Source organism: Nonomuraea sp. NPDC004186, assembly GCF_053603495.1.
The window spans coordinates 55,274-167,249 of record NZ_JBSGFQ010000012.1 but is presented as its reverse complement, the minus strand read 5'-3'; the positions used below and the strand labels follow the sequence as shown (position 1 = coordinate 167,249).

General features: G+C 71.7%; 105 protein-coding genes and 1 pseudogene (2 of these 106 cut by a window edge). 53 read left to right on the top strand and 53 right to left on the bottom strand.

The window, feature by feature from the left end:
• From ACWEPL_RS13165 to ACWEPL_RS13125, 9 genes are all read left to right on the top strand, one after another.
• Positions 1 to 890, top strand: the 3' portion of a protein-coding gene (locus tag ACWEPL_RS13165; protein WP_452436204.1) for a M48 family metallopeptidase. The gene continues 91 nt to the left of window position 1, outside the view; the window shows 890 of its 981 coding nt (coding positions 92-981); the start codon falls outside the window, past its left edge; the stop codon is at positions 888 to 890.
• Positions 891 to 932: 42 nt separating this feature from the next.
• Positions 933 to 1,862: a lipoyl synthase gene (gene lipA, locus ACWEPL_RS13160; protein ID WP_350728831.1), complete on the top strand. Its 930-nt coding sequence runs from the start codon at positions 933 to 935 to the stop codon at positions 1,860 to 1,862.
• A 194-nt stretch (positions 1,863 to 2,056) separates the two neighbouring features.
• On the top strand, positions 2,057 to 2,614 hold the full coding sequence (locus tag ACWEPL_RS13155; protein WP_452436203.1) for an alpha-ketoglutarate-dependent dioxygenase AlkB: 558 nt from the start codon (positions 2,057 to 2,059) through the stop codon (positions 2,612 to 2,614).
• A 93-nt stretch (positions 2,615 to 2,707) separates the two neighbouring features.
• On the top strand, positions 2,708 to 3,664 hold the full coding sequence (locus tag ACWEPL_RS13150; RefSeq protein ID WP_363963377.1) for an AraC-like ligand-binding domain-containing protein: 957 nt from the start codon (positions 2,708 to 2,710) through the stop codon (positions 3,662 to 3,664).
• A 92-nt stretch (positions 3,665 to 3,756) separates the two neighbouring features.
• Positions 3,757 to 4,152, top strand: a complete 396-nt coding sequence (locus ACWEPL_RS13145; protein WP_355206124.1) for a VOC family protein — start codon at positions 3,757 to 3,759, stop codon at positions 4,150 to 4,152.
• Complete coding sequence (locus ACWEPL_RS13140) at positions 4,128 to 4,943, top strand: alpha/beta fold hydrolase (RefSeq protein ID WP_363963375.1); 816 nt, start codon at positions 4,128 to 4,130, stop codon at positions 4,941 to 4,943. Before ACWEPL_RS13145 ends, ACWEPL_RS13140 begins: the two co-directional genes overlap by 25 nt.
• Before the next feature lie 137 nt (positions 4,944 to 5,080).
• Complete coding sequence (locus tag ACWEPL_RS13135; RefSeq protein ID WP_452436202.1) at positions 5,081 to 7,459, top strand: glycoside hydrolase family 3 protein; 2,379 nt, start codon at positions 5,081 to 5,083, stop codon at positions 7,457 to 7,459.
• 64 nt (positions 7,460 to 7,523) lie between these two features.
• Positions 7,524 to 8,204: a DUF4191 domain-containing protein gene (locus ACWEPL_RS13130; RefSeq protein ID WP_350728818.1), complete on the top strand. Its 681-nt coding sequence runs from the start codon at positions 7,524 to 7,526 to the stop codon at positions 8,202 to 8,204.
• On the top strand, positions 8,204 to 8,968 hold the full coding sequence (locus tag ACWEPL_RS13125; RefSeq protein ID WP_452436201.1) for a class I SAM-dependent methyltransferase: 765 nt from the start codon (positions 8,204 to 8,206) through the stop codon (positions 8,966 to 8,968). The genes ACWEPL_RS13130 and ACWEPL_RS13125 overlap by 1 nt, the downstream gene beginning before the upstream one ends.
• Here the strand turns inward: ACWEPL_RS13125 and ACWEPL_RS13120 are convergent.
• From ACWEPL_RS13120 to ACWEPL_RS13110, 3 genes are read right to left on the bottom strand one after another with little or no spacing between them, the layout of a single operon-like run.
• Positions 8,949 to 9,887: a hypothetical protein gene (locus ACWEPL_RS13120; RefSeq protein ID WP_452436200.1), complete on the bottom strand. Its 939-nt coding sequence runs from the start codon at positions 9,885 to 9,887 to the stop codon at positions 8,949 to 8,951. The two genes, ACWEPL_RS13125 and ACWEPL_RS13120, sit on opposite strands and share 20 nt — an antisense overlap.
• The gene (locus ACWEPL_RS13115; protein WP_452436199.1) at positions 9,865 to 10,500 is read right to left on the bottom strand and encodes a TetR/AcrR family transcriptional regulator; all 636 of its coding nucleotides are present in this window, start codon (positions 10,498 to 10,500) and stop codon (positions 9,865 to 9,867) included. Before ACWEPL_RS13115 ends, ACWEPL_RS13120 begins: the two co-directional genes overlap by 23 nt.
• Before the next feature lie 58 nt (positions 10,501 to 10,558).
• A complete protein-coding gene (locus ACWEPL_RS13110) occupies positions 10,559 to 11,020 on the bottom strand; it encodes an RDD family protein (protein WP_185072810.1) in 462 nt (153 codons plus the stop codon).
• Between the two features lie 77 nt (positions 11,021 to 11,097).
• Between ACWEPL_RS13110 and ACWEPL_RS13105 the strand changes: the two genes are divergently transcribed.
• A complete protein-coding gene (locus ACWEPL_RS13105; protein ID WP_452436198.1) occupies positions 11,098 to 12,195 on the top strand; it encodes a hypothetical protein in 1,098 nt (365 codons plus the stop codon).
• A 93-nt stretch (positions 12,196 to 12,288) separates the two neighbouring features.
• Positions 12,289 to 13,713 (top strand): type I glutamate--ammonia ligase, encoded by a 1,425-nt coding sequence (gene glnA, locus ACWEPL_RS13100; RefSeq protein ID WP_350728806.1) that lies wholly within the window; start codon positions 12,289 to 12,291, stop codon positions 13,711 to 13,713.
• A 67-nt stretch (positions 13,714 to 13,780) separates the two neighbouring features.
• Here the strand turns inward: glnA (ACWEPL_RS13100) and ACWEPL_RS13095 are convergent, their stop codons facing one another.
• Complete coding sequence (locus ACWEPL_RS13095) at positions 13,781 to 14,479, bottom strand: B3/B4 domain-containing protein (protein ID WP_452436197.1); 699 nt, start codon at positions 14,477 to 14,479, stop codon at positions 13,781 to 13,783.
• Positions 14,480 to 14,515: 36 nt separating this feature from the next.
• On the bottom strand, positions 14,516 to 15,775 hold the full coding sequence (locus ACWEPL_RS13090) for an MFS transporter (protein ID WP_452436196.1): 1,260 nt from the start codon (positions 15,773 to 15,775) through the stop codon (positions 14,516 to 14,518).
• A gap of 84 nt (positions 15,776 to 15,859) precedes the next feature.
• On the opposite strand from ACWEPL_RS13090, the gene ACWEPL_RS13085 reads away from it, so the two are divergent.
• The gene (locus ACWEPL_RS13085; RefSeq protein ID WP_452436195.1) at positions 15,860 to 16,726 is read left to right on the top strand and encodes a LysR family transcriptional regulator; all 867 of its coding nucleotides are present in this window, start codon (positions 15,860 to 15,862) and stop codon (positions 16,724 to 16,726) included.
• Here ACWEPL_RS13085 and ACWEPL_RS13080 read toward each other — a convergent pair.
• From ACWEPL_RS13080 to ACWEPL_RS13055, 6 genes are all read right to left on the bottom strand, one after another.
• Positions 16,713 to 17,234, bottom strand: coding sequence for a GNAT family N-acetyltransferase (locus ACWEPL_RS13080; protein WP_452436194.1), 522 nt, complete (start codon positions 17,232 to 17,234; stop codon positions 16,713 to 16,715). The two genes, ACWEPL_RS13085 and ACWEPL_RS13080, sit on opposite strands and share 14 nt — an antisense overlap.
• A gap of 177 nt (positions 17,235 to 17,411) precedes the next feature.
• Positions 17,412 to 18,176 (bottom strand): amino acid ABC transporter ATP-binding protein, encoded by a 765-nt coding sequence (locus ACWEPL_RS13075; RefSeq protein ID WP_364255738.1) that lies wholly within the window; start codon positions 18,174 to 18,176, stop codon positions 17,412 to 17,414.
• On the bottom strand, positions 18,173 to 19,084 hold the full coding sequence (locus tag ACWEPL_RS13070; RefSeq protein WP_363963353.1) for an amino acid ABC transporter permease: 912 nt from the start codon (positions 19,082 to 19,084) through the stop codon (positions 18,173 to 18,175). Before ACWEPL_RS13070 ends, ACWEPL_RS13075 begins: the two co-directional genes overlap by 4 nt.
• Positions 19,081 to 20,007, bottom strand: a complete 927-nt coding sequence (locus ACWEPL_RS13065) for an ABC transporter substrate-binding protein (protein WP_363963351.1) — start codon at positions 20,005 to 20,007, stop codon at positions 19,081 to 19,083. Before ACWEPL_RS13065 ends, ACWEPL_RS13070 begins: the two co-directional genes overlap by 4 nt.
• Positions 20,000 to 20,800 (bottom strand): deaminated glutathione amidase, encoded by an 801-nt coding sequence (locus ACWEPL_RS13060; protein WP_452436193.1) that lies wholly within the window; start codon positions 20,798 to 20,800, stop codon positions 20,000 to 20,002. The genes ACWEPL_RS13065 and ACWEPL_RS13060 overlap by 8 nt, the downstream gene beginning before the upstream one ends.
• Entirely contained in the window at positions 20,797 to 21,684 is an 888-nt protein-coding gene (locus ACWEPL_RS13055; protein ID WP_452436192.1) for a hypothetical protein, read from the bottom strand. The genes ACWEPL_RS13060 and ACWEPL_RS13055 overlap by 4 nt, the downstream gene beginning before the upstream one ends.
• 151 nt (positions 21,685 to 21,835) lie before the next feature.
• Between ACWEPL_RS13055 and ACWEPL_RS13050 the strand changes: the two genes are divergently transcribed.
• Positions 21,836 to 23,185: an aminotransferase-like domain-containing protein gene (locus ACWEPL_RS13050; RefSeq protein ID WP_363963345.1), complete on the top strand. Its 1,350-nt coding sequence runs from the start codon at positions 21,836 to 21,838 to the stop codon at positions 23,183 to 23,185.
• On the opposite strand, the gene ACWEPL_RS13045 is transcribed toward ACWEPL_RS13050, so the two are convergent.
• Both ACWEPL_RS13045 and ACWEPL_RS13040 read right to left on the bottom strand, forming a co-directional pair.
• Complete coding sequence (locus ACWEPL_RS13045; protein WP_355206179.1) at positions 23,169 to 24,188, bottom strand: hypothetical protein; 1,020 nt, start codon at positions 24,186 to 24,188, stop codon at positions 23,169 to 23,171. The genes ACWEPL_RS13050 and ACWEPL_RS13045 overlap by 17 nt on opposite strands.
• A 47-nt stretch (positions 24,189 to 24,235) precedes the next feature.
• Positions 24,236 to 27,148 (bottom strand): bifunctional [glutamine synthetase] adenylyltransferase/[glutamine synthetase]-adenylyl-L-tyrosine phosphorylase, encoded by a 2,913-nt coding sequence (locus tag ACWEPL_RS13040; protein WP_452436191.1) that lies wholly within the window; start codon positions 27,146 to 27,148, stop codon positions 24,236 to 24,238.
• 75 nt (positions 27,149 to 27,223) lie between these two features.
• On the opposite strand from ACWEPL_RS13040, the gene ACWEPL_RS13035 reads away from it, so the two are divergent.
• Complete coding sequence (locus ACWEPL_RS13035; protein WP_452436190.1) at positions 27,224 to 27,832, top strand: HXXEE domain-containing protein; 609 nt, start codon at positions 27,224 to 27,226, stop codon at positions 27,830 to 27,832.
• Here ACWEPL_RS13035 and ACWEPL_RS13030 read toward each other — a convergent pair.
• Positions 27,810 to 28,493, bottom strand: a complete 684-nt coding sequence (locus ACWEPL_RS13030; RefSeq protein ID WP_452436189.1) for a type 1 glutamine amidotransferase — start codon at positions 28,491 to 28,493, stop codon at positions 27,810 to 27,812. The genes ACWEPL_RS13035 and ACWEPL_RS13030 overlap by 23 nt on opposite strands.
• A gap of 84 nt (positions 28,494 to 28,577) precedes the next feature.
• Here ACWEPL_RS13030 and ACWEPL_RS13025 point away from each other — a divergent pair, with 84 nt between their 5' ends.
• Positions 28,578 to 29,438 carry an alpha/beta hydrolase gene (locus ACWEPL_RS13025; RefSeq protein WP_452436188.1) on the top strand — a complete coding sequence of 287 codons (861 nt, stop codon included), beginning with the start codon at positions 28,578 to 28,580 and terminating at the stop codon, positions 29,436 to 29,438.
• A 78-nt stretch (positions 29,439 to 29,516) separates the two neighbouring features.
• Here the strand turns inward: ACWEPL_RS13025 and ACWEPL_RS13020 are convergent, their stop codons facing one another.
• A complete protein-coding gene (locus ACWEPL_RS13020; protein ID WP_452436187.1) occupies positions 29,517 to 30,230 on the bottom strand; it encodes a PaaI family thioesterase in 714 nt (237 codons plus the stop codon).
• 383 nt (positions 30,231 to 30,613) lie between these two features.
• Here ACWEPL_RS13020 and ACWEPL_RS13015 point away from each other — a divergent pair, with 383 nt between their 5' ends.
• On the top strand, positions 30,614 to 31,204 hold the full coding sequence (locus ACWEPL_RS13015) for an AAA family ATPase (RefSeq protein ID WP_452436186.1): 591 nt from the start codon (positions 30,614 to 30,616) through the stop codon (positions 31,202 to 31,204).
• Positions 31,205 to 31,275: 71 nt separating this feature from the next.
• On the top strand, positions 31,276 to 31,626 hold the full coding sequence (locus ACWEPL_RS13010; protein WP_452436185.1) for a YciI family protein: 351 nt from the start codon (positions 31,276 to 31,278) through the stop codon (positions 31,624 to 31,626).
• On the opposite strand, the gene glnA (ACWEPL_RS13005) is transcribed toward ACWEPL_RS13010, so the two are convergent.
• Positions 31,623 to 32,984 carry a type I glutamate--ammonia ligase gene (gene glnA / locus ACWEPL_RS13005; protein WP_363963329.1) on the bottom strand — a complete coding sequence of 454 codons (1,362 nt, stop codon included), beginning with the start codon at positions 32,982 to 32,984 and terminating at the stop codon, positions 31,623 to 31,625. The two genes, ACWEPL_RS13010 and glnA (ACWEPL_RS13005), sit on opposite strands and share 4 nt — an antisense overlap.
• A 153-nt stretch (positions 32,985 to 33,137) precedes the next feature.
• Here glnA (ACWEPL_RS13005) and ACWEPL_RS13000 point away from each other — a divergent pair, with 153 nt between their 5' ends.
• Both ACWEPL_RS13000 and ACWEPL_RS12995 read left to right on the top strand, forming a co-directional pair.
• The gene (locus ACWEPL_RS13000) at positions 33,138 to 33,683 is read left to right on the top strand and encodes an EF-hand domain-containing protein (protein WP_363963327.1); all 546 of its coding nucleotides are present in this window, start codon (positions 33,138 to 33,140) and stop codon (positions 33,681 to 33,683) included.
• A gap of 32 nt (positions 33,684 to 33,715) precedes the next feature.
• Positions 33,716 to 34,714 carry a terpene synthase family protein gene (locus ACWEPL_RS12995; protein WP_363963325.1) on the top strand — a complete coding sequence of 333 codons (999 nt, stop codon included), beginning with the start codon at positions 33,716 to 33,718 and terminating at the stop codon, positions 34,712 to 34,714.
• Here the strand turns inward: ACWEPL_RS12995 and ACWEPL_RS12990 are convergent.
• Positions 34,705 to 35,670, bottom strand: coding sequence for a DUF5937 family protein (locus tag ACWEPL_RS12990; RefSeq protein WP_363963323.1), 966 nt, complete (start codon positions 35,668 to 35,670; stop codon positions 34,705 to 34,707). The two genes, ACWEPL_RS12995 and ACWEPL_RS12990, sit on opposite strands and share 10 nt — an antisense overlap.
• A gap of 59 nt (positions 35,671 to 35,729) precedes the next feature.
• On the opposite strand from ACWEPL_RS12990, the gene ACWEPL_RS12985 reads away from it, so the two are divergent.
• The 4 genes from ACWEPL_RS12985 to ACWEPL_RS12970 all read left to right on the top strand — a co-directional run bounded on the left by ACWEPL_RS12985 (position 35,730) and on the right by ACWEPL_RS12970 (position 41,235).
• Positions 35,730 to 36,923, top strand: coding sequence for an MDR family MFS transporter (locus ACWEPL_RS12985; protein WP_452436184.1), 1,194 nt, complete (start codon positions 35,730 to 35,732; stop codon positions 36,921 to 36,923).
• An 85-nt stretch (positions 36,924 to 37,008) separates the two neighbouring features.
• Positions 37,009 to 38,493, top strand: coding sequence for a BTAD domain-containing putative transcriptional regulator (locus ACWEPL_RS12980; protein ID WP_452436183.1), 1,485 nt, complete (start codon positions 37,009 to 37,011; stop codon positions 38,491 to 38,493).
• A 33-nt stretch (positions 38,494 to 38,526) separates the two neighbouring features.
• Positions 38,527 to 40,299: an NAD+ synthase gene (locus ACWEPL_RS12975; protein ID WP_452436182.1), complete on the top strand. Its 1,773-nt coding sequence runs from the start codon at positions 38,527 to 38,529 to the stop codon at positions 40,297 to 40,299.
• A 120-nt stretch (positions 40,300 to 40,419) separates the two neighbouring features.
• A complete protein-coding gene (locus ACWEPL_RS12970; RefSeq protein ID WP_363963317.1) occupies positions 40,420 to 41,235 on the top strand; it encodes a pentapeptide repeat-containing protein in 816 nt (271 codons plus the stop codon).
• Positions 41,236 to 42,006: 771 nt separating this feature from the next.
• Here ACWEPL_RS12970 and ACWEPL_RS12965 read toward each other — a convergent pair.
• Positions 42,007 to 42,669: a response regulator transcription factor gene (locus ACWEPL_RS12965; protein WP_350728770.1), complete on the bottom strand. Its 663-nt coding sequence runs from the start codon at positions 42,667 to 42,669 to the stop codon at positions 42,007 to 42,009.
• Positions 42,666 to 44,609, bottom strand: a complete 1,944-nt coding sequence (locus ACWEPL_RS12960) for a histidine kinase (RefSeq protein ID WP_452436181.1) — start codon at positions 44,607 to 44,609, stop codon at positions 42,666 to 42,668. Before ACWEPL_RS12960 ends, ACWEPL_RS12965 begins: the two co-directional genes overlap by 4 nt.
• Positions 44,610 to 44,822: 213 nt before the next feature.
• On the opposite strand from ACWEPL_RS12960, the gene ACWEPL_RS12955 reads away from it, so the two are divergent.
• The 7 genes from ACWEPL_RS12955 to ACWEPL_RS12925 all read left to right on the top strand — a co-directional run bounded on the left by ACWEPL_RS12955 (position 44,823) and on the right by ACWEPL_RS12925 (position 50,303).
• Positions 44,823 to 45,185, top strand: coding sequence for a hypothetical protein (locus tag ACWEPL_RS12955; RefSeq protein ID WP_452436180.1), 363 nt, complete (start codon positions 44,823 to 44,825; stop codon positions 45,183 to 45,185).
• Between the two features lie 262 nt (positions 45,186 to 45,447).
• A complete protein-coding gene (locus ACWEPL_RS12950) occupies positions 45,448 to 46,155 on the top strand; it encodes an alpha/beta hydrolase (RefSeq protein WP_363963313.1) in 708 nt (235 codons plus the stop codon).
• Positions 46,148 to 47,518: an acyltransferase family protein gene (locus ACWEPL_RS12945; RefSeq protein ID WP_452436179.1), complete on the top strand. Its 1,371-nt coding sequence runs from the start codon at positions 46,148 to 46,150 to the stop codon at positions 47,516 to 47,518. Before ACWEPL_RS12950 ends, ACWEPL_RS12945 begins: the two co-directional genes overlap by 8 nt.
• A 21-nt stretch (positions 47,519 to 47,539) precedes the next feature.
• A complete protein-coding gene (locus ACWEPL_RS12940) occupies positions 47,540 to 47,905 on the top strand; it encodes a metalloregulator ArsR/SmtB family transcription factor (RefSeq protein ID WP_452436178.1) in 366 nt (121 codons plus the stop codon).
• On the top strand, positions 47,902 to 48,402 hold the full coding sequence (locus ACWEPL_RS12935; protein WP_452436177.1) for an SRPBCC family protein: 501 nt from the start codon (positions 47,902 to 47,904) through the stop codon (positions 48,400 to 48,402). Before ACWEPL_RS12940 ends, ACWEPL_RS12935 begins: the two co-directional genes overlap by 4 nt.
• 123 nt (positions 48,403 to 48,525) lie before the next feature.
• A complete protein-coding gene (locus ACWEPL_RS12930; RefSeq protein ID WP_452436176.1) occupies positions 48,526 to 49,596 on the top strand; it encodes a hypothetical protein in 1,071 nt (356 codons plus the stop codon).
• Complete coding sequence (locus ACWEPL_RS12925; protein WP_452436175.1) at positions 49,593 to 50,303, top strand: GNAT family N-acetyltransferase; 711 nt, start codon at positions 49,593 to 49,595, stop codon at positions 50,301 to 50,303. Before ACWEPL_RS12930 ends, ACWEPL_RS12925 begins: the two co-directional genes overlap by 4 nt.
• 79 nt (positions 50,304 to 50,382) lie before the next feature.
• On the opposite strand, the gene ACWEPL_RS12920 is transcribed toward ACWEPL_RS12925, so the two are convergent.
• Entirely contained in the window at positions 50,383 to 51,024 is a 642-nt protein-coding gene (locus ACWEPL_RS12920; protein WP_452436174.1) for an SDR family NAD(P)-dependent oxidoreductase, read from the bottom strand.
• Positions 51,025 to 51,089: 65 nt separating this feature from the next.
• On the opposite strand from ACWEPL_RS12920, the gene ACWEPL_RS12915 reads away from it, so the two are divergent.
• Positions 51,090 to 51,452, top strand: a complete 363-nt coding sequence (locus ACWEPL_RS12915; RefSeq protein WP_350728754.1) for a MerR family transcriptional regulator — start codon at positions 51,090 to 51,092, stop codon at positions 51,450 to 51,452.
• On the opposite strand, the gene ACWEPL_RS12910 is transcribed toward ACWEPL_RS12915, so the two are convergent.
• Entirely contained in the window at positions 51,449 to 52,249 is an 801-nt protein-coding gene (locus ACWEPL_RS12910) for a YybH family protein (protein WP_452436173.1), read from the bottom strand. The genes ACWEPL_RS12915 and ACWEPL_RS12910 overlap by 4 nt on opposite strands.
• 63 nt (positions 52,250 to 52,312) lie before the next feature.
• On the bottom strand, positions 52,313 to 53,332 hold the full coding sequence (locus ACWEPL_RS12905) for a sigma-70 family RNA polymerase sigma factor (RefSeq protein ID WP_452436172.1): 1,020 nt from the start codon (positions 53,330 to 53,332) through the stop codon (positions 52,313 to 52,315).
• 71 nt (positions 53,333 to 53,403) lie between these two features.
• Here ACWEPL_RS12905 and ACWEPL_RS12900 point away from each other — a divergent pair.
• Positions 53,404 to 54,012, top strand: a pseudogene (locus ACWEPL_RS12900) (PP2C family protein-serine/threonine phosphatase); the annotation flags it as partial.
• Here ACWEPL_RS12900 and ACWEPL_RS12895 read toward each other — a convergent pair.
• The 7 genes from ACWEPL_RS12895 to ACWEPL_RS12865 all read right to left on the bottom strand — a co-directional run bounded on the left by ACWEPL_RS12895 (position 53,988) and on the right by ACWEPL_RS12865 (position 62,967).
• The gene (locus ACWEPL_RS12895; protein ID WP_452436171.1) at positions 53,988 to 54,953 is read right to left on the bottom strand and encodes an ABC transporter ATP-binding protein; all 966 of its coding nucleotides are present in this window, start codon (positions 54,951 to 54,953) and stop codon (positions 53,988 to 53,990) included. The pseudogene ACWEPL_RS12900 and the gene ACWEPL_RS12895 sit on opposite strands and share 25 nt — an antisense overlap.
• A gap of 95 nt (positions 54,954 to 55,048) precedes the next feature.
• Entirely contained in the window at positions 55,049 to 56,266 is a 1,218-nt protein-coding gene (locus tag ACWEPL_RS12890; RefSeq protein WP_452436170.1) for a hypothetical protein, read from the bottom strand.
• Positions 56,263 to 56,652: a hypothetical protein gene (locus ACWEPL_RS12885; RefSeq protein WP_452436169.1), complete on the bottom strand. Its 390-nt coding sequence runs from the start codon at positions 56,650 to 56,652 to the stop codon at positions 56,263 to 56,265. The genes ACWEPL_RS12890 and ACWEPL_RS12885 overlap by 4 nt, the downstream gene beginning before the upstream one ends.
• Positions 56,649 to 58,448: a right-handed parallel beta-helix repeat-containing protein gene (locus tag ACWEPL_RS12880; protein ID WP_452436168.1), complete on the bottom strand. Its 1,800-nt coding sequence runs from the start codon at positions 58,446 to 58,448 to the stop codon at positions 56,649 to 56,651. Before ACWEPL_RS12880 ends, ACWEPL_RS12885 begins: the two co-directional genes overlap by 4 nt.
• A gap of 534 nt (positions 58,449 to 58,982) precedes the next feature.
• Positions 58,983 to 59,585: a TetR/AcrR family transcriptional regulator gene (locus tag ACWEPL_RS12875; RefSeq protein WP_355206266.1), complete on the bottom strand. Its 603-nt coding sequence runs from the start codon at positions 59,583 to 59,585 to the stop codon at positions 58,983 to 58,985.
• A gap of 7 nt (positions 59,586 to 59,592) precedes the next feature.
• The gene (locus ACWEPL_RS12870; protein ID WP_363963285.1) at positions 59,593 to 61,158 is read right to left on the bottom strand and encodes an MFS transporter; all 1,566 of its coding nucleotides are present in this window, start codon (positions 61,156 to 61,158) and stop codon (positions 59,593 to 59,595) included.
• A gap of 558 nt (positions 61,159 to 61,716) precedes the next feature.
• Positions 61,717 to 62,967 carry an MFS transporter gene (locus ACWEPL_RS12865; protein WP_452436167.1) on the bottom strand — a complete coding sequence of 417 codons (1,251 nt, stop codon included), beginning with the start codon at positions 62,965 to 62,967 and terminating at the stop codon, positions 61,717 to 61,719.
• Between the two features lie 144 nt (positions 62,968 to 63,111).
• Between ACWEPL_RS12865 and panB the strand changes: the two genes are divergently transcribed.
• On the top strand, positions 63,112 to 63,942 hold the full coding sequence (gene panB, locus ACWEPL_RS12860; protein ID WP_363963281.1) for a 3-methyl-2-oxobutanoate hydroxymethyltransferase: 831 nt from the start codon (positions 63,112 to 63,114) through the stop codon (positions 63,940 to 63,942).
• 320 nt (positions 63,943 to 64,262) lie between these two features.
• On the opposite strand, the gene ACWEPL_RS12855 is transcribed toward panB, so the two are convergent.
• Together ACWEPL_RS12855 and ACWEPL_RS12850 are read right to left on the bottom strand one after the other, a co-directional pair.
• Positions 64,263 to 65,246 (bottom strand): pyridoxal-phosphate dependent enzyme, encoded by a 984-nt coding sequence (locus ACWEPL_RS12855; protein WP_452436166.1) that lies wholly within the window; start codon positions 65,244 to 65,246, stop codon positions 64,263 to 64,265.
• 8 nt (positions 65,247 to 65,254) lie between these two features.
• A complete protein-coding gene (locus tag ACWEPL_RS12850; protein WP_350728728.1) occupies positions 65,255 to 66,442 on the bottom strand; it encodes a trans-sulfuration enzyme family protein in 1,188 nt (395 codons plus the stop codon).
• Positions 66,443 to 66,501: 59 nt separating this feature from the next.
• Between ACWEPL_RS12850 and ACWEPL_RS12845 the strand changes: the two genes are divergently transcribed.
• Genes ACWEPL_RS12845 through ACWEPL_RS12820 form a run of 6 tightly spaced genes read left to right on the top strand, consistent with a single transcriptional unit; the run spans position 66,502 to position 71,960 of the window.
• The gene (locus ACWEPL_RS12845) at positions 66,502 to 67,926 is read left to right on the top strand and encodes an aminotransferase-like domain-containing protein (protein ID WP_452436165.1); all 1,425 of its coding nucleotides are present in this window, start codon (positions 66,502 to 66,504) and stop codon (positions 67,924 to 67,926) included.
• Positions 67,927 to 67,938: 12 nt separating this feature from the next.
• A complete protein-coding gene (locus ACWEPL_RS12840; RefSeq protein ID WP_452436164.1) occupies positions 67,939 to 68,625 on the top strand; it encodes an alpha/beta hydrolase in 687 nt (228 codons plus the stop codon).
• Between the two features lie 45 nt (positions 68,626 to 68,670).
• A complete protein-coding gene (locus tag ACWEPL_RS12835) occupies positions 68,671 to 69,549 on the top strand; it encodes an ABC transporter ATP-binding protein (protein ID WP_452436163.1) in 879 nt (292 codons plus the stop codon).
• A complete protein-coding gene (locus tag ACWEPL_RS12830; protein ID WP_452436162.1) occupies positions 69,546 to 70,259 on the top strand; it encodes an ABC transporter permease in 714 nt (237 codons plus the stop codon). The genes ACWEPL_RS12835 and ACWEPL_RS12830 overlap by 4 nt, the downstream gene beginning before the upstream one ends.
• 13 nt (positions 70,260 to 70,272) lie before the next feature.
• Entirely contained in the window at positions 70,273 to 71,358 is a 1,086-nt protein-coding gene (locus ACWEPL_RS12825) for a sensor histidine kinase (RefSeq protein WP_452436161.1), read from the top strand.
• A complete protein-coding gene (locus ACWEPL_RS12820) occupies positions 71,355 to 71,960 on the top strand; it encodes a response regulator transcription factor (RefSeq protein ID WP_350728719.1) in 606 nt (201 codons plus the stop codon). The genes ACWEPL_RS12825 and ACWEPL_RS12820 overlap by 4 nt, the downstream gene beginning before the upstream one ends.
• Before the next feature lie 46 nt (positions 71,961 to 72,006).
• Here ACWEPL_RS12820 and npdG read toward each other — a convergent pair whose 3' ends face one another.
• Together npdG and ACWEPL_RS12810 are read right to left on the bottom strand one after the other, a co-directional pair.
• A complete protein-coding gene (gene npdG, locus ACWEPL_RS12815; RefSeq protein ID WP_185072761.1) occupies positions 72,007 to 72,660 on the bottom strand; it encodes an NADPH-dependent F420 reductase in 654 nt (217 codons plus the stop codon).
• An 84-nt stretch (positions 72,661 to 72,744) separates the two neighbouring features.
• Positions 72,745 to 73,887, bottom strand: a complete 1,143-nt coding sequence (locus tag ACWEPL_RS12810; RefSeq protein ID WP_350728717.1) for a lipase family protein — start codon at positions 73,885 to 73,887, stop codon at positions 72,745 to 72,747.
• Between the two features lie 173 nt (positions 73,888 to 74,060).
• On the opposite strand from ACWEPL_RS12810, the gene ACWEPL_RS12805 reads away from it, so the two are divergent.
• Positions 74,061 to 74,639, top strand: a complete 579-nt coding sequence (locus tag ACWEPL_RS12805; protein ID WP_397371393.1) for a hypothetical protein — start codon at positions 74,061 to 74,063, stop codon at positions 74,637 to 74,639.
• A 34-nt stretch (positions 74,640 to 74,673) separates the two neighbouring features.
• Here ACWEPL_RS12805 and ACWEPL_RS12800 read toward each other — a convergent pair whose 3' ends face one another.
• Positions 74,674 to 75,681, bottom strand: coding sequence for a LysR family transcriptional regulator (locus ACWEPL_RS12800; protein ID WP_452436160.1), 1,008 nt, complete (start codon positions 75,679 to 75,681; stop codon positions 74,674 to 74,676).
• 73 nt (positions 75,682 to 75,754) lie between these two features.
• Between ACWEPL_RS12800 and ACWEPL_RS12795 the strand changes: the two genes are divergently transcribed.
• Both ACWEPL_RS12795 and ACWEPL_RS12790 read left to right on the top strand, forming a co-directional pair.
• Complete coding sequence (locus tag ACWEPL_RS12795) at positions 75,755 to 76,006, top strand: CBU_0592 family membrane protein (RefSeq protein WP_350728712.1); 252 nt, start codon at positions 75,755 to 75,757, stop codon at positions 76,004 to 76,006.
• Positions 76,003 to 76,647 carry a cyclase family protein gene (locus ACWEPL_RS12790; RefSeq protein ID WP_452436159.1) on the top strand — a complete coding sequence of 215 codons (645 nt, stop codon included), beginning with the start codon at positions 76,003 to 76,005 and terminating at the stop codon, positions 76,645 to 76,647. The genes ACWEPL_RS12795 and ACWEPL_RS12790 overlap by 4 nt, the downstream gene beginning before the upstream one ends.
• Here the strand turns inward: ACWEPL_RS12790 and ACWEPL_RS12785 are convergent.
• Positions 76,644 to 76,844: a hypothetical protein gene (locus ACWEPL_RS12785; RefSeq protein WP_452436158.1), complete on the bottom strand. Its 201-nt coding sequence runs from the start codon at positions 76,842 to 76,844 to the stop codon at positions 76,644 to 76,646. The two genes, ACWEPL_RS12790 and ACWEPL_RS12785, sit on opposite strands and share 4 nt — an antisense overlap.
• Before the next feature lie 5 nt (positions 76,845 to 76,849).
• Between ACWEPL_RS12785 and map the strand changes: the two genes are divergently transcribed.
• Positions 76,850 to 77,698: a type I methionyl aminopeptidase gene (map, locus tag ACWEPL_RS12780; protein ID WP_350728707.1), complete on the top strand. Its 849-nt coding sequence runs from the start codon at positions 76,850 to 76,852 to the stop codon at positions 77,696 to 77,698.
• Positions 77,699 to 77,704: 6 nt separating this feature from the next.
• On the opposite strand, the gene ACWEPL_RS12775 is transcribed toward map, so the two are convergent.
• The 4 genes from ACWEPL_RS12775 to ACWEPL_RS12760 form a co-directional block, all read right to left on the bottom strand.
• Entirely contained in the window at positions 77,705 to 78,094 is a 390-nt protein-coding gene (locus ACWEPL_RS12775) for a sensor histidine kinase (protein ID WP_350728705.1), read from the bottom strand.
• A gap of 226 nt (positions 78,095 to 78,320) precedes the next feature.
• Positions 78,321 to 80,300: a cytochrome c oxidase assembly protein gene (locus ACWEPL_RS12770; RefSeq protein ID WP_452436157.1), complete on the bottom strand. Its 1,980-nt coding sequence runs from the start codon at positions 80,298 to 80,300 to the stop codon at positions 78,321 to 78,323.
• The gene (locus tag ACWEPL_RS12765; protein ID WP_452436155.1) at positions 80,297 to 80,902 is read right to left on the bottom strand and encodes a copper resistance CopC family protein; all 606 of its coding nucleotides are present in this window, start codon (positions 80,900 to 80,902) and stop codon (positions 80,297 to 80,299) included. Before ACWEPL_RS12765 ends, ACWEPL_RS12770 begins: the two co-directional genes overlap by 4 nt.
• Before the next feature lie 44 nt (positions 80,903 to 80,946).
• Positions 80,947 to 82,230, bottom strand: coding sequence for a helix-turn-helix transcriptional regulator (locus ACWEPL_RS12760; protein ID WP_363963249.1), 1,284 nt, complete (start codon positions 82,228 to 82,230; stop codon positions 80,947 to 80,949).
• A 494-nt stretch (positions 82,231 to 82,724) separates the two neighbouring features.
• Between ACWEPL_RS12760 and ACWEPL_RS12755 the strand changes: the two genes are divergently transcribed.
• Positions 82,725 to 85,556, top strand: coding sequence for a BTAD domain-containing putative transcriptional regulator (locus tag ACWEPL_RS12755; RefSeq protein WP_452436154.1), 2,832 nt, complete (start codon positions 82,725 to 82,727; stop codon positions 85,554 to 85,556).
• On the opposite strand, the gene ACWEPL_RS12750 is transcribed toward ACWEPL_RS12755, so the two are convergent.
• The gene (locus tag ACWEPL_RS12750; protein WP_452436153.1) at positions 85,531 to 87,024 is read right to left on the bottom strand and encodes a PucR family transcriptional regulator; all 1,494 of its coding nucleotides are present in this window, start codon (positions 87,022 to 87,024) and stop codon (positions 85,531 to 85,533) included. The two genes, ACWEPL_RS12755 and ACWEPL_RS12750, sit on opposite strands and share 26 nt — an antisense overlap.
• A gap of 95 nt (positions 87,025 to 87,119) precedes the next feature.
• On the opposite strand from ACWEPL_RS12750, the gene ACWEPL_RS12745 reads away from it, so the two are divergent.
• The 3 genes from ACWEPL_RS12745 to ACWEPL_RS12735 all read left to right on the top strand — a co-directional run bounded on the left by ACWEPL_RS12745 (position 87,120) and on the right by ACWEPL_RS12735 (position 90,982).
• Positions 87,120 to 89,324, top strand: a complete 2,205-nt coding sequence (locus ACWEPL_RS12745) for a molybdopterin cofactor-binding domain-containing protein (RefSeq protein ID WP_452436152.1) — start codon at positions 87,120 to 87,122, stop codon at positions 89,322 to 89,324.
• Positions 89,308 to 89,541, top strand: coding sequence for an EF-hand domain-containing protein (locus ACWEPL_RS12740; RefSeq protein ID WP_357729518.1), 234 nt, complete (start codon positions 89,308 to 89,310; stop codon positions 89,539 to 89,541). The genes ACWEPL_RS12745 and ACWEPL_RS12740 overlap by 17 nt, the downstream gene beginning before the upstream one ends.
• A gap of 61 nt (positions 89,542 to 89,602) precedes the next feature.
• Positions 89,603 to 90,982 carry an NCS2 family permease gene (locus tag ACWEPL_RS12735; RefSeq protein WP_363963244.1) on the top strand — a complete coding sequence of 460 codons (1,380 nt, stop codon included), beginning with the start codon at positions 89,603 to 89,605 and terminating at the stop codon, positions 90,980 to 90,982.
• Here the strand turns inward: ACWEPL_RS12735 and ACWEPL_RS12730 are convergent.
• Positions 90,979 to 91,920, bottom strand: coding sequence for an excalibur calcium-binding domain-containing protein (locus tag ACWEPL_RS12730; RefSeq protein ID WP_452436150.1), 942 nt, complete (start codon positions 91,918 to 91,920; stop codon positions 90,979 to 90,981). The two genes, ACWEPL_RS12735 and ACWEPL_RS12730, sit on opposite strands and share 4 nt — an antisense overlap.
• A gap of 148 nt (positions 91,921 to 92,068) precedes the next feature.
• Here ACWEPL_RS12730 and ald point away from each other — a divergent pair, with 148 nt between their 5' ends.
• Positions 92,069 to 93,184: an alanine dehydrogenase gene (gene ald / locus ACWEPL_RS12725; protein ID WP_452436149.1), complete on the top strand. Its 1,116-nt coding sequence runs from the start codon at positions 92,069 to 92,071 to the stop codon at positions 93,182 to 93,184.
• 73 nt (positions 93,185 to 93,257) lie between these two features.
• Entirely contained in the window at positions 93,258 to 93,761 is a 504-nt protein-coding gene (locus ACWEPL_RS12720) for an EF-hand domain-containing protein (protein WP_350728689.1), read from the top strand.
• A gap of 136 nt (positions 93,762 to 93,897) precedes the next feature.
• Here the strand turns inward: ACWEPL_RS12720 and ACWEPL_RS12715 are convergent, their stop codons facing one another.
• Positions 93,898 to 94,611, bottom strand: a complete 714-nt coding sequence (locus tag ACWEPL_RS12715) for a DUF3105 domain-containing protein (RefSeq protein WP_363963238.1) — start codon at positions 94,609 to 94,611, stop codon at positions 93,898 to 93,900.
• 128 nt (positions 94,612 to 94,739) lie between these two features.
• On the opposite strand from ACWEPL_RS12715, the gene ACWEPL_RS12710 reads away from it, so the two are divergent.
• On the top strand, positions 94,740 to 95,375 hold the full coding sequence (locus ACWEPL_RS12710) for a DUF305 domain-containing protein (RefSeq protein ID WP_363963236.1): 636 nt from the start codon (positions 94,740 to 94,742) through the stop codon (positions 95,373 to 95,375).
• An 8-nt stretch (positions 95,376 to 95,383) separates the two neighbouring features.
• Positions 95,384 to 96,805, top strand: a complete 1,422-nt coding sequence (locus ACWEPL_RS12705) for a phytoene desaturase family protein (RefSeq protein ID WP_452436148.1) — start codon at positions 95,384 to 95,386, stop codon at positions 96,803 to 96,805.
• 21 nt (positions 96,806 to 96,826) lie between these two features.
• Here ACWEPL_RS12705 and ACWEPL_RS12700 read toward each other — a convergent pair whose 3' ends face one another.
• From ACWEPL_RS12700 to ACWEPL_RS12675, 6 genes are all read right to left on the bottom strand, one after another.
• The gene (locus tag ACWEPL_RS12700) at positions 96,827 to 97,876 is read right to left on the bottom strand and encodes a threonine aldolase family protein (protein WP_452436147.1); all 1,050 of its coding nucleotides are present in this window, start codon (positions 97,874 to 97,876) and stop codon (positions 96,827 to 96,829) included.
• Complete coding sequence (locus tag ACWEPL_RS12695; RefSeq protein WP_350728684.1) at positions 97,873 to 98,502, bottom strand: SDR family NAD(P)-dependent oxidoreductase; 630 nt, start codon at positions 98,500 to 98,502, stop codon at positions 97,873 to 97,875. Before ACWEPL_RS12695 ends, ACWEPL_RS12700 begins: the two co-directional genes overlap by 4 nt.
• Positions 98,499 to 100,574, bottom strand: coding sequence for a DUF6421 family protein (locus ACWEPL_RS12690; protein WP_452436146.1), 2,076 nt, complete (start codon positions 100,572 to 100,574; stop codon positions 98,499 to 98,501). The genes ACWEPL_RS12695 and ACWEPL_RS12690 overlap by 4 nt, the downstream gene beginning before the upstream one ends.
• Positions 100,575 to 100,644: 70 nt before the next feature.
• Complete coding sequence (locus tag ACWEPL_RS12685) at positions 100,645 to 101,301, bottom strand: response regulator (protein ID WP_452436145.1); 657 nt, start codon at positions 101,299 to 101,301, stop codon at positions 100,645 to 100,647.
• 70 nt (positions 101,302 to 101,371) lie between these two features.
• Entirely contained in the window at positions 101,372 to 103,087 is a 1,716-nt protein-coding gene (locus ACWEPL_RS12680) for a serine/threonine protein kinase (RefSeq protein ID WP_452436144.1), read from the bottom strand.
• Positions 103,087 to 104,565, bottom strand: coding sequence for a zinc ribbon domain-containing protein (locus ACWEPL_RS12675; protein WP_363963227.1), 1,479 nt, complete (start codon positions 104,563 to 104,565; stop codon positions 103,087 to 103,089). Before ACWEPL_RS12675 ends, ACWEPL_RS12680 begins: the two co-directional genes overlap by 1 nt.
• A 103-nt stretch (positions 104,566 to 104,668) precedes the next feature.
• Between ACWEPL_RS12675 and ACWEPL_RS12670 the strand changes: the two genes are divergently transcribed.
• Positions 104,669 to 106,726, top strand: a complete 2,058-nt coding sequence (locus ACWEPL_RS12670) for a hydantoinase/oxoprolinase family protein (RefSeq protein ID WP_452436143.1) — start codon at positions 104,669 to 104,671, stop codon at positions 106,724 to 106,726.
• Positions 106,711 to 108,435, top strand: a complete 1,725-nt coding sequence (locus ACWEPL_RS12665) for a hydantoinase B/oxoprolinase family protein (RefSeq protein WP_452436142.1) — start codon at positions 106,711 to 106,713, stop codon at positions 108,433 to 108,435. The genes ACWEPL_RS12670 and ACWEPL_RS12665 overlap by 16 nt, the downstream gene beginning before the upstream one ends.
• Here ACWEPL_RS12665 and ACWEPL_RS12660 read toward each other — a convergent pair.
• The 5 genes in view from ACWEPL_RS12660 to ACWEPL_RS12640 are tightly spaced (at most 32 nt apart) and all read right to left on the bottom strand, a layout consistent with a single transcriptional unit that may run on beyond the window.
• On the bottom strand, positions 108,354 to 108,923 hold the full coding sequence (locus tag ACWEPL_RS12660) for a Uma2 family endonuclease (protein ID WP_363963221.1): 570 nt from the start codon (positions 108,921 to 108,923) through the stop codon (positions 108,354 to 108,356). The genes ACWEPL_RS12665 and ACWEPL_RS12660 overlap by 82 nt on opposite strands.
• 32 nt (positions 108,924 to 108,955) lie before the next feature.
• Positions 108,956 to 109,594, bottom strand: coding sequence for an adenosylcobinamide amidohydrolase (locus ACWEPL_RS12655; protein ID WP_452436140.1), 639 nt, complete (start codon positions 109,592 to 109,594; stop codon positions 108,956 to 108,958).
• Positions 109,591 to 110,364, bottom strand: coding sequence for an ABC transporter ATP-binding protein (locus ACWEPL_RS12650; RefSeq protein WP_452436139.1), 774 nt, complete (start codon positions 110,362 to 110,364; stop codon positions 109,591 to 109,593). The genes ACWEPL_RS12655 and ACWEPL_RS12650 overlap by 4 nt, the downstream gene beginning before the upstream one ends.
• Positions 110,361 to 111,395: a FecCD family ABC transporter permease gene (locus tag ACWEPL_RS12645; RefSeq protein WP_452436138.1), complete on the bottom strand. Its 1,035-nt coding sequence runs from the start codon at positions 111,393 to 111,395 to the stop codon at positions 110,361 to 110,363. Before ACWEPL_RS12645 ends, ACWEPL_RS12650 begins: the two co-directional genes overlap by 4 nt.
• A 2-nt stretch (positions 111,396 to 111,397) precedes the next feature.
• Positions 111,398 to 111,976, bottom strand: the 3' portion of a protein-coding gene (locus ACWEPL_RS12640) for an ABC transporter substrate-binding protein (protein WP_452436137.1). 390 nt of this gene lie beyond the right edge of the window; the window shows 579 of its 969 coding nt (coding positions 391-969); its start codon lies beyond the right edge, outside the window; its stop codon occupies positions 111,398 to 111,400.

The window sequence follows — 111,976 nt, the reverse complement described above, 5'->3', positions numbered from 1 at the left end:
ACCCCGGCTCCCTGCTCGCGTGGCTGTTCGGCGGCGCGAGCCTGGCCATCGCGTGGGCGCTGCGGCCACGCCTGGGCGGCCTGCCCGCCGACGCCGAGGTGCTCGACCGCTCGTCGGCGCCCGAGCTGTACGGCGCCGCGGAGCGCGTGGCCGACCGGGTCGGCGTCCGGCGGCCGCGCAAGGTCGCCGTCATGGACCTGGACCCCGACACGCGCTACGACCGCGTGGGCCCGCTGCGTACCCCCGTCCTGATGATCGGGCTGCCGCTGTGGCTGGCGCTGCCGCCCAAGCAGCGGGTCGCCCTGCTGGCCACGGCGTACGCGCGGGTGCCGACCGGCGACGAGCTCGTCGTGAGCGGGGCGCTGTTCACCCTGGAGGCGTGGCGGGACGCGCTGCTGGGGGCCGAACCGCTGCGGATCAGGGAGGAGGCGCAGACCAAGATCGCGGCTTCCTCGCTGGGCGCGGTGGACCACCCGGGGACCACGTACGAGGTGGCGGGGATGTTCGGCCGCATGCTCGGGCGGGTGCTCGGCGGGCCCGTGCTCCTGGTCCGGTACGCGCTGACCCGGCTGGCCCGCGCCGGCGAGAGCCGTACCCTGGCCCGGCAGCGGCAGCTGGCCCGGCGGGCCGCCTCCGAACAGGACCTCGCCGAGCTCGACGGGCTGGCCGGCGGCGGCTACCTGGCGCCGATGCAGGCGGCGGCGCTGCGCGGCGAGAGCGTGGCGGCCATCAGGCAGGGCGCGCTGGCCCGCTCCAGGCTCACCGACGACGGGGTGCTCACCACTCCCCCGCACTCGGAGCTGCTCGGCACGCGTGAGTCCGAACGCGTCGACGACGAACTGCTCGCCCACTACACGCGCGCGATCCGCGGCTTCGGCCTCATCTCGTGACCCCCGGCCGGGCTGCATTTCCAGGAGACGTAAGCTGGGGACGTGACCGTTGCCCCTGAAGGCCGAAAGCTCCTCCGCCTGGAGGTGCGTAACGCCGAAACCCCTATCGAGCGCAAGCCCCCGTGGATCAAGACCAAGCTGAAGACGGGCCCCGAATACACCGAGCTGAAATCGCTCGTGCGCCGGGAGGGCCTGCACACGGTCTGTGAAGAGGCGGGCTGTCCCAATATCTACGAGTGCTGGGAAGACCGCGAGGCGACCTTCCTCATCGGCGGCGACCAGTGCACGCGCCGCTGCGACTTCTGCCAGATCGACACGGGCAAGCCGAAGGAGTACGACCGCGACGAGCCGCGCCGCGTGGCCGAGTCCGTGCAGCAGATGGGCCTGAAGTACGCGACCGTGACCGGCGTCGCCCGCGACGACCTGCCCGACGGCGGCGCCTGGCTCTACGCCGAGACGGCCCGCCAGATCCACGGGCTGCTGCCCGGGTGCGGCGTCGAGCTGCTGGTGCCCGACTTCAACGGCAACCGCGACCAGCTGGAGGAGGTCTTCTCCAGCCGGCCCGAGGTGTTCGCGCACAACGTCGAGACGGTGCCGCGGATCTTCAAGCGGATCCGTCCCGCGTTCCGCTACGAGCGGTCCCTCGCGGTGATCACGACGGCCCGCGAGGCCGGGCTGGTCACCAAGTCCAACCTGATCCTGGGCATGGGCGAGACGCGCGAGGAGGTCGTCGAGGCCATGCGCGACCTGCACGCGGCCGGCACCGACCTGCTGACCATCACCCAGTACCTGCGGCCCACTCCCCGGCACCATCCGGTGGAGCGGTGGGTGAAGCCCGAGGAGTTCGTGGAGCTGCAGGCGGAGGCCGAGGCCATCGGGTTCGCCGGTGTGCTCTCGGGGCCGCTCGTGCGCTCGTCGTACCGGGCGGGCCGCCTCTACAAGCAGGCCATCGAGGCTCGCCAGACGGCCTGACCTCCCAACCTCCGGCCCCGGGACCCGTACGGTCCCGGGGCTGCTTCATACCCGGCCACGCTCATGACCCCGCCACCGCAAAATCGTTCGAAGTCCTTTGACGGCTGGTTACTGTTCTCGGCATGCCGGAGTCTTTCGATCAACTGTCCTTTGACGGCCTCCCGCCGGCGTCTCGCGATGAGATGGTCCCGGGATTGCGCTACATCGCCGGCTGGCTCGCTCCCGACGCCTGCGCGTCGTTGCTCTCGTCCCTCGGCGCCGCCGAGTGGTCGACACAACTGCGAAGACGAGTGCAGCACTACGGCCACCGCTACGACTACGGCCGCCGAAGTGTGGCGAGGGATCCCCTGATCGCCGCCGCTCCACCGATCCCGGGATGGGCACGGCAGCAGGCCGTACGCCTGGTCCGCGAAGGGATCATGGACGGCGAAGCGAACCAAGTGATCATCAACGAGTACCAGCCGGGGCAGGGCATCAGCCCACACGTCGACTGCGTGCCCTGTTTCGGCCCGGTCGTCGCCGCGATCTCCCTGGGCTCCGCCTGCGTCATGGACTTCACCCATCCTGCGGACGGTACGAAGGTGGCGATATCTCTCGCCCCCGGCAGCCTGTGCGTCATGTCAGGACCTGCCCGATACACCTGGCGTCACAGCATCGCCGCACGCAAGAGCGACCCCACCGCGGCAGGCCGCGTCCCGCGCACGCGGCGCGTGTCAGTGACCTTCCGCACGGTCAACGACCCGGCACCATAACCGGGCTTTCGGCTCCTGTCGGTCGAAGCCCATCACCGGCAAATGTTGCAAATACGGCACTAGCATGGCAAGAAGGCGACCCCGGGAGCGGACATGGCGGTTCTGATCCGCACGAGCGACCTGCCCGCCAAGCGACGTCACGACGCCTGGCGGAGCATCGTGTGTGACACGCTCGGCCCGCTCGACTGCAGGATCGCCCCCGGCGCCCCGCTGCGGGGCGAGATCGTGACCGGCGGGCTGGGCTCGGTCACCGTCGGCCGGATCCGCACGTCCACGCCCCACAGCGTGCACCGCACCCCGGGCATGATCGACAGCGGCAGCCCCGAGATGTACCGCGTCGTGCTGGCCCTGGAGGGCAGCCCGCGGCTCTCCCAGGACGGGCGGGACGCGCAGCTCAGCCGGGGCGACTTCGCGATCTACGACTTCACCAGGCCCTACGAGCTGGCCTACGACTCGGCGGTGCGGCTCGCGCTGTTCAGCTTCCCGCGCGACCTGCTCGCGCTGCCGTCCGGCGCCGTGGACGCGCTCGCCGCCGTCCCCATCACCGCCGAGACCGGCGCCGCCGCGCTGGCCGTGCCGCTGCTGCGCCGGGTGGCCGAGGACATCGAGACGTACCGGCCGGGCAGCGCCGCCAGGCTGTCGGGCATCGTGACCGACCTGGTCAGCACCGCCGTCGCCGAACGCGTCGAGCTGACGCGGGCATTGCCGGAGGACTCCCGGCAGCGCGTGCTGCTGATGGAGATCCACGCCTTCATCGAGCAGCGACTGGGCGACATCGGCCTCGACCCGGCCGCCGTCGCCGCCGCGCACCACATCTCCGTGCGCTACCTGCACCGGCTGTTCGAGGCGGAGCACACCACGGTGGCCGCCTGGATCCGGCAGCGGCGGCTGGAGCGGTGCCGCGCGGAGCTGGCATCGGGTGGCACCCGGTCCGTGAGCGAGATCGGGGCCCGGTGGGGGCTGCCGGACTCGGCCCACTTCAGCAGGCTCTTCAAGAGCGCGTACGGGATGCCGCCCGCCGAATACCGGCGCCTGAACACCGTGCGCTGAACACCGTGCGCTGAACGTCAATCCGCCTGGCACCCAGATCCAAGACCGGCACCCCCTTCGATCGGCAGACTGAAGGCACATTGAAGGAAGGGATGAGGAAAATGCAGCTGTTCGTCAATCTGCCGGTCAAGGATCTCGAGCGGTCGAAGAAGTTCTTCGCCGAACTCGGCTTCAACCTGTTCGGCATGGCCGAGGGCATGGCGTCGGTGATCATCAGTGAGCAGACCCAGGTCATGCTGCTGACCGAGCCGACGTTCGGCTCGTACATCACCAAGGAGATCGCCGCCGCCGACACGGCCACGGAGGCGATCCTGGTGCTGGGCATGGAGAACCCGGCCCAGGTGGACGAGCTGGTGGACAAGGCGCTGGCGCTCGGCGCCACCCCGGCGGGCGTGAAGCAGGAGGACGGCATCCGCTACCAGCGCGGCTTCGCCGACCTCGACGGACACCACTGGGAGGCGCTGTGCCTGGCGCAGCCGGCCGCCTGAGCGGCAAGGCGATCTCGGCGGACGGGACCGTCATCGCCTTCGACAGCTACGGCGAGGGGCCCGCGGTCGTCCTGGTCCACGGCGCGTTCGGGGTGCGGGGCCACGTCACGCCGGCCGGCGTGGCGGCCGCCCTGGCGCCGTGGTTCACGGTGTACGACTACGACCGCCGGGGGCGCGGCGACAGCGGGGACACCCAGCCGTACGCGGTCGAGCGGGAGATCGAGGATCTGGCGGCGGTCATCGAGGCGGCGGGCGGGTCGGCCATGGTGTTCGGGGGCTCGTCTGGGGCCGCGCTGGCGCTGGAGGCCGCGGTACGGAACCCGGCCGTCACGAAGCTGGCCCTGTGGGAGCCGCCGTACCACGTGGACGACAGCGCGCCCCCGCTCCCGGACGACTTCGCCGCGCGGCTGGAGGCGCTGGTGAGGGCGGGCAGGCGGGGCGAGGCCGTCGAGCGGTTCATGGTGGAGGCGGCCGAGGCGCCGCCGGAGGCGGTGGCCGCGATGCGCGCGCAGCCGTCCTGGGCGCAGGTGGAGGCGCTGGCCCACACCCTCGCCTACGAGGCCGCCGTGCTGGGGCCGGGCAACGCGCTGCCCGCCGGGCGGCTGGCCGCCGTCAGGCAGCCGACGCTGGTGCTGAACGGCGAGGACAGCCCCGGGTGGATGTCGAACGCGGGGCTGGCGGTCGCGGCGGCCGTACCGGGCGCGGTACGGCGGGTCCTGGAGGGCCAGGCGCACAACGTGGCCCCGCAGGCGCTGGTGCCCGAGCTCCTGGAGTTCTTCGCCACCGCCTGAGCCCTCCGCCTGAGCCCTCCGCCTGAGCCCTCGCCTGAGCCCTCCGCCTGAGCCCTCGCCTGAGACCTCGCCTGAGCCCCCATGAGCCCCGCCCGAGCCTCATTTGAGCCCGGCGCGAGCTGGTGAAGACTGGGCTCGTGGACTTCGACGAACTCATCGCCCGGCTCGACCTCCGCACCAAGGTCCGCCTGCTCACCGGGGCCGGCATGTGGTCGCTCCCGCCGCTGCCCGAGATCGGCCTCGATCGGCTCGTCATGAGCGACGGCCCGATCGGCGTACGCGGCGAGCAGTGGAGCGCGGTCGATCCCTCGATCGCGCTGCCCAGCCCGACCGCGCTGGCCGCCACCTGGGACGTGGACCTGGTCCGCCGGGCGGGCCGGCTGCTGGCTCAGGAGGCCCGGCGCAAGGGCGTGCACGTGCTCCTCGCCCCCACGATCAACCTGCACCGCTCCCCGCTCGGCGGCCGGCATTTCGAGTGCTTCTCCGAGGACGCGTACCTGACGGGCGAGATCGGCGCCGCGTACGTCGAGGGTGTCCAGGAGGGCGGGGTGGCCACCACCCCGAAGCATTTCGTGGCCAACGACTTCGAGACCGACCTCTTCACCGCGGACGTCCGGGTGAGCGAGAAGGCGCTGCGCGAGGTCTATCTGCGGCCGTTCGAGCGGGTGGTGCGGGCCGGGGCGTGGGGCCTCATGACCGCCTACAACTCGGTGAACGGCACGACCATGACCGAGCACGCCGAGCTGGTGAACGGGGTGCTGAAGGGCGAGTGGGGGTTCGACGGGTTCGTGGTGTCGGACTGGACGGCGGTGCGTACGACCGAGGCCGCGGCGCTGGGCGGCACCGACGTGGCGATGCCGGGCCCGCACGGGCCGTGGGGAGAGAGGCTGGAGGCCGCCGTACGGGAGGGGCGGGTGCCCGAGTCGGTCGTGGACGATCGGGTGCGCCGCATCCTGCGCCTGGCCCACCGCGTCGGGGCCCTGCACGGCGCGGAGCCCCCACCCACCGAGGAGCGACCCGCCACCGACGCCGCGGAAACGCCGGCCGCCGATGAGTGGCCCGCCATCGACGGGGTGGCGCTGGCGCGTGAGGTGGCCACGCGCGGCTTCACGCTGCTCACCAACGACGGCATCCTGCCGTTCCGGCAGATCAGGACCATCGCCCTGATCGGGGCGGCCGCCGCCGAGGCGCGCGTCATGGGCGGCGGGAGCGCGCAGGTCTTCCCGGGCCGGATCGTCTCGCCGCTGCAGGGGCTCGGCGAGCGGGCCGAGGTCCGGTACGCGCTCGGCACCGATCCCCGGATCCGCCTGTCCCCGCTCCCCGGCCCGGCCACGGCCGCCTTCCTGGACGCCGATGGCGCGGTGCTGTCGGAGCAGCCGCTGGCCACGGCCAAGGCGCGGTGGATCGGCCAGTTGCCGCCGGGCGTGGACGGCGACCGGCTGGCGGCGGTCCGGCTGCGTACCACGTACACACCGGACGTTTCAGGCGAGCACCAGCTGTCGGTCGCGGGTGTGGGCGCCTTCACCGTCGCCGTCGACGGCGAGAGCGTCTTCGACGAGAGCATCGGCCCGGACGGCGACGACCCCGCCATGGCGTTCCTGTCGCCGCCCGAGCGGCGGATCAGCCTGCCCATGGCCGCCGGGCAGGCGTACGAGGTGGTCGTGACGCACCCGGCCGGGGCGTTCGGCGGGATGGCGTTCGTGTCCTTCACGGCCGGCCACGCGAACCCCGGCCCCGGCGAGGACGAGCTCATGGCCGAGGCCGCGCGGGTGGCGGCGGAGTGCGACGTGGCGGTGGTCGTGGCCGCGACCACGCCCGAGGTGGAGAGCGAGGGCTTCGACCGCGCGGACCTCAGGCTGCCGGGGCGGCAGGACGAGCTGATCCGCGCGGTGACCGCGGCCAACCCGCGCACCGTCGTGATGGTCAACGCGGGTTCGCCGGTCGAGCTGCCGTGGGCGGAGGAGGTGGCGGCCGTGCTGCTCACCTGGTTCCCCGGGCAGGAGGCGGGGGCGGCGCTGGCGGACGTGCTGTTCGGGGACGCCGAGCCGGGCGGGCGGCTGCCCACGACGTGGCCGCGGCGGCTGGAGGACGCTCCCGTGGTCGACGTGACGCCGGTGGACGGTGTGGTGGCCTATGAGGAGGGGACCTCGATCGGCTACCGGGCGTGGGAGCGCACGCGCCGCGCGCCGGCGTTCTGGTTCGGGCACGGCCTGGGCTACACCACCTGGTCGTACGACTCGATCGCGGCCGAGGGCACGAGCGTGACGGTGGCGGTCACCAACACCGGCGACCGCCCGGGCCGCGAGGTCGTGCAGGTGTACGTCGACAGGGCGCTGGCCGGGTTCGACGTGGTCGAGGCGGCGCCCGGGGAGACCGTGATCACGACCGTGTTCCTGCCCGAGCGGACCTTCCAGGTCTGGGAGGAGGGCGGCTGGCGGACCGTTGAGGGCGTTCACACGGTCGAGGCGGGCCGCCACGCGGCCGATCCGCGCCTGTCCGCGACCGTGAAGATCTAGCCGGGCGCGAAATGACGGGGTCACGTTTTCCATACCGCACCTGTTGGTTTGTATCCTTCAGAGCATGGCAAAGTCCGAGGATCCAGAGAAGCCGGGGCGCATCAAGCAGCTCCGCATGATCGCGCAGATCATCAAGCAGGCCAACCCCAAGGGGTTGCCCATCGTCTTCCTTTCGGCGGTGGGCACGCTGGCTGTGGTCGTCGTGATCGGCCTGGTCACGGACTACTTGTGGTATTCGGTGTTCATCGGTGTGCTGGCCGCGCTCACGGTTGGTCTGGTGGTCTTCGGGCAGCTCGCCCAGAAGGCCCAATATTCGATCCTGCACGGCCAGACGGGTGCCGCGGCGGCGGTGCTGCAGGGCATGCGCGGCAACTGGCAGGTCACCCCTGCCATCGCGGTCAACCGCGACCAGGACCTCATCCATCTCGTGGTCGGCTATCCGGGCGTCGTGCTGGTGTCCGAGGGGCCGGGCAACCGGGTGGCGAAGATGCTGGCGGCCGAGAAGAAGCGGGTCGCGCGGGTGGTCCTGGGCATCGAGATCTACGACATCCAGTGCGGTGACGGCGAGGGGCAGGTGCCGCTCGGCAAGCTGCAGCGCCACCTGATGAAGCTGCCGCGCAACCTCAAGAAGCCCGCGGTCAACGAGGTGAAGGACCGGCTGCGCTCGCTGCCGAAGAACATGCCGCTGCCCAAGGGCCCCATGCCCAAGGGCGCGCGCATGCCGCGCGGCCCCAAGATGCGCTAGTGCTGTCCTCCTCCGCACGGGCCAACCGCTGGTGGTGGGACGGCAACGCCGACGACTACCAGCTCGAACACGGCGAGTTCCTGCGTGACACCGGGTTCGTGTGGTGTCCCGAAGGCGTCGACGAGGCCGACGCGCACCTCCTCGGCGAGGTGCGCGGTCGGCGCGTGCTCGAGATCGGCTGCGGGGCGGCGCAGTGCGCCCGCTGGCTGGTGACGCAGGGCGCGCAGGTGGCCGCCTTCGACGTCTCCCACCGGCAGCTGCGCCACTCCCAGCGCATCGACCTCGACACGGGGCTGTGCGTGCCCGTGGTCCAGGCCGACGCCGAGTCGCTGCCGTTCGCCGCGGCCGCCTTCGACCTGGCCTGCTCGGCGTTCGGGGCGCTGCCGTTCGTGGCCGACCCGCTCGCCGTCTTCCGCGAGGTGCGGCGGGTGCTCAGACCGGGCGGCCGCTTCGTGTTCTCGGTGAGCCATCCGATCCGGTGGGCGTTCCCGGACGATCCGGGGCCGCGCGGGCTGACGTCCGACCGGTCCTACTTCGACCGTTCCCCTTACGAGGAGCACGACGAACGGGGCACGGTCACGTACGCCGAGCACCATCGCACCATGGGTGACTGGGTGAACCTGCTGGTCACCTCCGGGCTGACCGTCACGGGGCTGCTGGAGCCCGAGTGGCCGGAGGGGCACGAGCGGGTGTGGGGCGGCTGGAGCCCGCTGCGCGGCCGTCACCTCCCGGGCACGGCCATTTTCAGCTGCGCGCGTACCTAGCGGCCATGGCGTGGAAGACCTCCTTGGGCTCCCAGCGCCGCTCGTCGAGCATCCTGACCACGCCGTAGGAGCCCAGGTCGGCCTCGCCGGGCCGGTTGAAGGCGGCGAACGTGAACCACAGCGCGGTCTCCACCCCCTCCTGCTCGAAGACGTCCATCAGCTCGGTGAAGTAACGCACCTGCTCGCCCTCGTCGCGTACCGCGTCCTCGGGCACCACCCAGGCCGAGCCGCCGCGCTCCCCCGCACCGCGGTACGCGCAGGTGCCGAACTCCGTCACGGCGACCGGTTTGCCGTGCTTGAACTGGGCGCTTAGCTCGTCCGCGAAGTCGTGGGCGTTGTAGGCGGCGCGGTAGGCGTCCACGCCCGCCACGTCGAACGGGGCCCAGTCGACCGGCTCCCACGGCGCCGAGGCGTAGCTCAGCCGGCCGCCGAACAGCGGCCGCACGGTCTCGGCCACCTTCGCCAGGTAGGCGTTGAAGCGCGGCATGACCTGCATGAGGGACGTCCACCACTCCATGTCGCCGGCCATCATGGCGCCGAGCCGGTCGCCGTACCCGTCGCCGTCGATGAAGCCGTGGCCGAAGGCGGTGATCTCGCAGCCGGTGACCAGCACGACCTCGGCTCCGTCGCGGCGCACCGACTCGGCGCGCCGGGCCGCGTCCGCGAAGACCTCCAGCATCGCGTCCTGCGTGAGGTCCACGGGGAACGGGGTGAACCAGATCTCCAGCCCGGCCGCCGCGGCCTCCCTGGCGGCCGCCTCGACGCGCTCGGGGTCGCGGCCGGAGATGCGTACGGACGCGCAGTGCAGGTCTTCCGCGATCGTCCGCATGTCGCGCCGGACGTCCTCGATGTGGAACGACCTGCGGCTCAGGCTGTCGCCCGGCAGGAACCCGACATCATAGTTGATCCCCTTTTTCATGATTTATCCCCTTTTTTGCGTATGTGAGGCCGTGCTCCAGGAGGTCGAAGGCCAGCTCCACGTCACCCGCCAGGCGCCGGCCCGCCTCCTCCAGCGGCTCGCCCGTCGCGATGCGATGGAAGAAGGCCTCCTGGATGGTGGTGACGGCGGCGGTGATCTGCCCGGCCATGAGCCGCGCGGTCAGATCGTCGCCGGGGTAGGCCTCCCCGAGGGCCTCGGCCAGCTCGTGGCGCTCGCTCATGTGCATCGCGTGCAGCGCGCCCATCAGGGCCGGACTCGACCCGATCACCCGCACCCTGGCCAGCAGCGCTTCGACGTCCACCGCTCCCGCGCCCCGGGCGGCCATCGAGCGGTAGTGCTCGCGCAGCGCCTGAAGGGGCGAGCGCCCCTCGCCCCGCCCGGCCACGATCGCCGCCAGGTCCTCCTTGACCCCTTCGGTGACGAGGCAGTCCTTGGTCGGGAAGTAGTTGAACAGCGTCACCTTGGCGACCCCGGCCGCCTCGGCGATCTCGTTGACGGTCACCGCGTCGTAGCCGCGCTCGTCGAACAGCCGCAGCGCCACCTCGGCGATCCGCCGCCGCGTCTGCTCCTTCTTCCGCTCCCTCAACCCCATGAGGGCAGCATAAACCGTACCGGGTACATTTTTGAACCAGGTACGTTTTTTTACCCGGCTACATGCGGACGACCATCGTGTTGGAGACGCGGTCGTGCACCCCGCGGTGGTCGCGGTCCCAGATCAGGGCGGGCACGGCCAGGCACAGGAGCACCGAGCGCACCAGCACGGGCAGCCAGCGCGGGTCACCGCCGTCCATCGCGGCCACCCTGATGCCCGCCAGCCGGTGGCCGAACGTCTGCCCCATGAACCCGACCAGGATCAGGTATTGCACGGCGAAGACGGCCGCGGGCGCCCACGGCTGCTCGGCCGGGTCGATCCTGAGCAGCAGCTGCACGACGACCCACGTGCAGATCATCCAGTCGATGACCAGCGCGGCGATCCTGCGCCCCCAGCCGGCGATCGACCCGCTGCCCTCCTCGGGCAGCCCCAGGCGCTCCCCCGGGTATCCGAGATCGACCCCGGCGGACCTGACCCCGCCCAGCCAGGTCTGCGTCCACCGAGGCTCCTTGCTGCTCATGCCCTCAACGGTATCCGCCCGGTGGGCCGGTCGGCATCGTGACCCAACCGCGTCGCAGAACGGCCATCATGTACGCCATGCCACACGGGGATGACCTTGACGCGCGCTTCAACGAGCTGGTCGCGCAGATAGACGAGGAGCAACAGCGCAGGATGCGCGCCGCGGCCGTCAAAGGCGCGAAAGAACAGCGGCGTACCGACCGCTTAGCCAGGCGCGAGAGCAGGTCGGCGCGCTTATCCGGAGGATCCGGGGGACACGGGGACTACGGGTCCGAGCCGCAGCGGCGGATCGGGCGGGCCTGGATCGCGATGGCCGTGATCACCTCGCTGATCACCGCCGCGGGTGTGATCGTGACCTTCCGCCCCGATCTGCTCACCTCGGGCGTCGTCGTGGACGACCCACCGGTGCCGATCGCCGAGCCGGCCGTCGAACCCGCCGGCAACCCGGCGGACGAAGCCGCCGAGGAGCCGACGGAGGGGGCGAGCGAGGAGCCGACGAGCCCGTTCGCCGGATCCCCCGCCGAGAAGTACGCCGAGGGGGCCGCCGGATTCGCGTTGCCGGAGGCGAAGGCGCTGGGCGGGCTGTCGAAGAAGGACGTCGCGAAGGGCCTGAAGCTGACCCGCGAGCTGATGGCGGCGGCCTTCCTCGACAAGAAGGCGGTCCTGGGCGGCAAGCCGTCGGCGTTCACCAAGCTCCTGAGCCCCGACCAGCGTGACTGGTTCCTCCGGGACATGAAGAAGCACAAGGGCTCGGCGGCCTACGTCATCCAGTTCGCCAAGGGCACGGCCGAGTTCTCCACCGATGTGATCAAGGTGCACGGCCGCGTCAAGCTGGGCACGTTCAAGGACCGCTGGCGGCGCGGCGTCGAGCTCAAGCTGAACCACATCGTCGTCTACGCCGTGCACCGCCCGGGCCGGCCGGACACCACGATCCGGGTCGTCGCCCATCCCAAGGGCCGCGTGTGGCTGTACCGCGAGGAGGGGCGGCTGGTCGCGTGGCCGCTGCGTTGGGGGGCGAGCAGCACCCCGGCGAGCTGCGACACGCGCGACGGCTTCATCCATCCCGTGTACGAGGATTCACCTCGGGGTACGGTGGCGCCGACCGGCGCGCCCGTGGATCCGTACGAGCTGGAAGAGGACGATTCCGAGGGATGCGTCGCTACGCAGGGCACCTGACCTGCGTAACATGTGCGAAACAATCGAGACACCACACGGAAACGGCCACGCCCTAGCGTCGGCATGATGGCCAGTCCCCAGGGAGGTTCGAGAGTGTTCAACTCCGCCGACGACGTCCTGAAGTTCATCAGTGACGAAGGGGTGCAATTCGTCGATGTCAGGTTCACCGACCTGCCGGGGACGACGCACCACTTCACCTTCCCGGTAGAAAACTTCAGCGCGAGCGTCTTCACCGACGGACTCATGTTCGACGGCTCGTCGATCCGCGGTTTCCAGGCGATCCACGAGTCCGACATGCTTCTGCTGCCCGACCCGTCCAGCGCCGTGGTGGACCCGTTCCGCCAGCACAAGACGCTCAACCTGAACTTCTTCGTGCACGACCCGCTGACCGGCGAGGCCTACAGCCGCGACCCGCGTAACGTCGCGCGCAAGGCCGAGGAGTTCCTTCGGGGCACGGGCATCGCCGACACGGTCTACTTCGGCCCTGAGGCCGAGTTCTACATCTTCGACGACGTGCGCTTCGAGACGAAGCAGAACGCCGGCTACTACTACATCGACTCCATCGAGGGCGCCTGGAACACCGGCAAGGCCACCGAGGGCGGCAACCTCGGTTACAAACCGCGCTACAAGGGCGGCTACTTCCCGGTCCCGCCGATGGACCACTTCACCGACCTGCGCTCCGAGATGGTGCGCAACCTCATCGAGTGCGGCATCGACGTAGAGATGCAGCACCACGAGGTCGGCACGGCGGGCCAGGCGGAGATCGACTTCAAGTTCGGCACGCTGCTCAAGACCGCCGACAACCTGATGCTGTACAAGTACATCATCAAGAGCACGGCGCTCGAGTACGGCCACACGGTCACGTTCATGCCCAAGCCGATCTTCGGTGACAACGGCTCCGGCATGCACTGCCACCAGTCGCTGTGGAAGGACGGCTCGCCGCTCTTCTACGACGAGGTCGGCTACGCGGGCCTGTCCGACACGGCCCGCTACTACATCGGCGGCCTGCTCAAGCACGCGCCGTCGCTGCTGGCCTTCACCAACCCGACGGTCAACTCCTACCACCGCCTGGTCCCCGGCTACGAGGCCCCGGTCAACCTGGTCTACTCCCAGCGCAACCGTTCGGCCTGCGTCCGGATCCCGATCACGGGCTCCAACCCGAAGGCCAAGCGCATCGAGTTCCGGGTGCCCGACCCGTCCTGCAACCCGTACTTCGCCTTCGCGGCGATGCTGATGGCGGGCATCGACGGCATCCGCAACAAGATCGAGCCGCCGGAGCCGGTCGACAAGGACCTCTACGAGCTGCCGCCGGAGGAGGCCCGCAACATCCCGCAGGTGCCCGGCTCGCTCACCGACGTGCTCAACGCGCTGGAGGAGGACCACGACTACCTGCTCGAGGGCGGCGTCTTCACGCCTGACCTGATCGAGACGTGGGTCGCGTACAAGCGGGAGAACGAGGTGGACCCGATCCGCCTGCGCCCGCACCCGCACGAGTTCGAGCTGTACTACGACGTGTAGTCCGGCCCGCACACGGCGAACGGCCCGGGACCGATCACGGTCCCGGGCCGTTTCACGTCGCGAAACGTCACGCCGGGAACTCGAACCGGGGCTCGGACGGGCCGAGGATCGCGGAGTCCGGTGTCACGGGCCAGACGGCGGCCAGCTCGTCCGAGAGCGTGGCCAGGAGGGAGTCGACGTCCTTCCCGGCCGTGTCGTGCAGCGCCTCGGCGACGATCAGGACGTCGGTGGTCGTGTCGCGGACGGCCGAGAGGCCGCTCTGGCGGTTGGTCCAGCGGCGGGCGTGGGCCCTGCTTTCCGCGTCGGCGAAGATCACCTCGCCGGGCGGCGGGTGCTCGGTCTCGCCGGAGAAGGTCAGGTACGTCTCGTCGCCCGCCGCGTACCTGACCTCTACATACTGCGTGATCTTGGAGACGTCGAACACCGCCACCGGGATCGCGTACGCGATGGAGACCGCGTTGCAGAGGTCGATCAGCGGGTGCAGGCGCGGCAGCGCGCCTTCCTTCCTGAAGCGGCGCAGCAGGGACTCCGAGGCGCAGCGGTACTGGGTCGGCTTGAGGCCCATCTTCGAGAACGCCCGCCGCCACGCCTGGATCTCCGGCAGCTCGCCCTCCGAGGAGGTCGCGAGCCGCTCCGCGGCGAGCTCGCCGAACCGGGAGACCTGGTCGTCGACGGAGACGCCCGCCGAGACGCCGGACGCGACGAGCACGCCGGGCACGAGCTCCGGGAAGTCCCGCCAGATGTCACTCGAATGCTGGAAACGCACGGTCCACCTCGCCATCCCCGGACAAACCCCAGCCGATCACGATACCCGCATCGTCAGGGCGGCCGTGCGGGCGCGCCAGGCGGCCGCCGCGTAGCACAGGCAGGTCAGGGCCGTCAGGACGGCCGCCGCCAGCAGGGGCCGGCCGACCACGCCCATGACCGCCACGCCGAGGGTCGCGCCGGCCTGGCGGAACGCGTTCAGGACGCCGCCCGCGGTGCCCGCCGTCCCCGGCGGAGCGCTGTTGACCATGCCCGCCATCAGCGCGGGCAGCACGAACGACAGCCCGAACCCCATCACCACCAGCCACAACGCCAGCGCGTCCGTGAGGGCGACCCCCGCCAGGCCGGTCGCGAGCAGGGTGAGGCCGCACAGGATCGGCGGGCGCGGGCCGTAGCGGGCCACCAGGCGGCCGGTGAGCAGTGGGTTCACGGTCATGGGGAGGGTGAGCGGCAGGAAGGCCAGCCCGGCGGCCAGCGGGTCCAGGTGGCGGGTGTCCTGCAGCAGGAGGGTGAGGACGAACAGGGCGCCGGAGAAGGCGAAGTTGGCCACCGTGCCGGCGAGCAGTTCGGGCCAGGTGGCGGCGAGCAGGCCGCCGGGCAGCGCGGGGGCGTGGCTGCGGCGCTCCACCGGCACCAGCACCGCCAGTACGGCCACGGCCGCGACGCCCGCCAGGACCGAGGGGCCGATCAGGGCCTGCGCCACCAGGCCCAGGAACGCGCAGGCCAGCGCCTGGACCCGCCAGTCGATCCCGCGGTGGCCGCGCGGCGAGCTCACCCGGCGCATGGCCAGCAGGCTGATCAGGGCGAGGGGCGGGTTGAGCAGGAAGACCGCGCGCCAGCCGTACAGGTCCACCAGGAGACCGCCGAGCAGCGGACCGGCGGCGAGCGCGGTGCCGGTGATGGCCGCCCACAGGCCGGTGGCGCGGGCGCGGGCGGCCGGGTCGGGGAAGAGCTGCGGGAGCAGGCCGAGCGAGCCGCCCGTGCAGAGCGCGCCCGCCACACCGAGCAGAGCCCGCAGCCCGACCAGCACGCCCAGGTGCGGCGCGGCAGCGCTCAGCAGCGAGATCGCGCCGAACGCCACCACACCGGCCTTGAAGATCCGGGCCGCGCCGTACCGGTCGGCCACCGCTCCCCCGACGAGCAGCGAGGCGGCGAAGGCGACCGTGTACGCGTTCACCGCCCACTGCTGCCCGGCCAGCGAGCCGCCGAGCGAGGCCCGCAGATCGGGCAGCGCGATCGTCAGCACGGTCGTGTCGAGGATCACGAGGAAGTAGGCGAGGGAGAATCCGAACATCATGCGCCTCAGCCTGCTGAAACGCCACATCCACCCTCAACAGGCGCGACCTCAGGGGGCGTTCGGGAAAACCGTATGCTGGCGGCCATGGACTTGCGGCAGTTGCGGGGGTTCGTCGCGGTGGCGGGGACGGGCACCGTCACCGGGGCGGCGAACAGCCTCGGCCTCGCCCCCGCGTCGGTGTCGGAGCAGGTGCGCCGGCTGGAGCGGAGCCTCGGGGTCGCGCTCTTCGAGCGCACGCCCCAGGGCATGCGGCTGACCGAGCAGGGTGCCACGCTGCTGGCGCGGGCACAGGGCCTGCTCGACCACGCCGACGAGGTGCGCCGCGCCGTCACCGGGCAGCGGCGCAAGGTGCGGATCGGGGCGCTGGAGATGCTCGCCGCGGCCAGGATGCCCGCCGTGATCCGCCGCCTGGCGGAACGCCGTCCCGACCTGGACGTGGACGTGCGCTCGCACACCAGGCAGTCGCTGCTGGCCGGGGTGGCGGGCGGCGAGCTGGACGCGGTGCTCCTGCTGGACACGGGCCTGCGGATCGGCGGGCTCGGGTTCACCGTGCCGCACGACCCCGGCTCCGGGCCGGTGACGCCCGATCTGGACTTCCTGGACGTGGGTGAGGTCGGGCTGGCGCTGGTCGCGGCGCCGGACGGGGATCGGGAGCCGCTGCTGGTCAGCCCGCCGGGCTGCTCGATCCGGCTGGCCGCCGACCGGGCGTTCGGCGCGGAGGTGCCGCGCAGGGAGCTGACCAGCATCGCCACCGCCCGCGAATGGGCCAGGCAGGGGCTCGGCAGCGCGCTGCTGCCTGACTTCGCGCTGGAGCCGGACCTGGCCTCCGGCGCGTTGGTGCGGCTCGGCTTCGAGGCTCCCGCGCTGGCGCTGCGGCTGGTCTGGCTACGCGGCCGCGAGCCCGCTCTGCGCGACGTCCTCTACGCCATGAGCGCCCCTACGGGCGCTTGATGTGGTACGCCACGTGCGGGAACAGAGGATGGTCCGGCGCCAGCCGCGGGTAACCGAAGTCGGTCAGGTGGGTCATCCCCAGGCGCTTCATCACGGCCTGGGAGCGGGTGTTGCTCTTGGCCGTCATGGAGACGATCTCGTCCAGCCCGGCCTTCTCGAACGCGTGCCCGAGCACCTCCCTGGCCGCCTCGGTGGCGTACCCGTGGCCCCAGGCGGGCCGTGCCAGCCGCCATCCGATCTCCCACGCGGGCAGGAACGGCGCGTCGAACGTCTGCCAGATCAGGCCGGCGAAGCCGATGAACTCGCCGCTCCCGCGCACCTCCAGCGCCCACAGCCCGTAGCCGTCCTTGTCGAACTCCTCCTCGATCCTGTCGACGAAGTGGTCGCTCTCCGGGCGGGTGAGCGGGGCGGGGAAGTGCTCCATCACCTCGAGGTCGGCGTTCATCGCGGCGAATGGTTCCCGATCTTCGTCGCGCCATCTGCGCATGATCAAACGCTGGGTCTCCATCCCACCCACGATAGGCCCGCCCGCGCCATCCGTCCTTCGGGGAGAAGGGAGCGATCGGCCGGAAGGGGGGCGGTCGTGGTGCGTCCGTGAGGGCGGGGACGAGGCCGTGCGCGCAGAAGGGAGGCGCATGGGGCAGGGCGGCGGAGGCCAGGCAGGGGCGAAGGCGGCGTGTGGGGGCTACAGGACGCGGCTGAGGAAGGCCTTGGTGCGCGGGCTGGTGGGGTTGTCGAGGACCTCCTTCGGCGTGCCCGACTCGACCACGACGCCGCCGTCCATGAACACCACCCGGTCGGCCACCTCCCGCGCGAACCCGATCTCGTGGGTCACCACGATCATGGTCAGCCCGTCCTCCGCGAGGCTCTTCATGGTGGCCAGCACCTCACCCACCAGCTCCGGGTCCAGCGCGCTGGTCGGCTCGTCGAACAGCATGAGCTTGGGCCGCATCGCCAGCGCCCTGGCGATCGCCACCCGCTGCTGCTGCCCGCCGGAGAGCTGCCTGGGATAGCTGCCCGCCTTGTCCTCCAGCCCCACGCGGCGCAGCAGGCCGGACGCCCGTTCCCGGGCCTGCTCGCGCGACTCGCGGCGGACGCCGACCGGGGCCTCCATGACGTTCTGCAGCACCGTGAAGTGCGGGAACAGGTTGAACTGCTGGAAGACCATGCCGATCTCCCGCCGCTGGCGGGTGATCTCGCGCTTGCGCAGGTGCCGCACCTTGCCGCCGGACGCCTGGAACCCGATCAGCTCCCCGTCCACGAAGATGGAGCCGCCGTCGATGGTCTCCAGGTGGTTCACGCAGCGCAGGAATGTCGACTTGCCCGACCCGGAGGGGCCGAGGATCACCACGACCTCCCCCGCCTGGACGTCCAGGTCGATGCCCTTGAGGACCTCGAGGTGGCCGAAGTGCTTGCGTACGGCGTGGGCGTGGACCATGGGGACGGTCATGACGTCACCTCCGAGGGACGGCGCCGGCGGAAGGTCAGGAAGGCCCAGAAGCTCTGCGGCGCGTGTCTGGTGGCCCCGCGGGCGTAGTGCCGCTCGATGAACGACTGGCCGACGTACAGGATCGAGGTGATGATCAGGTACCAGACGCAGGCGACGATCAGCAGCGGGATGGTCTGGAAGGTGCGGTTGTAGATCGACTGCACCGTGTACAGCAGGTCGGCCAGGGCGATGACGCTCACCAGCGACGTGGCCTTCAGCATGCTGATCACCTGGCTGCCGGTGGGCGGGATGATGAACCGCATGGCCTGCGGCAGCACGATCCTGCGGAAGGTGCGCGCGTTGCTCATGCCGAGCGCCGAGGCGGCCTCGGTCTGGCCGGGGTCCACCGACATGAGGCCGCCGCGGATGATCTCCGCCATGTACGCGCCCTCGTTCAGCCCGAGCCCGAGGATGGCCGCGAGCAGCGGGGTGATGACCAGGTTCGTGTCTGCGCTGATGAACTCCGGGCCGAACGGTACGCCGAGGGAGATCTTGGGCAGCAGGTACGACAGGTTGTACCAGAGCACGAGCTGCACCAGCACCGGCGTGCCGCGGAAGAACCACACGTAGAGCCCGCAGGCCGCCCGCGCGACGGGGTTCTCGGAGAGCCGGCCGATGGCCAGCAGCACCCCGAGCACCACGCCCACGAACATCGCGATCACGGTGAGCAGCAGCGTGGTGAAGACGCCCTGGCCGATGACCTGCGCGTTGACGTACTTGAAGACCACGTCCCACTGGAAGTTGGGGTTGGTGACCAGCAGGCTCACGAGCTGGGCGGCCAGCACCAGCAGGATGATCGAGGCCACCCAGCGCAGCGGATGGCGCGTGCGGGACGCGCCCGCGACGTCGACGTCCGGCAGTCCGCTCATGACCCCGCCAGGTTGACGCCGGCCTTGTCCAGCTTGTTGTCGGAGGTGCCCCACTTGTCCATGATCTTGGCGTAGGCGCCGTTGTCGATCAGCTTCTGGATGCCGTCCCTGACCACGTCACGCAGCGGCGAGTCCTTGCCGACGACGGCCCCCTGGAAGAGGTCGTCGAAGCCGTTGCTCTGCCCCTTGCCCGCCAGCTCCAGCTTGCCGCCGGACTGCGACACGAAGTACGTGAGCGGCGCCTGCGAGGAGAAGAACGCGTCGGCCCGGCCCGAGCTGACCGCCAGCACCGAGGTGGGCTGGTCCTTGTACGACTGTACGGTGATCTTCGGCTTGCCGTCCTTGGCGCAGGTCTCGGACTGGTTCTTGATCACGGCTTCGGCGGAGCCGCCGGCCATGACCGAGATCTTCAGCCCGCACGTGTCGGCCACCGAGTTGATCTTCTTGGGGTTCCCCTTCGGCACGGCGAAGACCACGAACTCCTTGACCCAGTCCACGAAGTCGTTGGACTTCTGCCGGTCCGGGAAGTCGCCCACCGGACCGATGGCCAGGTCGTAGCGGCCCGACGCGATGCCGGTGAGCTGGCTGGGCAGGCCGTCCACGGTGACGTGCTCGATCTTGACGCCGAGCACCTGGCCGAGGGCCTCCGACAGGTCGGCCGCGGCGCCGGTCATGGACTTGCCGTCCGCGCCGGCGATCTCGTACGGGGGGAACGAGCCGTTGTTCACCGAGACCAGCTTGCCGGCGGTCTTCACCTTGTCGGGCAGCCGGTCGTACAGGGCCTGGTCCTTGCCCTGGGCGGCCACGGTGCCGGAGGGGGCGGACTGGGAGCTCAGCGCGCCCTGGGCCTCCTCCGGGTTGGCGCCGCAGCCGGCAATCAGGAGGGCGGCGCCGAGCAGGGCAGCCGTCGCGTACTTAGACATGTCGCTCCAATCGGGGGTCGACGGCGAAGCGCCGGTTCTCGAGGACGGGGAGGCTGAGGCGGGCTCGCTCGAGCTCTTCCATGGAGGCGTCGGCCCAGAGCAGGCCCGGCGCGTCGCCGAGGCGGGCCCGGGTGATGCCGAGCGGGTCGACGACCATGCTGGCGCCGATGTTGCGGCGGCCGCACTCGCCGGAGGCGGCCAGGTACACGGTGTTCTCCAGGGCGCGGGCGGTCACCATGACCTCCCAGTGCCATTCCTTGGCCGGGCCGCGCACCCACGCGGTGGGCAGCGCGATCACCTGGGCGCCCTGGTCGGCCAGGAGCCTGGCCAGCTCGGGGAAGCGCACGTCGTAGCAGGTCATCATGCCGACCTTCCAGCCGGCCACGTCGATCACCACGGGCGCGTTCGTGCCGGGCACGACGTTGTCGGACTCGCGCCGGCCGAAGGCGTCGTACAGGTGCAGCTTGGTGTATGTCCCGACGATCTCGCCGTCCCTGGCGGCCACCAGGACGTTGAACACGCGGCCGTCGCCCGACGGGGTGTGCACGCCGACGATCACGGTGGTGGACGAGCCGCGCGTGCGCTCGACCAGCCCGCTGACGAACGGCCCGTCCAGCGGCTGTGCGGCCTCGCGGATGCGCGTCGGCTCGTCGACGAACAGGGCCATCGCGCCCTCGGGCAGGACCAGCAGGTCGGCGCCGCCCTCGGCGGCCCGGTCGATCAGGTCCTGGCAGGTCTTGAGGTTGTCCGTCCAGTCCTCCGAGGACGCGAACTGTCCAACGGCGATTCTCATATGTCGAAGACCTCCTCGGGTCGGATGCGGCGGTTCGAGATGCCCTGGGCGTGCAGTTCCTCGCAGAAGGCGGCGATCATGGCGGCGTTGGGCCCGACGCCGTACGGCATCCAGTCGGGGCCGAAGGTCCGCGCCGTCTCCGTCAGGTCGGCGAGCAGCCAGGGCGTGGTGTCGGTGAGCAGCCGCCGCCGGGCCAGCCAGTGCCGCTTGGAGCGTTCGAGCAGGTCCTGAACGGCCCCCGGCAGCCCCGGGTCGCGCTCGACGGCCTCGCGCTTCAGCGTCACGAGATGGATGCCGGGCACGAAGCCGGTCTCCCGGTAGTAGGCCAGCTCGGCGGCGCGGTGGTCGGCGAGCAAGTGGCGGAAGCGGCTGTCCGGGGTGAAGAACTCGTCGGGCATGAACGGGGTCATGATCGCGTCGTAACGGCCCTCGGCGAGCCCTTCGGCGAGGCCGTCGCCGGTCAGCGAGACGTTGTCGGGGAACGGGACGGGGCCGACGCGGTCCTTGCCGGTCTCCCCGGCGACCAGCGGGCCGACCGTCCACTCGATGCCCGTGATGTCCACGCCGGCGGCCCTGAGCAGGGCGCGCGTCCAGGTGTTGCCGGAGTCCGGCCAGCCGGTCAGGCCGATGCGGGCGCCCTTGAGCTCCTCCAGCGAGGTCAGCTCGCTGTCACGGCGGACCAGGACGCACCGGTGCCGGAAGCCCCGCATCACGAACACCGGCAGGCCCACCAGGCGGTCGTCGCCCGCGGCGCGGCCGAGCACGTACCTGCTGAAGGACGTCTCACCGCCGTCCAGGCCCGGCTCGCTCAGGACGTCCGGGGTGACGGCGCGGGACTCGAGGTCCAGCTCGAACCCCTCGGGCCGCACCTCCCCCGTCGCCACCGGTACGAGATGGTCCCAATCCCGCAGACCCAACCGAATATGCACAAACACCCCAAAGTTCCCTTGCTTTGAATTGCTGGAAACCTTATGTTCAGGCAACGCCCCACACAAGACGATCTTTGTTGCTGAACAAAGATTTACAGGAGGTCATGTGGAATCCGCCTGGCTGGCGCAGCGCATCGGCGAGCCGACCGCACGCGGGATAGCCGCCGCCCTGACCGACCTGATCAGGCAGGGCACGGTCACCGCGCAGACGCGCCTGCCGACCGTGCGCAGCCTGGCCAGGGAGCTGGGCGTGAGCTCGGGGACCGTCGCGGAGGCCTGGTCGGAGCTGCGGCGGCACGGGATGATCCACACCGACCGCCGCCGCGGCACGGTGGTGCTCGGGCCGCCCGACGTGCCCCGTCCCATCCGTTACGAGCGCATCGGCCACTGGGGCGACCGGCTGGCGATCGACCTGGCCATCGCCTCCCCGGACCCGGCGCTGCTGCCGCCGCTGGAGGCCGCGCTGATCGCCGCGGCCGGCGCGGAGGGGCTCAACGACTACGCCCGCGAGACGATCACGCCGCGGTTGCGTGCCGCCGTGGAGCCGGACTGGCCGTTCCCGGCGCAGGGCTGGCTCGCCGTCGGCGGCGGGTACGAGGGGGTGCAGCTGCTCTGCCAGACGGCCGCGCTGCCCGGCGACCGGATCGCGATCGAGGAGCCGACCGCCGCCCGGCTGCTGGACATCCTGGAGACGATCGGCGTCCAGATCGTGCCGGTGGCCTGCGACGAGCAGGGGCCCGTCCCCGAGTCGCTGGCCAAGGCGCTGCGGGCCAGGCCGGTGGCGTTCGTGTACCAGCCGCGCGGCCAGTCGCCCTGCGGCCACGCCGTGACCGCCGAGCGCTCGGCCGAGCTGGCCGCCCTGCTGGAGCCGACCTCGACGCTCATCGTGGAGGACGACGGGATCGGCGAGCTGTCGGTCTCGCCGATGGTGAGCATGGGGACGCGCTTCCCCGACCGCACGGTGCTGGTGCGCTCGTACTCCAAGTCGCACGGCCCCGACCTGCGCATCGCGATCATCGGCGGGGCGGCGGACGCGGTCGAGCGGGTGCGCGTGCTGCGGAGCTTCGGCATCGGCTGGACCAGCCGGATCCTGCAGGACACGCTGGCCCACCTGCTCGGGGACGATGAGGTGCGCGAGCGCGTGGCGCACGCCCGGACGGTCTACGCCGGGCGGCGGGCGCGGCTGAAGTCGGAGCTGGCGGAGCGCGGCGTGCCCACCGGCGGCGGCGACGGGCTGGTCCTGTGGGTGCCGGTGCGCGAGGAGTCGGCGGCGCTGGTCACGCTGGCCGCGCACGGCATCTCCGTGGCGGCCGGCAGCCGGTACGTGATCGGCCCCGCGACCACGCACCACCTGCGCCTGGCCACGGCCCGGCTCACCGACGACCCCGGCGAGCTGGCGGCCCTGGCCGACGTGATCACCCTGGCGGCCAGGGGCGGGCTCAGCGGCGGCTCTTGATCCCGGTCAGGCGGCGCAGCACGTCCCACCAGAACGACGCCCCGAACAGCAGCGCCACGTACGTCAGCAGGAAGCCGGGCCAGTGGCTGGGCGTGGTGATCCGCTGCCACCACAGGCCGCCGTTCCAGTGCACGGACGGGTCGCCCTCCGCCGGGATCGACACGCTGACCAGCGCATGGTCGAGCATCTTGACCAGCGCGGGCTGGCTCAGCGTCTCGGTGACGCACGGCACCGGGTCGCCGCCCGTACAGCGTGCCTTGAGCTCGTTGTACGCGTCCGTCCCCGACCCCGCCACGGCCGTCACCGAGGCGCGGAAGGCGTTGTCGCGCAGCAGCGTCTTGGCGTACTCCAGCCCGTCCATCGTGAACACCAGCGTCACGACCACGCCGAGCACGGCCACGACCCACTTGACGTAGCGCTTGTAGAGCATGGACAGCCGCTGCATCTCGCCGTCGAACCAGCTCTCCACCCCCTGCCGGAACCGGTCGAGGTCGCGCTGCGCGGTCTCCCACACACCCTTGAGGTGGCCGTAGAGCGGGCTGCGCATGGCCTTGAGCTTCTCCAGGAGCCCCTCGACCCCGTCCGGCTCCCCCGCGGCCAGCTCCATCAGGGCCACCGCGAAGCGCGCGGGCGGGATGTTGGAGATGCTGGTACGGCCCTTCTTCGGGTGGTCGATCCCCTGGACCCGCTGGTAGAGCAGGTTGACCATGGCGTCCTCGGCCTTGGTCTCCTGCGCCGGCAGCGCCCCCGGCTCGGGGGGCGAGGGCTGGTCGCTGTGCTTGGGCCGGGGGTCGCGTATGAAGGGCAGCGCCGCGAAGACGTCGCGCACCTTGGCGGGCAGCCACGACCTGCCCTGCGCGTCGGAACCGTCCATGGTGTCCCTGAGGTAGGCCCACAGGAACTTGCTGCGGATGGCGAGCACCCGCACGAACGCCTCGTTGAGCCCGCTCACCAGCAGCGACAGCAGCAGGAACGACACCACCAGGCCCAGGGCCAAATCCACGTAAACGGATAACACGCGGGCTTTGATACACCCGTACGCGCCGCCGATCAAGCCCCGTAGAAAACTCGGTCCATCACTTGTCGTGCGCGGCGGGTCACGCGGCGGTAGTCGTCGAGGAAGTCCTCCGAGCCGTCCGGCGGGTAGCCGAGCGTCTGGGCGATCAGCTTCCGCTCGCCCGAGTCGCGCGGGACGCTGTCGCCCGGGCGGCCCTTGACCAGCATGATCGCGTCGCGGATGCGGGAGGCGAAGCGCCACGCCTCGGCCAGCACGGCCTCGTCGGCCGGGGCGAGCAGCCCCTCGGTCACGGCCGCGCGCAGGGCGTCGAGCGTGCGGGTGGTGCGCAGGGACCCCAGCGTGCCCGCGTACCGCAGTTGCAGGAGCTGGGCCACCCACTCCACGTCGGACAGCCCGCCGGGGCCCAGCTTGGTGTGCAGGCCGGGATCGGCGCCGCGCGGCAGGCGCTCGGCCTCCATGCGGGCCTTGAGCCGCCTGATCTCCCTGACCGCGTCGTCGTGCAGGCCGCCCTTCGGGTAGCGCAGCTCGTCGACCATCGAGGTGAACTCCCGCCCCAGCTCCGCGTCACCCGCCGAGAACCTGGCCCGCAGCAGCGCCTGCGACTCCCACGGCGACGACCAGCGCGCGTAATAGGCGCGGTAGGAGGCCATCGTCCGCACCAGGGGGCCCTGGCGCCCCTCGGGACGCAGGTCGGGGTCGATGATCAGGGGCGGGTCGGGGGCGGGCAGCGAGAGCAGCCGGCGCACCTCGTTGGCCACGGCGAAGGCGGCGTCGGTGGCCTCGCGCTCCGCCACGCCCGGCAGCGGCGAGTGCACGAACATGACGTCGGCGTCGCTCGCGTAGGAGCTCTCCATGCCGCCGAGCCGGCCCATCGCGATAATGGCGAACCTCGTGACGCGGGGGACCTTGGCGAGGGCGACGTCGAGGGTGGCCTGGAGGGTCACGTCGGTCAGGGACGACAGGGCGCCGCCGACCGTCTCGATGTCGATGAGCCGGAAGATGTCGGCCACGGCCGTCCGGAACAGCTCTTTTCTCCGCAGCGCCCGCACGGCCGCGACGGCCGGCTCGGGGTCGCCCTGGTGCCTGGAGACCGCCGCCGAGGCCTCGCCGGCCAGCGACTCCCGGGAGCGTACGGCGAGCTCGTCGTCCGAGCCCAGCATCGCGACCGCCTCGGGCGCGTTCATGATCAGGCCGGTCGCGTAGCGGCTGGTGCCGAGCACGCGCGACATCCTGGAGGCCACCGCGGTCTCGTCGCGCAGCAGCCGCAGATACCAGGGCGTGCTGCCCAGCTTGTCGCTGACCTGCCGGAACCCGAGCAGCGCCGCGTCCGGGTCGGGCGTGTCGGCGAACCACCCCAGCATGACGGGCAGCAGCGTGCGCTGGATGGCCGCCCGCCTGGACACGCCCGCGCTGAGGGCGGCGATGTGGTGCAGCGCGCCGGTGGGATCGACGTAGCCGAGCGCTTCGAGCCTGGCCTTGGCCGCAGTGGTCGACAGCCGCGCCTCCGACTCCTGCAGCCGCGACACCGCCTGGAGCAGCGGCCGGTAGAACAGCTTCTCGTGCAGCCGCCGCGCCTCCATGGAGTGCCGCCGCCACCGCGCCGTGAACTCCCCCACCGGGTCGGTCTGCATGCCGAGCGCGCGGCCCAGCCTGCGCAGGTCGGACTCGTCCGTGGGCACGATGTGGGTGCGCCGCAGCCGGTGGAGCTGCAGGAGGTGCTCGATCTGGCGCAGGTACGAGTACGCCTCCGCCAGCCCGCGCGAGTCGTCGCGGCCGACGTAGCCGCCCCGGGACAGTGCCGCCAGCGCGGGCAGCGTGGCCCTGCGGCGCAGCAGCGGGTCGAGCCTGCCGTGGACGAGCTGGAGCAGCTGCACCGCGAACTCGATGTCGCGCAGCCCGCCCGGCCCCAGCTTGAGCTGGCGGTCGCCCTCGGCCCGCACGTGGGCCTCGACCCGGCGGCGCATGGCCTGCACGTCCTCGACGAAGTGATCACGCGTGGCCGCCGTCCACACGAGGTCGTTGACCGCCTCGACGTAGGCCGAGCCGAGCTCCATGTCGCCCGCGACCGGCCGGGCCTTGAGCAGCGCCTGGAACTCCCACGTCTTGGCCCAGCGCCGGTAGTAGGCCAGGTGACTGCCGAGCGTGCGCACCAGCGGGCCCGACCTGCCCTCCGGCCGCAGGCCCGCGTCCACCTCCCACAGGGAGCCCTCGGACGTGGTGGCGGAGCAGGCCCGCATCATGGCCTGGGCCAGCCGGGTCGCGGTGCGCAGCGCCTTGGTCTCGTCGGCGCCCTCGCGCGGCTCCGCCACGAAGATCACGTCGACGTCGCTGATGTAGTTGAGCTCCCTGGCGCCGCATTTGCCCATGCCGATGACCGCCAGGCGTACCTCGCCGTCGTCGACCTCGGCCCGGGCGATGGCCAGCGCGGCCTCCAGCGCGGCGCCCGCGAGGTCGGACAGCTCCACCATGACCTCGGCCAGCGTGGCCTCTCCCGTGAGGTCCCGGGCGGCCAGATGCAGCAGCCGGCCCCGGTAGGCCACGCGCAGCGCCTCCAGCGGGCGCTCCGCGGTGGCGGCCTCCCCCGGCTGCGCGCCGACCGCCTTGAGCAGCTCGGCCCGTGCGTCGCCCGGCAGCGGCGCGGCCAGGAGCGCCACCTGGCCGGGGTGGCGCACCAGATGGTCGCCGAGTGCGGCGCTGACGCCCAGGACGGCCAGCAGCCTCGTGCGCAGCCCCTCGTCGCGGCGCAGGACGTCGAGCACGGCGGGATCGCGCTCGGCCAGGCGGGTCAGCGAGACCAGCGCCTCGTCGGGGTCGGCCACGTCCATCAGGAACTCCAGGAGCTCGTCCACTTCGGCTCCGGCCTGCCGGACGAGCTGGGCGGCCCTGGCGCCGTCGGCGAAGCCGAGCCTGGCGAGCCGCGCGGCGGTGGATTCGATCCTGGGCACCCCTCCATCTTGACAGGACTTCGGCCGTAGCATATAAACGCAACGTTGCGTTGCATTTTAGGGAGGCGATCGGCGATGGTTCCGCCTGCCGTCACGTGGGGCCTGCTGGCCGCGTGGGCGGTGCACGACGTGGAGGAGCTGGCGACCATGGCGGGCTGGACGCGTTCGGCCCGGCCCCGGCTGGAGGAGCGGCTGCCGTGGGTGCCGTGGGAGCGGCTGGAGGTCTCGCAGCGGCACGTGAACGTGGCCATCGGCCTCATGGGCGGGGTGATGGCGGGGGCCTCGGCGCTGGGGGCGCGTACGGGCGGGCGGAGCCCGGTGTTCCAGGCGGCGCTGCTGGGGTTCGGGGCGCACGGGGCGATGCACCTGGCGCAGGCCGCGGTGACGCGGGGGTACACGCCGGGGACGGTGACCGCGCCCGTGGTGGTCATCCCGTTCTCGGTGTGGGCCTGGCGGCGGCTGCGGGCCGAAGGGGTGCCGGTACGGACGGGGGCGTCGGGCTGGGCGGGCCTGGCCGCGCTCCCGGTCGTGCTGGCCGGCGTGCACGCCGCGGCCCACGCCCTGACCCGGCCCCGCTCGGACAGGGCCGTTTGCTCGGCACGGCCGGGGCCGGGCGGACACGGTGGTTCAGGCACGGCCGGGGCCGGGCGGACGCGGTGGTTCAGGCGCGGCCGCCGGTCCTGACCACCTCCGCGAACGCCTCCGCCACCGGCCGCCAGGTGGCCACGAGCTCGCTCTCGGCGGTCTTGACCGCGGTGTTGAGCTCCTCGGCCGCGTCCAGCCCCGACCCGTCGGTCCAGGACGTGAAGATCTCCGGCGTGGCCTCGGGGTGGAACTGGATCGCCCACGCGGCCTCCCCCAGCCGGTAGGCCTGGTTCGGGTACTGTGCCCCGGTCATCAGCGGCACCGCGCCGTCGGGCAGCCGCGTCATCACGTCCTGGTGGTACTGGACGGCCACCGCCGTCCCGACCCCGGCCAGCAGCCGGTCATCGGCGGCCGCGGGCAGCGCGACCACCTCGCAGGCGCCCACCTCGAGCCCGTTCGTCCCCCGCTCGACGGTGCCGCCGCAGGCCATGGTCAACAACTGCGCCCCCAGGCAGATGGCCAGCGTGGGCGTGCCCTCCTCCACGGCCCGGCGCAGCAGGTCGCGGGTGGCGGGCTGCCACGGGCTCCGCTCGTCCTCCCAGGCGGCCGCCGCACCGCCGAGCACGATCAGCCCGTCCGCCGGGCGCGCGGGGATCTCCTCGCCGAGGTACGGCCGGACGACGTCACAGGGCAGCCCCAGCCAGTCACCGAGGTATCCGAGCCCGGCCTCGTCCTCGTGCTGAACAACGGTGATACGCATATCAGGGCATTATCCGGAATATCACTACAATTCCCCACACCGCCCCCCTGCCCGCCCGATCACCCGGATGCCTAAGCTCCGACCATGAGCTTCGAGTTGGACGATGTCGGCGGTCTGCGGATCGCCAGGTTCGGCACGGGACCGCGCACGATCATCGCGGTCCACGGGATCACGGCCTCCCTGATGGCCTGGGGCGCGGTGGCGCGGCGGCTGCCCGAGGAGTGGTCGATGGTCGCCATGGACCTGCGCGGTCGCGGGCACAGCGCCTCGCTGCCCGGGCCGTACGGGCTGCCGAGGCACGCCGAGGACGTCCTGCGCGTCGCCGACCACGTGGGGGCGGGCCCGGACGCGGTGCTGACGGGGCACTCGATGGGCGCGTACGTGGCCGCCCTGGCCGCCGCGGAGCGGGACTTCGCGCGGGTCGTGCTGGTGGACGGCGGCCTGCCCTTCCCCCCGCTGCCCGAGGGGGTGGACGCCGACGAGGCGATGGAGGCCACGCTCGGGCCGGCGCTCGCCCGGCTGCGCCAGACGTTCCCCACCGCGGACGCCTACGTCGACTTCTTCAAGGCGCATCCGGCCTTCGCCGGCCACTGGAACGCCGACGTGGAGGCGTACGTCCGCTATGACCTGACGGGCCCGGACGGGGCGCTCAGGTCGCGAGTGGCCCCGGAGGCGGTGCTGCAGGACGGACGCTGGCTGCGCCTGGAGTCGAAGGCCATCGCCGCCGCCCTGACCGCCATCACGTCACCGCTCTCCCTCCTCAGGGCGCCGCGCGGCCTGCTCAACCAGGACGTCGGCATGCTGCCCGACGAACTGGCCCGCCCCTGGTCCGCCCGCCTCCCGGGGCTGCGGGACGAGGTGATCCCGGACTGCAACCACTACACGATCCTGTTCGACGACCGCTGCGTCTCGTCCGTCGTCACCCACCTCGCCGGCTCCTCCTGACAAGGCGCGGGCCGTGGACGCGGAACGGCCCCCGAGCGGTGCTCAGGGGCCGTTCTCCGAGATCGCCGGGACCGCAGGTCAGCGTGGAGCGATCCAGGTGGCGCGGGCGGCGGCGACCAGCGTGCCGTCCGCCTCGTAGATGGCGCTCTGGCCGTACATCTTGCGGCCGTCGCGGCCGGTCGGGCGGGCCACGACGGAGTAGCGGCCGCCGGGGTGGACCGGGCGGTGGATCTGCACGGCCAGGCGGCCGAGCAGCGCGCTCTCGCCCGGGCCGAAGTGGGCCCAGCCGGTGATGCAGTCGAGCACGGCGCCCACGATCGAGGCGGGCACGCCGTCCTCGCCCGTCACCGTGAACGGCACCCGCCAGCCGGCCGCCACCAGGTCCGTGCCCTCCACCGGGCCGGGGAAGATGCGCAGGCCGTCACCGGGCTCGCGCAGCCCGCAGGCGAAGCACTCGGCGAACGGGTGCGCCTTCAGGCCCACGAACCCCGCCTCGGCGCGGGCCGCGTCGTTGAACGGCAGGAACCCCGGGCCCTCCAGGTCCTCGGCCACGGGGATGGCCTCGACCAGCAGCTTGTCGCCGTCGTAGAGGGAGACGGAGTTGGCGACGTGCTCCAGGCGCAACTCGGTTCGCAAAGGGGTCGGCGCATGCAACGTGACCTCGACCGCTGATCGGCCCCCGTTCAGCGCCTCCGCCATGGTGCCCGCGATCCAGCCGCCGTTGGCGACTCCCGCCGGGCCCCGGAAGCGCTCCGGAACCGTCAGCACTGTCTGCAGGGCAGACGTCGTCATGCCACACCCTCCAATATCGCCACATACGGCGACAAGTCCAGAAATGTCAATAGAAGCAGGCCGATTTTACTGGACGCCCGGTTTCACCAGATCTCGGGGGTCCTGAGGCTGATCGACACCACCACATAACGCCTCGAAGGGGCCCGAAACTTCCCACCCACCGACACGCTATGCGCCACACATCGCCGGGATGTGACCCGGAGGTTAGAAGCAACGAAAATCGGCCCCACTCCGGGCTTCCCCGATGTGAGGCCGATCAAGGCGTTCCCTTTACCCTATCCCGGGTTTCCCTTGGCCCGTGACAAAACCGCCGATCCCAAGTGCGCGTCCGGGGCCAACCTCGGAGAAGCTGTAAGCAACACGACAGAAGCGGGGGTGGGTCTGTGCAGGCGGCGAGGTTGCGGTTTCCGCCGGGGTCGCTGGTCATCTTGACGGGGTTGCCGGGCGCGGGGAAGACCACGCTGCTGCGGCGCCTGTACGGACTGCACGGCGCGGAGAGCCTGCCCGTCACCGTCGGCACGGTCGTGGTGATCGACACCTACCAGTCCAAGCGGCACTGGCACGAGCGGCTCGGCTGGGCCCCCGGTCCGCTACGCCGCGCCGTGGTCTTCGTCACCCACCTGAGCCGCATCCGCCGCGCCCTGGTCCTGGGGCACTCGATCGTCGCCCACAACCGGGGCTGCGCGCCGTACGTGCTGCGGGGTTTCGCCTGGCTGGCCCGCAGGCACCGGGCGAGCTTCCACCTGCTCCTGCTCGACGCGCCGCCGGAGGACGCGCTGGCGGGGCAGCTGGCCAGGGGCCGGGTGGTCGCGCCCAGGACGTTCGCGCGCCATCGGCGCAGGTGGGAGAGCCTGTCGGCCAGGGTGAAGTCCGGCGACCCCGGGCCCGCCACCGGCGCGTTCATCGTCGACCGGGTCCAGGCCGGGCTGCTCCAGGAGATCGTGTTCGACCGGACGCCGACGCGCACGCGATGAGATTTCCGCGCGCCGGATGTCGATACGGCCGCACCGCGTTCGTGTGAGAGGTGACGGAAAGGAAAAGTCACATGAAGCAGTACGTGCTCAGCATGCAGCAGCCCGACGGGCCCCCGCCCCCGCCCGAGGTCCTGGACCCGATCATGCGCGACATCGGCGTCGTCGAACAGGAGATGCGGGACGCGGGCGTCTGGGTCTTCTCGGGCGCGCTCCGGTCACCTTCCAGCGCCCGCGTGGTGCGGATGAGCGACGGCGAGCCGCTCACCACCGACGGCCCTTACGTGGAGGGCAAGGAGCACATCGGCGGTTTCACGATCATCAGGGCGCCCGACATGGACGCGGCCCTGGAATGGGCCCGCAAGCTGGCCGGGGCCGTGGCCCTGCTGCCCATCGAGGTCCGCGAGTTTCAGGGAGCCGTCTAGAGCACCGGCAGGTAGCGGCCGAGCTCGAACTCGGTGACGTGCCGCCGGTATTCGCGCCACTCCGCGCGCTTGTTGCGCAGGAAGAAGTCGAAGACGTGCTCCCCGAGCGTCTCGGCCACCAGCTCGCTCTGCTCCATCACCGCGATCGCGTCGTTGAGGGAGCCGGGCAGCGGCTGGATGCCGAGGGCCCGCCGCTCGGCGCTGGTCAGCGTCCACACGTTGTCCTCGGCGGCGGCGGGCAGCTCGTAGCTCTCCTCGATGCCCTTCAGGCCCGCGGCCAGGATCAGCGCGAAGGCGAGGTACGGGTTGCACGCCGAGTCGAGCGACCTGAACTCGATGCGTGTCGAGCCGCCCTTGTGCGGCTTGTACATCGGCACCCGGACCAGGGCGGAGCGGTTGTTGTGGCCCCAGCACACGTAGGAGGGGGCCTCGCCGCCCTGACCCGCGATGGCCTCGGCGCCGCCCCAGAGCCGCTTGTAGGAGTTGACCCACTGGTTGGTGATGGCGGTGATCTCGGCGGCGTGCTTGAGCAACCCGGCGATGAACGAGCGGCCGATCTTGGACAGCCGGTATTCGGACCCGGCCTCGTAGAAGGCGTTGCGGTCGCCCTCGAACAGCGACATGTGGGTGTGCATGCCGGAGCCGGGGTGCTCGGTGAACGGCTTGGGCATGAAGGAGGCCCAGATGCCCTGCTCCAGGGCGACCTCCTTCATGACCAGGCGGAAGGTCATGATGTTGTCGGCCGTGGTCAGCGCGTCGGCGTAGCGCAGGTCGATCTCCTGCTGCCCGGGGGCGCCCTCGTGGTGGCTGAACTCCACCGAGATGCCCATCGACTCCAGCATCAGCACCGCCTGGCGCCTGAAGTCGTGGCCCGCGCTGTGCGGCGTGTGGTCGAAGTAGCCGCCGGAGTCGATCGGCTCGGGTCGCTCGCCGGCCTCCGGGCGGTTCTTCAGCAGGAAGAACTCGATCTCCGGGTGGGTGTAGAAGGTGAAGCCCATGTCGGCGCACTTGGCGAGCGTGCGCTTGAGCACCCAGCGCGGGTCGGCGTGCGACGGCGAGCCGTCCGGCATCAAAATGTCGCAGAAGATGCGGCCCGCGCCCGGCGTCTCGCTGCGCCAGGGCAGGATCTGGAACGTGGCCGGGTCGGGCTTGGCGAGCATGTCGGACTCGTAGACACGCGCGAAACCCTCGATGGCCGAGCCGTCGAAACCTATGCCCTCGGCGAACGCGCCTTCCAGCTCGGCCGGGGCGATGGCCACTGACTTGAGGAAACCGAGCACGTCAGTGAACCACAGCCGGATGAACCGGATGTCGCGTTCCTCGAGCGTGCGGAGCACGAACTCCTGCTGGCGGTCCACGGCGTCCCCTCTATCTGTCCGTACAGGTCCAGCTACCAGCATGCCGCGCCCGTGTTTCGCACACGTTACGGGGGGTGCCGGTGCGAGCCTCGCTGACAAAGGCCCCGCCCCGAGCTTACTGTGATCACGCAGTCAGTCTCGGGGGAGGCATTGGTGGCTATCGACCTGCTCAATCACAAGCTAGATCGGGCATTCGACCACATCGACGCGAGTGGCAACGGCGTCGTCGAGCGGGAGGACCTGCTGGGTCTGGGCGCCCGCATCCTGGTGGGCTTCGGGGAGTCCCCCACCTCGGTCACCGGGGCCAGCCTCGTCGACGGCTTCGACGAGATCTGGTCGGCGCTGTCGAAGGCGCTCGAGCGCGACATCGACTTCGGGATCGCGCGCCCGGACTTCCGGGCCGGGATGGTGGCGGCGTTCGTCACGGGCGACCAGTACGACGCGGTGTTCAGGCCCGCGACGGTGGCGGTCGCCGAACTGTGCGACGGCGACGGCGACGGGGAGATCGGCCCGGGCGACTTCCGCACGATGCTGAGCGCGTTCGGCGTGGCGTACGACGACGTCGACGCGGCCTTCGACCGCCTCGACCGCGAGGGCAGGGGCACGCTCACCGTGGACGAGCTGGTCCAGGCCGCCTCCGACTACTACCGCGGCGCCGACCCCAATGCCGCGGGCAACTGGCTCTTCGGCCCGCTGTGAGGGCGGGCGTGAGGACCGGCGAGAAGACCGCTGTGAAGAGCACTGCTGACACCACCGCGAGCCCCACCGTGTTCGCGACGGTGCGTACCGCGCTGCGTTCGGCCCTGACCTCGGTGCTGCCGCTGCCGCGCAGGGGCGGCTCGGCCGCGATGGCGCTGCTGCCGCTCACCGAGCGGGTGCCCGCGATGGCGGCCCCGTGCCGGATGCACCCGGCCGTGTACGCGATCGAGGCCGCGGTCATCGACTGGGCCAGGAGGACCGGGCTGCGGGCCGCCCCCGGCGTGGGCTACCACCGGATGGCGGGCCGGGCGTTCGCCGAGTTCGACGCGGCCGCGGCGGCACTGTTCGCGCAGTGGCTGACGTGGCTGTTCCACCTGGACGACGAGCTGGACGAGGGCTCCTGCCCGCTGGACATCTTCGACGGCATGCTCAGGGGCGCGGCCAGGCATCCGCTGGAGGCGGCGTTCGCGGACCTGTGGCGGGTGACGAGCGCGCGGATGAGCGACCGGTGGCGGGCCAGGTTCGCGGTCGGGTTGCGGCGCCAGCACGACGCGTGCCGTACCGAGGCCGACAACCGGGCGGCGGGCCGGATGCCGACGCTGGAGGAATATCCGGCGCTGCGCAGGGGCACCGTGGGGCCGTACCTCTACGACCTGGTCGAGCCGTGCCTGCGGGTCGAGGTGCCCGTGTGGGTGCACGAGTGCGAGCCGTGGCAGCAGCTGGTGAGCGCGTGCAGCGACGTCACGGCGTGGTGCAACGACGTGGCCTCCCGGCCGAAGGAGCGCGGCGACGTGCACAACTTCGTGGTGCTCGCGATGCGCCAGCTCGGGCTGGGCGAGCGTGAGGCGACGGCCTGGGTGCTCGACCGGATCGCCGCGCGCTGCCAGGACATGCACAAGGCCGCCAGGCGGCTGCCGCTGGACGATCTGGCGCCGAAGGAGGCGAGGGACGTCAGCAAGGTCGCCTGCGCGTACCTGGCGGCGCCGCGCGCCCACCTCGACTGGCTGCTGGAGTCCAAGCGCTACGCGTGACCCGCCAGCGTGTCGCCCGTGGGGGTGCGGCGGTAGACGACCTGTTTGCCGACCCGCATCCCCACCGTGAGCCCGCCGCCGCTGAGCACCCCGAGGTGCTGGCTGACCGCACCGGGCGTGAGCGCCATGCGGGCGGCCAGGGCCGAGGTCGTGGCGGGCTCGGCGAGGGCGAGCAGGATCTGCGCCCGGCTCCTGCCGATCAGCGCGGCGAGCGCGCCGGGCGCGGGCGGCGGGCCCTGCTCCCACAGCGTGCCGACGCCGAGCACGGGGTAGACCAGCATCGACTGGTACGGCGCCGTCATCACCGCCACGGCGGCCGGTCCCCAGAACGCGCTGGGCACCAGCACCAGCCCGTCGCCGTGCAGGCCGCCCGCCTCGCACCAGGGCCGGTCGATGAGCAGCCGCTCCCCCGTCCACACCACTGCCGGATCGAGCGCGGCGAACAGCTCGCGCGCCCCGCCCTGGGCGAGCTGCCGTGACCGGCGCAGCACGTCCCGTTCGAGCAGCCCGTACACGCGGGGCCAGAACTCCGCGAAGCACGCCTCCCAGTACGCCTCCAGCGTGGCGGCGACCCTGGCCACGCCCGCCTCGGGGTCGGCCATGAACCGCTCCAGCACGGCCCGGTCGGTCCCCACGATCTTCGCCGCCTCCTCGCGGGCCTGCCCGGGATCCGCGTTCCTGACCCGCTCCAGCTCGGCGGCGAACTCCGGCATCGGCGTGTCGGGCGGCGGCGTGATGAAGTCGGCCATGTAGCCGGTCGCGGGCACGAGCGCGAACAGCTCGGCCAGGTCCAGCGCCGCCAGGCGGGGGCGTACGGCCTTGAGCCAGGGCAGGTGGATCGACTGCCTGGACGGCCCCTGGAGGGTGCGCAGGCTGGCGACCAGCTCCCACATCGGCGAGAACGCGAACCGGATCCGGGCCACGTCCTCCGGCTTCAGCATCCACTCGATCGGCATGCTTTTAGCCTGCACTAAATCGTTCGCCCCCACAAACCTGGCATATCAGGCTTTGTCGCGTGTCGAGCACAACTCTTGAGCGAAGGTCGTTTTTCCGGTCCCAGATCGGCGGGCTGCCCCGCGCGTTCTGGGCCCTTTGGGGCGGCACGGTGGTGAACCGCCTGGGCACCATGGTCCTGCCCTTCACCGGCGTCTACCTGACGCAGAGCCGCGGCCTGTCGGTGGCGGCGGCGGGCCTGGTGATGGGCGTGTTCGGGGTGGGCTCGCTGCTGTCGCAGCTGGTCGCGGGGGTGCTCACCGACCGGATCGGGCGCCGCGCCACGCTGTCGGGCGGGATGCTGGCCACGGCCGCGACCATGCTGGCGCTCGGCTACAGCACCTCGCTGCCGGCGGTCGTGGCCTCGATGCTCGTGCTCGGCCTGGTGATGGACATCTACCGGCCCGCCTCGTCCGCCCTCGTCGCGGACCTGGTCTCACCCGAGGAGCGGCCCCGGGCGTACGGGCTGCTGTTCTGGGGGATCAACCTCGGGTACGCGGTCGGCGTGACGGCCGGGGGCTGGCTGGCGAGCCTCGGGTTCCTCTGGCTGTTCTGGATCGACGCGCTGTCCAGCGTGGTCTTCGCCGTGCTGGTGTGGCGGGCCGTCCCCGAGACCAGGCCGGCGGCGCGGGAGTCCGCGGGCGGGTTCGGCGTGGTGCTGCGGGACCGGGTGATGATCGGGTTCACGCTGGTGGCGCTGGGGAACGCGCTGGTCTACTCGCAGACGTTCACCATGCTGCCGGTGGCGATGACGAAGGTCGTGGGGCTGTCGGCCGGGGAGTTCGGGGTGGCCATGGCCCTGAACGGGATCATGATCGTCATCGTGCAGCCCCTGGTGTCGGGGTGGCTGGGGCGCCGGGACCCCGCCCGCATGTTCGCGCTGGGGCTGGCGGTGATGGCGCTCGGGTTCGCGATGACGGCGTTCGTCGAGACCACCCTCGGGCTGGTGGTGACGATCGTGGTGTGGACGGCGGGCGAGGTCATCACGGCGGGCATCCCGGGCGCGATCGTGGCCACGCTGGCGCCGGCCGAGCTGCGGGGGCGGTATTCGGGGCTGTTCGGGTTCTCGTGGTCGCTGGCGGCGGTGCTGGCGCCGCTGATCGGCGGGCCGCTGCTGGAGATCGGCTCCCAGGCTCTGTGGTTCACGATCGGCGGGGTGGGGGTGCTGTCGGCCGCGGGCATGCTGCTGCTCGGACCCGCGATCAGACGCCGCTGACGGCGTCGCGGGCAGCGGGAGACGCGCACCTTGGGAGAATTCGCCATATACCCAGGAACCGTCTCCCTCTAAAGTTACGCCTGACATGCTGACATTCACCGCGCTGGGACCGTTCCAGGCCTGGGCCGACGGCGCCCCTCTCGATCTCGGCGGCCAGCGGCAGCGGGCGGTGCTCGCGCGCCTGCTCGTCGCCGGCGGCCGCGCCGTACCCGTGAACACCCTCATCGACGAGCTCTGGCCGGGCGCGCCGCCCGCACAGGCCCTATCCACCATCCAGGGATACGTCTCCCGCCTGCGCCGCGCCCTCGAACCCGATCGCGCGCCCCGCGAGGAGGCCCGCGTCCTGGTCTCCGCACCGCCCGGATACGCCCTGCGGGCCGCGACCGAGCAGGTGGACGCGTGGCGGTTCGAGGCCCTGGTGAAGTCGGAAGGCGACCCGGGCCGGGTGTGGGCGGCCATGGACACGGCGCTGGAGCTGTGGCGGGGGCCCGCGCTGGCCGAGTTCGGCGAGCTGAGCTGGGCCGCCACGGAGGCGGGCAGGCTGGAGGAACTGCGCCTGATCGCCGTCGAGCGCCGGGCCGGGGCCGGCCTGGCGCTGGGCCGGGCGACGTCGCTGGTGGCCGACCTGGAGGCGCACGCGTCGGCGTACCCGCTGCGGGAGGAGGCCTGGCGGCTGCTCGCCACGGGCCTGTACGGGCTCGGGCGCCAGGGCGACGCGCTGGGGGCGCTGCGCAGGGCGCGCTCGGTGTGGCGGGACGAGCTGGGCCTCGACCTGTCGGCCGGGCTGCAGCGTCTGGAGGCCGACATGCTCGCCCAGCGCCTGGAGTCCCCGGCCCCCGAGGAGCAGGTTCTGGTGGAAGCGCCCGCCGCCGTTTCCGCCACCGTGCCCGGCACCGCGCCGCTGCGGGTCGTGGTGGCCGACGACCAGGCGCTCGTACGGGCGGGCGTGCGGGCGATGCTGGACGCCGAGCCCGGCGTGACAATGGTCGGCGAGGCGACCAACGGCGAGGAGGCGATCGCGCTCGTGGCCGAGACCGGCCCCGACGTGGTGCTGCTCGACATCCAGATGCCCCATCTGGACGGCCTGGCCGCCGCCCGCCGCATCCTGTCCGAAAACCGGCCGCCGAAGGTGATCATGATGACCACGTTCGGCAGCGACGAGAACCTTTATGCGGCACTGCGTGCAGGAGTGAGTGGATTCATCCTGAAAACGTCGGCTCCCGAGCAGTTCCTGGCCGCGATCAGGGCCGCGTCCGCCGGGGACGCGCTCATCGACCCGACGATCACCACCCGGCTGATCGCGGGGTTCGCGGGACGCGTCGACCCGGCCTCTCCCCCGGCGCTGGCCGGGCTCGCCGACTCCCAGCTCGACGTGCTGAAACTCGTCGCCCGCGGCCTGACGAACCGCCAGATCGGCCAGACGCTCTCCTTGTCCGAGGAGGAGGTGGCCATCATGGTCAAGTCGCTCTTGGAGCATCTCGGGCTGTTCGACCGCGCACAGCTGGTTATGGCCGCGTATGAGTCAGGTTTTGTGACACCCGGGGAAAAGACTTCCTTTTCGTCGCTTTGACGATAAAAATCGCGCCGTACTAGGCTTGGCGACGTGGCACAACTGCGTATCGCCCTGGCCCAGATGAACCCGTCCGTCGGCGACCTTGACGGCAACGCCGAGCGGCTGATCGCGTGGACCCGCGACGCCGCCGATCGTGGAGCCCACCTCGTCGTCTTCACCGAGATGTTCCTCACCGGCTATCCCGTGGAGGACCTGGTGCTGCGTACGTCCTTCGTGGACGCCAGCATCCGGACCCTGGAGGAGGTGGCGCGCAGGCTGGAGCGGGAGGGCCTGGGCGACCTGCCGGTGGTGGTCGGCTACGTGGACCGCGCCGGGCTGGCGCCCAGGGTCGGCCAGCCGAAGGGCGCCCCGCTGGACGCGGCCGCTGTGCTCCACAAGGGCCAGGTGGTGACCCGTACGGCCAAGCACCACCTGCCCAACTACGGGGTGTTCGACGAATACCGCTACTTCGTGCGCGGCGACCGGCTGCCGATCTTCCGGCTGCACGGCGTGGACGTGGCGATCGCGGTGTGCGAGGACCTCTGGCAGGAGGGCGGCCCCGTGTCCGTCGTGGGCCAGGCGGGTGCCGGGCTGCTGATCTCGCCGAACGCCTCGCCGTACGAGAAGGAGAAGGACGACGTACGCCTGGAGCTGTGCGCGCGCCGGGCCCGCGAGGCGGGCTGCGCCCTCGTCTACGTCAACCAGGTCGGCGGCCAGGACGAGCTGGTCTTCGACGGCGACTCGATCGTGGTGGACGCCTCGGGCGAACTGGTGGCACGGGCGGGCCAGTTCCGGGAGGAGCTGCTGACCGTCGATCTGGAGCTGCCGGTCTCGGACGCCGAGCCGGGCTTCTTCCCGTACGACGCGGGCGACGGCTCCACCATCACCGTCGAGCGCCTGGTGCTCTCCTCGGACCCCCTGGAGCCGTACGAACCGGCTCCCGCGGCGATCGCGGAGCACCTCGACCTGCACGGCGAGGTGTACGCGGCCCTGGTCCTGGCGGTGCGGGACTACGTGGCCAAGAACGGCTTCCAGTCGGTCATCCTGGGCCTGTCCGGCGGCATCGACTCGGCCCTGACCGCCACCATCGCCTCCGACGCCATCGGCCCCTCGCGCGTCAACGTGGTCCTCATGCCGTCCCGCTACTCCTCGGACCACTCCCTGGCCGACGCCGAGGAACTCGTCCGCAGGCAGGGCGTCAACTCCCGGATCGCCCCGATCGCCGACATCGTCGACGCCATCGAGAAGGAGATCGAGCTCTCGGGCCTGGCGGCCGAGAACCTCCAGGCGAGGGTACGCGGCATGATCCTCATGGGCCTGTCGAACCAGCACGGCCACCTGGTCCTGACGACCGGCAACAAGAGCGAGCTGGCGACGGGCTACTCGACCCTCTACGGCGACTCGGCCGGCGGCTTCGCCCCCATCAAGGACGTCCCGAAGACGATGGTGTGGGAACTGTCGAGGTGGCGCAACGCCAATTCGCTGCCGCAATTCCTGCTCGACACGAAAACCCCCATTCCCGAAAATTCCATCACCAAGGAGCCGAGCGCCGAGCTCCGCCCCGACCAGCGCGACACGGATTCCCTTCCGCCGTACGAAATCCTCGACCGTCTGCTGGACGATTACGTGGAGAAGGACATGGGCTCGACGGAGCTCATCGCGGCCGGCCACGATCCGGAGCTGGTCACGAGGATCATCAGGCTGGTCGACCTGGCCGAGTACAAGCGCCGCCAGTATCCGCCCGGCCCCAAGATCACCCCGAAGAACTTCGGCCGCGACCGCCGCCTCCCCATCACCAACAGATGGCGCGAAACCGCCGATTAATCAGCCATAGGGCTCTTATCCCAACACGACGATCAACCCAAGAAATAGCCATTACCTCGCCGCTAATATGGCCCGGCCGATCCTTCGGACGCCGGGCCTTATCAGCGGAAGAGGCGCACCATGACATTTCTGATGATCGTGCTCGGGGTGGTGGTCGCCGGCTCGGCCGTGGCCGTCGGGGCGCTGCTCGGCCCCGTCACCCGCCGGATGACCGCGGACGTCAAAGCGCTTGCGCCGGACCAGCGGGCCGAGGCGGTGACCGCCACCCGGACGATGCTCATGCAGGTCGGCTCCCTCGTCACCGCCGCGCTCTCCCTGGCCGGCCTGGTCGGCACGTTCTACTTCAGCTCCCAGACCGTCTCGCTCGAGACCCAGAAGCAGTTTCAGGCGCGCTACGACCAGGCGCTGAAGGACCTCAGGTCCAGCGACTCCAGCGCCCGGGTCCAGGGCCTCTACGAGCTGGAGGACATCTCCCACGAGGCGCCGCCCTTCGCCTGGAAGGTGACCCTGAGCATCGCCGCGTACCTGCAGGACCGGGCCCGCGGCCAGGCGACCCCCCGCCCCCACCTGACCGTCGAGGCCGCCCTGACCGTGCTCGGCCGCCGCGACCGCAAGTCCGACCGCGGCCCCGTCTCCACCGGCCCCGTGGCCGCCGACGGCGTCACCCTCCGCACCACCGACCTGTCGGGCACGGACCTGCGCGGCATCGACTTCACGGACGCCACCCTGTCCCAGGCCCGCTTCACCAACGCCGACCTCCGTACGGCCCACTTCAAGAACGCCGCCCTTGCTCAAGCCCGCTTCACCGGCGCCGACCTCCGGACAGCCGACTTCACCGGCGCCGACCTCCGCCAGGCCGACTTCACCGGCGCCCAACTGGACGGCACAACCTTCCGCAAGGCCCACCTGGAAGGCGCACTCGGCCTACCGTCCTGAGGGCTGAGCCTGAGTCGCACATCGCTCACCGAACACTCCGAACGGTGTCAAGTATTCTGGTCCCCCTCGCTCACGCCGCACCCGGACGACACGGCTCGTGCCCGAGGTCCGCGGCCCGGGACCCGTCCTCCGCGGTCCGTCCTCCGCGGTCCGTCCTCCGCGGTCCGTGCTCCGTGCTCCGCAACCCGCGATCCGGGACCCGTGCTCCGTGCTCCGCGGTCCTGAAACCCGGGGTCCGGGACCCAGGGTCCGCGGTCTGCGGTCCGTCGTCCCGGGGATCCATGGTCCGGGACCCGTGGACCCGTGGACCCGTGGACCCGTGGACCGTGGACCGTGGCCCGTGGTCCGGGGGTCTGGGGGTCCGGGCCCGTGCTCCGCGGTCCTGGGCCCGTGGCCCGCAGCCCGTGGCCCGCAGCCCGTGGCCCGTCCTCCGGCGTCCGGGGATGCGGGGTCCGGGGATGCGGGGTCCGGGGTTCCTCCCGCCCGGAGTCCCTCCCGCCCGCAAGTGTCCGGTCCGGCCTTAACAGTCCGATGCCCCTGCCCATCGCTCCAGCAGCCCCCAGCCCGACCACCCTCCAGCGCCCCTCTCGGCCGACCACCCTCCAGCGCCCCTCTGGGCCGACCACCCCCGACGACCCCCTCCAGCGGACCTCTCCCGGCAGATCCAACCGACCCCCTCCGACAGACCTCCCCCACGCGAGGGAAAGCCTCTCGCCAGACGCCTGCCGGAAACTACGTCACCCGGCGAGGGGCTCGTCGTCGCAAAGCGACCTATCCGTCGCGGGACGCTGACACCAGGCCCGCCTCGTAGGCGATGATGACGAGCTGAACGCGATCACGGGCGTGCAGCTTGGTCAGCAGCCTCGTCACGTACGCCTTGATCGTGGCAACGCTCAGAACCAGGTCGGTGGCGATCTCCGTGTTGGACAGCCCACGGGCGATGAGGGTCAGCACCTCGCGTTCCCGATCGGTGATGCCGTCGAGGGATCGATGGCGAGGACCGGGCTGAGGGCGAGCAGCGAACTCCTCGATCAGCCGACGGGTGACACTAGGCGCGATCAGGGCATCTCCCGCAGCGACCACGCGAATCGCCGCAAGAATGTCATCAAGCGCCATGTCCTTGACGAGAAACCCCGACGCCCCGGACCGCAACGCCCCGTACACGTAATCGTCCTCGTCGAACGTCGTCAGGACGATGACGCGGGCATCGGTGGGGCCGGCCGTGATCAAACGGGTGGCCTCGATGCCGTCCATGCCAGGCATGCGGATGTCCATCACCACGACATCGGGCCGCAGTTCCTCGGTCTGGCGAACCGCCTCCGTGCCCGTTCCCGCCTCGCCGACGAGCTCGAGATCCGGCGCGTCGGTGATGACCATCTGCAGGGCGGTCCGAATGAGCGGCTGGTCGTCGGCCAGCAGGACACGGACGTTCATCGCACCCGCGCCGGTGCGGGCAAGCGTGCCACCACCCGAAACCCGCCTTCCTGACGTGGCCCGGCAGATAAGACGCCATGCAACAGAGCCACTCGTTCACGCATCCCGACCAGACCATACCCAACCCCCGCTTTACGCCCCCGACCTGGCCCTCGGCCACCCCCAAACCCAAAACCACGCCCAGCACCAGAGCCGGAGCTATGGGCAGTGACAGCACCGAACCCAGGCCCGGAGCCCCGACTGAGGCTGGCGTCGGAACTGGAACCGAAGGGGGAAGTGGGGTCGACGGCGGGGTTGAGATCGAGAGCAGGAGCTGCGGCAACGCCCCGGCTGGGGTCCGGGGAAGAACCCGAACCGGGGTCCAAGGAAGGACCCGGACTACGGCCCAAGGAAACGCCCGCACCAGAGTCCGAGGCCAAGGCCAGACTGCGGCCCGAAGAAAGACCTGAACTCGAGCCCGCGGAAAGATCCGAACCGGAGTCCGAGGAAGGAGCCGGACTACGGTCCGAGGAAAGAACCAGACTGGGACCCGAGGGAAGGGCCGGGATGGTGCCCGAGGAAAGAGCCAGACTAGGGTTCGGGGGAAGGCTGGGGTGGGGGCTGGGTGCGGGGTCGATGACCTCGATGGCCAGCTCCTCATCACCGAAGTCGATGGTCACCTGGCACGAGGGGTGCTCCGCGTGGCGGGTGACGTTGGTGACGGCCTCCTGGACGATGCGGTAGGCGGACATGTCGATCTCCGGAGGGAGCGAACGCCGTACACCCCGCCAGCGCACCTGGACCTGAACACCGGCGGCCGTCGTCGTCGCGGCAAGCCGCTCCAGGTCAGCCAGCCCAGCCGGGGCAAGGCCCGAGTCGAGCGGCGCAAGGCCCGAGCCGAGCGGCGCTGTCGAAGGTGCGGGGCCTGCTTCTACCGGCGCGGAGCGGTTGGACGACGCGTCCGGTCGCTGCTCGGTCGGTGCGGGCCGATCGGGCAGCGCGCCAGGTTGCTGGTTGACCGGCATGGAGTGGCCGGACAGCTCGCTCTGCGATGGCTGGGCTGGAATGGGAAGCGTGCCGGGTTGCTGGTCGACCGGTGCGGAGCGGGCGGAGGACTCGCTTTGCGATGGCTGGGCTGGATTAGGGTGAGTGGTGGGTGTCGTTTCTCGTGGGTGGGGTGGCTCGGGGTGGCGGAGGGCGCCCAGCATCCGGCGTAGGCCGGACAGTGTCTCGCGGCCGACCGTCTCGATCTCGCCCAGCGCTTCGCGGGCGCGTACGGGCTGAGTGTCGATCACTCGCCGGGCGGCACCCGCTTGCAGGGCGATGATGCCGATGCTGTGCGCGACCATGTCGTGGAGCTCGCGGGCGATCCGGAGGCGTTCGCTGGTGATGGCTTGGGCGGTGGCCTGGATCCGCAGGCTCTCGGCGTGGTCATGGGCCTGGTGCACCGAGCGGCCGACCAGCCAGGCGATGACGGCCGTCATGGCCACGGCGAGCTCCGCCGAGGTCCCGACGACCCAGCCGAAGAGCAGCCGCGTCCCTAGATAGCCCGCCAGCGTGATGAGCGCCATGATGATGGCGGTGATGCTCGTACGGCGTGGGGCGGTGGCCGCGATGAAATAAAGGGCGGCGTCGACTGCCAGGAACTGGGCCGAAGGGATCTCTGCTACGCCCAGGGGCATGCACGCCACGGCGGAGGCGGCCAGCAGCAGGGTCAGGGCCGGGAGTGGGCGGCGGTCCAGCAGGATGCTGCCCGCCACGACCAGCGCGGTGGCCACGATCAGGAACGACAGGCCGTCCCAGCGGTAGAGCAACGCACCGGGGCTGTAGGTGGGCTCCGCCTCCCCTGGCAGCCTGACGCGCATCAGGAACGTGAGCGCCAGGCCCGCACACCAGGCCAGTGCCGTCCAGAGGCCGGACGGCACCCGCCTCAGGAGCGGGAGGGGTGGGGTGACCTGCATGGGCCGATGGTAGCTGCGTGATGTTGGGCGGGGCATCGGACCACGGTCGTACATCTTGGGTCCACCCTGGGTCGTTGGAATGCGGTCGTGGGTTCGATGTGGCGGGGATGTCGGGTGCGGCAGCGTCGCCTGGGTGATCGAAGTCAATGAAGAAGTCCCACGTCGCGGGACGGCGACCCGAGCCGGCCGGGCGACACAAGCAAAGCCGCCACGGTGGTCAGCCAGGCGGACGTGGTGGTGCTCGAGGCCGACGGGCTGGTCGGTCAGGCAGACACCGTCCAACGCGAAGCCAGCGACGTGGCGCACCTGGCCGAGAGGGATGCCACCGCCGAACGCGAGGCGAGCAGCGTGGAACGCGAGGCCGACAAGCTGGTCGGCCAGGCAAACACCGACCAGCGCGAAGCCAGCAGCGTGGTACGCCCGGTTGGCGAGGACGGCGCCGCCGAACACGTGGCGAGCAGCGTGGTGCGCGAGGCCGACAAGCTGGTCGGACGGGCAAACACCGTTCAACGCGAAGCCGGCGGCGTGGTGCGCCCGGATTGCGTGGGGGTGTGGGAGGAGGTGGCTGAGGGCTAGGGAGTGGGGAGCGCTTCGGGGACGGAGTCGGTGGCGTTTTCTGGTTGGTGCGTTTGTCGCCGTCGCCGTGGGCGTGCCGGTTTCGGGGGCGGCGTGGCCGGGGGCCGTGGCGGCGCCCGTACCCGATCATCTCGGGCCGCTCCGGAGCGCCGCTCCCGCTGCCCTTGCGCGGCGGTATGCCGCGAGCAGGGAGGACATCCGGGCGGCTGAGCGGATGGCGGTCCGGTACGGGCATCTGTGGCGGGCTGCGATGTTGCGGGACATGGCGGATGCGTCCCGCCGGTTCCTGGCCTTCGACGGGCGTGATGGCGGCCGGGCCGTCGAGGTATTTGGCGATCTGGCAACGGCCGGCAGGATCGCCGTCCTGGTGCCCGGCTCCGACACCAATCTCGACAAGTACGGACTCCTTCGCGGCGGAGCCATGCGGCTGCGGGAGGCGCTCGGGGAGCGGGCCGCCGTCATCGCATGGCTCGGGTACCGGACCCCGAGCACCGTCAGTCTGGCCGCGATGTCGGCCGGCTGGGCCGATGGGGCCGTCCCAGGGCTGCGGGCGTTCGTACGGGAGCTCGCCGCCGCCAAGCCTGCCGCCGCGATCTCGCTGCTGTGTCACTCGTACGGTTCCGTGGTGTGCGCGCGGGCCGCGCCCGGGCTGGATGTCGGCAACATCGTCCTGTACGGGAGCCCCGGCGTGATCGCGCCCGACGTCGCCGCCCTGCGGACGAGGGCCACCGTCTGGGCCGGCCGGGGCGGCGGGGACTGGGTCGCGCGCATCCCGAACGTACGGCTCCGTCTGCCCTTCCTCACTGCCGGGTTCGGCACCGATCCGGTGTCCCCGAGGTTCGGTGCCCATGTCTTCGCGGCGGGCGGCGGTGGGCACAGCGACTATCTCAGGTCCGGTTCGCCGGCATTGGAGAACATCGCCAGGATCGTCACCGGCCAGGCCGTCCGCGAGGTGGGCCGTCATGCGTGACCCCGCTAACACGGACGCGACTGTCGTCCGGCCCGGGCGGCGCCGGGCCCTCGCGCCCTCTCGTGACCTCGGGCGGCGGGCTGTCCACGGCGGCTCGCCCGAGCAGCGTTGCGCTGGCGAGCCGGTGCGCAACCTCGCATCGCGGTTCGGCCGCGCCGCCGCGACCGGGCGGCGCCGCGTACTCGCGCCGTTGCGTGACCTCGTGCGGCGGGTCGAGCGTGACACCCCGCCCGATCGTGACCGCGCCATCGACGCTCTCCGGGCGGTGGCCATCGGTGGTGTCGTGCTCGGGCACTGGCTGGTGACGGCGCTGGTGCCCGACAGCGGCGCGATACGGGTGGCCAGCCCGCTGCGGTACATGCCGCAGCTGGCCCCCGCGACCTGGCTGTTCCAGACGCTGGCGGTGTTCTTCCTCGTGGGCGGGTACGCGGCGGCGAGGAGCCGGGGCGCGGCGGCCGGGACGTACCGGCAGTGGCTGGGCGCCCGGCTGGCGCGGCTGTTCCGGCCGGTCGGCGTCGTGCTGGCGGTCTGGAGCGTGACGGTGGCCGGGATGCTGGCCGCAGGAGCCGACACCGTGACCGTGACCAGGCTGGTCAAGCTGGTGCTGTCGCCGATGTGGTTCCTGGTGGTGTTCGCGGTGCTGACGACGGCGACTCCCCTGGTGGCCCGGTTACACCCGATGTGGCCGCTGGTGACCGTCGCGATGATCGATCTGGTCCGGTACGGCGTGGGCGGGTCCTCGTGGGCCGACGCCGTCAGCGTGCTCGCCGGGTGGCCGGCGTCCCACGGACTGAGCGAGTCGCTCGGCTCCGTGAACGTCGTGGCCGGGTGGCTGGTGCCGTACTGCCTGGGGGCGGCCTGGGCACGCGGAGCGCTGCGGAGTCGTACCGCCGGGTGGGTGTTGTCGGTCGGCGGGGCGGTGGGAGCGGTGGGGCTGGTGGTCGGGGCGGGGTATCCGGCGGCCATGGTCGGGGTGCCCGGCGCCGCCGTCTCCAACCTCGACCCGCCCACGCTCGCGGCCGTCTCCTTCGGTCTGGCCCAGTGCGGGGCGGCCCTGCTCCTGCTCGGCCCGCTGCGCCGGGCGCTGCGGCGGCCGGTCGTGTGGGCGGCGGTGGCACTGGTGAACCTGTCCGCGATGACGATCTTCCTGTGGCACCAGAGCGCGATGATCCTGGTCACCGCGCTCGGGCTGCTCGCGGGCGAAGCCCTCCCCGGCCTGCACACGGTGCCCGACGGGCCGGAGTGGGTGCTGGCCCGGCTGGGCTGGGTGCCGGTGTTCGGGCTGGCGCTGGCGGTGTGCTGGGTCGCGTTCCACGCTCGCGAGCGGGCGCCGTCCAGGAAGACGAGCTTGGCGAACGCGTAACCAGTAGGTTACGCTTTCATCGTGGACGAGGTGGCAGGGGCGATCGCGGACCCGGTGCGGCGGCAGATTTTGGAGATGCTCAGGGACGGGCGACTGTCCGCTGGGGACGTCGCCGAGCGGTTCGCCATCAGCCGGCCCGCCGTGAGCAGGCACCTGCGGGTGCTCAGGGAGAGCGGGCTGGTTCGCGCGGAGCTGATCGGCAGGCAGCGCTTCTACGCGCTCGAACCCGAGCAGTTCGACGAGCTCATCACCTGGCTCGCCCAGTTCGGCCGGCCCTCCGGGTGGGAGCACCGCCTGGACGCGCTGGAGACCGAGGTCTACCGGACCCGCCGCGAGCGCCGCCCGACCACCGGGAGCAAGAGCAGCAGAGAGGAAGAATCAGCATGAACCGCATCCCCACCGGCCGGTTGTTCGGGACGAGCGAGGGGAGCGACCTTGTTCTCAGCCGGACGTTCCGCGCGCCCGCCGAGGACGTGTGGGCCAGCATCACCGAACCCGACCGCACCGCCCGCTGGTTCGGCCCGTGGGAGGGTCACGGCGCGCCCGGCCAGACGATCAAGGTGCGGCTGGTGTACGAGGAGCAGGCCCCCTGGTCCGAAATGCGCATCGAGGCATGCGAACCGCCGAGGCGGCTGGCCCTGTCCGCGCTGGACGAGTTCGGGGCCTGGCGGGTCGAGCTGCTGCTGGAGGAGCGCGACGGCACGACGGAGCTGCGGTTCGTCCACCATCTCGACACCGAGGACGCGATCGGCGAGGTCGGCCCCGGCTGGGAGTACTACCTCGACATGCTCGTGGCCTCCCGCGACGGCTCCCCCACGCCGGACTTCGACGACTACTATCCCTCGATGCGGCCCTACTTCCTCGGGTTGTCCCAGCAGGACTGAGAGCTGTCCCGGCAGGGCTGAGGACTGTCCCTGCTGGGCTGGGGGATTGCCTCCCGCAAAGGCTGAGGCACTGTCTTCCGGCAAAGCTGACGGATTGTCGGTGGCGGCTGGCACAGTGGGCGCGTGCCTCAACCGCTCAAGGACATGATCAACGCCGGGTCCATATCCGTGCTGGCCGACGGGCTGGCCGCCGCCTGGTCGCCGTTCCCACGGGCCGCTTTCACCGCGCGCGCCCTGACAAGGCTGGACGGATTCGAGCTCAAGGACCGCGTCCGGCATGTCGCCGCGGCCCTGCACGACGCGCTGCCGCTGCCCTACCCGCAGGCCGCCGAGGTCGTGCGCGAGTGCGCCTCGCGGGTCGCGCTGGACATGTGGAGTGGCTGGCCGGCCACCGATCACACGGCCGTCCAGGGGCTCGATCACCTGGAGGCAGGGATGGGCACGCTGGCCGTGCTCACGCCGTACGCGACGGGCGAGTTCGCCGTACGGCCCTACCTGGAGCGTTACCGCGACGACGCGCTCAAGATCATGTACGGCTGGGCGGAGTCCCCCGACGAACATCTGCGCCGCCTGGCCTCCGAGGGGTCGCGCCCGCGGCTGCCGTGGGGCGCCCGGGTGCGCTGGCTGATGGCGCCGGGGCCGACCCTGCCCCTGCTCGACCGGCTGCGCGACGACCCGAGCGAATACGTCCGCCGCTCGGTCGCCAACCACGTCAACGATCTGGCCAAGGACCATCCGGAGGTGGCGCTGGAGCTGCTGGCCCGGTGGCGTTCCGACGGCGGCTCGCACGTGGAGAAGGTGCTGCGGCACGCCGTACGCGGGCTGCTGCGCTCCGGCCATCCCGAGGCGCTGGCGCTGATGGGCGCCACCCCGGGCAGCGGCGGGGTCGACCTGCTGGCCCTCGATTCCGACACGGTGGCCGTCGGCGGGAGGCTGGCCTTCGCCGTCACGGTCACGGCGGGCGCGCCGGGTCCTGTGCTGCTCAAGTACGCGATCCGGCGGGCGGGCTCGCGCCGGGTGTTCCACCTGGGCCGGCGGGAGGCGGAGGGGCCGGGCACGACGTTCACCGTGCGCAAGAGCCATTCCTTCCGCCCGGTCACCACCCGCGACGAGCCGCCGGGCACCCGGGAGCTCGACGTGATCGTCAACGGCCGGGTGGCGGCCAGCGCCGCGTTCACACTGGTGGACTCATGAGCGTCGACCTGCTCCGCGTCGAACTCGGCGTCATCTGGCACCTCGACGACCGAGGCCGCCTGCCGGGGCCTGAGGAGCTGGTGATCGGCGTGGCGGCCGACGGCATGACCGCCGCGGTCCGCGCCGACGTGCCCGACCCGGTCGCCACGCAGCTTCTCGACCTCGTCTCCCAAGGCGTCCCGTCGTCCCCCGGCCACCCGCCTGACGTCCTGGCGCGGTGTGACGCCCTGCTGGGCGGCGGGCGGGCGGTGTCCGGAGGGCCGTGCTATCTGGTACGGCCGCCGCTCAGGTTCGAGGCGCCCGCCGAGGTCATCAGGTCGGACGACCCGTCGCACGCCGCACGCCTGAGACCGCTGCGCCCCGCGGAATGGGAGCCCGCGGAGTGGGACGAGCTCCTCGCCGGCGGCGCGGGCGCGCCCTGGGCGATGATCGTCGAGGACGGACAGGTGGCCGCGATCTGCCACAGCGCCCGGCTGACCCCCGAGGGGGCCGAGGCGGGCACCTGGACCTCGCCCGCCTTCCGGGGCCGCGGGTACGCGGCGGCGACCACTGCCGCGTGGGCCGGCCTGCTGCCGGGCATCCGCCTGTTCTACAGCACCAGTGCCGACAACCACTCCTCCCAGCGGGTGGCCGGACGGCTCGGGCTCGACGCGATCGGCCGGCTCTGGAAACTCACACCCCGCGACTCGACCGCCTCACCGACGTGATGCCCTGCTCTGGAAACTCACACCCCGCAGCTCGGCAGCCTGATGCCGTGCCGTCGCCGGCTCCTGCGGCTCGACAGCCTCACGGACGTGATGCCGTGCCGTCGTGGAGGACTTCCCGTTCCCACCGTTCCCGAGGCTGGCTGTGCAGGCGCCAGTAGTGCTCGGCGATGTCGTCGGGGTCGAAGGCCGTGCCGGGCGCGACCGGTCCGGCCACGGTGACGCTGGCCACGTGCACCCCCGAGGGCCCGTACTCCTGATCGAGCAGCGCCGCCAGCGTCCGCACGCCCGCCTTGCCGAGCGAGAGGCTGACGTACCGGGCCTTGGGCTCGGGCATCCCCCCGGTGATGAGGAACGACCCGCTGCCGCGCCGGGCCATCGCGGGCGCCACGTGCGCGGCCGCGACGAGCGCCCCCACCACGTTCACGGCCCAGGCGTCCAGCTGGGCCCGCACGCTCGCCTCGCCCGGCGCGTCCGGCCGGATGATCGCGGCGTTGTAGACCACGGCGTCCGGCGTGCCCAGCTCGGCGGCGGCCGCGTCGAGGGCCGCCCTCAGCTGGTCCTCGTCGGCGCTGTCGGCCTTGTACGTGAGCACCCCGTCCAGGTCGAGCGTCGTGCCGGTACGCGAGACGAGCACGACCGGCAGCCCCTCCCGCGCGAACCGGCGGGCGACGGACCGGCCGATCCCCGGCCCCGCTCCGATGATCACAACTCCAGGCATCATCGGCTCCTTTCCGTTGTTGTGATCGGAAGCTAAGGCGTCACATCGATGTGAAGGTCAAGGAGCATATGAAGATCGGAGAGCTGGCCCGCCGCACCGGGGTGAGCAGGCGGCTGCTGCGCTACTACGAGGAGCAGGGGCTGCTGCGGCCGGTACGGCTGCCCAACGGCTACCGCGAGTACGGCGAGCCGGACGTGGCGTCGGTGCGCCACATCCGTACGATGCTCGCCGCCGGACTCCCGACGACCGTCATCGCCCTCCTGCTCCCCTGCGTCCACGACGACGGCGACGCGATGGTGCCGACGGCGTGCCCGGGCATGGTGAACAACCTGCGGAAAGAGCGCGAGCGCATCGCCGGGACGATCGAGCGGCTGCAGACGTCCCAGCGTGCCCTCGACACCATGCTCGCCACCGTCCTGCCGCCCGCCTAGTGCCGGGCAGGGCCGGGGCGCAGGTCGGTTCGCGCCTCGCCCGTGGCCGGGTCGTACGGGTAGGAGACGTGCTGGTGGATCATCACCCAGGAGCCGTCACGCCGCTCGAACACCCGCGTCCCCCGCGACCACGTCTCACCGCCCCCGCCGACGCGCACCCGGTTCAGCCCCCACGCGACCGCGAGGTCCTCCCGGGCCATGACCCTCAGCTCCGGCATGTCGAAGCGGACGTCGGGGCCCTCGTCGAGGCCGCGCGCGCAGACCTCCCGCACCGCTTCGACGCCCACGTACTCGAGCGGCACGTCGTGCTCGTACGACACGACGTCGTCGGCGATGGCGGCCATCATGCCGTCCAGGTCCTTGGCCGCGGTGCCCGCGTACCACCGCTCGTGCACCCCGCGCACCTCCCGCACGGCCGCCCCGTCGTCGGCGATCGGGAACGAGTGGTGCTCGTGCGCGACGACCCACCGGCTGCCCTCCTCGCGCAGGCCGAGCGTCAGCCGCAGCCGCCGGTCGTCGGCGGGCATGCCGCACCGCAGCAGCGCGTACGCGAAGGCGACGCCGTCACCGGCGACGACGTCCAGCGACTCGATCTCGAACGCCGCCCCTTGCGCCTGCCACTCGAAGAACGGCGGCCAGGCCTTCTCGTACGCCTCGATGCCGCGAACGTCCTCCGGCACGTCGAACATCACGATGTCCGCCGCGTGGTCCGCGAGGACCGTCTCCAGGTCGCCGCGGTGCACCGCCTCGGCCCAGCGCAGGACGAGGTCGCGGATCTGGTCTTCGTTCGTGGACATGGGTGGGGTCCTTCCGGGTCGATACCTTCGTTCCGGACGTACAACCCGGGCGGATCCCGAAACTCATCGCACTTCCTCGGGAAGACCGAAACCGGCGAAATCGGCCTCCAGGAACGACACCACCTCCGCCACCTGACCGCCCCGCACCACCAGCAGGTCCAGCCCGGCCGGGAGGTAGGCCGCCCGCCTCTCGTCCCACATGTACGTGCCGAACGCCAGCTGCCCGTTGGCCCGCGCGGGCAGCATCCGCCAGCGCTCCTTGAGCGGCCCGCCGAGCAGGAACCCGCGGATGCCGTCGCGCCCCTCGAACCAGGCCGCCAGCGGCGGCATCGAGTACTTCGCGTCCTCGGCCAGCATGGCCACGATGGCGTCCACGTCCCCGGCCTCCCAGGCGGCCGCGTACCTGCGGGCCAGCTCCCGGCTCCCCGCCTCGCCCAGCTCGCCGAGGGTCTGCCGCTGGGTGCTCGGGGGAAGCAGCTCGGCGAGGTTCTTCCTGGCCCGTTGGAGAGCGCTGTTGACCGCCGCGACCGTGGTGTCCAGCAGGTCGGCGACCTCGCGGGCGGCGTACCCGAGGACGTCGCGCAGCAGCAGCACGGCCCGCTGCACGGCCGACAGGTGCTGCAGCGCCGCCACGAACGCCAGCTCCACGCTCTCCCTGGCCACCGCCCGCGCCTCGGGCCCGAGTCCCGCCGTCCAGGCCATCAGACTGTCCGGGTACGGCTCCAGCCACGCCACCTCGCCACCGGCCGGGTCGAGGTCGGCGGGGAGCTCTCGGCGGCCCCGGCTTTCGATGATCGTCAGCGCCCTGTTCGTCGCGATCCTGTACAACCACGGTCTGATCGACCCGCGGTCCTCGAACCGCGCCAGGTTCCGCCACGCCCGGTCCAGCGTGTCCTGCACGGCGTCCTCGGCGTCGTGGACGGACCCCAGCATCCGGTAGCAGTGGGCCCGCAGCTCGTCCCGCAGCGGCCCGACCAGCCGCCCGAACGCCAGGTCGTCCCCACCCCGCGCCGCGGCCAGCAACTCCGCCGCCGTCGCCTCGCCCACCGCCGCCTCACCCGCCGCCGCCGCCTCGCCCGCCATCGCCTGTCCCCCTCCCGGTGCGCCCAAGCTACCGCGCCCGGATCGCCGCGCTCTGCCACGATTGAGGGGAGATGACGACACACTGCGCCCTCTGTGGCGGAGGCACCGTGACCCCGGACGGCCACTGCTGGGACTGCGGCCAGGCCCAACCGGCCTTCCGCTCACACCTGGAGATCACGACCGGCGGCGGGGCGGGGGTCAGCGACCGCGGGCTGCGGCGCGGCGTCAACGCCGACGCGATGGCGCTGGCCGGGGACGGCGCGTGGACGATCGGTGTGGTGTGCGATGGCGTGTCCATGTCGCCCCGCTCCGAGCGCGCCGCCCGCATCGCGGCCGACACGGGCGCGTCCACCCTGGCGGCGCGACTGCGGACGGGCGCGCTGCCGGAAACCGCGCTCGCCGACGCCGCGACCCGCGCGGGCCGGGCGGTCGCCGCCCTGGCCGAGTCGGCGCACGCCGCGCCCGCCTGCACGTACGTCGCGGGCATCGCCGGCCAGGGCGGGATCTGGGCCTGCTGGATCGGCGACAGCCGCGCGTACTGGCTGCCGGACGAGGGTGCCGGGATGGCGCTGACCGAGGACGACACGGGCGCGCACGAAGCGCTCTCCGCCTGGCTGGGCGCCGACGCCGGCGACCCCGACCCGCGTATCCGCAGCTACCGTCCCCCGGGGCCGGGCCGCCTGCTGCTGTGCACCGACGGCCTGTGGCGGCACCTGCCCGACCTGGACTCCCTGCGTCCCCAAGGCGAGCTGCTAGTGGACGCGCGGGCGCTGGTCGGGCGGGCGCTGGACGCGGGAGGCCACGACAACGTCACCGCGGTGCTCCTCGCGGTCACGGCGTAGACGCGTGCTCCGATCAGGTCACTCCGCCGTAGCCGCGCCGGACGATTCCCCGTCTCGTACGCCAGCACCACGATCTGCAGCAACTCCGCGGCGCGCGGGCAGCGGACCAGCACCGCGTCCGTCCCGGCCCGCTCGATCAGGTCGGCCACGGAGGTCTCCGCCAGCAGCCGCCCCCGGCCGATGATCACGAGTTGCCGCGCCGTCAGCGCCATCTCGCTCATCAGGTGGCTGGACACCAGCACGGTGCGCCCCTCGTCGGCCAGCGACCGCAGCAGGGTGCGCACCCACAGCACCCCGTCGGGGTCGAGCCCGTTGACCGGCTCGTCCATGATCACCACCGACGGGTCCCCGAGCAGCGCCGCCGCGACCCCGAGCCGCCGCCGCATGCCCAGCGAGAACCCGCCCACCCGCCGCCCCGCCGCCGAGGACAGCCCCGCCAGCTCGAGCACTTCCACCACCCGGGCGGGCGCGATCCCGTGCGTGCGGGCCAGGGCCAGCAGGTGCTGGTACGCCGTGCGGCCCCCGGGCGCCGGCGTGACCTCCATCAGCGCGCCGACCTGCCGGAGCGGGTCGGGGTGTACGGCGTAGGGCCGGCCGTTGACGGTCGCGGCCCCGGCGCTGGGCCGGTGCAGCCCCAGGATGACGCGCATGGTGGTGGACTTGCCCGCGCCGTTGGGGCCGAGGAACCCGGTCACCTGGCCGGGCCGTACCGTGAAGGACAGATCGCGTACGGCGGTGACGCCGCCGTACCGCTTGGTGAGCTCCCGTACCTCGATCATGCCTTCGACGCTAGAAGAGGGCCCTTCGGCGGACGACCGACCAGAGGCTGAACCCCGAGACCCCGGATCTCCGCCGGAAGTCGGGCCCGTTCCGCTCACAGCAGCAGCGCCAGACCGCCGATCGTGTAGCAGACCATGAGGACGAACAGCGGGATCTGGCCCGCGACCGCGCGGCCGGGCGGCAGGAGGCGGACGGAGCGGTCGTGGGCGGCCACCACCCCCACCACGTGGCCGACCACGATGGCCAGCACCTGGACGACGGCGATCGTGGCGGGTTCGACGGCGTTCGGGTCGGGCTGGGAGGCCACGCCGAGCGCCAGGAGGAGGCCGTGCCGGCCCTCGATGACCAGGAGGGAGAAGTAGTGGGCGATGAGATAACCGGTGGCGATCGGCACCAGCGAGTGGGCGAAGCGGGCGGTCAGCCCCCTGGTGCGGCCGATCAGTCCGGCCGCGCCGAGGCAGGCGGCGTACAGGAGGGCCACCCCCGCGACGGCGACCAGCAGGCCGAGCGTGCCGAGCCCGGTGCGGCCGAGCGGGCCTGACTGGAGGGCGTTCACCCAGGCGGGGGTGCCGGAGAAGCCGTCGTACGCGGTGCCGCCGAGCAGGACGCAGACGGTGGCGACCAGGCCGGGGGCGGGCTGGATGGCGTCGAGGCCGTCGAAGGGGCTGCGCAGGACGCGGTCGCCGTTCGCCTTTCTGCCGAGGGGTGACAGGTGGCCGATGAGGGTCGAGTACACCTCGAACGGGTCGCCGCGTTCCAGCCAGGCGTGGCCGTAGACCAGGGTGCCCGCGAGCTGGGTGGACGCGTACAGGGCGCAGAAGGTCAGCAACGTGAGCGGGGCCGCGGGCTCGGGGGCGACCAGCTCCGTCCAGGTGAACGCGAGCAGGCCCGCGGCGGCGGGCCAGTAGCCGAGCCCGCGCGGGAGCGGGCGCCGGGGCCGGTCGGGCAGCAGCCGGAACGGGCTCAGCGCCCGCCACACCGGGCCGAACAGCAGCGACGCCGGGACCAGACCCACCCAGAAGAGCACATACACCAGGTACGGCCCCGCGTTCCCGTCCGCGGGACCCGCCACGAGCCGGCCGATCGTGTAGACGGCGAGGACAAGGGTCAGCACGCGCGCCGGGCGGTCCGGCAGTCGCAACGGGATCACCAGGCCCGCCCGGTCGCCGCGGAAGCGGGAGTCGGCCCAGAGCAGCCCGAGCGCCAGGAACGAGACGACGAGCGCCGCGAAGGCGCCCGCGTAGGCGTAGAAGAGCGGGATCGGCAGGTCGCCGCGGGTACCGATCCCGTGCGCGAGGATCCCCGCCGTCACCGGACCGCCAGTTGCGTGAGGACCAGCTTGCTCCTGTGGGTCTCCACCTCGAACACCCCGGTCAGGCCGGCCGTGAAGCGCACGGTCGCGGGCACCCCCGGCCGCAGCTCGGCCTCGATGTCGTAGCCGTGAACGTGCAGCTCGTCGGCGACGTCGCTGGTCACCGTGATGCTGACCTGCCGCCCCTTGGCCACCTCCAGCCAGCCCGGCGGCGGGCTCACCTGGCCGCGGGCGACGGTGATCACGGCGTCCGCCTGCCCGCTCGGCGCGGCCGTGGCCACCTCGTGGCTGTTGCCCGGATTGTGGTGGGTCTCCGACAGCGGCCCGCACGCCGTGACAAGCCAGCCCGCCAGCACGCACCCGGCCATGCGGACGGATCCGCTCACGCGCTCACCTCGGCCTCGGCGGGCGTCTCCCGCGCGGTGCCCCTGCGCCGCGGCGCCAGCACCACGACCGCGCAGAGCACCCAGAGCCCGGTCAGCAGCCCTCGGATCCACCCCGGCCCCAGCGGGACGACGGGGATCAGGTACACCAGCCGGTCGAAGGCGTCGGCGCAGGCCAGCAGCCCCACCACGATCGTGAGCAGGCCGAACGCCGGCCGCCTGCCCCGCAGGGCCGCACCCAGGCAGAGCCACCACGCCCCCATGAGCAGCAGCGCGGCCCCGGCCTGCGACGTGCTGTCCACGGCCGCCGCCACCACGTCGAGCACGAGCCCGGCGGCCCCGGCGACGCTCCCGGCCACGACCAGCCGATGCCGGCGCCGGACGATCGCCGTCACCGCGGGCGCCACGCCGTTCCCCGACCGGCCGTCGCCGCCGTGCCGCCGCGCGCCGCGCCGCGAACGCCACCAGAACAGCCCCAGCAGTAGCCCGAGCACCGCCGAGCCGCCGAGGGCGAGCTGCGTCTCCACCTTGCCGAGCCCCGAGGCGCCGAACCAGTCGCAGCCGGCCGGCAGGCGGGCCTGCGAGGCGCTGAAGTCCGCGCACAGGTACAGCTTGATCAGCTTCACGGGCTCGGCCAGCAGGCGGTTCGCGCCGCCAGACAGCGCGGGCGCCGTGGCGGCGCAGACCGGCAGGACGGCGGGCGACGACGCGCCCGTGTCCCCCTGCCAGCAGTTGCCGGTGCCCTGACCGTCCCACCACACGTCCAGCCCGTTGGGCCGCCGCTCGCCCGTCGGGCTCACGCCGAACACGTTGCCCTCGTAGCGGTTGTAGTCGGAGGTGTCGGCCTGCTTGGCCAGGTCGTTCTCGCCCCTGATGAACGCGGGCACCCCGAACAGGTGGAAGGCCGCCCGCCGATGGCCCCAGACGCGGTTGTTCCTGAAGACGTTGTAGTTGCCGCCCGCGACCAGGATGCCCGTCCCCGCGGGCACGCCCACCTGCGAGCACACCACGCCCCGCTCGTAGCCGCGTTCGGCCGGGGGTTTGGCGCAGGTGCCGTCGCGGGTGTAGCGGTAGTAGTCGCGGTTGTTGTCGTAGATCTTGTTGTTCTCGAACTTGGCGTGGTTCTGCGGCAGCCCGGGGTGCGAGGGCCAGAGGCTGTCCATCGTGGCGCCGACCATGTTGTCGTAGAACTCGTTGTCGTGCACCCACATCGAGTCGCCCGCGGTGCCCGAGTAGCCGAGCGCGTTGTCGTGGCTCCTGCAGCGGCGGATCTCGATGGCGTACCTGGGGACGTCGTGGCCGCGGCCGTCGTTGAGGTTGGAGGCGCTGCCCGGGTAGAGGCCGCCGTCGCCGTTCCCGTACGCCTCGCAGTCGGTGTACAGGCCGTGGTCGCTGGCGAAGGTGAGGAAGCCGTACTCGTCGTTCCAGCGGGTGAGGACGCGGTCGATGACGAAACCGTCGGTTTCGAGCACGTACAGGGAGTTGAACGTGGTGCGCTGGGCGGTGAAGTTCCGGAAGTAGATGCCATTGGTACGGTCGGCGCGGACGGCGTTGAGCTTGCGGTACTCCGCGTCGATCACGACGTCGAGCGGATCGGCTCCGGTGCCCTCGATCTGCAGGTCCCTCTTGCCGAGGATGGCGACGAGGTTCTGGTTGTGGGGGCACTGACGCTGCTGTTCGAAGGAGAGGATCTGGTAGCCCCACGTGGACCATCGGGCGGGGAGCTGGGCGCAGGCGCCGGTGGGGGCGGGCTGGCTGGGTTCCTCGCGGTAGAGTCCGGGGAGAATGGCGATCGTCATTCCGGGGCGGTCGACCTGGTCGACGGCTTCTTGGAGGTGCCTAACCCCTTTTTGCTGACATTTCGCGAAAAGGTCGAGGTTGCGGGCTTTGAGCTCATCCGGAAATTTCGCGATTCGACGCTCGAAGTCGGCTTTATCCGTCTTGCACACCAGCAGATCCGGCTCCCCGGGCCGCAGCACCGGCACCGTCCCCGTACCATCAGGCAGCGTCACCGGACGCTCCTCATGGGCGAAAGCGGTGCCGCCGGATAACAGCAGACCTGACGTGAGCACGACGATTGGCGCGATTTTTCGCATGGGGGGCATGGCCGCGAGATTAGAACAATGCTCACGTTCTGCCTAGGCCAGAACGATCACCTACGGACCCCCGTTGCCACAAACCCACATAAGGCAAAGCCCGGCGGGGGCGGCGCTAACACGCCCCCGCCGGGAGTCATCACCCCGAGGTCCCATGCCTCCGAAAACGGCACTCGCGCCATCATCCGAAGGACACGGCACAGGCCCGGGACATGCGCAGGTGGCCGCCGTCTGCCGTCAGGGGGCCATTCCCGCCAGCGCCACGTCCACGACGCGTTCGGCGAGATCCACGTCGAGATCACCGGCCGGACCCCACTTGGTGAACCAGAGCATGGTGCCGGTGAGAACGGCCATGCCCATCGAGACGTCCAGGTCGGCGCGGAGCTCGCCGTTGGCGATGCCACGCTCGATCACCGCGCGCATCGCCTGCCTCCGGGGCTCGATGGCCCGCTTCATGAACCGGTCCATCAACTGCGGATACCGATCGGCCTCGCTCATGGCGATCTTCATCACGCAGCGGTTGCGGGCCACACCCGACTCGCTGCGCATCGCGTCGAGCAGGGAGATCAGGTCGTCACGCACCGACGTACCGGTGAGCGACGGCACCGGGGCCTTGAGCGTGGCGAGGGCGTCGACGACCAGGTCCTCCTTGTTGGACCAGCGCCGATAGATCGTCGTCTTGCCGACACCCGCCCTCGACGCGATGGCCTCGATGGACAGATCGGAGACGCCCATGCCCTCGCCGATCAGATCGAGGGTGGCCTCGATGATCGCCTTCTCGGCCTTCTCGCTACGCGGACGCCCCGCCGGACGGGCAGTCCCTGATTCCTGGATCGTCATCGCTGCCTCACACTACAGCTGGTTCTTTCTGTTCCGCCTGCGAGACCGGGCGCGTCTTGCCCGGCATCCACTTCGCCACCACCGCGACGCCTACCAGCGCGATCACCGCCGACACCAGCGCCGTCACGTGCATGCCGTCGACGAACGCGGCGAACGCGGGCTTGATCAGCGCCTGGCCCCTCTCACCGAGCGCCTGGGCGACGCCCATCGTCTGCACGATCGACTCGCCCGCGGTGTGCTGGACGTCGGCGGGCAGGCCGGCCAGCGAGGGCGTGATCTCGCCGCGGTAGTTGGACGACAGCACCGAGCCGAGCACGGCCACGCCGAGCGCGCCGGCGACCTGGCGGACGGTGTTGCTCATGGCCGAGCCGACGCCGGCCTTCTCCCTGGGCAGCGACTCCATGATGGCGGTGGTCGCGGGCGGCATGATGTTCGCCATCGCGGCGCCCTGGACGAAGAAGATGACCTCGATCAGCACGATCGACGTGTCCTGGTCCATGAGCGCGTAGCTGGCCAGGGCCGCCGTCACCACGATCATGCTCACGGTGGCCGACAGCTTGGCGCCGAACCGCTCGTTCACCCGCTGGCTGAGCGGCGCGAAGATGAGCTGCGCGGCGGCGAACGGGATCATCAGCGCCCCCGCCTGCACCGGCGAGAAGCCCAGCACGGTCTGCAGGTAGAAGGTCAGGAAGAACATCCCGCCCATCATCGCGAAGAAGACGATGCCCATCATGCCGATGGCCGAGCTGAAGCGGACGTTGCCGAAGTTGCGGACGTCGAAGATGGGGTGGTCGATGCGCCGCTCCCACCACACGAACGCACCGAGCACCACCAGCCCGAACAGCGTCGGCACCAGGACCTCCGCGCTGAAGACGGTGCCGAGGCCGCCGCCGCGGATGATGCCGTACACCACGGCCACCAACCCGATGATCGACAGCAGCACACCGACCGGGTCCAGCCTGGACGGCTTCGGGTCACGCGACTCCGGTACGAGGGTCGCGATGAGGATCATGGCGATGATCACGATCGGCACGTTGATCAGGAAGACCGAGCCCCACCAGAAGTGCTGGATCAGCAGACCACCCGTGATCGGCCCGATCGCCACCGCGAGACCCACACCACCGGCCCACACGCCGATCGCCTTGCCCCGCTCACCGGGCGGGAAGACGTTGGAGATGATCGCCAGGGTGGCCGGCATGATCGCCGCCCCGCCGATGCCCATCGCCGCCCTCGCCAGGATCAACTGCATCGGATCCTGCGAGTAGGCGCTGGCGAGCGAGGCCAGGCCGAACAGCGCCATGCCGATGAACAACATCCGCTTGCGCCCTGTTCGGTCGCCGATCACCCCGAACGTGAACAGCAACCCGGCGAACACCAGCGTGTAGGAGTTGATCGCCCATTCCAGCTCGCTCTGCGTCGCCCCCAAGCCGACCGTCTTGTCGGCGATGGTCTTCATCGCCACGTTGAGGATGGTGTTGTCCAGCACGACGGCCAGCAGGCTGAACACCAGCACGCCGAGGATCCCCCATCGGCGTGGATGGCCCGCGTTCGGGTCCACTACTACGTCTCTCACGAAGAGCCCCCCAATTTCGATACGTACGAGTTTCGCAACGACACCGTATCGCAAGCTATTCCGATACGCAACGGTCCCGTTTCGTAAACCCTGGGTTAACTCTCGCCAACGCTCGCGAGCCGAGGTGCTGACCGCGGTCGGCCGCCGCTTCGGGATCATCCCCGCCCAGCTGTCTCCCGCTCTCTCCGGCCATCTCCGGCTGTCCTCGCTCCTGCCGCCGGCAAGGAAGCGCGCCCAAGACCTCGGCTGCGGCGACAGCCGGCGCCCGCGGCCGTAGTGCTCCCGCGGGCGCCGGCTGTGACCGCCGGAGCACTACGGCCGCATCACCACGCACCCATCCCCCACACCACCGCGCGGCCCCGGGCTGCTGTCGTCCGACGCGATGGCGTACCCGACTCGGTGCCAGCGGGCGCGTGAAGCAACTGGCCTTCGTGTTCTCAGGTCGCCGCGCGAGCCGCCGACGATCGCCCGTCCCCCGCGCCGCCACGCCCCGGTCGGAGGACCACCGGCCGTCGGCTTAAGAAGCCGCCGATCGCCGGGGCCCTGCTGGTCACCGGCTCAAGGGGCCTTGGCTGGTGCTGGAGTGGGCTCGGTGAGGGCCGAAAGGGGCGAGGCCGACGGGGTCTGGGTGGAGGTTGGGAGGGGGTCGGCGGGGCGGCGGGGCCAGAAGGGGGCGGCGGCGAGCACCATGGCCACTCCCACCAGGCCCGCGAGCACGAACGCCCACGTCGGCCCGCTTGCGTCGATCACGGCGCCCGCGATGGGGGCCGAGCTTGCTCCGCCGATCAGCAGGGCCGTGCCGTGGAAGCCCATCGCCTCGCCTCGCGCCGCTGCGGGCACCCACCGGGAGAGCACGTCGACCGTGGCCGACAGTGCCGGCGCGCAGAGGAGGCCTGCCGGGAGGAGCATCACGACCAGCCATTGCCAGCTGCTCACCAGGCTGACCGGGATCGTGAGCAGGCCCATGGAGGCGATGAGCACCAAGGGTGAGAAGCCACGTGACAGCCCGCCGTACACGAAGCCGCCGATCAGGGAGTAAACGCACCAGATGGCGACGGCGAGGCCGACCCACTGGGTCTGGCCGGCGTTGTTCATGGTCGCGATCAGGGACAGCTCCGTGGCCGTGAGCACGAACGTGGCCGCCGCCGCCGTCCCGAGCAACGCCACGAACCCGGGCGTCAGCCACTGCCGCCTGGACACCTTGATCGACTGCGCCTCGAGCTCGTCGGGCGATCGGGTGGGCGGATTGAGCATGAACATGCCCAGGCCCGCCGCCGCCGTGGCGACTCCGATGATCGTCATCGTCACCCTGCTGTCCAGCGTCGTCAGCCCGGCCACCGCGAGAGCGGGACCGGCCATGTACGCCAGCTCGACCAGCATGGAGTCGAGCGCGAACGCGCTGCGCCGCTGGGAGACCGGCACCATGGCGGCCAGGCACTGCCTGGTCACGCTGAACACCGGCAACGCCAGCAGCCCCGCCACCGCCGCCGTCCCGATCAGGGCCGGGAACGGCAGTGCCCACGCACACGCCCAGAACACCGCCTGCGCCACGGTCGTGACCATGACCACAGGACGTAACCCGTGCTTGTCGACGAACCTCCCCGACAACGGCGAGCCGATCGCCATGCCGATGGTGTTGGCCATGGTGACCAGCCCCGCCTTGCCGTAGCCCAGGTCGAGCGCCATGGCCACGTGCAGGGTGAGCGTCATCCCCATGGCCGTGGACGGAACCCGCGCCAGCAGCCCCATCAGCAGCAACGCGGGAACGCCCGGGATCTTGACCAGTCGTCGGTAAGGGGCGAGAGCCATGTCGTTTCAACCTCCGCGCTGATTCTCGCAAGTGGCACCGACAGTTTCGCCACAGGTTTTTCGGCACGTGACAGCGCGTGCCATCATCGGAAGAGTCCGGGGACGCCACTGGGGCGCCTCGAGACGTTTCTGGAGGGTTCACACATGTCCTCTTCAACCACGCTGTACGGGGGCGTCTCCGGGCGCCGGGTCACCGTTCGCGACCTCACCGCCGCCAAGGAGCGCGGAGAGCGGTGGCCCATGGTCACCGCCTACGACGCGATGACGGCCAGGGTCTTCGACGACGCGGGCATCCCCGTTCTGCTGGTGGGCGACTCGGCGGCCATGGTCGTCTACGGGTACGACTCCACGCTGCCCGTCACGGTCGACGACCTCCTGCCCCTGACGGCGGCCGTGGTACGCGGCTCGTCCCGGGCGCTGGTGGTCGCGGATCTGCCGTTCGGGTCGTACCAGTCCTCACCTCAGCAGGCGCTGGAGTCGGCCGCGCGCTTCATGAAGGAGGCCGGGGCACACGCCGTCAAGCTGGAGGGCGGCCGCCGGGTCGTCCCGCAGGTGGAGGCGCTGGTCTCGGCCGGTGTCCCGGTCATGGCCCACCTCGGGCTGACCCCGCAGTCGGTGAACGTCCTGGGCGGCTACCGCGTTCAGGGGCGCGGCCAATCGGGCGACGAGCTCATGGCGGACGCCAAGGACCTGGAACGGGCGGGGGCGTTCTCGGTGGTGCTCGAATGCGTGCCGGCGGATCTGGCGGAGCGGGTGACGGCATCGCTGACGATCCCCACCATCGGCATCGGCGCAGGCGCGGGGACGGACGCGCAGGTTCTGGTGTGGCAGGACCTGATGGGGCTCACGCCGCGTCCCGCCCGGTTCGTCAAGCGCTACGCGGACCTGGCCACCGAGATGGATCGCGCCGTCCGCGCCTTCGCCGCCGACGTGACTGCGGGCGCCTTCCCGGCTGCTGAGCACACGTACAACTGACGGCGGCCCGACGACACGCCCCCTACTCGGCGGTACGGCCGCCTGCGACGGGATGACCACTGAGTCGCCACCGCTACTGGGCTGCTGTTCCGAGCGCGCGGATTCTGGGCCGTGGGTCCAGATCCGCGCTGCGGGGCACACGCGTCAGGCGACGGGGCTCAGACCCGGCGTCGAAGGGCACGGCGTGAGGCGACGCCGCGCCCGTCCGCTGGGCACAGGGCGGCGCCGCGTTCGTCGCCGGGGATCAGGCGACGCCGCCTTCGGCGCTGGGCACGGGGCAGTGCCACGTCCCGACGCTGGGCATGAGGTGGGGGAGGTGGTCAGGGGGTGAGGGTGCCGGGGTCGGTGTTGGAGCCGCACAGCACCACGGCCACCCGCTCCCCCGGAGCCGGCGTGTACGCGCCCGACAGCAGTGCCGCGTACGCCGTCGCGCCCGCGGGCTCGGCCGCCACCCGGTGACGGGCCCAGAGGGTACGCCGGGCCTCCACGATCGCCTCGTCGGTCACCAGCACGCTCTCCACCCGAGGTGAGGACAGGACCTCGAACGCGATGGTGCCGATCTTGGTGGCGCCCAGCGCGTCGGCGGCCACCCCGCTCACCTCGACGGGCACCGGGTGTCCCGCGCGCAGCGCCTCGTGGAGGGTCGGGATCCGCTCGGGCTCGACCGCGATGATCCGCGGCCCGGAGCCGGGCGTCACAGCAGAGCCACGGGCCGGAGCGGAGCCGGGCGCCACACCAGAGCCGGACGTCACAGCAGAGCCGGAGGTGCCGAGGGTGATGCCGGCGGCGAAGCCGCCCCCGCCGACGGCGACCACCACCGTGTCCACGCCACCCGTCTGCTCGATGATCTCCAGCCCCGTGGTCCCCTGCCCCGCCACCACCTCAGCCTGGTCGTACGCGTGCACCGCCAACGCCCCCGTCTCCGCGGCCCGCTTGGCGGCGGCCTCGGCGGCCTCCGAGTAGATGGCCCCGGTCTGCGTGATGTGGGCCCCCAGCGCCTCGAGCCCGGCGACCTTCACCGGGCTCGTCACCTCGGGCACGAAGATCTCCGCCCGCACCCCCAGGACCCGCGCCGCATAGGCGACGGCCAGCCCGTGGTTGCCGCCGCTGGCGGCGATCACCCCGCTGGGCGGCAGCTCGCCCGCCGACAGCATCCGGTTGAAGGCCCCGCGGACCTTGAACGACCCCGAATGCTGCAGCAGCTCCAGCTTGAAGAAGACGCCGGGCGAGACCTCCAGCACCGGCGTACGCAGCACGAGCCCGTCGATACGACTGGCCGCCGCCAGCACATCCGAGTAATCCACACAGGCCACTATGCCAGCGCCTGCGCCACGTCGGCCCATAGGTCCTCGGGGTGCTCGATGCCCACGGCGATGCGTACGGTGCCCTCGCCGATCCCGTGCCTGGCCAGCTCCCCGGCGCTGAGCGAGCGGTGGGACGTCGTCGCCGGATGCATGACGAGCGTCTCCACACCGCCCAGCGACGGGGCGAGGAGCATGAGGCGTACGGAGCTCATGAACCTCTCCCCCGCCGCCCGCCCGCCGGCGAGGTCGAACGAGAGCACCCCGCCGAAGTCGGACAGCAGCTTCCCGGCCAGCTCGTGGGAGGGATGCGTGGCCAGGCCCGGCCAGTGCACGGCGGTGACGGCGGGGTGGGAGGCCAGGCGGGTGGCGAGGAGGCGGGCGTTGGAGCAGTGGCGTTCCATGCGCAGGGCGAGGGTCTGCAGCCCCCGCAGCGACAGCCAGGCGGCGAAGGGGTCGGCGGAGGCGCCCAGTTCGATCGCGAAGTGCCAGACCTTCTCGTAGAGCTCGGTGGAGGCGAAGACGGCGAGCCCGCCCACCACGTCGGTATGCCCGGACAGGTACTTGGTGGTGGAGTGTACGACGATGTCCGCCCCGTGCTCGATGGGCCGGCAGAGCAGGGCCGTGGCGAACGTGTTGTCCACCACGGACACGATCCCCAGCTCGCGGGCCGCCGCGCACATCCCCGGCAGGTCGGCGACCAGCGTCATCGGGTTGCTGATCGTCTCCAGGTAGACGAGCCGGGTCTCCGGGCGGACGGCGGCGCGCAGGGCGGCGGGGTCGTTCTCGGGCACGTACGTCACCGTGATCCCGAACCTGCCCACCAGGTCGTTGATCATGGCGGCGGTCCCGCCGTACAGGGACTTCTGCGCGATGAGGTGGTCGCCGGGCTTGAGCAGGCCGAGCAGGACGGTGTTGATCGCGCCCATGCCCGAGCCCGTGGCGACGGCCCCCACCCCGCCCTCCAGCCCGGAGACGGCCTCCTCCAGGGAGCGGACGGTGGGGTTGGTGTAGCGCCCGTACACGAACGGCCCGTCGGCCCGCCCCATGGCGTCGGCCATCACGGCGGGATCGTCGAAGACGAATCCGGAGGTCTGGTAGATCGGCACGGTGATCGGCCGGCTGCCCTCGATGACGGGCTGTGGCACGTGAACGGTGCGCGTCTCGGGGCGGAGCTCAGAGGGATGAGAATCGGTCATGCGTCAAGGATCGCCCGCGAAACGGTCCGACATCAGAGCCAATCCGGCAGAATTGGTCCATGAATGGGGCCAATCTCGCCGACGGCGACCTCGTCGATCTCCTGGGCCGCTGGGCGTCGGGCCGCGGCCCGCTCTACCTGCTGCTCGCGGCCCGGCTGCGGGCGCTCATCGACGACGGCGTGCTGCCGCCGGACCGGGCGCTCCCGCCGGACCGGGTGCTGGCCAAGCGGCTCGCGGTGGGCCGGGGCACCGTGGTCGCCGCGTACGACCTGCTGCAGCAGGAGGGCCGCGTGGTGCGCCGCCAGGGCAGCGGCACCCGGGTGGCCGCGCTCGACCTGCCCGCGACGCGCGCCGCCGACGGCGTGCCGACCAATCCGCTCCTGCTCCACATCCTGCACCCGCCGGACGGCGTGCAGCTCCTGACGTGCGCCGCGCCGGACGACATGCCGGCCGCGATGTTCGAGGCGTACGAGGAGGCGGGCGCGCGGCTGGCCGGCACCCGCGACCTGGGCTACCAGCCTGCGGGCAACCCGGCCCTGCGTGCCGCGCTGGCCGCCTACTACACCGGCCGCGGCGTGCCGACGACGGCCAAGGAGATCATGGTGACGACGGGCGCCCAGCAGGCGCTCACCCTGCTCACCGGGCTGCTGGTGGCCCCCGGCGACACCGTGCTGACCGAGGCGCCGACGTACCCGGGGGCGCTGGAGGTGTTCCGGCACGCCGCCGCCGTCGTCCGGCCCGGGACGGCGGAGGACCTGCGCGAACGCCCCGCACTGGCCTATTTCGTCCCCACCAGCCGCAACCCGGACGGCGCGGTCATGGACACCCCGGCCCGCCGGCGGCTGGCCGCGCTGGCCGCCGAGCACGACGTGCCGCTGATCGACGACGAGGTGTGCGCCGAGCTCTGCTTCACGGGCGAGACGCCGCCGCCGCTGGCGTCGTTCGAGCGGGGGGAGCACCTCATCACCGTCGGCTCGCTGAGCAAGCTCGTCTGGGGCGGGCTGCGGGTCGGGTGGATCCGCGCGCCGGCTCCGCTGGTGTCGCGGCTGGCCAGGCTGCGGGCCGTGCTCGACCTCGGGGGCGAGGTCTTCAGCCAGCTGGCCGCCGTCGCGCTGCTGCGCCGTCTGGAGGAGGTACGGGCGGCGCGCGTGCGCACGTTGCGCCGGCGCCACGACCACCTGTGCGCGGAACTGCGCGAACGGCTGCCGTCGTGGGAGTTCGAGCCCGCGCTCGGCGGCCAGACCATCTGGGTACGGATCCCGCACGGCGACGTGGACTCCTTCGCCCAGGTGGCGCTCAGGCACGGGGTCGCGGTGCCGCCGGGGAGATCGTTCGACCCGCTGGGCGGGCACGCCGACCGCATGCGCCTGCACTTCCTGTTCCCCGAGGAGGAGCTTTCGCGAGCGGTGAACAACCTGGCCGTGGCCTGGGCGTTCTTCGACGGCACCGATCGCCCGGTGTCCCGGCACACCCTCGTGGTCTGACAGTGTGGGCCTATGCAGACGACCTTCGTACTCGTGCACAGCCCTTCCGTCGGGCCCTCGACCTGGGCTCCCGTGGCCGAGTCGCTGGAACGCCGAGGACACGCGGCCGTGGTGCCCGACCTGACCGGCGTGGCGACGGGCGGCGCGCCGTACTGGCCACGGGTGGTCGAGGAGGTGCGCGCGGTCACCCCTGACACGCCCGTCGTGCTGGCCGCGCACAGCAACGCCGGCTTCTTCCTGCCGCTGATCAAGGAGGGGCTGGGCGAGCGGGTGGTGGCGTGCGTCTTCGCCGACGCGCACATCCCGCCGCGCGAAGGGCTGATCAAGGTCGCGGAGGAGAGCTTCCTGCCGTTCCTGCACGACCTGGCCGGGCCCGACGGCGTGCTGCCGCGCTGGACCGACTGGTGGGACGAGGAGGATGTGGTGGCCATGCTGCCCGACCCCGCCGTGCGCATCAAGGTGGCGGCGGAGCAGCCGCGGCTGCCGCTCGACTACTACACCCAGCCCATCCCCGTGCCCGCCGGGTGGGACGAGGTCAGGTGCTCGTGCCTGTGGTTCGGCCCGCCGTACGAGGAGGTCGCCGAGGAGGCGGGGCGGCGGGGCTGGCCCGTGGTCCGCGTGCCCGGCCAGCACCTGCACCAGCTCGTCGACCCCGAGGGCGTCACGGACGCGCTGCTCAAGCTCTCGCGTAAGTCGTGAATTCTTCACTGTCGCCGCGCGATCGCCCCGGAAACACTCGTACGCATGACAGCGATCGAAGTGACCGGGCTCAGGAAGAGCCACCAGGGGTTCGAGGCGGTGAAGGGCATCTCGTTCGAGGTTGCGCAGGGGCAGATCTTCGCGCTCCTCGGCAGGAACGGCGCGGGCAAGACCACCACGGTCGAGGTGCTGGCGGGCTTCCAGCGGGCCGACGGCGGGACCGTTCGAGTGCTCGGCCTCGACCCGTACACCGACCGCGCGGCCGTCAGGCAGCGCACCGGGATCATGCTGCAGGAGGCCGGGTTCTTCCCTGACCTGACGGTGGCCCAGACCGTCGACACCTGGCGCGACTTCACCGCCGCGCCCCGTCCCCGCGACGAGGCGCTGGAGCTGGCCGGGCTGGCGGGCAGGCGGGGCACCAAGGTGCGCCAGCTGTCCGGCGGCGAGAAGCGCCGGCTCGACCTGGCGCTGGCCCTGCTGGGCCGCCCCGACGTGCTGTTCCTCGACGAGCCGACCACCGGCATGGACCCCGAGGCCCGCAGGAACACCTGGACCGTCGTCCGCGACCTGGCCAGGCAGGGCACCACGATCCTGCTGACCACGCACTACCTGGAGGAGGCGCAGCGCCTGGCCACGGCCATGGCCATCCTGGACGCCGGCGAGATCGTCGCGTCCGGGGACATGGCCGAGACCCTGGCCGCCCGGTCGGGGCGGGTGGCGTTCCGGCTGCCCGCGGACGTCGACCCGGCCGATCTGCCGCTGCCGGTCACCATGGAGGGGGAGACGGCCGTCTGCCGCGCCGACGACCCCGACGTGGCCGCGCAGACGCTGCTGACCTGGGCGGCCGGGCGCGGCCTGCGCCTGTCGGGCCTGGAGGTCCGCGCCGCCACCCTCGAAGACCTCTTCCTGGAGAGCGCCCGATGAGCCTGACCGCCACCTACCGCCTCGGCACGCGCCTGTTCTGGCGGGACAGGTCCATGCTGTTCGCCTCCGTGCTGACCCCGGTCGGGCTGGCCGTGGGGATGCCGCTGCTCATGAGGAACGTGGTCGGTCCCTCGGCCGCCGCCGCGATCTTCCAGAGCACGATCTCGGTGCTGCTGGCGATCACCGCGTTCATGAACGTCGCCGTCGCCCTGGCCACCCGCCGCGACCAGCTCGTGCTCAAGCGCCTGCGGGCGAGCCGGCTGACGGACGGGCAGATCCTGCTCGGCCAGATCGCCAGCACGGCCACGCAGACCGTTGCCATGATCGCGCTGAGCACGGTGGCCGTGCGGGTGGTGGCCGGCGTGCCGTTCCCGGAGGACCCGCTGGGGTTCGCCGCGATCACGGTGGCGGGGTCGGCGGTGCTGTCGCTGCTCGGCGCCGCGTACACGGCCGCCATCCCGCGCGCCGAGCTGGCCGCCGCGTTCACCATGCCCGTCTTCCTGGTGGCAGGGGTCTCCGCGGGCGCGATGGGCCCGATCCCGCTGCCCTCGTGGCTGCGGCCGGCCCTGGACCTGCTGCCCACCAGCGCCGTCGTGAACGCCGTCAAGACCGGCGACCTGGCCGTGCCCGCCCTGGTCCTGGCCGCCTGGACGGTCGCCGGGCTCATCGCCCTCCGGCTGTGGTTCCGCTGGGAACCGCGCCGATCGTAAGGATAATCTCCCCGTGGTCTCCTCCTCGGCCAGACGGCTCGCGACCGGCCTCATCACCGCCGTGTCGGCCGCCTACTCGCTGCTCGCCCTCACCTACTTCGTGTACTACGGCCCCGGCTACGGCATCGCGGCCGCGGTCGCCACGCTCGCCGTGATCTCCACGCACTACCTGAACATGCGGGCCGGCCTGCGCGGCGAGCGCCCGCCCGCCTACCCCCTCACGATCGTGCTCCAGGCTGTCGTCACGTACCTGCCCGACCTGCTGCCCGGCGGCATGTCGGGGGTGACGGCGCCGATGCTGGCCGGGACGCTGCTGGTGTTCCTGCCGCTGGGCTGGGGCGGCGCGCTGGTGGTGCTGATGATGCTGTACGAGGGCATCGTGCTGTGGTGGGGCGGGGTCCCGTTCATCGTCATCCTCTTCTACGTGGTCACCGTGCCGACGACGGGCGCCATGACGTACGCGCTGGTGCGGTTCACGCGGGTGGCGGCCGACCTGGAGGAGGCCAGGGCCGAGCTGGCGGACGCGGCCGTGCTCAAGGAGCGGCTGCGCATCTCCCGCGACCTGCACGACGGCCTCGGGCGCAGCCTGACCGCGATCGCGCTCAAGGGCGACCTGGCCTCCCGGCTCATGGAGCGCGACCCGGCCGCCGCCCGGACGGAGGTGGGCGAGCTGGTGCAGGTGGCCAGGGAGGCGGCCCAGGACGTACGCCACGTCGCCAGGGGTTACCGGGCCCTGTCGCTGGCCGGCGAGGTGAACCGGGCGGTGGCGCTGCTGGAGTCGTCGGGGGTCGGCGTGCAGGCGCATCTGGTGGACGTGACGCTGCCGGGCCGCTCGGAGGAGGCGCTGGCGTGGGCCGTACGCGAGGCAGTCACCAACGTCCTGCGCCACAGCCGCGCCACGACCTGCACCATCACCACGTCCGTGAACGGCGGCACGCTCCGGCTGGAGGTGGCCAACGACGGCGTCCTCGCCGAGCCCGGCCCCGACGGAGGGGGCCTCACGGGGCTGGCGGAACGCGCGGCCCAGGCGGGCGGCTCGTGCACCGCGACCCGGACCGGCGCCGGCGGCTTCCTCCTTACGATGGAGGTCGTGGCGTGATCAAGGTGCTGCTGGCCGAGGACATGCACATGATCCGCGCCGCCCTCACCGCCCTCCTCCGCCTGGAGCAGGACATCGAGGTGGTCGCGGAGGTGACCCGGGGCGACGAGATCGTGCCCGAGGCCCTGCGGGTGCGGCCCGACGTCGCGGTCGTGGACATCGACCTGCCGGTGGTGGACGGCATCACCGCCGCCGCCACGCTGCTGGAGCGCCTCCCGTCGTGCCGCGTCCTGGTGCTCACGGCCATGGGGCAGCCGGGCCACGTACGCCGGGCTCTGGCCGTGGGCATCGAGGCGTTCCTGGTCAAGGACGCCCCGGGCGACCGGCTGGCGGACGCGATCAGGCGCACCGCCGCCGGGCTGCGCGTGCTGGACTCCGAGCTGGTGTCCTCGGCCATGCAGTACGGCGAGAGCCCGCTCACGCCGCGCGAGTCCACCGTGCTCAGGGAGGCCGCCCGGGGCGCCTCGGCCGAGGAGATCGCCTCCCGCCTCCACCTCTCCCCCGGCACCGTGCGCAACTACCTGACGGGGGCGATCACGAAGACGGGAGCCCGCAACAAGATCGACGCCATCCGCATCGCGGAGGACGCGGGCTGGCTGTGACACATCCGTCCCACCGACCAGGGCTGAGGTCCCTGCGACGGGCGGGTCAGATGTCCGTGATGCGCAGCCCGGCGTGGGCCTTGTAGCGGCGGTTGACGGAGATGATGTTGGCGGTGAGCGCCTCGATCTGGTGGGAGTTGCGCAGCCGCCCTCCATACACGCCGCGCACGCCCGGGATGACCTCGGCCAGCGCCTGCACCGTGTCGGTGGCCTCGCGGTCGTCGCCGAGCACCAGCACGTCGAGGTCCACCTTCTCCACGGCCGGGTCCATCAGCAGGACCGCCGACACGTGGTGGAAGGCGGCCACCACCCGGCTCTCGGTCAGCACCGCCGCCGCCTGCTGCGCCGCGCTGCCCTCCTCCACCGGCAGCGCGTAGGCGCCCTGCTTGTCGAACCCGAGCGGGTTCACGCAGTCGACGACGATCTTCCCGGCCAGCTCGGCCCGCAGGGACTCCAGCAGCGCCTTGTGCCCCTCGTACGGCACCGCCACGATCACGATGTCGGCCTCGGCGGCGACGGCGGCGTTCGCGCCCCCGCTCGCACCCGCCCCGATGTCACCGGCCGCGTCCTGGGCGCGCTGCTCGCTACGCGACCCGATCAGCACGCGGTGCCCCGCCAGCGCGAACCGCCGCGCCAGCCCTTTCCCCTGGTCACCGGTACCGCCGAGGATGCCGATGGAAAGCCCGCTCACATCTGTCATACGCCCGATCATGCCAGCTCGGCCGCCCGGTACCCGCCACCGGGTGGGCCGGGCCCGGTCGTGCGGGCCCGGCCGGCGTACGGGCTAGCAGTTACCGATCGCGGGCAGCCCGAGGATCCGCAGGGCCAGCCACTCGATGGCCAGCGGCCCTCCTTCGACGGCTCCCGTGACGTGGTCCGGCGCGGGCAGCGCGGTCCACCGGACGTTCACCCCGGCCCGGCAGTACTCGGACCGCAACGTCGAGCCCACGGACAGCGGGATGATCTGGTCCCCCCGCGCGTGATACAGGAACATCGGCACCCGCGGAGCCGTGGCGCCCAGGCGGTTCTCCCCGAGCCGGGCCAGCCACTTCGGCTGGTTGAGCAGGTCGATCGGGCTCAGGTCGGAGAAGCTCAGCCCGGACAGCTTGCCGAGGTCGCCCACGCAGTCGTCGGCCGCGTCGGCGAGCAGTGCGCGGCCGCGGTCGTTGAGGTCCGCCTGAAGGTTCAGCTCGGGGTAGGCCGCGTCCAGCCCGACCCCGGCCGCCGCCGCCAGCCCGAAGTCGGACCCGCCGTCCAGATGGTCCGCGACCGCGTGCAGGTCGGCGGGCACGCCTCCGGCCGCGACGCCCTTCAACCGCAGCTCGGGCGCGTACGAGGGCTGCAGCTGCGCCGCCCACCCGGCCGACGCCCCGCCCTGGGAGTAGCCCATGACGGCGACGGGCGCCCGGTTCGACAGCCCGGCCCCGGACACGCGGGTGGCCGCCCTGATCGAGTCGAGCACGGCGTGCCCCTGCGAGATCCCGGCCATGTACGTGTGCGGCCCGGGCGTGCCGAGCCCCTCGTAGTCCGTCATGGCCACCGCGTACCCCTTGAGCAGGAACAGGCTCACCAGCGCGAGCTCCGCCTCCCGGCCCTGGCTCATGCTGAGCGAGGGGGCGCACTGGTCGCCGAGCCCGTGGGTGCCGACGGCGTACCCGACGATGGGGCGCGCGCCGAGCGGGTAGCCGCTCTTGGGCACGAGCAGCGTCCCCGACACGGTGTTGAGCGAGCCGGTGGCGGACGTGGAGTTGTAGAGGAGGTGCCAAGCGTTGACCGGAACCTCCAGGAGCTTGCCCGGCAGGAGGTAGACGGTGGTGGGCTGGGCGGAGACCACGTCTCCCGGCGTCGCCGCGCGGGCCGGGGTCGTGATGAGGGACATGATCAATAACAGGACCATGGACATGCTGACGCGGACACGTAAGGACATGTACCGCCCCTCTCCGTGAGGACCACATACTTGGGACGGCGGCGCCGCGAGCCGATCGTTACCCGGGAGTAACCTCCTGTCAAGGCCCGAAATGACGGGGAAACGCACCTCGTGTCAACACATCACTCCCGAATCAGCCACCCCGCGCGTGCGGCGTCAGGCACCATGGGGAAATGGACTCAGGATCGGTGGCACTGCTGCGTGAGCTCCTGGCCGAGACCGGGTGGCTCGAACGCGCCCGCGAGCTGGGCGTCGCCCTGCGGGCCACCCGCTCGCCCGGCGGCCTCCTGCTGGTGGGCACCCCCGACGAGGAGCCCTGGCACCTGACCGCGCACCTCGCCGACGAGGCCAGGTTCTCCGGAATGGCGCAGCTCACGCCCACGCTGGTGCGCTGGGCGCCGCCCGCCGACGCGCCCGCCCACCTGCGCGTCGGCATCGAACGCCTGGAGCGCGCGGCCCGGGGCGAGACGCTGTTCGTGCTGGCCGAGCGGGAGGCGCCGGTGCCGCTGCTCGAACGCGTGGACGACGCCCGGCGCACGGGGGCGACCATCCTGGCCATCGAGGGCGGCGACCGGGAGCTGGCCGGGCTGGCGCACGACTGCATCGAGGTGCCGCGGGACGGGCTGGTGACCTTCGACGGGGCGCAGCACCTGGTGAGCACGGCGGCCGGGGAGCCCGAACGCCGCCCCGGCCTGCGCGAGCGCCTGGCCCGCCTGCTGGACAAGGTCAGCGGCCCCCAACAGGCCGACTAGGGACGCCTGCCGGCCACGGTCGCGGCCACCCAGGCTAGGGACGCGACCGCTCCGGCTCGGAGGCGTCGGCGGCACCGGCGGCACCGGGGGCACTGGGGGCGCTGGGGGCGCTGTGCAGGCGTCCGCTCAGGGACGTCTCCAGCGCCGCCGTGGCCTCCTCGATCGCGCCGATCACCACGGCCTGCACGGGGTCGGGCTCCCCCGACCGGGTACGGCTCACCCGCGTGACCGCGTCCAGCCGGCGCGCGCCCACGTCACGCACCTCGCTCACCCGTACCTCGCCCTCCGGCACGTCCAGCAGGGCCAGCGCGGGCACGATCGCCACCCCGTGCCCGGCGGCCACCAGCGACAGCGTGGGCCCGAACTCGGTGATGACGTGCACCTTGCGCGGCTCGAACCCGTGCAGCCCCGCCAGCCGCTCCAGCGCCTGCCCGCACGCCTGGTTCGGCTCGCTGGCCACCCAGGGCAGCCGCAGCAGCTCGGGGACCGACCCCGGGTCCGGCTGGTCGGGCGGCAGCACGATGCGGTATTCGTCCACGTAGAGCAGCCGTGCGCTCAGTGACGGCTGCGACAGCCCGGGCAGGCCCATGTCCTGCTCGGTGATGAGCACGTCCACCGCGCCCATGCGCAGCTCCTGCAGCGCGGGCGGGCCGAAGACCTCGTGGATGACCGGGGTGATCTTGGGGTGGCGTGCGGCCAGGTCCCGCATGGCCGGCACCAGCACGTGCGTGATGACCGTGGGGAAGGCGGCGATGCGCACCGGCCCGGCCAGGCGCTCGGTGAACCGGGTGAGCTCGCGCCTGGCCTCCAGCAGCTCCTCCTCCACCCGCTCGGCGTAACCGGCGAGCACGCGCCCGGCCGGGGTGAGGGAGACGCTGCGCTGGGAGCGGTCGATGAGGGCCAGCCCGACCTCGCGTTCGAGCTGGGCGAGCTGCTGGGAGACGGCCGAGGGGGTCAGATAGAGCGCTTCGGCGGCCCGCATGACGCCGCCGCGGCGGGCGACCTCGTGCAGGATCCGCAACCGCCGTGGATCGATGTCCATGCAGGTCAGCTTACGCGCACCTTTAGCATTCTTTATTTGCGCTTTACGACGATCACTCCAGACAATGACGGCCATGGACCTCCTCTTCGCCGCCGTCGGCTGGATCGGCGCCGCCCTGCTGCTCGCCGGGTACATCCTGGTCACGCAGTCCCGGTTGCCGGGCGACGGCGCGGCGTACCAGCTCATGAACCTCGCCGGCTCGCTCGGGCTCATGGCCAACAGCGCCTACAGCTCCGCCTGGCCGTCGGCCGGCCTCAACCTGATCTGGGCGGGCATCGGCGTCCTCGCCCTGATCAAGCTCGCACGTGTAGGAGCGTCCGCATGATCGTCGAACTCAGCCACCGCATCGTTGACGGAATGGTCACTTATCCCGGCATTCCCGGCCCGACGCTGGGGGTGCACCTGAGCCGGGAGGACTCGCGCAAGGTCTACGCGCCGGGCACGGAGTTCCACATCGCCACGATCGCGCTCGCCGCCAACACCGGCACCTACCTCGACACCCCGTTCCACCGCTATCCCGACGGGCCCGACCTGTCACAGGTGCCGGTGAGCAAGCTGGCCGACCTGCCCGGCCTCGTGGTGCGGGCCGGCACGGGCCGCGAGGTGGTGATCGCCGAGGACCTGAACGTACGGGGACGGGCCGTGCTGATCCACACCGGCTGGGACCGCCACTTCGGCACCGACGCCTACCTGCACGGCCACCCCTACCTCGCGCCCGAATCGGCGCAGTGGCTGGCCGACCAGGGGGCGGCGCTGGTGGGCATCGACTCGCTCAACATCGACGACACCCCGCCGCATGGCGAGCGCCCCGCCCACACGATCCTGCTGAAGGCAGGCATCCCGCTGGTGGAGCACCTGACGGGACTGGCCGCGCTGCCTCAGAACGGCTTCCGCTTCCACGCCGCGCCCCCGATGGTCGCGGGCATGGGAACCTTCCCGGTCAGGGCATACGCGGTCGTGCCCTAGTCGTCATTCTCCGCCTCGTCCCAGGCCTTGTTGCGGTCGGCGGCGCGCTGCAGCGCCCCGGCCGCCTCCTGCTCGGAGGTGTAGGGACCCATCCGGTCCTTGTTGGGGCAGCCCTTCTCGGGCTCGACCCGCATGTGCTTGAGACAGAACCACCATTGGCCTTCGCTCACGGGGTCAATTCTGCCCCGTAGACTCATGTTTCATGACGACACTGCTCCAGCCCGGGCGAGTTTCGCCCATGCGAAAGGTCCCCGCCCACATCGAGCGGCCGGAGTACGTCGGCAAGAAGCGCCCCAAGACCGGCGAATCCGACGTGAAGAGCCCCGAGATCATCGAGCGCATGCGGGTGGCCGGCCGGATCGCCGCCCAGGCGCTCGACGAGGTCGCCAAGCACATCCGGCCCGGTGTCACGACCGACGAGCTCGACCGGGTCGGCCACGAGTTCCTCGTCGACCACGGCGCCTACCCGAGCACGCTCGGCTACAAGGGCTACCCCAAGTCGCTGTGCACGTCGATCAACGAGGTCATCTGCCACGGCATCCCCGACGACACCGTGCTCCAGGACGGCGACATCGTCAACGTCGACATCACCGCCTACATCGGCGGCGTCCACGGCGACACCGACGCCACCTACCTGGTGGGCGAGGTCGACGAGGAGTCGCGGCTGCTGGTGGAGCGCACGCGCGAGGCCATGATGCGCGCCATCAGGGCGGTCGCGCCGGGGCGGCAGCTCAACGTGGTGGGCCGGGTCATCGAGGCGTACGCCAAGCGCTTCGGCTACGGCGTCGTCCGCGACTTCACCGGCCACGGGATCGGCACGAGCTTCCACTCCGGGCTCATGGTTCCCCACTACGACGACCCGTCGCTGCGGGTGGAGCTGGTGCCGGGGATGACGTTCACGATCGAGCCCATGCTGACGCTGGGCACCATCGAGTACGACATCTGGCCGGACAAGTGGACGGCCGTGACCAAGGATCGCAAGCGCACGGCCCAGTTCGAGCACACGATCGTGGTCACCGATACGGGCAGCGAGATCCTCACGCTCTCCTGACCCCCGTCAGCCGCGTCGGGGCACCACTCCGGTCACGGTCGTGCCCTCGCCGAGCACGCTGTTGACCGACAGGCTCCCGCCGAGCTCGGTGAAGGCGGCCCGCATCCTGGCGATCCCGCTCCCCGCCCCCGCGGTGTGAAAGCCCTGGCCGTTGTCGCTGACCGTCATGCGCAGCCCGCTCTTGGAGACCGTCACGGCGATGGACACGGTCCGGGCCCGGCTGTGCAGCTCGACGTTGGACAGGGCCTCGTCGATCGTGGCCATGACGGCCCTGGAGACCCGCGAAGACACGTCGGTGGCCGGCAGCGCCCAGGTCTCGACGGCGATCCCCGTGCGCTCGGACCATTCGGCCAGACAGCTCTCAAGAGCCTCGGCCAGGCTCTGCCCCCCGCGCATCCGTGTCTCTTCCGACAATGGCTTTCGCCTTCCTGGGCACACCGGGCTCACGCCGGTCCCCACTCCGGCGCCCTCACCTGGCGGTGCGCGTCCCCCCTCAAGGCCTACGCACGCTGGTCATGGGGTTATGCCCGTCTCCCCTGGGAGACAGGCTACCTGGCGGTACAGAGACTTGTAGTGGGAAGATAGAAGGCCATGGCCGAACGGCTACTCGCCGGAAACCTTGTCACTCACCTTTGTCCGCGCGGTTGAGACGGGCGAGGTAGGCGTTGTAGGAGTCGAGTTCCGAATCCCCTGAGCCGCCTGAGCGGTCGGCCTTGCGGTCGATGCGCCGCGCCTGCCGTTCGTCGTCCTGATACCACTGGATGGCGATGGCCAGCAGCACGATGAGCGTCGGGATCTCGCCGAAGCCCCAGGCGATGGCCCCGCCGTCCTGCTGCGTCTGCAGCAGCGTGGCGCCCCAGGTGCGGCCCAGCTGCTCGTACCAGCCGGAGGCGATCACCGTGCCCATCATCATCAACGCGACCCCGAAGAACGCGTGGAACGGCATGGTGATGAAGAGCATGAGCAGCCGCCCGACGTACGGGAGCCGGTTGGGCGCGGGGTCGACCCCGACGATCACCCAGAAGAACAGGCACCCGCTGAGCAGGAAGTGGAGGGTCATCCAGATGTGCCCGAGGTGCTCCTCCATGGCCGACTCGAAGAGCGGCGTGAAGTACAGCGCGTACGTCGAGGCGATGAAGATGGCCGTGGCGATGGCGGGATGCGTGACGACCTTGGTGAAGCGGCTGTGCAGGATCGTCGTGATCCACTCCCGCGGCCCCCTGTCGCCCCGCCGGGTGGCGGGCTTCAGCGCGCGCAGGGCCAGCGTGACGGGCCCGCCCATGACGAGGAAGATCGGCACGACCATGGAGAGCGTCATGTGCTCGATCATGTGGACGTCGAACATGACCTTGGCGTAGCGGGCCAGCCCGCTCTGCGTGGCGAACACCAGCAGCGCGACCCCGACGTACCAGGAGGCCGTGCGCCCCCACGACCACTTGTCGCCGCGCCTGCGCAGCCGCCACACGCCGAACCCGTAGAGCCCGGCCAGCGCGGCGGCGACCGTGGCGAAGAACAGGTCGAACCACCACATGGTGAACACGTTGCCGAGCGTGATCTCGGCCGGAAGGGGGAAGCCGAGCAGCTCGAAGGCCCGGTCGGCGGGGACGCTGAAGTCGGGCGGCGGCGTGCGCGACAGCGCCACGGCCACCCCGATGGTGGCCAGCATGAGCAGCATCTCGCCGCCGGCCAGCCGGGTGAACGCGCGCGGCCTGCCCTTGTCGAGGTCGGCCAGCGTGCGCTGGCGGTGCCAGTAGCCGACGTAGCCGAGCAGCACGAACGCCACGATCTTGACCACGGCGAGCAGGCCGTACTGGGTGGTCCACAGGTCGGACACCGCGCCCAGCCGCGCGATCAGGCTGAACACGCCGGACAGCCCCACCCCGGCGTAGCACCACACGGCCATGTCGGAGAACCGGCGCGCGGCCACCTCGAGCTGCGGCTGCTTGCGGACCGCGTGAATGGCCAGCACGGCGAGCCCGCCCACCCACAGGGCGAGGGCGAGCAGGTGGAGCGAGACCGCCGACGTGGCGAGGTCGTGGTTGGGCGAGGAGGAGGTGTGGCCGGTGAGCGGCGCGGGCAGCAGCGTCACCAGCGCGAAGACCAGCAGGCCCGCCGCGGCCCCCGCGGTGATGGCGCCGCGGGAGAACAGCGCGATCGCCACCCCGAACAGCACCACGAGCGTGAGCGCCACGCCCTGCGTGGTCTGGGTGGCGTAGCTGGTGAGGAAGGTGCGGTCGAGGATCTGGGGAACGGTCCTGCCGATGGACTCGGCGGTGCTGAACACGATGGCCACGAAGGCCGAGCCGGCCCAGGCGAGGGCCGCCCACGAGCCGGCCTTGACGTATTGGCCGGCGGTCCTGCCGAGCACGCCCTTGTCGTTGGGCAGCAGCGCGGCGGCCATGAGCAGCAGGCCCACGGTGGTCACGCCCGCCACGTCCATGAGCAGCTTGGACAGCGGCAGCCCCCACCGGACGACCGCGCCGGAGTCGGGCAGGCCCGGGATGATCCTGGGGAACGCCCTGCCGCCGGCGATCATGCCGATGACCAGGGCGACGACCGCGGCGGCCGCCCCGCCGAGCGCGAGCCGCGCCGCCTTGCTCATGGCTTCTTCTTCCGCGCGCTGAGCAGGAAACCGATGCCGATGCCGACGAGCGCGCCGATCACGATGACGAGCCAGACGGGGAAGCCCACCGGCTGGCCGGCCGAGGCCTGATCGGTGGCGGGCGACGTCTGTGCGGGCTGTGGCGCGGCCTGTGTCGCGGGGGCGGAGCTCGCCGGTGCCGCGACGGCGGAGTCGCTGGGGCTCGCGGTGCTCGGGCTGGGGGACGGTGTCTCCGCCCCCTTCACCTTGAACGGGATCTCGCCCTCGATCGGATGCCCGTCGGACGACACGACGCGGTAGGCGATCGTGTATTTCCCGTCGGGCAGCGGCTCCTTGACCGCCTGGGTCACCACCTTGCCGTCGGCCTCGGGCTTGCCGCTCTGCAGCTCGGCGCCGCCGGGGCCGCGTACGATGACGAACGGCAGGCGCACGCCCGCGGTGAACTCCAGCCGCACCTCGTCGAGGCTCTTGACCTCGGCGTCCTTGGCCGGGGAGCTGCTCTTGAGCGCGTCGTGCGCCAGCGCGGGAGCCGCCATGCCGAACACGAGCACGAGCAGGGCGGCGGCAGTCGCGGCGAGGGCCGCAAGCGGGGATCTCTTCATGGCACCCCCAAGGCTACCGACGCCACCGCCCGGTCCGGACCTCGCTATAGCCCCGCGCAGGCCAGCGCCCGCTGGTACGCCTCCACCGCCTCGTCCGTCTCGCCCAGCAACTCCATGGTCTCGGCGGCGGCGTACCAGGTGCGGGCCGAGCGGCGGGAGTCGGGCAGCGGCGTGAGCCAGCCCTTGACGGCGGCGGCGTGCCGGCGCCCCTCGTCGACCCGGCCGACCGCGCCGCAGACCCTGCCTAGCAGCAGGTTGGCCTCCGCGCCCAGCACGTGGCCGAACTCGGGGAGCAGGTTTCTGCTGATCACGGCGTGCTCGGCGGCCTGGTCGAGGTCTCCGGTCATGTATTCGGCGCTGGCCAGCTCCATGTAGAGCATGGCCTGGTCGATCGTGCTGGTCGAGGTCTGCTCGAACTCCGCGACCACCGTGCGCAGCCCGTCGCGGACGGCCGCGGCGTCCTGCGCGCCGGTCCTGAGCCGCGTCCGCGCGAACTGCAGCCGCATCCTCGCGGTGTTGCGCGGCTGCCCGTGCTCCACCTGCACGGCCAGGGCCCGCTCGGCGAAGGCCACCGCCTCGCTGTTGTGCCCGGTGGCGCGGGCGACGATGGAGGCGTTCCAGTTGGCCGCGACGATGGAGCGCGGCGTGCCCAGCGCGTCGGCCGCGTTGAGCAGCTCGGCCGCGAACTGCCTGGCGCGCAGCATGTCGCCGCGCTCCAGATAGGCCGCCAGCAGCGTGGCGCCCAGCTCGACCAGCAGGTCGGTCCAGCCCTGCCGGGACTTGCCGCTGAGGATCTGCTCGCCCACCTCGACGGCCTCGCTCAGCCGCTCGCGCTCCCGGTAGGCGCGGCACAGCGCGATGGCCACCTCGATGTTCTGCTCGGCGGGGAGCTCCTCCTCACGGAGCTTGAGCATGATCGAGATCGCCCGGTCGAGATCGCCCCCGGCCTCGGTGGCGAGGGCCAGACCGAATTCGGCTTCTTGACGAAGTGAGGTAAGACCTGTCAGGTTGCTGTTGCCCAGCAGTTCCTCGAAGCGCGTCCGGGCCTCGGCGACTTCGCCGTTCTCGAGCGCCAGCCGCGCGTAGCCGAGGGCGAGCTCGATGTCCTCCATCTGTTCGGCGGTGACGCCGTTGATCAGGTAGGACAGCGAGCAGTCCAGCTTCTGGGCCAGCAGCTCCAAGACCGCAGGGGTGGGGGTACGCTTTCCGCTCTCGATCAACGAGACGTAGCTGTCGGACAGTTCGGGGTGCGCCAGCTGGGCCTGTGACAAGCCGCGTTGCCGCCGAACCGTCTTGATGCGGAGACCGACTAGGTCAGATGTGGTCACAGCAGCCGCTCCCTGAGAAGATGAAGTCCAAGCAACTCACATAGGCTAGGGAGAACCCCCGTGCGCATGCGCATTGTCCTGTCCGTCCTGGTTGCCGTGATCACTGCCGCGGTAACCGTTGGAGGTAATGCTACGGCCACAAGTGCCGCAACGTCTTCCCTGTCCTCTGGACAATCGGACGTGTACTGCTGCTGAGCAGCAATCGTTAGGCGAGGCAAGGCGGCACCGGGCACGCAACCGCACTCCGTGCCCTGTCGTACCGTGGCCCGGCCGGTGAGGGGCCTCTTGGCCCCGCCATCTGCCGTCCGGGCGACCTTGCCTGAGTCGCCGATCAGTCAGGTCACGTAACCTGCTGTCCGGCGGGCACGGATTGTTATGCAATTTATCGGCCACGTCTACATTCGATCTACAGCGGTCCCGCAAGCCTTCACGGAACGACGATCTTGATTACGCTGCCCTGTTGACGCGGTTCGAGGGCGAGTCAAGGAGGTCGTGTGGGCGAGGGGATCTTCATTCGCCTGCTGGGGGCGGTGACCGCGGAGCTCCACCGCGGAACGGCCGCAGAGCATGTCGATCTCGGGCCCGCCAGGCAGCAGACCACCCTCGCGATCCTGGCCGCCGCCGTGGCCCGGCCCATTCCCATGAGCCACATGATCGCCGGCATCTGGGGCGAGGACGCCCCGCGCAATGCCGAGCAGAGCGTCTACACCTACATCGCCGGGCTGCGCCGCGCCTTCGAGCCCGGTCGCGGGCGGCGCGAGCCGTCGCGGGTGCTGGCGGGGACCCCGGCCGGCTACGTCTTACGGGTGGAGCCCGCCCAGGTGGACGCGCTGCTGTTCGCCGAGAGGGTCGAGGAGGCCAGGCGGGTCCGGCGCGCCGGTGACGACCCCCAGGCCGTGCGCCTGCTCGACGAGGCCCTGGCGATGTGGCGCGGCACCGCGCTGAGCGGGCTGTCCGGCCCGTTCGCGGAGACGGAGCGCGACCGCCTGGAGCAGCTCCGGCTCGCCGCCCTGGAGCTGCGCGCGGAGAGCCTGCTGCGCCTGGGCCGCCACCGGGACATCGTCGAGGAGCTGCGCCACCTCACCCGCCGCAACCCGCTGCGCGAGCGGGTCCGCGAGCTGCTCATGACGGCCCTGTTCCGCTCGGGCAGCCCGGCCGAGGCCCTGACGGTCTACGAGGAAGGCCGGGTCCTGCTCGCCGAGGAGCTCGGCCTGTCGCCCGGCGAGGGATTGCGCCGGTGCCACGAGATGGTGCTGCGGGCCGATGCGGCACCCGCCCCGAGCGCGCCGGCGCCTCAAGAGACGCCGCACCAGTTACCCAGGCCGCTGGCGGAGTTCGTGGGCAGGTCCGCGGAGATCGCGCGGCTGAAGGAGCGGCTCGCGACCTCGCCGAGCCCCTTGCTGATCATCACCGGGCCGCCGGGCGTCGGCAAGTCGGCGCTCGCCGCCCACGTCGCCCACCTGGCCATGGACCGCTTCCCCGATGGCCAGCTCTACGTCAACTGCCGGGGCGCCACGCCCGAGCTGCCCGCGCTCACCCCGCTCGACCTGCTCGGGCGGTTCCTGCGCGCGCTCGGCGTGCCGCCCACCGTCGTGCCCGCCGACCTGGACGAGGCGGCGGCCGCGTGGCGCAGCCGCCTGCACGACCGGCGGGTGCTGGTCGTGCTGGACGACGCCGCCGACCTCGCGCAGATCCGGCCGCTGCTGTCGGCCTCGCTCGGCAACACGCTGCTCGTGACCAGCCGGGAGACCATGAGCTGGGGCGAGGACGCCGTCCAGCTGGAGCTCGCCAGGATGTCGCCGGCGGAGTCGGCCACGATGCTGGCCAACCTGGCCGGCGCGAGCCGGATCTCGGCCGACGCGGGCGAGACGGCCAGGCTCGTCCGCCTGTGTGACGGTCTCCCGCTGGCCTTGCGCATCGCCGGGGCGCGCCTGGCCGGTCGCCCCGACTGGAGCGTCTCCGCGCTGGCCTCCCGGCTGAGCGACGAGCGCACCCGGCTGCACGAGCTCGCGGCGGGCGACCTGGCGGTCCGCTCCAGCCTGGCCGCCAGCCACACCGCGCTCGAACGCGGCTCGCGCCCCGTGAACCGGCTGGCCGCGCGCATGCTGTCGCTGCTGGGGCTCCTGCACGTGCCCGAGATGACCGCGGAGGTCGCGGGGGCGCTGGCCGACGTCACGTCCGGCGAGGCGGAAGCGGCCCTGGAGCGGCTGGTGGACGCCCACCTGCTCGATCGCGCCGCCCCCGGCCGCTACCAGCTGCACGACCTCGTCCGCCTCTTCGCCGGCGAGCTGCGTCCCGCCGACCGGCGCGGGCCGCTGATCCGCGCGCTGTCGTACTACGCCGCCTCCACGCGCCTGGCCAGCCACGTCAGCGACCCGCACCGGACGCAGCCGGCGGCCCCGCTCGACGCGGTCCCGCACGAGGTCCGCACCGCGCAGGAGGCGAAGGCGTGGCTGCGCGAGGAGGAGGCCGTCCTGTCGGCCGCGGCCGTGCAGGCCATGAACTCCCCCGACGACGCGATCGCCCGGCTCGGCGTCAACCTCACGTTCGGCCTCATCTGGCCCCAGGAGCGGGCCTACCACATGGCGGAGATGAAGGAGCTGAACACGCTGGCGTTGCGGGTGAGCGAACGCCTCGGTGACGAGGCCGGCGCCCTGGTCGCGCACGGCCACATCGCCAACGCCCTGCGCATGACGGGGCACACGGACGAGGCCGTCGCCCACCAGCTGTCCTCGCTGGAGCTCGCCCGGCGGATCGGCGACGCCTTCGGCGAGATGCGCGCGCTGGGCAACGTGGCCAACGCCTACAACTCGGGCGAACGCTACGAGGAGATGCTGCCCTGGGCGGAGCGCCAGCTCGCCCTGGCCAAGAGCATCGGCGCGAAGGTGGGGATCCGGTACGCGCTGCTGATGATCGGGCACTCCCACCTCGGCATGGGACGTCCGGAAATGGCGCGTGAGGCGCTGCACGAGGCGCTGGCCGAGTCCGAGGAGGCGGGCGACGCCACCCATGAGGCGAACAGCCGGCTCGCGCTCGGCGAGACCTACCTCGGCCTGGACGACCCGGAGCAGGCCCTGCCGCACCTTCTCAGGACCCGCGAGCTCTTCGAGGCGAGCGGTTACCGGATCGGGAAGGTACGTTGCCTGATCGGGCTGTCGCGGGCGTACCGGATGCTCAAGGATCCCGGCCGAGCCCTGTCCTACGTCGACGAGGCCCTGGCCGGCGGCGGCGGGCTCGGCCACGCCCGCTGGGAGCGGCGGCTGAGGGAGGAGAAGGCGGCCGTGGACGAGGCGCGGGGGGCTAGCGAGGCCGGCCCGTGTCCCTGAGCGCCAGGAAGAAGTCGACCCGGTCGGCCATCGTCGCCAGATTCCTCCCGGTCAGCTCCTCGATCCTGCGGATCCGGTAACGGACCGTGTTCACGTGGACGTGGAGCCGCTCCGCGCAGACGTTCCACGAGCCGGCGCAGTCGAGGAAGATCCCGAGCGTGCGCACCAGCTCGGACTGGTGCCGCCGGTCGTAGTCGAGCAGCGGCGACAGCAGCCGCGCCGTGAACGAGCGGCGCACGTCTCCCGGCACCGTGGCCAGCAGCAGCGCGTGCGTGTAGATCTCGTCGCTGGTGACCACTCCCCCGGCGCGGGCCTCGGCCAGGCGCCTGGCGTGCCCGGCCTCCTCCACGCCGCCCTTGACGGCGCCGGCGCCGGTCAGCGCGCCGCTGACGCCGACGCACAGGCGGGTGTCGGGCAGGGCGGCGAGCACCTGCGCCCCGGCGCGCAGCCGGTCGGCCAGCTCGGCCGTGGTGCGCTCGCGCAGCGGCACCACGGCGATCGCGCCGTCCGCGCCCGCCGCCGCCACGACCTCGCGGCCGAGCAGCTCCTCCACGACCTGCCCGCCGAGCGTGGCGGGGTCGGGCCCGCGGGTGGCGCCCTGCCTGGGTGCGGTGGCGTTGACCACGGCGTACGGCTCCGCCGCGTCGATCCCGCAGGTCCGCAGCCTGGCGTTGAGCTCGGCCGCGTCGGACTCGGCCAGCGCGGCCACGATGAGCTGCTCGGTCAGGCGGCGCTCGACCCGGCGGCCCTCCTCCATGCGGTTGCGTTCGAGGCCGACGCAGGACGCCAGCTCGTAGCCCAGGTCGGCGCGGCCCATCAGGTCGCCGTCGCAGGCCAGCGCCCAGCCCGCGGCCCGGTGGCCGCGGCCGACCGGGAAGATCGTGTGGTCGCCGACGCGCGCGGGCAGCCGCGGCGCCGTCAGGTACGCCCTCGCCAGCCGTACGGGATCCCTGGCCGCACCCACGATCACCTCGCCCGACGCGGACAGCACGGCGCCGGTGACGCCCAGCTCGGCGGCGGTCAGCGCGAACAGCTCGCGCAGGTCGGCGCCCTCGGCGATGGCCGCGACCAGCCTGCGGTGGCGGCCGAGCGCGTCGCGCACGTCGCCGGCCAGCCGCGGCACGACCAGCTCCGCCAGCGTCCGGAACGACACCTCCGTCGGCACCTCGACCAGCGGCAGACCGGCGGCCTCGCACGCGGCCACCAGGTCGGCCGGGACGTGGCCCAGCCACGCCTGCCCGGCGCCCAGCGCGGCGACCCCCGCCTCCACCAGCGCCGCCACGAACCTGGCCGAGTCCCCCGGCTCGTGCCACCACATCAGCCCCGACAGCACCAGCTCGCCGCCGCTCAGGTAGCGCCCCGGCTCGGGCAGGTCGGTGATGTGCACGGTGCCGAACTCGCGCGAAGGGTCGCCGGCGAGCAGGGTCAGGCGCAGTTCGTCGATGGCCAGCAGGTCGGAGATGCGCACTTGGAGGAATATACAAGGCGCCGAGGCCAACCGCTGACCGGGATTTCACGCGACGCGCATAGGATCCGGCGCGGCGGCGGTGCTCTACTCGGAAGATGACGGAGACCGCGTACACGACCCTGCACGGCGCGGGGGTCGGTGAGAGCGCGCGGCGGCCCGACGCGACGCTGAAGGTGACCGGCGAGTTCGCCTACGCCTCCGACCTGTGGCTGGACGGCATGGTGTGGGGCGCGACGCTGCGCAGCCCGCACCCGTCGGCCTGGATCCGGTCGATCGACGTGGGGCCCGCGCTGAAGATCCCGGGCGTGCTGACCGTGCTGACGCACGAGGACGTGCCGGGCGAGAAGTTCTACGGGCTCGACCACAAGGACCAGCCGGTGCTGGCCATCGACCAGGTCCGCTTCCAGGGCGAGCCGGTGGCGGTGGTCGCCGCCGACCACCCCGAGACCGCGCGCAGGGCGGCGGCGGCCATCGTGGTCGAGTACGAGGTGCGCGAGGCCGTGACCGACCCCCGCCGGTCCCGGCGTTTCGTGCGGCACCAGCCGGTGCGGCGGGGCGACACGTTCGAGGCCGAGGTCGTGGTCACCGGCGAGTACGAGGTCGGCATGCAGGACCAGGCCTTCCTCGGCCCCGAGTCCGGCCTGGCGGTCCCGGCCGAGGACGGCGGCGTCGACCTCTACATCGCCACCCAGTGGCTGCACGTGGACCGCGACCAGCTCGCCCCCTGCCTCGGCCTGCCCCCGGACAAGGTGCGCCTGACGCTGTCCGGCGTCGGCGGCGCGTTCGGCGCCCGCGAGGACCTGTCGATGCAGGTGCACGCGTGCATGCTGGCGCTGCGGCTGAACCGGCCCGTGAAGATCGTGTACGGCCGGGAGGAGTCGTTCTTCGGCCACGTGCACCGCCACCCGGCCCGGATGCGCTACGAGCACGGCGCGACCCGCGACGGCAAGCTGGTCTACGTCAAGGCCGACATCCTGCTGGACGGCGGCGCGTACTGCTCCTCCTCCCCCGCCGTGGTCGGCAACGCCGCGTCGCTGGGCGTGGGGCCGTACGAGGTGGAGAACGTGCAGATAGACGCCACCGGCGTCTACACCAACAACCCGCCGTGCGGCGCGATGCGCGGCTTCGGCGCGGTCCAGGCGTGCTACGCGTACGAGTCGCAGATGGACCGGCTGGCCGAGGCGTGCGGCCTGTCGCCCGTGGAGATCCGCGTGCGCAACGCCGTCTCCCAGGGCTCCCACCTCATCACCGGCCAGGTGATCGACTCCCCGGCCCCGCTCGCCGAGATGCTGCGCGACCTGGAGGCGATGGCGCTACCGTCGGAACCCCTTGATGACCTGCGGTCGATGCCCGGGGGCGTGTCCCAGACCACGCACGGCGAGTCGGTGCGCCGCGGCATCGGCTACGGCGTCGGCATCAAGAACATCTGCTTCTCCGAGGGCTTCGACGACTACTCCACGGCCAGGGTCCGCGCCGAACTGGTGGGCGGTGAGCCGCACGTCACCGTGCACACGGCCGCCGCCGAGGTGGGCCAGGGCCTGGTGACGATCCAGGCCCAGATCGCCCGCACCGAGCTGGGCATCGCGAACGTGACCGTGGCCACCGCCGACACCTCCGTCGGCTCGGCCGGCTCGTCGTCGGCCTCGCGCCAGTCGTACGTCACGGGCGGGGCGGTGCGGGCCGCCTGCGAGGCGGTGCGCAAGCGCTTCAACGGGCTGCCGCCGGAGGAGGCGCTGGAGAAGTTCGGGCCGATCGAGGAGACGCGCGAGTACCGGCACCGCCCCACGTACCCGATGGACCCGATCACCGGGCAGGGCGACTCCCACACCCAGCTCGCCCTGTGCGTGCACCGGGCCGTCGTGGACGTGGACGTGGAGCTGGGCCTGGTCAAGGTGGTCGAGCTGGCGGCCGTCCAGGACGTGGGCCGCATCCTGAACCCGCAGGCCCTCGAGGGCCAGATCCAGGGCGGGTCCGCGCAGGGGCTCGGGCTGGCGCTCATGGAGGAGATCCAGGTCCGCGACGGCCGGGTGCTGAACCCGTCGTTCACGGACTACCTCATCCCCACGATCCTCGACATGCCGCCGATGCAGATGAAGATCCTGGAAAATGCGGATCCTGCGGCGCCGTACGGGTTGCGCGGCGCGGGCGAGCCCCCGACGCTCTCCTCCACCCCCGCCGTAGCCGCCGCCGTGCGGGCCGCGACCGGGCTGCGGTTGACTCGGGTTCCGATTAGGCCAGAAGATATCGCGTTGTTTGATGACGGATCGACAATGGGGGTATCCGATGGCAAGCGCTCGTGAAGCGGCCGAGGCGGAGTTCCGGCGCTTCGACACCGACGGTGACGGCCTGCTGACGGCCGACGAGATCCGCCGGGCCAACGAGGCGCTGGGCGGGCAGGGCGCGTCCGAGAGCGAGATCGAGGCGTTCATCAAGTCGGCCGACAACGACGGCGACGGGACGATCGGGCTGGAGGAGTTCATGGGGCTCGTGGGTCACGGGCGCCACGAGAAGGCGTGATCTCCTCACCCGCCGGGTAGCTATGCGCCATCCCCCTTGATCATGCGAAGGGGGATGGCGGGTGCTCGACCGTTTCTTCGAGCTCACCGGGCGGGGGACGACCGTCGGCCGCGAGGTGCGTGGCGGGGTCACCACGTTCGTGGCCATGGCCTACATCATCCTGCTCAACCCGATCATCCTGGCCGGCGCCACGGACGTCACGGGCGCCCGGCTCTCCATCGCCCAGCTCACCACCTCCACCGCGCTCGCCGCGGCCGTCTCCACGCTGCTGATGGCCTTCGTCGGCAACGCGCCCTTCGGCCTGGCCGCCGGGCTCGGCCTCAACGCGGTGGTCGCCTACCAGGCCGCGCCGCACATGACGTGGGCCCAGGCCATGGGCCTGGTGGTGCTGGAGGGCTTCGTCATCATCGTGCTGGCCGTGACGGGCCTGCGCACGCTGATCATGAACGCCATCCCGCTCGCGCTCAAACACGCCATCAGCGTGGGCATCGGGCTGTTCATCGCCCTGATCGGGCTGGTGGACTCCGGGTTCGTGACGCGGGGCACCGGCACGCCCGTGCAGCTCGGCGCGACGGGCCACCTCGTCGGCTGGCCGGTCGTCGTGTTCTGCTTCGGCCTGCTCCTGATGATCGTCCTGTTCGTCCGCAGGACCCCGGCCGCGATCCTGATCAGCATCGTCGTGACGGCGGCCCTGGCCATCCTGGTCAACTCGGTCGCCAAGGTCCCGCCCCGGTCATGGGGCGTGGTCACGCCGCATGTGCCGGAGCGCCTGGTCGCGGCGCCGGACTTCGGGCTGGTGGGCGCGTTCGACCTGTTCGGCGGGTTCGGCAGGGCGGGGGCGCTGACGGCGGCCGTGGTGCTGTTCACGCTGGTGCTGTCGGGGTTCTTCGACGCGATGGGCACGATCATCGGCGTGAGCGACGAGGCCGGGATGGTGGACGAGCGGGGCCAGGTGCCCCGGCTGGGCCGCATCCTGACCGTGGACGGCGTGGCGGGCATGATCGGCGGCTCGGTGAGCTCCTCGGCGAACACCGTCTTCGTCGAGTCCGCCGCGGGCGTCGGCGAGGGCGCGCGGACCGGTCTGGCCAGCGTGGCGACCGGCGCGCTGCTGGGGCTGACGCTGCTGTTCACGCCGCTGGCCTCGGTGGTGCCCGCCGCCGCTGCCGCGCCCGCGCTGGTGCTGGTCGGGGCGCTGATGATGACGCAGAGCAGGAACGTGCCCTGGGACGAGCTGGACGTGGCCATCCCGGCGTTCCTGACGATCGCGTTCATGCCGTTCACCTATTCGATCACGAACGGGGTGGGCGCCGGCGTGATCGCCTACACCCTCGTCAAGGCCGCCAGGGGGCGCTTCTCCGAGATCCCGTGGCTGCTCTGGATCGTCTCGCTGATCTTCGTGGCCTACTTCGCGATCGACGGGCTGGAGGAGCTGTTCGGTTAGCGCATGTCGCCGCTGTTGCAGGCCACGCCGTTGCCGTCGACGTCCACGTACCAGGAGTATTCCTCGTGGGTGCCCTTGTAGTAGGGGCCGTCCCCGGCGGCCACGGCCTCCTTGCAGCCGGCGTAGCGCTTGTCGGGGGTGCGCCGCGGGCCTGACGCGGGGCCCGTGGCGGGGCCCGTGGCGGCGGGGTTGGTGCCGGGGGTGGTGGCGGTGCCGGGGGTGGTGTTCTGCTGGCCCGGAGGGTTGTTCTGCTGGCCCGGAGGGGTCTGGTTGTTCTGCGGCGGGGTGCCGCCGGGCTGCTGCGGCTGCGAGGCCGGGTCCGTGGGCTGCGTGGACGCGCCCGGCGTGGTGCCCAGCAGGCGGGTCACCAGCGCGTCGGCCTCCTCCTTCTCGAAGCCCGAGATGCTCATGCTGTCGCCGTCCATGTACTGGGTGACGACGGGCGCCGCCAGCACGACCTTGGGCGCGTCAGGCTGCGCGGGGGCCAGCACGATGGCCACCTGCCGCTGCTCGGGCACCAGCTCGTCGATGAGCTGCACCAGGCGCTCCTTGAACCGCGGGGCGATCGCGATGCGCACGGAGTATTGGCCGTCCTTCTCGCGCACCGGCTCGATCCGCTGCACGGTGTCGACGGTGACGCCGTCCTCCAGGAAGTAGCAGTTCTTCTGCTCCTGGTCGAGCACGGCCTCCGCGCCGGGGCACGGCGCGGCCTTGGCCTCCCGTACGGGGGCGAAGTGGATGGGCACGGCCAGCTGCTGCATCGGCGCGGCACCCAGGAGCGGCGTGTCGGGATTTTTGGTCATCAGGACGGCGATCGAGCCGACCACTCCCGCGACCAGCACGACGAGCACGAGCGAGACGATCAGCAAGATGGTGGTGGCCTTGCTGGCCTTCGGCTCCCCGGGGTCCGCGGGCGGCGGCTCTTCCGGCTTGTCCATCTATGGCGATCCCATCCTGACGTTCGGACTGCCGGTGAGCCTATCGAGGTACGGCGGCACCGGGGTAATCAGCCCGATAATCCTCACCTATTCGGGGGAGAGAGGAAGAATGGAGACGTAAGCGCACAAGAGCGAGAAGAGTTCGGCCATGAAAGTCGGTGTTCCGAAAGAGCTCAAGAACAGCGAATATCGGGTGGCCCTTACCCCGGCCGGAGTGCACGAGTTCGTGCGCCACGGGCATCGGGTCTTCGTGGAACAGGGGGCGGGCGTCGGCTCCGCGATCCCCGACGACGACTTCGCCGCGGCGGGGGCCGTCATGGTCCCGGACGCCGACGAGGTCTGGGCGGCCGCCGACATGGTCATGAAGGTGAAGGAGCCGGTGCCGGAGGAGTACCACCGGCTGCGCAAGGGGCAGGTGCTGTTCACGTACCTGCACCTGGCCGCGTCCAGGCCCTGCACGCAGGCCCTGCTCGACTCCGGCAGCACCGCCGTCGCCTACGAGACCGTCCAGACCGCCAACCGGGCGCTGCCGCTGCTCGCGCCCATGTCCGAGGTGGCGGGCAGGCTGGCGCCGCAGGTGGGCGCGTACCACCTGATGCGCTCGGGAGGCGGCAGGGGCGTGCTGATAGGGGGCGTCTCCGGCGTGCGCGCGGCGCAGGTCGTGGTCATCGGAGCCGGCGTGTCCGGCATGAACGCCGCCGCCATCGCCCTCGGCATGCAGGCCGAGGTGCTGCTGCTCGACAACAACATCGACAAGCTGCGCCAGGCCGACCTGATCTACCAGGGCCATTGCCAGACCGTCGCCTCCAACACCCTGGAGATCGAGCAGGCGGTGACGGAGGCCGACCTGGTCATCGGCGCGGTGCTGGTGCCCGGCGCCAAGGCGCCGACGCTGGTGAGCAACGACCTCGTGAGCCGGATGAAGCCGGGCTCGGTGCTGGTGGACATCGCGATCGACCAGGGCGGCTGCTTCGAGGACTCCCGGCCGACCACGCATGAGCGGCCCACGTACCGGGTGCACGACTCGATCTTCTACTGCGTGGCCAACATGCCCGGCGCGGTGCCGCACACCTCGACGTTCGCGCTGACGAACGTGACGCTGCCGTACGCGCTGGCCATCGCCGACCTGGGCTGGAAGCGGGCCATGCGCGAGGACCCGGCGCTCGCGCTGGGCCTGAGCACCTACGACGGCCACCTGACCAGCCGCCCGGTGGCCGAGGCGCACGGTCTGGAGTGGACGCCCGTCGAACACGCTCTTTCGTGAGCCTTCTGTCCATCACATCCGGTGCGAGTTACGCTAAGTAGCGTTAGACTACTTAGAGTAACTGATCGGAGTCATGATGGCGCAGAAGAGCAGCTTCCGCGAGAGCGCGGAGCGCAACTTCAAGGACTTGGACGCCGACGGCGACGGCTTCCTGACCCGATACGACTACCTGTCGCTGGCCCAGCGGCGGCTGGAGCAGACCGGCGTGCGCGCGGACTCGCCCGAGGCCGAGGCGGTCGTCAACGCGTTCCTCAACGCCTGGGACACCCACGCCCGGGCCCTCGACACCGACCGCGACGGGCGGATCAGCAAGGAGGAGTACGTCACGTCCTTCGAGTCGCTGGTACGCACGGGCGCGCTCGAAGCCGTGCTCGCGCCGATCACCCGGGCCACCTTCGCCGTCGCGGACCGCGACGGCGACGGCTGGATCACCATGGAGGATTTCCGCACCGTCTGGAACCGCGCGGACACCGACCTCGCCGCGGCCTTCTCCCGGGTGGACGCCGACGGTGACGGCCGCATCTCCTTCGAGGAGTACTCCCGCGCCCGTCAGGGCCTCCTCATCGACGGGGTGTGAGAGCCCCGTCACGGGCGTCGGCCGGAGTTCCCACACCCACGAGGGGGCGGCCACGCCGCCGAAAGGGGCCACCCACCCGCCCCTCCGGTGTACCGCCGTTCCCGGCTCCGGCCGATGCCCACCGGCCCCGCGCGGGCTACTTCTGCGACTGGCTGGGCGTCGGCGAGATGGTCTCCATCGGCGGCTGCTGCTGGTTGGCCTTCGGCTCCGGCGGCAGCGGCGCCTGGTCGGCCGTCGTCGTGATGGCGTCCTCGCCGCCGCACGTGGCGCCGGGCTCCGGCGTGTCCTTACCGTTCTGGAACTTCTTGATGAACGCCCCCAGCTTCGGGTCGGCGGAGTCGTTCAGCTTGAGCTGGTGCCCCCACGACGACGCGACCACCGGCGCGGGCAGGTTGGGGTACGGGCTGACCAGCATGTAGTCCTGCTGGCCCGTGGACGACGCCACTTCCTTCAGCTTGTCGACCTGCGCCTTGGGCAGGTCGGGCCGGTAGGTGATCCAGACGGCCCCGTGCTCCATGGAGTGCACGGCGTGCTCACTGTGGATGGGCTTGTCGTAGACCGAGCACGCCTGCCAGTAGTTGTTGTGCTGGCCGCCCACCGGAGGGTTCTCCTTGTAGGTGACCGCGTTCCACACGTGCTGCCCGGCCTCGTACTTGTAATTGGCCACGGCGTCCAACGAGGTCTCCCTGGCCTGCTTGACCAGGTAGAAGCCGACCACGCCGACGAGCACCACGATGATCAGACCGCCCGTCCCCCACATGAGCAGCGCGGCGCGGCGTTGTTTGCGCTTCTGCTCGGCCCGCATCTTCGCAAGATGCTCGCGCCTCGCCTGCGCCTTCTCCTTCGTCATCGTTCCTCCATCGGCGTACCAACTCCGGTCACCCTATTGCCTCCCGGCGTATGCGGAGAATAAGGCGCTTATAAGCGTCCGATCACGACGCCATCGGTGGGTACGCTGGACGGGCCATGGAAAAGCCCGTGAGTAAACCCATCCTGATCGCCTGCGGCGTGCTCGTGCTCGCCGTGGCCGCATTCTTCCTGTTCGGCCGTGACGGCACGCCCGGCGACACCTCGGCCGAGGCCGGGTTCGCCCGCGACATGGCCACGCATCACGCCCAGGCCGTGGACATGTCGTTCATCGTCAGGGACAAGGGCCCGGCCAAGGAGATCAGAAACCTGGCCTTCGACATCATCAACACCCAGGCCAACCAGCGCGGCATGTTCCTGGGCTGGCTGCAGCAGTGGGGTCTCGACCAGGCCACCGACCAGAAGCCGATGGCCTGGATGGCCGGCCACGGCCACGGCGGCACCGCCACCGCCGCGCCCGGCTCCATGCCCGGCTCCATGCCCGGTATGGCCACGCCGCAGGAGCTGACCCAGCTCAAGGAGGCGCAGGGCACGCAGGCCGAGGTGCTGTTCCTGCAGCTGATGATCCGCCACCACGAGGGGGGTGTGCAGATGGCCGAGGGGCTGCTCAAGCTGTCCACGCGCGACGAGGTCGTCAGCATGGCGCAGAAGATCGTCCAGGGGCAGAGCGGCGAGATCAAGCTCATGACGGAGCTGCTCAAGCAGCGCGGCGCGCAGCCCTACCCATCGATCCTCAAGCCCCAGTAAGGCCGGCCGTGGACGGGGACGCCGACGCGGTCGTGGTGGGCTCCGGGCCCAACGGGCTCGTCGCCGCCGTCACGCTGGCCCGCGCCGGGCGCAGGGTGCTGCTGCTGGAGGCCGCCGACCGGTTCGGCGGCGGGCTGCGCTCCGGCGAGCTGACGCTGCCGGGGCGGGTACACGACCTGTGCGCGACGGTGATGGCGATGGCGGTGGCCTCTCCCGCGTTCCGGGCGCTGGACCTTCCGGGTGTGGAGTTCGCGCATCCTCCGGTGCCCGTGGCCCATCCGCTCGACGGCCGCCCGGCCGTACTCGTGCACCGCGACGCCCACCGCACCGCCCAGGGCCTGGGCCTCGACGCGGGCGCCTGGCTGGCGACCGTGGGCGCGGCCGCCCGCGCCGGGCTCCCGCTGGTGGACCTGCTCCTCAAGCCGCTCGGCCCGTGGCGGGCCACGGGGCCGCGTACGTTCGCGCAGGCGGCCGGGTTCGGGCTCGCGGCGGCCCTGCCCGCCACGACGTTCGCCCGGCGGGCGTTCCGGACCGTGGAGGGGCGGGCGCTCATCGCGGGCATGGCCGCCCACTCCGTACGGGACCTGCGCGCGCCCATCACCGCCGGATACGGGCTGATGCTGGCGTCCCTGGCCCACCTGGCGGGCTGGCCGCTGGTGCGGGGCGGGTCGCAGGTGCTGGCCGACGCGCTGGTGGCCGAGCTCAGGTCGCTGGGCGGGGAGGCGGTCACCGGCCACCGCGTGCGCCGGCTGTCGGAGCTGTCGGCGCCGACGGTGGTGCTGGACGTCTCGCCCCGGCAGTTCCTCGCGATGGCGGACCTCCCGGCGGGCTACCGGCGGCGGCTGGCCCGCTTCCGCTACGGTCCCGGCGTCTTCAAGATGGACTGGGCCCTGGACGGGCCGGTGCCGTGGCGGGATCCGGCGGTGGCGGACGCGGGCACGGTGCACCTGGGCGGGACGCTGGAGGAGATCGCGCTGAGCGAGGCGGAGACGACCGCCGGCCGGCACTCGCCCCGGCCGTACGTGCTGGCGGTCCAGCCGTACGCGGCGGATCCGACGAGGGGCGGGCACACGTTCTGGGCCTATTGCCACGTGCCCGCCGGCTCGACGGTGGACATGACGGACGCCATCGAGACCCAGATCGAGCGGTACGCGCCCGGCTTCCGAGACCGCGTCCTGGCCCGCCACACGATGGGCCCGGCCGCGATGGAGGCCGCCAACCCCAACCTGGTGGGGGGCGACATCACCGGCGGCCTGACCAGCCTGGTCCAGTTCCTCCGCCGCCCCGTCTGGTCGCCGGCGCCGTGGCGCACACCGCTGCCGGGCGTCTTCCTGTGCTCGGCCTCCACCCCACCCGGCCCGTCGGTACACGGGATGGGCGGCTGGCAGGCGGCCCGCCTCGCCCTGCGGACCACCCCCGCCAAGCCATAACGACCACCGGCGGAGCAGGGGTCAGGGGTGCATTTCGTCGGCCAGGGCGGCGGCGAAGGCGTCCACGTCGGACTCCGTCGTGTCGAAGGCGCACATCCACCGCACCTCCCCCGTCGCCTCGTTCCACGTGTAGAACCGGAACCGCTTGGCCAGCCGCTCCGTCACGTCCCGGGGCAGGACCGCGAAGACCGCGTTCGCCTCCACCGGCCGGGTGAGCGTCACCCCCGGGATGCCGCTGACCGCCTCGGCCAGGCGCCGGCCCATGGCGTTGGCCTGGCGGGCGTTGCGCAGCCACAGGTCGCCCGACAGCAGCGCCTCGAACTGCGCCGACACGAAGCGCATCTTCGACGACAGCTGCATGAAGGTCTTGCGGATGTAGTCGACCCCGCTGGCGGCGGCCGGGTTGAGGACGACGACGGCCTCGCCGTACAGCAGCCCGATCTTGGTGCCGCCGAAGGAGAGCACGTCCACCCCCACGTCCGTCGTGAGGGCCCGCAGCGGGACGTCGAGGGCGGCGGCGGCGTTGGTGAGGCGGGAGCCGTCGAGGTGGACGAGCAGCCCCAGGTCATGGGCGTGCGAGCAGATCGCCGCGATCTCGTCGGCCGTGTAGAGGGTGCCGAGCTCGGTGGTGTTGGAGATGGACACCACGCGCGGCTGCGCCCGGTGCACGTCGCCGAACCCCCACGCCTGCCGGTCGATCAGCTCCGGCGTGAGCTTGCCGTCGGGCGTGGGCACGGTGAGCAGCTTGATGCCGCCCGCCACCTCGGGCGCGCCACCCTCGTCGGTGTGGATGTGGGCGCTTTCCGCGCAGATGACCGCCTCCCAGTGGGCGGTCATCGAACGGAGGGAGACGACGTTCGCGGCGGTGCCGTTGAAGACCGGCCAGGCCTGCGCCTGCTCGCCGAAGTGCCGCTTGAAGACCTCCGCCATGGCCTCGGTGTAGACGTCCTCGCCGTAGGCCGTCTGGTGGCCGCCGTTGGCGGCGGCGATCGCCTGGAGGATCTCGGGGTGCACCCCGGCGTAGTTGTCGCTGGCGAACGCCTTGAGCCGGGGGTCGTGCCGGGAAGTCACGCAGTAAGGTCCAATCGGGTGCCGTTGACCTCGGCGGCGGGGCGGTCGTAGAGGCCGCCGATGGCCTCCGCGAGGTCGTGTACGTCGGTGAATCCGGCGAACTTCGCGGCGGGCTTCTCGGCCCGCATGGCGTCGTTCACCAGGGCCTTGACCACCAGGATGGTGGCCGCGCTGCCGGTGCCGGAGAGCGCGTCGGCGAGGGAGAGCGTCCACGCCTCCGCCGCCGCCTTGGCCGCCGCGTAGGCGGCGCCCCCGGCGGAGGGCCGCTCGGCCGCCTTGGCCGAGACGATCACGAAGCGGCCGTTGTCGCTGTCCCGCAGCAGCGGCTCGAAGGCCAGCGACACGTTCTGGAGCGTGCGGATCAACAGGTCGTGCAGGAGATCCCAGTCGTCGAGGCTGGTCTCGGCGAACGAGCCGGCGCCGCGCCAGCCGCCGACCAGGTGCACCACGCCGTCCACGCGGCCGTGATCGCGCTCGATCCAGTCGGCCAGGCCCTGTACGGCGGTACGGTCGAGCAGGTCGACGTCCTCCTTGTCGACCCCGATCACCGTATGGCCATTTTTCCGGAAATATTCGGAAACGGCCTCCCCTGTCGGCCCTCCAGCACCCGTAACCAGAATGATCATGCGCGAAGTCCCTTAGTCGATTCGACCACTTCGGCCAGCTTACGGCGCAGCGCCTCGTAGAACATGCTCAGGGGGAACTCGTCCGGCAGCACCGCGTCCACCTTGGCCTTCTGCTCCTCCGGCAGCGCCTGGACGCCCTTGGCCCAGACGGAGCCGGGATGCGGCGCCACGTACGCGCCCACCAGCTCGTACGCCGCCAGCCAGTGCGCCAGCTTGGACCGGTCGATGCTGTCGCGATACAGCTTCTCGACCTCGCCCCGCAGGTCGGCGACCCCGTCCGCGACCCGCTCCCAGTCGATCGTGAGCCGGTTGTCCGTCCAGCGCACGATGTCGTTGCGGTGCAGGTACGCGAAGAGCAACTGCCCGCCGAGCCCGTCGTAGTTCCGCACCCGCTCCCCGGTGATCGGGAACCTGAACAGCCGGTCGAACAGGATCGCCACCTGCACGTACCGCGCGTGCGGCACGCCCCGGGCCTCCAGCTTGACGGCCTCCCCGAACGCGGTCAGGTCGCAGCGCAGCTCCTCCAGCGAGTACAGCCAGTACGGCATCCGCTGCTTGATCATGAACGGGTCGAACGGCAGGTCCCCGTGGCTGTGGGTGCGGTCGTGGACCAGGTCCCAGAGCACGAACGTGTCCTGCGCGAGCCGCTGCGAGGCCAGCAGCCTGGCCGCGTCCGGCGGCAGGTCGAGCTTGAGCGTCTCGGCGGCGGCCTGCGACACCCGCCTGAACCTGGCGGCCTCGCGGTCGGCGAAGATCCCGCCCCAGGTGAAGCGCGCCGGAGCCTGCCGCACCGCGACCGTCTCGGGGAAGAGCACGGCGGAGTGGGTGTCGTAGCCGGAGGTGAAGTCCTCGAACGCGATCGGCACGAACATCGGGTTGTCGTAGCCGCCCGCCTCCAAGTCGGCCAGCCAGTCCGGCCAGATCGTCCGGATCCAGACGGCCTCCAGGTTGCGGGCGGGGTTGCCGTTCTGGGTGTACATGGGGAAGACCACGACGTGCTCCAGCCCGTCCTCGCGCTGGGTGTCGGGGTGGAACAGGTCGAGCGAGTCGAGGAAGTCGGGCACGCCGAGGTCCTGCTCGGCCCACTTCGCCAGGTCCGCCTGGACGGCCTGGAGGTACGCGGCGTCATGCGGGAAATATGGCGATATTTCGCCCAGGCGCGCGCCGATCCCGGCCACCAGCGCCTTCGCCCGCTCCTTCTCCTCCGGCACCGAGCCGTCCTTGACCTGCAGCGGACGCAGCTCCTCGACGGCCGCCTTGAGCCGGGCGAACCCGGCCGCCTTGGCCTCGTCGCGCGACCCGGCGGCGTCGCCGGCGTCCGGGACGCGGGCGGCCCAGGTGACCACATTCCCCCAAAGGCGCCGGTGGTCGTAGTCCTCGATGGAGTCGTCGCCGAAGAGGTCGGAGTCGGCGAACGCGACCACGCGCCCCTTGCCGTACCGGACGGCGGCGGCCAGCGGCGCGCCCGCCGGGTCGGCGGTCGGCGAGGTCGCGAACAGCACCTCGCCCTCGCCCGCGCCCTCACTCGCCATCGTGAGGACGCCGGTGCGGTAGAAGCAGGCCGCGCGGACCCCGGCGAGCAGGCCGGAGGTGGTGGCGGGCTCGGCGAGCACCCAGGTGGCCACGTCCCGGTGCGCGTTCTTCGGGTCGCGCACGGTGGTGTGCGCCACGCCCACCCCGAACCGCCCGAGCAGCTCACGCAGGTTGTTGCCGTACTTGTCCTGCTCCTCCTCGGCCAGCACCACCAGCCCGCCGCCGTCGGCGACGAAGGACTCGATCGCGTCCAGCTCGGCGGCGGTGAAGAGGGGGCTGCCCTGCCCGATGGTACGTTCCCACCGCTCTCCCGACGGGTGCGCGATCACCAGGACATCCTGCTCGGCGAGCGTCTCGGGCGTGAGCGCGCCGGACGTGTGGGCGCCGACCGTGTGCCCCAGATGCCGGAGCAGCCCGGCCGCGCGGGCGTAGCTGTTGTCGTCGGGATGGGCGGGGTTGATGGCCTCGGCCACCTCGCGCCGGACGGTCCACGACTCGCTGTGAGCCTCGTCGAACAGCACCCGAGGGAACGCTTGCATGAAATATCTCCTGTATCTACCGCCTTCTGACGGAAAATATACACATGATGCTCCATGTACCGCCAAACCCTCAGGCGGCGCCCGGCCGGACCACCCCGGTCTCGTACGCGAAGACCACCGCCTGCGCCCGGTCGCGCAGCGACAGCTTCATCAGCACCCGCGCCACGTGCGTCTTGACCGTGGCCTCCCCCACGTACAGCTCTCCGGCGATCTCCGCGTTGGTGAGGCCGCGCGCCAGCAGCCGGAGCACCTCCAACTCGCGCGGCGTCAGCTCGGCCAGCCGGGGCGAGGGTGTCGGCTCGGCGCGGCCCGCGAACGTGGCGATCACCCGGCTCGTCACGGCCGGGTCGAGCAGCGCGTCACCCGCGTGCACCACCCTGATCGCCTCCAGGAGCTGCTCCGGCGGCGACACCTTCAGCAGGAACCCGCTGGTGCCGGCGCGCAGCGCGGCGTAGAGGTTCTCGTCGGTGTCGAACGTGGTCAGCGTGATGACCTTGGGCGGCGACGGGTCGTCCAGCAGCTCCTTGGCCGCGGCCAGCCCGTCGAGCCGGGGCATCGAGATGTCCATGAGCACGATGTCCGGCCGCGTACGCCTGACCACGACGACGGCCTCGCGCCCGTCGGACGCCTCCCCGACCACCTCCATGCCGGGGTCGCTGTCGACGACCATGCGCAGCCCGGCCCTGACCATCGCCTGATCGTCGGCGATGACTATGCGAATGCCCACAAGCCGGAGGGTAGACGCCGGGCACCCGCCTTGAACACCCAGGCCAAGCCGCACGCAAGTGAGTCACAAGTCACGACACATGGACGCTCTGCCGGATGCGGGTCTGGGTGGCGTCGTCGCACGTGGCCTTGGCGCAGAAGTACATCACGAGCATGGTCTTGGGCTGGCGGTCGATCACGTAGCTGACGAAGCCCAGCCTGGTGCCGGACGCGGGGTCGTGCAGGGAGCCGTCGAAGCGGGTGGCGGGGCTGGTGCCGGCCTGGTCCGGCACGGGTTTGCCGACGTCGACCTGGCCGGGCAGCAGGGCCTCCATCTTGGCCTTCATCTGCTCGGAGTTGCCGCCGGCGTCGAGGGTGTCGGAGACCTGGACGTAGACGCCCGAGGCGGAGTCGGGGTCGTCCTCGACGACCTGGGAGATCGCCGACCAGTCCGCGCCGGGGCCGGCCACGAACAGGGACTCGAACTCCTGGGCGTGCGGCGAGACCACCGCGAACAGGTCCTGGTGGGTGCGCACGGTCCAGTCGCCCGGGTACTCGAACGTGAGCGGCGCGGCGGCGCTGGTCTTGTAGCGGGACCAGGTGTCGCCGCGGTGGTTCATGATGATCATGGCGACGAGCGCGAGGGCCGCGACGGCGGCGACCAGCGTGGCGGCCACGATCGGGACGCGTCCCGGGCGTTTCTTGGGCGCGGTCGGATGCGTGGGGGGCGCGGGGGCCCGGTCCGACCCGATCGGCGTGAACGGGGGCCCCAGGACGGGCGCGGGGCGCGGGCCTGAGGTGGGCCCAGAGGCGGGGCCGGTCGGGGGGCCGGTAGGGGGGCCCGTCGTGGGTCCGGTCGTGGGTCCCGGGACGGGCGCGGGGTACGGGGCCGGGTGCGGGCCGGAGTGGGGACCCTGGCGGGGCACGAGGTGCGGCCCGCTGGTGGGGCCGCTCATGGGGTCGGGCTGGTGCCCGCTGATCGCGTCACGCAGCGCGGTCACGAACTCCGTACAGGTGGCGTAGCGCTGCTCGGGCGCCTTGGCCAGCGCCCGCATCATCACGGCGTCGATCTGCGCGGGCAGGTCGGGCCTGAGCTGCGACAGCGGCGTCGGCTGCTCGGCCAGGTGGGCCCAGAGCAGCGCGATGTCGTTCTCGCGCTGGAACGGCAGCCGCGCCGACAACCCCTCGTAGACCACGCAGGCCAGCGCGTACTGGTCGGCGCGGCCGTCGATGTGCTCCTTGTTGATCTGCTCGGGCGACATGTAGCGGGGCGTGCCGATGAACTGGTCGGTCTGGGTCAGCCCGGAGATCGACGAGCGGTGCTTGGTGATGCCGAAGTCGGTGAGGTAGACGTGGTCACCGGCCATCAGGATGTTGGCCGGTTTGACGTCGCGGTGGATCAGGTCGTGCGCGTGCGCGGCGTCGAGGGCGGCGGCGACCTGGGCGAAGACCTGGTTCGCCTGGGCGATCGGCAGCGGTCCGCGGTCGTAGATGAGCCGGCGCAGGTCGAGCCCGTCGACGTAGCGCATGGCGATGTAGAGGACGCCGTCGGCGTCCGCGTTGGCCTCGTAGATCGGGATGATGTTGGGGTGCTCGATGCTGGCGACCGTTCTGGACTCCAGGATGAACCGCTGCCTGAACCGGTCGTCGACGCTGAGCACCGGGTTGAGGATCTTCAGCGCCACCCGGCGGCTCAACCTGGGGTCGAGCGCAAGGTAGACCACGGCCATGCCGCCCTTGCCGACGATGTCCTCGATGTAGTACCCGGCCACCTCCTGGCCGATGAGCGATCTTTCGTTCAATGGCATCACGTCTCGATGGGGTGGCCGCAGTAACCGCAGAAGCGATGCGCGGGCCCGAGTCGCATGCCGCACGAGGTGCAGTACTTGATCGCCGGGTTCGGCGCGGTCATCACCTGCTGTTGTTGCTGCGGGACCATGGGGAACGCCTGCGACCGCCGTACGACCACGGTCTGGCTGGCCCCGTCGTCGAGCGGTGGCGCGGCCGCCCCCGGTGGTTCTGGCGGCTCTGTCACCTTTTCAGGAGCACGGCGGCGCCACAGCAGATACGCCCCGCCCGCGGCCGCCATGAAAAGGATTCCGGCCGCCACGATGAACGGCCACAGCGGGGTCGACCGGGTGGTGGTGGCCGCCACCTGTTTCGTGCCCTGGTCCTCCGGCCCGCCCCGTTTCTCCAGCGAGGTCTTCAGCAGCTTGGCGGCCACCACGTTGCCCGGATAGAGCTCCAGCACGCGCTGGAAGCCGGGCGCGGCCTCCGTGTAGTACTTGGTGTGATAGCGGGTCAGCGCCGCCTCGAACGCCGTGTCGATCGCGCCTCTGCGCGGCGCCACCTTGGCGGCGGCCAGGATGCCGTTGATCTCCCTGACGCCGATCATCCTGCCCTCTTTGCCGCCGCCCACCAGCAGGCCGATGACGTGGCCGTTCTTGTCGCCGATCACGGGGGCGCCGATGAGTCCCTGGTCGGCCAGGCCGCCCAGCTTGACCGGCTCGTCCACCTTCTTCTCCGGGTCGGCGAACGGTCTGCCGTTGTCACCGCCCGCACCTCCCGCGCCGCCCTTGCCCAGGTGGGCGATCTCGACGGTCTCCAGGACCTTCGGGCCCGGCCGGCCGAGGAAGCCCGCCACGTTGGTGGGCGCTCCCTCCTGCTCGGGCACCTGGTCGGCGAGCGGCGCGGTGGGCATGCCGACGCCTCCGGTCATGGGGGTCACCGGCACCAGCACGGCGGGGCTGTCGGGCGTCGGGCCGGCCTTGATGCACTTGACCTTGATGCCGTTGGGGGTCGGCGGCGACACGTTGGGATAGGCCGTGATCTCGGTGGTCACGTTGATGATGCAGGTGGCGGTGTCGGTCTTCGGCGGATAGCACTCCGCCAGGTGGTGGTTGAGCAGGTCGTCCTTGAGCTTGTGCTTCTCGTAGTCGAGGGGGATCTTCACCTTGTGGTGCTCGGCGAAGACCTTGTTCGCCGCGTAGATCGCGACGTCGTTGGGGTTCACGGCCAGGCGCCTGAGCGCGATGATCGTGCCGTCGGGGTTGACGACGGTCCCCGTGCCCGCGGCGAACGGGATGTCGTAGGACCGCTCCACATGTTTGAGCTCGCCGATGTGGTCGAGCAGGGTGATCTCCACATGAGACACGGCTTCCAGTCGCACCACGGCGGGGGTCACCAGGTCGGTGATCCCGCTCGGGTGTTCGTGAGCCGCGGCCGGCATCGCGATCAGCACCAGTGCCGTCGCGACGCCACCGGCAAGAGCTGTGAGGCGCGCCATCTCCGCTCCCAACGCAGGTCTAGGACCAGGGTCCCAATCGCATGCTGTAAGTCAATAGACCGCCACGTAGACAAGCGCTTGCTCGGGGGAATAACGTACCTGGGTGGGCTACACGATCGGCGTAGATGTCGGTGGCACCTTCACCGATGTGGTCCTTGGAGGCACGTTCGGCGCGATTGCCGTGGCCAAATGTTTGAGCACCCACTACGACCCCATCGCGGGCATCGTGGCCGGCGTTACGCGCGCGCTCGGCGACCGCGACCCCGCGCAGGTCACGCGGGTCGTCCACGCGACGACGCTGGCCACCAACGCGGTGCTCGAACGCAAGGGGGTCCGGGTCGCTTTTGTCACCACCCAGGGCTTTCGCGCCGCCGTCCCGCTCGGGCGCTACGCGCGGGTCGAGGAGGACCGCTACGATCTGCGCTTCTCACCGCCGCCTCCGCCGGTGGCCGCGGGCGACTGCTTCGAGGTGGTGGAACGCGTCTCGGCGCGCGGCGCGGTGCTGACGCCGCTGGACCTCGATTCCGTACGCCGGGCCGCCGCGGCGATCACGGCCCGCGGCATCACGTCGGCGGCGGTCTGCCTGCTGCACTCGTACGCCAACCCGGCCCATGAGCGGCAGGTCGCCGAGCTCCTGCGGGAGTCGATCCCGGACGTGGTGACGTCGTCGGAGATCTGGCCGGAGATCCGCGAGTACGAGCGCGCCACCACCACCATCATGTCCGCATATATCGGCCCGTTGATGGCTTCGTACCTTTCGCAGCTCCGGGAACGGCTGGCCGAGATCGGGATCCGCGCGCCCGTCCACGTCATGGAGTCGAGCGGCGGCGTGATCTCCGCCGAGCTGGCCGCCCGGCGCGCGGTGGCCACGATCGAGTCGGGCCCGGCGGCGGGGGTGCTGGCGGCGGCCGGGACCGGGTTCCCGGACGTGATCTCGTTCGACATGGGCGGGACCACCGCCAAGGCGTGCGTCGTACGCGGCGGGACACCCGAGATCACGAACGAGTTCCACGTCGGCGGCAAGGGCAGCTTCGGCGGCCGGCGCGCGGGCACCGGCGTGCCCATCAAGACCCCGGCCATCGACCTGGCGGAGGTGGGGGCGGGCGGGGGCAGCGTCGCCTGGCTCGACGCCGCCGGCGCGCTCCGCGTCGGCCCGCACTCGGCGGGCTCCTCCCCCGGGCCCGCCTGTTACGGCCTGGGCGGCTCCGAACCCACGGTCACGGACGCGAACCTGGTCCTCGGCTACCTCTCCTCGGCCTCGCTCCCCCTGACTCCGGACCTGGCCGCCAAGGCCCTCGACCGGCTGGCCTCGCCGCTCGGGGTCTCCCGGGAGGAGGCCGCGTACGCCGTGCACGAGATCGTCAGCGCCTCGATGGCGTCGGCGGTGCACGTGGTGACGGTGCAGCGCGGCATCGACCCGCGCGGCTTCGCCCTGGTCGCCTTCGGCGGCGCCGGTCCCATGCACGCGGCCCGGGTCGCGGAGCGCTTCGGGATCGGGACGGTCGTGGTGCCCGCGCACTGCGGCGTCGCCTCGGCCGCCGGACTCCTCACCGGCGCCCTCTCCACGGACCGCGTCCTGTCCCGCCTGGACGCCCCCGACCCCTCCGCCGTCTTCACCTCCCTGGCCACCGACGCCGCCGCCGACCTGGGCGTCTCACTCTCGGACCCCGGGGTGCTGGTGTCACGGTCGGTGGACGTCCGCTTCAAGGGCCAGTCCCACGACCTGACCGTCGAGTGGACGTCTTCCCGGGAGGAGCTGGCGTCCCGCTTCTTCGCACGGTACGAGGAGGTGTACGGGATCGCGCAACGGAGCGAGATCGAACTGGTCAGCTACCGCATCCACCTCACCGCCCCCACCTCCCCACCCCCCGGCACCACCGGGAATGAGGCCGCCGGGAACGGGACGGCCGGCGACGGGGCAGCCGGGGACGCGACAGCGGCGGCCGTGCCCCGGGGGAGGCGGGCGTACTTCCCGGAGACCGGCGGCTACGCCGAAGTCCCCGTCCACACCAGGGACACCATGGCCGGCGGCCCGCTCCACGGCCCCGCGATCATCGAGGACGCCGAGTCCACGATCGTCGTCCCGCCCGGCTGGACCGCCACCCTCGCCGAGACCCGCGCCGTCCACCTCACCAGGAGCACGACATGCCCGACCTCCTGACCGCCGAGGTGCTCAGGAACGCGCTCGTCGTCGCGGCGGAAGAGGCCAGCATCGTGGTGGTCCGCTCCGCGTACTCGACGTTCATCGTGGAGGGCTCCGACGCCTCGGCCGCCGTCCTCGACGCCCGGGGCCGCCTGATCGCCCAGTCCATGGCCACCACCCTCATGAACAGCATGGCGCTCAAGGTGGCGCTCCCCGAGCTCCTCAAGGACATCCCCGCGGACCGGATGAGCCCGGGCGACGTGTACGTGCTCAACGACGCCTACCGGGGCGGCGTGCACACCAACGACCTGCTCGTCTACCGCCCGGTCTTCGTCGGCCAGGCCCCCGCGTACTTCACCGCCACCATGATCCACGTCTCCGACCTGGGCGGCCTCTCGGCGGGCGGCATGGCCCCGCTGGCGACCGACATCTTCCTGGAGGGCCTCCAGCTCCCGCCGGTGCGCCTGGCCACCGAGGAGGGCCTGGATCCGACCGTGGAGGCCATCCTGCGGGCCAACAGCCGTACCCCCGACAAGGTCATGGGCGACGTGCGGGCCCTGGTGGCCGGGACGGCGGTGGCCGCCGCCCGGCTGGAGACCCTGGTCGGCGAGTACGGCGCGGAGGGCCTGAGCGCGGGCGTCGACGACTACCTGGACTACACCGAGGCCAGGACCCGCGCGGCGCTGGCCGAGCTGCCGACGGGCCGGTTCGAGGCGGCGTACCCGATCGACGATGACGGCATAAATCCCGAAAAATCGCATGAAATCCGGGTCGCCGTCACCCTCGGCGACGAACGAGCCGTGCTGGACTTCGCGGGCACCGGCCCGCAGGTCCCGGCCGCGATCAACGCCTCGGCCTCGCAGTCCCTCGCCGCCGCCGTCTTCGCCGTCCGCTGCTTCCTCGACCCCACGATTCCCATGAACGACGGCTGCCTGCGCGCCATCGACGTACGCCTGCCCGAGGGCTCCCTGCTCAACGCCCGCTCCCCCTACCCGTGCGGCGGCCGGTACGTCCCGATCTACGCCGCCATGGAGGCCGTCTTCCAGGCCATGTCCGACGCCGTCCCCGAGCGTGCCATCGCCCCCAGCGGGATCCTGCAGCCGTTCTCGATCGCCGCCGTCGGGGCGCCGTACTGGATCCACCTCTCCTACGACTTCGGCGGCGTGGGCGCCCGCCGGGGCCTGGACGGCCCGGACGCCACGGGCGTGCACTTCGGCATCGGCCGCAACTCGGTGCCGCAGGCGGAGCCGGTGGAGAGCCGCTGCCCGCTGATCGTCGAGTCCGTCGAGACCATCCCGGACTCGGGCGGCCCCGGCCGGTTCCGCGGCGGGCTGGGCTCGCGCACGGTCTACCGTTTCCTGGCCGACTGCCACGTCACCACCCGCGGCGACCGCCTCCGCCTCCCGCCCCCTGGCCGTGCCGGCGGGCAGCCGGGGCGGCTCGGCGGCTTCTTCAGGCGCCACCTGGACGGGACGGTGGAACGGCTGGCGTCCAAGGTCAACAACGTGCGGTTCGCGGCCGGGGAGGCGTTCATCGTGGAGACGACGGGCGGCGCCGGCCTCGGCCCACCGGCCGAACGCGACCCCGAGGCGATCCTGGCCGACCTCGAGGCGGGCCGCGTCACGCCACGGAGGGCGGCCGAGGACTACGGCTTCGAGACCAGGTCGGCGGGGTCGAAGCTCACCGGGAAGGGCGACGACAGGGTGACGCCGGTCCCGGCTCCATAGGCGATCGGCGGGCCATAAGTGTCGCCGTCGAGTTCATGGACGTAGAGCACCTCTTCGTCCGGCTCGATGCGCCAGTAGACGGGGATGCCCGCCACCGCGTAGGCCAGGACCTTCAGCGCTCTGTCACGCCCTTGGGTGTCCGGGCCGACCACCTCGCCGACGAGATGCACCTGCCCAGGTGAGAGCACGGGCTCGTCCGCCTTGATCGCCTCTTCCGGCACGACCACCAGGTCGGGGATGTAGAAGTCCCGGTCGCTCGCTTGCACGCCGACGCCCATCAGCGGCGTCAGGTCGCGCGGCACCTCGCGATCGAGAACGCGCATCGCGCGGGAGATGACCCGCTGATGCAGGATGGTGGGCAGCGGGCTGATCAGGAGGCTTCCGTTGAAGAGTTCGTAGCGATTCCCGTCATCGGGAAACGTGAACAGGTCCTCGACGGAATAGGGCGGCCTTCCAGGGAGGACTGTCGGCCCGGCGATTGAGATCACGTGCCGAGTATCGGACCTCACACACACTTCCGTCACGTGAAGTCACGAGGTCGCCACGCTTCGGCGCCCTGGCGGACCGCCGCGTGGACGGCGCGGGCCGCGCGGGCGCCCCACTCCGAGCGGGGACCGCCGAACAGCTCCGCGGGCCCCTCCGCCGGCGCGGCCACGCAGACCGCGTCCGACGCCGTGCCCGTGCAGGGGAAGCCCGCCTCGATCAGCGCCTGGGACTTCGCCTCCGTGACCGTCATCACCGCGTTGACCAGGGCCGCGTCCGTCATGGCCACCGGCAGCACGGTCACGATGTTGATGGTCCCCACCCGCATCGGCGCCAGCTCCGGGTCCGCGCTCCCCTCCGGGGCGGCGGCCCAGGTCGGGACGCGGAGGCCGACGGTCGCGTACGCCTCCACGCCGCCGTCCGAGGCCTGGACGCAGCGGTCGACGGAGGCGGCGGTCAGCATGCCGACGCCGTCCCCCGCCGGGCCTAACGACAGCAGGTGGTCGACCGGGTCCATCCGTGAGTACCCGGCCACCACCTGCGCGTTCAGCACCCACTCGCGCGGGCCGATCCCGCCGCCGAGCAGCGCGGAGGAGATCATCCGCCAGCCCGGCCCGAACTCCCACAGCAGCGCCCCCAGCCGCGTCCCATCCTCCACCCGATAGGTGAGCTTCATGGCCCTCCCCTGACGAGGTGCACGACGGGCCGGCCGTCCGGTCCCGGCTCGATCTTCACATGGGCGTCGAAGTGCCGTCCCACCAACGGCTCGGTGAGCACCTGGGCGGGCTTGCCGGAGGCCACCGCGCGCCCGTCGGCCAGCAGGAGCAGGGAATCGGCGTAGAGACCGGCGACGGTCAGGTCGTGCAGGGTGGTGACGACGGTCAGGCCGTCCGCCCGCCGCAGCCGGTCCACCAGCTCCAGCACCTGCTGCTGGTGCCCGAGGTCGAGGGCGGTCGTGGGCTCGTCCAGCAGCAGGACGGGCGCCTCCTGGGCGAGGGCCCTGGCCAGCACCACCCGCTGGCGCTCGCCGCCGGACAGCTCCCCCGCGCGCCGCATGGCGAGCGCGGTCAGGTCGAGCCGTTCGAGCACGCCGGCGGTGACCTCCCGGTCGTGCGCGCTCTCGCGGCCCAGGTAGGGGATGTACGGGGTGCGCCCGAGCAGCGCGTAGTCGAAGACCGTCATGTCGGGCGGCAGGGCGGGGCTCTGGGGGGCGTAGGCCAGCAGGCGGGCACGTTCGCGGGGCTTGAGCCGGGCCGCCGGCCGGGAGTCCAGCGTGACCTCGCCCCGGTGCGCGACGAGGCCCATGACGGCCTTGAGCAGGGTGGACTTGCCCGCCCCGTTGGGCCCGATGATCGCCAGCCACTCGCCGCGGCGTACCTGGAGGGAGACGTCGGACACGACCTCGCGGTCGCCGAGCCGTACCGACAGCGCCTGGGTGCTGATCACGTCGCCGTCCGCCTGGTCATGCGCAGGACGCCGACGAAGAACGGCGCCCCCACGAACATGGTCACCACTCCGATCGGCAGCTCGGCGGGTGCGATCACCGTACGCGCGATGAGGTCGGCCAGCACCAGGAACGCCCCGCCGCCGACCAGCGAGAGCGGCAGCACGATCCGGTACGAGCCGCCCGCCAGCCGCCGCACGATGTGCGGGATGACGATGCCCACGAACCCGATCAGCCCGCTCACCGCCACGGCCGCCGCGGTGGCCAGGGAGGCGGCCAGCAGCACGGTGAGGCGCACCCTGGCCGCCCGCACGCCGAGGCTGGTGGCCTCCTCGTCGCCCACGGACAGCACGTCCAGCATCCGCCCGTGCAGCAGGAGCAGCACGGCCGAGACGGCGGCGTACGGCAGGACCAGCCAGAACTGGTCCCACCCGCCGCCGACGTCGCCGAGGATCCACGAGTAGACGCGCTGCAGCTCCTCGACCTTGAACTGCTGGATGAACGTCTGGATCGCGGTCAGGAACGAGGTGACCGCCACCCCGGCCAGCACCAGCGTCGCGGTGCCGCCGGAGCGCCCGGCGGTGTTGCCGAGCGTGTACGCCAGGAACACCCCGCCCACGGCCCCCAGGAAGGCCGCGACGGGGATGCTCGCGCCCGACTCCGGCAGCAGCACGATGGCCACGGTCGTCGCCAGGCCGGCCCCGGCCGCGGCCCCCAGCAGGTACGGGTCGGCGAGCGGGTTGCGGAACACGCCCTGGTACCCCGCCCCCGCCATCGCCAGCAGCCCTCCGACCACCGCCGCCACCAGCACCCGCGGCAGCCGCAGCTCGAACAGCAGCCCCTGCTCGACCGGCGCGAGCCCGGAGTCCACGTGCACGAACGGCAGCCAGTCCACGGCCTGGAGCACCACCTGCCACGGCGAGATGTCGGCCGCCCCGTCCAGCAGCCCGGCGATCATGCAGACGGCCAGCACGCCCAGGGCGCACGCGATCCAGAGTGGTCTGGCCCTCGACGGGCCGGCCTGCGCCGCCATGGTCAGCTCTTGGCCCCGGCCTTGGCGACCGCGGCGCCGATGGACTCGGCGAGCTGGACGACGCGCGGCCCCCAGCGGGAGGCCAGGTCGTCGTCGAGCTGGATCACCTGGTCGTTCTTGATGGCCGACAGGCCCTTCCAGCCCGGCCGCTTGGCCAGGGTGTCCTTGCTCTGCTGGCAGCACTTGACGTCACCGAGGAAGATCATGTCGGGGTCCGCCTGGGCCACGAACTCGGCCGACAGCTTCGGATAGCCGCCCGCCTGGTCGGGCGCCTTGTCCGCGATGTTGGTGAGGCCGAACAGGCCGTAGACCTGGCCGATGAACGTCTGGGACGTCGCCGCGTACGGCGTCTGGTCGAGCTCGTGGTAGTACGTGAGCTTCTTGTCCTTGGGCGCCTCGGCGGCCAGTTTGTCCATGGCCGTCTTCATGCCGGAGACGACCTCGTCGGCCTTGGCCTGGTTGCCGGTGGCCGCGCCGATCTCGGCGATCTCCTCGTACGCCTCGTCGAGCTTGGTGGCGGCCGGTTCGAGCAGGACGGGCACGTTCACCTTGCCCAGCTCGGCAACGATCTGGTCGATGTC

Coding starts and splice junctions, on each gene's coding strand:
- ACWEPL_RS12915 (WP_350728754.1), top strand. CDS start 51,090: ATGAAGATCGGAGAGCTGGCCCGCCGCACCGGGGTGAGCAGGCGGCTG.
- ACWEPL_RS13130 (WP_350728818.1), top strand. CDS start 7,524: ATGGCAAAGTCCGAGGATCCAGAGAAGCCGGGGCGCATCAAGCAGCTC.
- ACWEPL_RS12695 (WP_350728684.1), bottom strand. CDS start 98,502: ATGATCATTCTGGTTACGGGTGCTGGAGGGCCGACAGGGGAGGCCGTT.
- ACWEPL_RS12645 (WP_452436138.1), bottom strand. CDS start 111,395: ATGGCGGCGCAGGCCGGCCCGTCGAGGGCCAGACCACTCTGGATCGCG.
- ACWEPL_RS12800 (WP_452436160.1), bottom strand. CDS start 75,681: ATGGACATCGATCCACGGCGGTTGCGGATCCTGCACGAGGTCGCCCGC.
- ACWEPL_RS12895 (WP_452436171.1), bottom strand. CDS start 54,953: ATGATCGAGGTACGGGAGCTCACCAAGCGGTACGGCGGCGTCACCGCC.
- ACWEPL_RS13090 (WP_452436196.1), bottom strand. CDS start 15,775: ATGATGTTCGGATTCTCCCTCGCCTACTTCCTCGTGATCCTCGACACG.
- ACWEPL_RS12910 (WP_452436173.1), bottom strand. CDS start 52,249: ATGTCCACGAACGAAGACCAGATCCGCGACCTCGTCCTGCGCTGGGCC.
- ACWEPL_RS12945 (WP_452436179.1), top strand. CDS start 46,148: ATGCGTGACCCCGCTAACACGGACGCGACTGTCGTCCGGCCCGGGCGG.
- ACWEPL_RS13105 (WP_452436198.1), top strand. CDS start 11,098: ATGCCACACGGGGATGACCTTGACGCGCGCTTCAACGAGCTGGTCGCG.
- ACWEPL_RS12675 (WP_363963227.1), bottom strand. CDS start 104,565: ATGGCGCGCCTCACAGCTCTTGCCGGTGGCGTCGCGACGGCACTGGTG.
- ACWEPL_RS13075 (WP_364255738.1), bottom strand. CDS start 18,176: ATGACCGTCCCCATGGTCCACGCCCACGCCGTACGCAAGCACTTCGGC.
- ACWEPL_RS12905 (WP_452436172.1), bottom strand. CDS start 53,332: ATGGCGGGCGAGGCGGCGGCGGCGGGTGAGGCGGCGGTGGGCGAGGCG.
- ACWEPL_RS12875 (WP_355206266.1), bottom strand. CDS start 59,585: ATGACGATCCAGGAATCAGGGACTGCCCGTCCGGCGGGGCGTCCGCGT.
- ACWEPL_RS12715 (WP_363963238.1), bottom strand. CDS start 94,611: ATGACGAAGGAGAAGGCGCAGGCGAGGCGCGAGCATCTTGCGAAGATG.
- ACWEPL_RS12960 (WP_452436181.1), bottom strand. CDS start 44,609: ATGCAGGTCACCCCACCCCTCCCGCTCCTGAGGCGGGTGCCGTCCGGC.
- ACWEPL_RS13110 (WP_185072810.1), bottom strand. CDS start 11,020: ATGAGCAGCAAGGAGCCTCGGTGGACGCAGACCTGGCTGGGCGGGGTC.
- ald (WP_452436149.1), top strand. CDS start 92,069: ATGAAAGTCGGTGTTCCGAAAGAGCTCAAGAACAGCGAATATCGGGTG.
- ACWEPL_RS13080 (WP_452436194.1), bottom strand. CDS start 17,234: ATGGAGACCCAGCGTTTGATCATGCGCAGATGGCGCGACGAAGATCGG.
- ACWEPL_RS13035 (WP_452436190.1), top strand. CDS start 27,224: ATGGTTCCGCCTGCCGTCACGTGGGGCCTGCTGGCCGCGTGGGCGGTG.
- ACWEPL_RS13025 (WP_452436188.1), top strand. CDS start 28,578: ATGAGCTTCGAGTTGGACGATGTCGGCGGTCTGCGGATCGCCAGGTTC.
- ACWEPL_RS13115 (WP_452436199.1), bottom strand. CDS start 10,500: ATGGGGTTGAGGGAGCGGAAGAAGGAGCAGACGCGGCGGCGGATCGCC.
- ACWEPL_RS13145 (WP_355206124.1), top strand. CDS start 3,757: ATGAGGAAAATGCAGCTGTTCGTCAATCTGCCGGTCAAGGATCTCGAG.
- ACWEPL_RS12810 (WP_350728717.1), bottom strand. CDS start 73,887: ATGTCCTTACGTGTCCGCGTCAGCATGTCCATGGTCCTGTTATTGATC.
- ACWEPL_RS12655 (WP_452436140.1), bottom strand. CDS start 109,594: ATGAAGCTCACCTATCGGGTGGAGGATGGGACGCGGCTGGGGGCGCTG.
- panB (WP_363963281.1), top strand. CDS start 63,112: ATGTCCTCTTCAACCACGCTGTACGGGGGCGTCTCCGGGCGCCGGGTC.
- ACWEPL_RS12785 (WP_452436158.1), bottom strand. CDS start 76,844: ATGAGTCTACGGGGCAGAATTGACCCCGTGAGCGAAGGCCAATGGTGG.
- map (WP_350728707.1), top strand. CDS start 76,850: ATGACGACACTGCTCCAGCCCGGGCGAGTTTCGCCCATGCGAAAGGTC.
- ACWEPL_RS12665 (WP_452436142.1), top strand. CDS start 106,711: ATGCCCGACCTCCTGACCGCCGAGGTGCTCAGGAACGCGCTCGTCGTC.
- ACWEPL_RS12990 (WP_363963323.1), bottom strand. CDS start 35,670: ATGCCGATCGAGTGGATGCTGAAGCCGGAGGACGTGGCCCGGATCCGG.
- ACWEPL_RS12805 (WP_397371393.1), top strand. CDS start 74,061: ATGGACTCAGGATCGGTGGCACTGCTGCGTGAGCTCCTGGCCGAGACC.
- npdG (WP_185072761.1), bottom strand. CDS start 72,660: ATGACAGATGTGAGCGGGCTTTCCATCGGCATCCTCGGCGGTACCGGT.
- ACWEPL_RS12680 (WP_452436144.1), bottom strand. CDS start 103,087: ATGCCATTGAACGAAAGATCGCTCATCGGCCAGGAGGTGGCCGGGTAC.
- ACWEPL_RS12980 (WP_452436183.1), top strand. CDS start 37,009: ATGCTGACATTCACCGCGCTGGGACCGTTCCAGGCCTGGGCCGACGGC.
- ACWEPL_RS12740 (WP_357729518.1), top strand. CDS start 89,308: ATGGCAAGCGCTCGTGAAGCGGCCGAGGCGGAGTTCCGGCGCTTCGAC.
- ACWEPL_RS12920 (WP_452436174.1), bottom strand. CDS start 51,024: ATGATGCCTGGAGTTGTGATCATCGGAGCGGGGCCGGGGATCGGCCGG.
- ACWEPL_RS13020 (WP_452436187.1), bottom strand. CDS start 30,230: ATGACGACGTCTGCCCTGCAGACAGTGCTGACGGTTCCGGAGCGCTTC.
- ACWEPL_RS12790 (WP_452436159.1), top strand. CDS start 76,003: ATGATCGTCGAACTCAGCCACCGCATCGTTGACGGAATGGTCACTTAT.
- ACWEPL_RS12720 (WP_350728689.1), top strand. CDS start 93,258: ATGATGGCGCAGAAGAGCAGCTTCCGCGAGAGCGCGGAGCGCAACTTC.
- ACWEPL_RS13065 (WP_363963351.1), bottom strand. CDS start 20,007: ATGTCTAAGTACGCGACGGCTGCCCTGCTCGGCGCCGCCCTCCTGATT.
- ACWEPL_RS13150 (WP_363963377.1), top strand. CDS start 2,708: ATGGCGGTTCTGATCCGCACGAGCGACCTGCCCGCCAAGCGACGTCAC.
- ACWEPL_RS12830 (WP_452436162.1), top strand. CDS start 69,546: ATGAGCCTGACCGCCACCTACCGCCTCGGCACGCGCCTGTTCTGGCGG.
- ACWEPL_RS12730 (WP_452436150.1), bottom strand. CDS start 91,920: ATGGACAAGCCGGAAGAGCCGCCGCCCGCGGACCCCGGGGAGCCGAAG.
- ACWEPL_RS13010 (WP_452436185.1), top strand. CDS start 31,276: ATGAAGCAGTACGTGCTCAGCATGCAGCAGCCCGACGGGCCCCCGCCC.
- ACWEPL_RS12745 (WP_452436152.1), top strand. CDS start 87,120: ATGACGGAGACCGCGTACACGACCCTGCACGGCGCGGGGGTCGGTGAG.
- ACWEPL_RS13120 (WP_452436200.1), bottom strand. CDS start 9,887: ATGAAAAAGGGGATCAACTATGATGTCGGGTTCCTGCCGGGCGACAGC.
- ACWEPL_RS12765 (WP_452436155.1), bottom strand. CDS start 80,902: ATGAAGAGATCCCCGCTTGCGGCCCTCGCCGCGACTGCCGCCGCCCTG.
- ACWEPL_RS12690 (WP_452436146.1), bottom strand. CDS start 100,574: ATGCAAGCGTTCCCTCGGGTGCTGTTCGACGAGGCTCACAGCGAGTCG.
- ACWEPL_RS12935 (WP_452436177.1), top strand. CDS start 47,902: ATGAACCGCATCCCCACCGGCCGGTTGTTCGGGACGAGCGAGGGGAGC.
- ACWEPL_RS12880 (WP_452436168.1), bottom strand. CDS start 58,448: ATGACGATCGCCATTCTCCCCGGACTCTACCGCGAGGAACCCAGCCAG.
- ACWEPL_RS12865 (WP_452436167.1), bottom strand. CDS start 62,967: ATGGCTCTCGCCCCTTACCGACGACTGGTCAAGATCCCGGGCGTTCCC.
- ACWEPL_RS12835 (WP_452436163.1), top strand. CDS start 68,671: ATGACAGCGATCGAAGTGACCGGGCTCAGGAAGAGCCACCAGGGGTTC.
- ACWEPL_RS13085 (WP_452436195.1), top strand. CDS start 15,860: ATGGACTTGCGGCAGTTGCGGGGGTTCGTCGCGGTGGCGGGGACGGGC.
- ACWEPL_RS13070 (WP_363963353.1), bottom strand. CDS start 19,084: ATGAGCGGACTGCCGGACGTCGACGTCGCGGGCGCGTCCCGCACGCGC.
- ACWEPL_RS12850 (WP_350728728.1), bottom strand. CDS start 66,442: ATGACCGATTCTCATCCCTCTGAGCTCCGCCCCGAGACGCGCACCGTT.
- ACWEPL_RS13060 (WP_452436193.1), bottom strand. CDS start 20,800: ATGAGAATCGCCGTTGGACAGTTCGCGTCCTCGGAGGACTGGACGGAC.
- ACWEPL_RS12840 (WP_452436164.1), top strand. CDS start 67,939: ATGCAGACGACCTTCGTACTCGTGCACAGCCCTTCCGTCGGGCCCTCG.
- ACWEPL_RS12795 (WP_350728712.1), top strand. CDS start 75,755: ATGGACCTCCTCTTCGCCGCCGTCGGCTGGATCGGCGCCGCCCTGCTG.
- ACWEPL_RS12950 (WP_363963313.1), top strand. CDS start 45,448: ATGGCGGATGCGTCCCGCCGGTTCCTGGCCTTCGACGGGCGTGATGGC.
- ACWEPL_RS12770 (WP_452436157.1), bottom strand. CDS start 80,300: ATGAGCAAGGCGGCGCGGCTCGCGCTCGGCGGGGCGGCCGCCGCGGTC.
- ACWEPL_RS12845 (WP_452436165.1), top strand. CDS start 66,502: ATGAATGGGGCCAATCTCGCCGACGGCGACCTCGTCGATCTCCTGGGC.
- ACWEPL_RS12970 (WP_363963317.1), top strand. CDS start 40,420: ATGACATTTCTGATGATCGTGCTCGGGGTGGTGGTCGCCGGCTCGGCC.
- ACWEPL_RS13030 (WP_452436189.1), bottom strand. CDS start 28,493: ATGCGTATCACCGTTGTTCAGCACGAGGACGAGGCCGGGCTCGGATAC.
- ACWEPL_RS12775 (WP_350728705.1), bottom strand. CDS start 78,094: ATGCGCGGGGGGCAGAGCCTGGCCGAGGCTCTTGAGAGCTGTCTGGCC.
- ACWEPL_RS12925 (WP_452436175.1), top strand. CDS start 49,593: ATGAGCGTCGACCTGCTCCGCGTCGAACTCGGCGTCATCTGGCACCTC.
- ACWEPL_RS12965 (WP_350728770.1), bottom strand. CDS start 42,669: ATGAACGTCCGTGTCCTGCTGGCCGACGACCAGCCGCTCATTCGGACC.